Source organism: Acidobacteriota bacterium (genome assembly GCA_026393755.1).
Lineage (GTDB): Bacteria > Acidobacteriota > Vicinamibacteria > Vicinamibacterales > JAKQTR01 > JBAXOX01.
Genome location: JAPKZO010000040.1, coordinates 1 through 115,343, shown reverse-complemented (window position 1 = coordinate 115,343; position 115,343 = coordinate 1). Strand labels below are relative to the sequence as shown.

Genomic DNA, 115,343 nt, shown 5'->3' with positions numbered 1-115,343 from the left:
ACACCTACGCCTGGGATCACCACGGCAAGGATGGTTTCCTCCTGGCGCATTCGGCGCTGAACTCGAAGGTCGAGCACCTGCGGATGGCGGCAGAGGATCTGGATCCGGACGTCGTCGGACGCTTCGATCTGGTCCTGATGCTGGGCGTCCTCTATCATCTCCGCTCGCCGATTGAAGTGCTCGACTGCGTGCGCCGCGTCACCGCCGGCACCCTGGTCTGCGAAACGCACGTGCTCGTTCCGGCGATGCACGGGCGGTACCCTCTTATCAGCTTCTTTCCCGGAGACAGTCTCGCCGGCGGCGGGAAATACGAGTTCTGCGCCATTCCCACGATCGAATGCGCGCAGCAGATGTTGCGATCCGCCGGCTTCCAGCATCAGATCATCAAGCACCGGCCCTCGCTTCGCCCACTCAAGCAACTGAAGGCCCTGCTGATCAACCGGCCGCAGTCCGGCCGGTTCATCGTCCACGCGTCCTGACGCCCCGCCCGCGGTGTGCGGTTCCCTGGATCCGACGGGGCGCCGAGCGCTCGCGCCGGTTGGGGCACGGCATGCCGTGCCCCAACTCGATCCGTCATTCCGGCGTACGCCGGAATCCCCGACTTCGCTCCTTGAGCTTCGTCGAGGTCTCGCCATAGCGCTTCGCGCGGAGGCGGACAGCCAGTTCACCTTTCTGGATGCCGGATGCCACCCCAACGCGGCTGCCGCGTCCGGGAAGGAACAATCTGTCCGACGGATCCGTCACCTTCTGTAACCAGCGCTCCCCCTGGGCCGTAGTACCCCGTACTTGATGCCGAATTCATGAATCGAAAGGCTTCGCGGCTGGAAGGACACGCCATGACGATCGAAACCAAACGGCGAGTGAGACGGTATGTACTGGGCGGAGGCGTCCTGGTCGTCGTCATCATTGGCGTGGTCGGCGGCTTCATGCTCGTCGGCAAGGTAGCCGCCAACGGCCAGACTCCGGCAGCGGCCACGGCGCCGGCCAGGCAGGAAGTCGCTGTGCCCGTGCAGGTCGAGGCGCCGCGACGCGGCACGGTGTCGGCCGCGCTGAGCGCGTCATCGACACTCGAGAGCGAACAGCAGGCCGACGTGCTGGCGAAGACCGACGGTCTGGTCGTGCGGATGCTCGTCGACGAAGGCGCGAACGTCGCCAAGGGGCAGGTGCTGGCAGAGATCGACGATGCCGACAAGAAGATCGCGCTCCAGCAGGCACGCCTCAAGGCCGAGGCCTCGAAGCGTGAGTACGAGAGGGCCCAGCGGTCGCATCAGGATCAGCTGATCAGCCAGCAGGACTTCGAGCGCTTGCGCAGCACGAACGACCTCGCCCAGGCCGACGTCGACAGTGCGGCGCTGTCGATCAGCTACACGAGGATTCTCGCGCCGTTCGCCGGACGCATCGTGGATCGCGCCGTCGTGCAGGGCCGGCACATCAAGCCCGGCGAGAAGCTGTTCACCGTCGCCAACATGTCCCCGCTCGTCGCTCGGGTGTTCCTGCCGGAAAAAGATGTGGCGGGCCTCCGTCTCGGCCAGTCAGCAGAGTTGGTCCTGGATGCGGCAGGCGGCCAGCGTCTCCCCGGGCGTGTGACCAAGATTAGCCCGGTCGTCGATACCAGCACGGGCACAATCAAAGTGACAGTCGAAGCCCTGTCGCTGACGCCGGCGGCGAGACCGGGATCGTTCACGACGGTTCGGATCGTCACCGACACCCACGCGAATGCGTTGCTCGTGCCGAAGGGCGCCGTGGTCCGCGAGGACTCGGCCGACTACCTGTTCGTGGTCGAGGGTTCGCGCGCCAGGCGCTGCAAGGTGACGCTTGGATTTCCCAGCGATGGCCGCATCGAAGTGGCCGCCGGGCTCTCCGGCCGTGAGTCCGTGATCATCGCCGGCCAGGGCAGCCTCAAAGACGGCGCCCGCGTCGACGTGCAGAAGGCCGGCCTGTAAGGCGCGGCCCCGTCGCCTTCACCAATAACGCCTGAGTCTCCACCCGGGGTCTGCCATGAGCCTCGTGACTCTCTCCGTCCGTCGTCCGGTTGCCGTCGGCATGCTCGTCGTGGCGGTCGCCATCTTCGGCGTGGTGTCGTTTTCGCGGCTGCCGGTCAACCTGCTGCCGGAGATTTCCTATCCGACACTGACCATCGAAACCAAGTACCCCGGGGCGGCGCCGTCCGAAGTCGAGAGCCTGGTCAGCAGGCCCGTCGAAGAGGCGGTTGGCGTGATTTCGGGCGTGCAGCGGCTGACGAGCCGCTCGCGTTCGGGGTTGTCGCAGGTCACGCTCGAGTTCGCCTGGAAGACCAACATGGATCTCGCGACGCTCGACGCGCGCGAGAAGCTCGACCTGGTGACGCTGCCGCGCGACGCGCAGAAGCCTGCGATCCTGCGGTTTGATCCGTCGAGCGACCCGATTCTGCGGCTTGGTGTGTCTGGCACAGGCGACCTGGCGATGGTGCGTCGGATTGCCGAGGACCAGGTCAAGAAGGACCTCGAGTCGATTGACGGCCTCGCGTCGGTCAAGGTCGAAGGCGGGCTCGAACGCCAGATCGAGGTCCGGGTGGACGAATCGCGGTTGTCGTCGTTCGGCCTGACCGTGCAGGACGTGATGGCCGCACTGGCCCGCAACAACGTCAACCTGGCGGGCGGCAGCATCTACGAGCACGAAGCCCGCTACCTCGTACGGACGCTCAACGAGTTCCAGACCGTCGAGGACGTGGCAAAGACGATCGTGCGCGAGGTTGGCGGCCGCCAGGTCGTCATGCACGATGTGGCCGACGTCGCATGGGGCCACAAGGATCGCGAGGTCATCGCGCGCATCAACGGCCAGGAATCCGTCAGCCTGAACATCTACAAGGAAGGCGATGCGAACACCGTCGCGGTCGCGCGGGCAGTCAAGGCCAGACTGGCGCGCATTCAGAAGACGCTGCCCGCCGGGATGACGCTGGCGACCATCTTCGACCAGTCCACCTTCATCGAAGGCGCGATCAGCGAGGTGGTGAACAACGGCTGGCAGGGAGGCCTGCTCGCCATCCTCGTCATCTTCTTCTTCCTGCGGGAGGCGCGCAGCACGGCGGTCATCGCGCTGTCCATTCCGATTTCGGTGGTCGCGACCTTCATCATCATGCACCAGATGGGATTGTCGCTGAACATCATGTCGCTCGGCGGACTGGCGCTCGGTATCGGGCTGCTCGTCGACGATTCGATTGTCGTGCTGGAGGTCATCGCGCGGCATCGCGAGGCGGGGAAGAGCGTCCTCCAGGCGGCCATCGACGGCACTGGCGAAGTGCAGGGTGCGGTGGTGGCGTCGACGCTGACGACGGTGGCGGTGTTCCTGCCGATCGTGTTCGTCGAGGGCGTCGGCGGCCAACTGTTCAAGGACCAGGCGCTGACCGTGTCGATCTCGATCCTCGCGTCGCTGGTGATCTCGCTGACGCTCATCCCCATGCTGACCGCCAGGTTTGGCGCGGCCGTCCCGCTCGAGCCGGCCGCTGTGCCGGCCGGGCGCCTGGCGAAGAGCCGGCAGTTCCTGTTCTACACGATTCCCATCCTGCTGGTGCGCGGCGCCCGACGCCTCGCCTCGCTCATCTTCACGCCGGTCGGCTGGATCATGTGGCCGTTCCTGAAGGCATTCGAACGGACCGAGGCGGCGGTCTATCGCGTGTACCCGCGCCTGATTGCCGGTGCCCTGCGGCATCCCTGGAGCGTGCTCGGGACCGCCGCGCTGCTGTTCGCACTGTCGATGGCCGGCGTCAGCCGCCTGGGCGTCGAGCTGATTCCGCCCATGTCGCAGGGCGAATTCTCGTTCGAGGTGAAGCTGCCGGAGGGCACGCCGATCGAGGCGACCGACCGCGTGCTCGCTGATCTGGCCCGGCGCGCGAAACAGGTGGCCGGAGTGGCCAACGTGTTCTCAACGGCGGGGGGCGGACTCGGCGGTGCCGACCAGGGCTCGCGCGCAGAAAACGTCGGCGAACTGCTCGTGCTGATGCGCAATCGCAGCGACAAGATCGGAGAGGAAGCCGGCATCGAACAGATCCGCAACACCCTCGAACGGTTCCCCGACAGCACGAGCACATTCAGCCGGCCGTCGTTCTTCACGTTCAAGACGCCGGTGGAGCTTGAACTCTACGGCGACGACTACGAGAACCTGCGTCGCGTGGCCGGCCAGACCGTCGTTCGCCTGCAGGGCATCCCGGGCCTGGCCGACGTGACCTCGTCGTCGGAGGCGGGCAGTCCGGAGGTTCGTATCCGGTTCAAGCCCGATCAACTGGCGCGCCTGGAGTTGACGCCGGAATCTGTGTCGCAGACGCTGCGAACGAAGGTCAAGGGCGAGGTGGCCACCCGGATCAGCGAAGGCGACCGCGAAATCGATGTGCTCGTCCGGGCGTCGGATGCGTCCCGCGACGAGGTCACCGACGTCGTGGGCATGATCGTCCAGCGGCGCGACGGAGTCGCCATTCCGCTCAGAGCGGTGGCCTCGACCGAACTGGCGACGGGGCCGAGCGAGATCCGCCGCGTCGGCCAGCGGCGCGCGGTCATCATCTCGGGCAACCTCCAGGGACGCGATCTGGGAGGCGTCACCGCCGACATCGAGCGGACCGTCGCCGCCTCGAACCTGCCTGGCTGGGTGTCGGCAAAGATGGGCGGCCAGAATCTCGAGATCGGCACGTCGTTCCGCAGCCTGTATCTGGCGATTGGCCTCGCGGTGTTCCTCGTCTACTTCGTTATGGCGGCGCAGTTTGAGTCGCTCCTGCACCCGCTCATCATCATGTTCTCGATTCCCATGGGCGCCGTCGGTGTGGTGGCCGCTCTGGTGGCGACCGGTCACCGCGTCAGCGTCATCGTCCTGATTGGCGTCGTGATGCTGGCCGGGATCGTCGTGAAGAACGCCATCGTCCTCATTGACCACGTGAACCAGCGCCGCCGGGGAGGCCTGTCGACGCACGACGCGCTGATCGAGGCCGGGCGTGTCCGGCTGCGCCCGATTCTGATGACGACGGCGACGGCCATCCTTGGTTTGATCCCGATGGCGCTCGGCCTCGGCGAGGGAGCCGAGATCCGCGCCCCCATGGCGGTCACCGTGATCGGCGGCCTCGCGGTCTCGACCGTGCTGACCTTGATTGTGATTCCGACGATGTACTTCGTCCTGGATCGCAGGACGATCGCGCCCGCCGCGGCCGGCAAGGAGTAGGGCCATGCGTCTGGCTGAACTGTCGGTCCACCGGCCCGTGACGATCTTCATGGGGCTTGTCAGCCTGGTTGTCCTGGGCGCGGTCGCGATGACACGGCTGCCGCTGGCGTTTCTGCCGACGATTGACGTGCCGACCATTTCGATCGACGTGCCGTATCCGAATTCCAGCCCGTCCCAGGTGGAGCGCCAGATCGTCAAGCCGCTCGAAGGCGCGCTCGCGACGCTATCGGGCGTCAAGAAGCTGACCTCAACGGCGGGGGCGGATGGGGCCCAGCTGCAGCTCCAGTTCAGCTGGGGGCAGTCGGTGGACATGATCCGGCTCAAGGTGGGCGAGAAGATCGACCAGGTTCGCAAAGACCTGCCCGCCGACGTCGAACGGATCAACGTCCAGTCATTCAACACTGCCCAGATGCCGGTGGTCGAGGCGCGCGTCTCTGCGCCGGGCATCGATCTGTCGCGCAACTACGATCTGCTGGAGCAGCGGGTCATCAATCCCATTCGCCGGATTCCCGGTGTCGCCCGCGTCGAACTGAACGGCGTGTCGCCGCGCGAGGTGAAGATCGAGCTCATCCTCGATCGGATCAAGGCCCATCGCCTCGACGTCGGCGTCCTCTTGCAGCAACTGCAGGGCAGCAACCTGAACGTGTCGATCGGCAAAATGGTCGACGCCAACAAGGTGCTCTACCTGCGGACGTTCGGCGCGTTCGAGGACCTCGAGGCGATTGCGAATCTGCCTGTCTCGCCGGGTGACTCGCGCGCGATCCGCCAGGCAGGACTGGCAGCTGGCCAGACGGGCATGCCGGAGATCCGGACCGTCGGACCCATTCGCCTGCGCGATGTCGCGGCGATTACGTACGAAGAGCCCCTGATCGACTTCGGCCGCCATCTGAATCGGAAGTTCGCCGTCGCGTTGACCGTACAGAAGGAGCCGACAGCCAACACGGTCGACGTGGCGTCGGCGGTGACACGCCTCATCAAGACCGATATCGCCGCCGATCCCCAACTGAAGGGCATCACGCTGTTCGTGTTCCAGGACCAGGCCGAGGAGATCCTCAAGGGCATCAACGGACTGACCGAAGCCGGCGCCGTCGGGGGCCTGCTGGCCGTGGTCGTGCTGTACCTGTTTCTACGCCGCGCGGACACGACGTTTATCGTCAGCCTCGCAATCCCCATCTCCATCGTCGCCAGCTGCACGGTGCTGTACTTCCTCGGCAAGAATCTGAACATCCTGTCGATGATGGGGCTCATGCTGGGGGTGGGCCTGCTCGTCGATGACGCCATCGTCGTGCTTGAATCCATCTTCCGGTATCACGAGAAGTCGGCCGACGCCAAGCAGGCCTCCATTCGTGGCACGTCGGCTGTCGCGATGGCCGTGGTGGCCGCGACGGCGACGACCGCGATCGTGTTCCTGCCGTTGATCGTCGGAGAGAAGACCGAACTCCAGGTGTGGCTGGCCGAAGTCGGCATCGCCATCACGCTCACCATTTTCTGCTCGCTGCTCGTGTCGCTGACGTTGATCCCGCTGATGGGATCCCGGATGCTGAGCCGCCGCCCCTGGCACAACCCGCGCTGGATTGTCTGGCTCACTGATCGGTACGCGTCGGTCATCACCTGGACGTTCCGTCATCGGGTGCTCACGTTCGGTGCGACGCTGCTCGTGCTGGCGAGCATCGCCGGACCGTTCATGCTGGGCCTCGAAACGGCCATGGAGACGGGCGGCCGGAACGATCGCCTGTTCATTCAGTACGACTTCCAGGACTTCCACTTCAAGGAAGACGCGGAGGCCAGCGTCGCCCGGGTCGAGGACGCCCTCTACCGCCACGAACAGGACATCAGCTTCGAATCGGTCTACTCGTACTACGGCGAGAACACCGCGCAAACGACCATCACGCTCAACCGGAAGGACATGAACGACCGCGAGGCCAGAGAATTCAGAAAGACCCTGCGGAGCTGGCTGCCCCAGTTGCCCGGTGTTCGGCTGCGTTTCGGCGGCGAGGATGCCCAGGCGGGCGGCAGCACGACGAGCTTCGAGGTGAGCCTGTTCGGCGACGACATGAAGACGCTGGAACGGTTGTCGGCCGACGCGAGTGCGAGGCTCGCCGCGATTGCCAACGTGCAGGACGTGAAGTCGTCGAGCGAAGAGGGGCGCGAAGAGGTCCAGGTCTCCCTCGACCGGGAACGCGCCGCGCGCTACAACCTGGCGCCGGGCGACCTTGCCCAGACGTTTGGGTTCATGCTCAGCGGCACGCGCCTCCGCAAGTACCGCGCCGGCGACAAGGAAGTCAACGTCGTGCTGTCGTTGCGGCGCGAGGACATGCAGCGGGCCGACGACCTCCGGAACATCACACTGGGCGGCGATCGCAGCCAGACGATCGGCACGCTCGCGAACTTCTCCATCGTCCGCCGGCCCAAGTCCATCGAGCGCGAGGAACGCCGCACCCGCCTTACCGTCAGGGGCACCTACGAAGGCAAGAACTTCGGCGCCGCACAGGAGTTGATGCGCAAGTCGATGAACGACATGGCGCTGCCGGCCGGCTACAGTTGGGCGTTTGGACAGAACATGCAGGACCAGGAACAGCAGAATCAGCAGATGCTGGTCAACATGCTGCTGGCGCTTGCGCTGGTCTATCTGGTGATGGCGGCGCTGTTCGAGTCGATCGCGCATCCGATCGCGATTCTCGTCTCGATCCCCTTTGCGCTGTTTGGCGCCGTGTGGTTCGACCTCATCACCGGCACTCCGTTCGGCTTGATGTCCCAGATTGGCCTGCTGATCCTGATGGGCATCGTCGTGAAGAACGGGATCGTGCTGGTCGATCACGTCAACCAGTTGCGACGGGAAGGGCTGTCGCGCGCCGACGCCATCCTGCAGGGAGGCCGGGAACGGATGCGGCCCATCCTGATGACCGCGGCGACGGCCATCCTCGGTCTCGTGCCGCTGGCGGTCGGGTCATCCGGCGTCGGCGGAGCCTACTATTACCCGCTGGCGCGGACGGTCATCGGCGGCCTGACGACATCCACCATTCTGACCCTCGTCATTCTGCCCTTCATCTACACGCTGGTCGACGATGTCGCCGTGTGGCTGAAACAGGTGTGGCGGCGTGGCACGGCCCAATTGGCCACTCCCGGAGTGATTGTGGCGGCGAAATCACTCCGGGAGTGATTACCGGAGGCGAAATCACTCCCGGAGTAATTGCCGCGACGGCGCGATTACCGGAGGTTCGGCACTTGACAGGCTCGGCGCCGGAATTCCGCACCGGTGGTCGAAGACCCGTGCGGGTGGCGCTCCGAATCAGGCCTGAAAACATAGACGGCGCGCGGCGTGCCGCTGGCATTCCGATTGCGTAAGATCAAGCCATCGGCCCACCGTTTGGGCTCTGGCGTTGACGGATGGGGGCCCGTCAGCGTTGGGGGATCAGGCGGTGGGCTATTCTTCTGTACGGGCCCGCTCGCCGACCCGCCTCTTCCTTCAAGCCAATCACTCCCGGAGTAATTACAGAACTGTAATCACTCCCGGAGTAATTACCGGGGGCGCAATTACTCCGGGAGTAATTAGGGGAGGCTACCGGTCGTCGTCAGGGCCCACCGTCACTGTGGCAGGGCGCGGATAAACGCCGCCCGGACGGGGGGAGGCATGACGCTGGTCGGGCCCTTCACCGATCGCCAGATAATCTCGTTCAGTTCCTGTTCCGGAGCCAGGTCGGCTTCCGCCAGATACATCCGCGCTGAGGCCGCTGCCCCCCACGCGTTGACCGCGTTCTTCTCCCGAATGTCGATGCGCGCCGGCCTCGCCTTGAACGGCGTCAGGACCGGCGCCGTCTGAAAGGCGTTGTACATCGGCGTCGCCCCCGCGTCGTAGTTGCTCATCGGAGGCAGGCCGAGGATTAGTTCCATCGTCCGCAACATCCCCGACGTCGTGTAGAGCGTGCTGTCGACCGCCAGGCGCATCGTGAACGGGCTGATGACCAGCGCAATGGAACGGTGCATGTCCACGTGATCCGGCCCGGCCTGTGCGTCATCCTCGAGGACGAAGATCGCCGAATCCTTCCAGAATGAGCTGTTGGTGATGGCCTCGACGATTCGGCCCAGGGCCACGTCGTTTTCCGCGACCATTGCTCGGGGCGTCGGGTAGCCCGCACGGGTGCCGGCGGTGTGGTCGTTGGGCAGACGAATGATCGTGAGGCTGGCCAGCGTGCCGCTCTTGTCGAACCGCGTGAATTCCTCGAGCCAGATATCCGCACGCTTGCTGTCCGGGATCGTCAGGTCGTAGGGCGGGTAGTTCGGATGCACCAGCCCCTTGAGTCCGGGCACGGTGGCCTTGACCTCGCCTATTCCGGTGTCCTTCTCCTGTTCCGGTTCGGCGCCGCGCTCGACGAATTCTCCGTAACTTCGAACGCTCAGTCCCTTCCGCGTGACCGCATCCCAGATGTAGCCGTTCAGCGGTGCCGTGACGTTGCCAAAGGCGTTACGCATCTTGCCGCCGCCTTCGCTCAGGTACCTCGCACCCCGCCCGCCATAGTTGGTGGGCCAGATCTTGTTGACGAAGTCGGTCGCGTAGGCGCCGGTCGAGAACGCATGCCCGTCGTAGCTGACCTGTGCATCCACGTAGAAGTTATCGAGGACGACGAACTCGCGCGCCAGGGCGTGGGCGTTGGGCGTGACGTCTTCGCCGAAGAGCGCCAGGTTCGGGTCGCCGTTGCCGCGTTCGAGATCTCCGAGAATCTGGTCGTAGGTGCGGTTCTCCCGGATGATGTAGAAGACATGCTTGATGGGGGAGACGTCCCCGACCTTCTTCGGAATCGGTGACGCCACCGGAGCCGACGCGGGCGCCAGGATCGAGGCACTCGTGAACGGCGTCAGGCTGTAGACGCTCTTCGTCATGGCCTGAAGCGTGGCCTGATCTGGAACCGGCACGATCGACAACGAACCCTGCAGCATGGCGCCGCTGTACTGTCCATCGCCAAAGCCAGGCACGCCCGGATGGCTTCCGCGCGGATTGGCGAGCGAGGCGAGACCCTTCCCGCTCAGGATGTAGATTCGGGCGCCGTCCTGACTGAACATCGCGGCGGTCGGATACCAGCCCGTCGGGATGAATCCCTCCACCGCGCTGCGCTGGGGATCGCTCGTGTTGATGACGGCGACGGCGTTGTTGTCGGCGTTGGCCACGAGCAGGCGATTGCCGTCGGGCGACAGGCCAAGGCCGTTGGGCGTCGCTCCCGGAGGGGCATCCGGGAACAGGGCCACCGATACCTGCTCCTTGACGCTCTTCGACGCGACGTCGATCACCCAGACCGCGTTTGTGTTGGCACACGCGACGAACAACCGCTGGCCGTCCTTCGAGAACACCATCGCGTTGGGATGCTCACCCACACGAATCTCGCCGCGCGGGTCGAGCGTGGCCGCGTCAAAGACCAGAATCTTCGCGCCGCCCCAAACCGACACGTACACGAACTTGCCATCAGCCGATACGACACACGTGTAGGGTTCGGCGCCGACGTCCACGGTCCGCCGGACCAGCCCGGCTTTCAGATCGAGCATCGTCAGCGCTTCGCCGAGCACGTGCACCGCGTAGAGCGTGCGGCCATCAGGGGCGATCGCAATGCCGCCCACGAAACTCTGTTCCACCGGCTCGGGCCGGTTGATGCCCGGCTGCGGGCGCTGCGTGTCGCGCCCGAGTGCGAACAGCGAGCCGGGCGCCAGCTTCCCAGGCGTCCAGTACAGTTCGGTGACCGCCGTCTGTCCTGCGGCCGACGAAAAGACGCGCCGCTTGTCGGGATGCCAGGCGAGCCCGAGCCAGGCATGCTCCAGCGTCGTCCTCGAACTCACGTAGGCGCGCTTGAGATCCACCACCGTCAGCGTAGGCTTGGCGTACCCGTTGTTGGTGACGACCAGGTAGTTGCCGTCCGGCGACTCCACCATGGCGAGCGGAAGGTCGCCGACCGCCATGTGCTTCCCCGCCGGCGCGATCTTCCAGCCGTTCGGGAGCAGCGTCACGCCCTTGCCGAGCGATCCCGGCCACTCTGGTGCGGCAGGTCCCTTCTGGGCGACCGACACGACGCCGGAGACAACGAGCACCGCAGACGCGAGTGCGAGCGCGAGAAAGTGTCTGGATCGCATAGTGATTCCCTACCGTTTGCCAAGCAGTCTGAGCACGCCGAGCGACATCGAATCGGTGTAGGTGATCAGCAGCACGCCGATGCCGGTAATGATCAGGAACGGTACCACGTGCCGATACAGGCTGGTCAGCGGTTTGTTGAACCGGGATGACGCAAGGAACAGGTTGAGGCCAACCGGCGGGAACAGGAACCCCAGTTCCAGGTTGGCAAGGAAGATGACGCCCAGGTGCAGCGGGTCGACGCCAAACGCCGCGCCCATCGGCGCGATGATCGGCGCCAGGATGATGATCGCCGAGTAGATCTCGAGCACGCTGCCAAGCACCAGCAGCAGCACGTTGAGCGCCAGCAGGAACATGACCTGCGAGTGGATGTTCGTCTTGACCCAATCGAGCAGCAGGTCGGGAATCTGGGCATCGACCAGGTAGCCGGTGAGCCCCATCGCGACGCTGAGCAGGATCAGCACGGCCCCCATCAGCGCGGCCGCCTTCAGCAGCACCTCAGGCAGCGCCTTGAAGATGTGAATGTCGCGCGTGATGAAGCACTCGACGATGATCGCGTAGGCGAGCGCCGCCGCAGCCGCCTCGAGCATCGTCGCGAAACCGGTCACGAAGAGCGCAACGATCACCACTGGCAGCATCAGCTCCCATTTCGCGCCCCAGCTGGCCGCCGCCACCTCGCGCAGCGAAAACGGCTGTTTCACGCGCTCGACTCGGCGCCCGATGACGATCCCGTACGCCGCAGTGATCACGACGAGCAGGAGCCCCGGCAGCAGGCCCGCGAGGTAAAGCTGGTCGGCCGGCACGGGTTGGTCACGGGTGCTCGCGACGACGCTGTAGAGGATCACAGGGAGGCTCGGCGGAAACAGCAGGCCGAGCGAGCCGGATGCCGTCACCAGGCCGAGTGAGAAGCCCTCGGAATAGCCGTCCTTGCGCAGGATCGGGTAGACCAGGCCCCCGAGCGCGATGATCGTGACGCCGGAGCCGCCGGTAAACGTCGTGAACAGCGCGCAGACAGCCGCCACCATCACCGCAATCCCGCCCGGCATCCACCCGAAGATGGCGCGGAAGAAGCGGACGAGCCGTTCGGCGGCCGTGCTTTCGGCCAGGACGTATCCGGCGGCCGTCAACAGCGGGATGGCGGGAAGCGTCGGCGACGAAATGAGCTGGTAGACCTTGGACGACACCAGCGACACCGGCACGCCTTCCCGGAAGAAGAGCACCAGCGCGATCCCGCCCATCGCCACGAACACGGGCGCTCCGAGCAGCGTCGCGAGCAACACCACGAACACCAGCGGCCAGACATAGGTGGCCGCCGCCGGCGGCAGAAGGCCGATGGCGAAGGCAGCCGGGATGGTGGTAAACGCCACCGCCCGGCCCCACCACTGGTCGGACGCCTTCCAGGCGAACACCAGCGCGGCCAGCGCGAGCGCGGTCGGCATCACCAGCAGGCTGATCCACTCGGGCAGACCAATCGGCAGGACCTTGTCTTCGGCGCCGCGCGTGGCCATCACGACGTCCCAGCTGGAGAAGGCGAGAATGCCCACGACAGCGGCCGCCACCGAGAAGGCAAACAACCGCGACAGGTTGCGCGCCAGCCCCTCTCCGAAGAACTCCGACGTCGAGAGCGTCAGGTGCTTGGCCTGGGTCGTGGCGGCAAGGCCGCCCACAAAGGCGAGCCACAGCGTGAGGTGAGAGACGTAGGCGTCCTTGCCGGGAATATGCAACCCGCCGCCGAACAACCGGCCGACAATGTCGATGAGCGGGAGGACGCAGGCCAGGCCGAGCGCCGACACCAGGACGCCCTGTTCGGTCCGCTTGAAGAAGGCGGTCAGCATAGCTACTTCTTGACCGGTTGAGCCGGATGCGCCTTCCGGTACTCGTCGCGATACCTGATAGCTTCGTCAAACGCGTCGGCTGACAACAAGTCTCCCCGAATGCGCGGATAGGTGCTCTCAGCCAGTTTGCGCCAGAGCTCCTTCGTTTTCGCGTCCACGGGCACGACGACCAGCTTCGAGGGCGAGTTCTTCATGGCCTCGACGTCCCTCTCACCGCTCCGGCGAATCTCGGCCTGGAGCTTCGCTCCCGAGTCGCGCGCAGCCTGCAGCAGCGCCGGCTTGAGATCGGCCGGAATCCTTGCCCAGGTGCCCTTGTCAATGACCGTCGCCGCCATCATCAATCCCCAGTTCATGTCGGTCATGTACCTGGCATGCTCGTAGTAGCGGGCGATGACGCAGACCTGCGGCGGTGCGGCAAACGCCTCGAACAATCCCGTCTGCAGTCCGGTGACCAGTTCGGTCGAAGGTGCCGGCCGCGGGTTGAAACCGGCCGCCTTCCAGATTTCCAGCGACTTCGCGTCGCCGGCCCATTGGAAGAACTTCAGCTTCTTGAGGTCGTCCGGCGTGGTGACGGGCGACTTCGTGAAGAAATGCATCCATCCGCCATCAGCCCAGTTGACGACCACGAAGCCCCTGGCTTCCATCGACGCTTCGAGGCGCGGTCGCATCTTCTCGAGCACCGCGTACACCTCCTCGTAGGAGTCGTACGCCATCGGGATGCTCAACGCGAACACCGTCTTGTCGATTTCGGCCAGACCCACCGACGTCAGGACCGCGCCCTGCAGGCCGCCAAGCCGCATGTCGCGGACCACGTCGGGGTCGTCGCCCCTGCGGCCGCCCGGGTAGAGGATGACCTTGACCTTGCCGCCCGAGATCTTGGCCCACTTGTCGGCCACGTCCTTGAGCACCAGGAACCACGACGAGTTCTCCGGAACCAGCGTGGCCATCTTGATCGTAATGGTCTGGGCCGGGGCCGCCGCCGGCGTGAACCCGAGCACGGCCGCCACCAGCGCGCCCGCGAGGGCGGCCGATATCAGGCGACGACGGCGTCCATGTGTGTCTGCAGTCATGATCCTGTCTCTCTAGAAAAGTTCATCGATCCTCGACAGCAACCACTTTGCGCGCCGCTGGGAGATGACGTTCGCCAGCTTCTGTTCCGGCGCCAGTGTGATGTCGACCGCCAGCGCCTCGTTCAGGAGTTGCTCGAATTCCTTCTTGTTCTGCTCGCTGACCGACACGGATTCAGCCAGGCTCACAAACAGTGAGGCACGCTGGCCGCGGGCGAGCGCCTTCGCGCGCTCGAAATGCTCCCGGGCGCTCTCGATCGAGCTTCCGGTGGTGGCGTGCGCGGCGTCCCACGAGATGAAGAAGTCGTGCAGCGATCCGAGTTCGTAGCCTTCGTCCAGCACCAGCGCCCGGCGCATCATCTTTTCGAACAGCGTCTGCTCGACGGAAAGGCGCGAGTCGGCGATGTCCAGCGCAAATGCCGCCGCCCAGGCCGCCGCGGTGTAGTAGAGCAGGGGGACGTGTTTCTTGCTCAGTCTGGCCAGCACACCATCCGTGTTCGTGCGGAGGCGATCGCCAAAGCGTGGAAATTCCACCTCGAAGGCCCGGATGCCGTAGTCGCGACCTCTCAGGTACAGCTTCTTGGCGCGCACGCGCATCGCCGTTGCGCGGTCCAGATCCTGCGCTTCGACGAAGTCGGCTTCCTGCTGGATAAACGCATAGCTGTACTGCGTGAAACCGCTGCAGGCGGCCGTCAGCAGACCCTTGTGCCTCGGAGATTCGTCGATCAGACCCTCGATGGTCTTCAGCGCGAATGGCACCGCATCCCGGACCAGTTCCGGGTCATCGTCTTTGGCGTAGCCGGAACTACCGCCAGCCAGAGCGTTACCGAGGGTGTTGATCGCCATCATCCTGATCGAGCAGCCGGTCTGCGCAAGCCCCAGCGCGCACAGGCACAGTGGCAGCAACGATCGTCGGATCAGGTCACTCAAGAGCCCTCCAGACAAGGCCCTATTCTATGCCAGCCGCCACGGGTGCGCCGAACCAGCGCGTCGGTAATTCATTGACAATTGACGCCTCGCGGACTACATCTTCCATCGACCACGACGTGCATGGGGACGTCAGAGTCGCGCGGGTGACGTGGTGACACTCCCGAAGCGGCACCGAAACCCCGTCCGGGAAGGCGCAATGAATACGGAGAGGGCTGATGGCAATTGATTGGAACGACGTGCGCTACCGCGGGGACGCGAAGGACGTCGAAGACCTGATGACAACATATCGGGTGGCCGACTACCTCGCGACGTACGAAGAGAACCGCCGGCAGCTGGACCACGGCGTGCGGGAACGGCTGCTGAAGGAAGGCATCCGTCTGAGCGAGCGCCTGTCGCCCCGCATCTATACGATCTTCCGAAACGTCTGCAAAGCGCTCGAACTCGACGCCCAGGCCGAGGTCTTCTGCCTCCCGTCGCCGGAGGTCAACGCGTTCGCCCTGCTCGACGTGCGCAAGGACACCACCTACTCGCTCGTCGGCGTCACCGCCATGGCACTCGAGCGGCTCGAGGATGCCGAACTCGCCTCGATTCTCGGCCACGAGCTTGGCCACATCCTGTTCGGCAACAACCGGCTCGCCGCGCTCATTTCCACCGACGCGGCGAATCCCTCGGTGACCGTACTCCCGGCACTGGGCGAGAGCCTGTTTCTCCGCTGGCGCAAGAAGGCCGAGATCAGCGCCGACCGCGTGAGCGTCCTGGCAAGCCGGGATCTCAAGGCCACGGCCACCTCGCTGCTGAAAGCGACGTTCGGCCTGAGCGAGCGCAACCTGAATCTGGACATCCAGGCGCTGGTGAGCCAGGTGGACGAAATCCGCGGCCGGCCGGAACTGATCGAGGAGGCGTTCGCGTCGCATCCGCTGCTGCCGATTCGCCTGAGGGCGGCGGAGCTGTTCTCGCGCTCGGCCAAGGCGCAGCGCGCCGGATATCCCGTCGAGGCAACGCCGATCGGCGATGGCGAACTCGAGGACGCCGTCGACGAACTGGTAAAACTGACTCGCCGCTATCCGTTCCAGCCCGGGCACCGCGCCATCATGCGCGTGATTGCGCTGGCCGGAGCGCGACTGCTGGCCGCTGATGGCGAGGTCGGCGACGACGAGGTCAAGATCCTTGTGCAGATTCTGCATCACTGGTTCACGGATGAACCGGAGGCGGAGATTGTGACGGATCCCGAGGTCATCGCCGCCCAGTTGCCGGCCGCGATTGCCGAGATTCGCGCCGAGGCCCAGCTCGACGACAAGAGCTTCGTGCTTTCGCGCCTCACCGATATCGCACTGGCGGACGGCGCGCTGATCGATTCGGAGAGCGCCGTGATCCTCGACATCGCCAAACAGATCGACGTGCCGATCAAGCTGGCCTACTCAATCATGATTGGCGCGGCACAGTCGGTCGGCTTCAGGTCTGACGTGAAGCTCAACAAGATGGCCGAACAGATCCGTCGGTCGATGGCGCTCGGGCTGAAACACTAGATTGAACGCTCGACCCAGATGTCGCAGAGATGACCCAGCGTTTCGACCGACTTGGCCATCCATTCGAGCGGCACCCATTCCTTCTTGCCGTGGAAGTTCATCGAGCCGTTGAAGATGTTCGGCGTCGGCAGTCCCATAAACGACAGGCGTGATCCGTCGGTGCCCCCGCGTACGGGGAGACGCCGCGGCTCCAGGCCGGCCCGCCGGACGGCCTCGTCGGCATACCCGACGACATGGGGAACCTCGTCGAGTTTGTACTTCATGTTTCGGTAGGATTCCTTGATATCCACGGCTACGGCCGCGCCGGGGTACCGCTTCTCCATGAAGGCGGCCGTCCCGCGCAGGATGTCCTCGAGTTCGCGCAGGCCCTCCTCGGTGAAGCTGCGGACCAGCAGCTGCGCTTTCGCCTCGGAGGTGTTGCCGCCGATCGAGATGGGATGCAGGAATCCCTCCCGGCCCTCTGTTGTCTCGGGCGTCCGGTGCTGGGGCAGCGCCATCAGCAGCGCGCTCAGCACGCGCACGGCGTTGACCATCTTGTTCTTGGCGTAACCCGGGTGCACGTCCGCTCCGGTCACCGTCACAAACGCCGTGTCCGCGCAGAAGGTCTCGGCTTCGAGCGATCCCAGGCCGGATCCGTCAATCGTGTACGCGACGGCCGCGCCAAATGCCGCAACGTCGAAATGCTCTGTGCCGCGGCCCACCTCTTCGTCCGGCGTGAAGCCCACGCGAATCGGGCCGTGCAGCCGGGACGGATGCTCCCTGAACTGCCACAGCGTCTCGACGATCGCCGAGACGCCGGCCTTGTCGTCGGCGCCGAGCAGCGTCGTGCCATCGGTCGTGATGACCGTCAGTCCCTTGCACGCCGCCAGCTCGGGTTCATCGGCCACACGGATGACCTGCGAAGCATCGCCGGGAAGGACGATGTCTTTGCCGTCGTAGGCGCGATGGATCTGCGGTCGGACATCGGCGCCGCTGACCTCGTGGTAGGTGTCGACGTGGGCGATGAGGCCGACGGTCGGGACCTTGCCGTGGGCGGGATGTCCGGCGGGGATGTTCGACGGAAGCGTCGCCATCACGTAGCCCCACTCATCCATCGTCGCGTCGTCGAGGCCGGCCGCCTTCAGATCGTCCACCAGAACACGAAGCAGGTCCTTCTGCTTCTCTGTGGACGGATATGACGTGGAGGTTCCAGACGACTGCGTGTCGATCTTCGCGTATCTCACGAACCGGTCAATCAGGGCTTCTCGTTCAGCCATCATGTCCCCCCGCGTCCTTTCCCGACCGTCATTCCGTACTAACCGGTGATGTACCGTCCGTACGCGGCGGCGTCCACGCTGCCGCCGCTCAGCACGGCGACCATCAGGCTTCCTGCCGGGACGCTCACGCGCGCCGACCCATCGCGCGACCATGACGCGTCCTGGCGGCCGAGTACAGCGGCGACTGTGGCCGCGCCGCTCGGTTCGACGACGAGCTTCGCGTGCTCGAACACCCACCGGACCGCACGCGCAATGGCCTCGTCGTCCACGGTGATGATGTGATCGACGTAGGCCTGCACGTGCCGGAACGTGATGTCGCCGGGCCGCACCGCGAGCAGGCCGTCCGCGATGCCGCTTGCCGACGCCAGCGTGACCGGCCGGCCGGCCCGCAGCGACTGCGTCATCCTGTTCGACCCGGACGGCTCGACGCCGACAATCCGCACGTCCGGCTTCAGGCTCTTGATTGCCGTCGCGACGCCCGCGATCATGCCGCCACCGCTGGCCGGCACGTACACGGCCGACACCTGGGGGCACTGTTCGAGAATCTCGAGGCCCATCGTGCCCTGGCCTGCGACGATCCACTCGTGATCGAACGGCGGCACGATGGTGAGCCCACGTTCGGCCGCCAGTGTCTCCGTTCTGCGTTTTCGCTCAATCGTCGTCGTGCCCTCGAACACGATCTCTGCGCCCAGCCGGCGAGCCGATTCGACCTTGACGTTCGGCGCCGTGGTCGGCATGACGACGACGGCAGGCACGCCCAGCAGTTTCGCAGCCAGCGACATCGCGATGCCGTGGTTGCCGGATGAGAACGTGATGACGCCGCGGGCCCGATCCGATTCGGTGAGCCTGAGCATCATGTTGACGGCCCCGCGAATCTTGAACGCCCCGCTGCGTTGGAGATTCTCGCACTTCAGAAACAGCCGGCCCGGAGGCTCGGCATCGCCGGTGACATCGGTCACTTCGAGCAGCGGCGTCACTCGGGCCAGCGCGCGGATGCGTGCGGCCGCCTCGCGAATCGCGTCAATGGTAACGAGTGCATCAGTCATGGCGGCCAGATTGTGTCATGACGCCGCAGCTCAGGCAAAACGCGTCAGGCGAGCCCGTGCCTCATCAGCAGATCGTGATCGCCGAGGATCGTGACGACTGGCCCATCTGCCACGATGCCTCCGTGATCGACGACGATGGCGCGCGAGCAGAGTGCGGTGACAAATTCCAGGTCATGGCTCGCCACGACAATCGTCGCTGTCAGCCCGCGCAGCACGTCCGCCAGCCCCCGCCGGCCTCGAGGATCGAGCCCGGACGACGGCTCATCGAGCAGGAGCAGTCCAGGATGGCACGCCAGCACACCGGCCAGGCACACGCGTCGCTTCTCGCCGGCCGAGAGATGATGCGGCGAGCGATGTTCGAATCCGGACAATCCCACGGCAGCCAGGCTCTCCTCGACGGCCTGCGTGGTCGCGACGGCTGACCAGCGGCGGGCCCGCGGGCCGTACGCGACATCTTCGCCGACCGTCAGGCCGAACAACTGATCGTCGGGATCCTGAAACACGATGCCCGCAAGAGCCCGGATCTGTCGGATGCTGCCGGGCGTCAGTTCCGTTCCGTCCACGACAATGCGTCCGACCCGGCCGTGGCGGTGCGCCGTGCCCCCGTGCTCGTGGACGTGCAGGTAGCGACGCCGCTCCGGGAGGAGGCCAGCCACGTGCAGGAGCAGCGTGGACTTGCCGGCGCCGTTGGGGCCCAGCAGCGCGACGCGTTCTCCGGCGGCCACGCGCACACTGATGCCGTTGAGCGCGGGCGACCCGTCCGGGTAGTGGTACGTGAGGCCCGAGACCTCAAAACCGACAGCCGTTGCCCCCTCGTCGCTCATGGCTCGAATCCTCTTGCGCGGCGTGCTCGCTCGAGCGCCTCGGCCCGTTCGAGCGAATGGAGGAGCAGCGCCGCCACCACCCTGCCGAATCCGCGGATCGTGTCTGCCGGTTCCGCGGCCAGATCACTCCACGCGCCGAACGTCGTGCGTCTGGCCTCGCGTGCCTGGAGCATCGCTCTGATCTGTCGCAGCACAGTCGCGAGGCTGGCCAGCGTTGCCTCGAGCACATCCACCAATCGTTGCGGCGCACCCAACTGGCCCGCGCCGTTGACGATGCCGCTGGGCCCGAGCCATGTGGCGATGCCGGCGCCCCCTGCCGCCGCTGCCAGCGCCCGCACCGACAGCGTGAGCGCCACCAACCAGCGGGCACGCGTTGGTGCCAGCAGCGCCGCGGGCAGCGCGAAGGCCGCGACCAGTGGCATCAGCCACGCGATCCGGCGCACAGCCTCGGCGCCTGGCAGGCCGGCCTTGTGAAACGCCCACAGCGCCGTCGCGAAGCTGAGCGTCCACAGACCCCACGCCCAGACGGGCACGGGATCTCCTTGTAAGCCCGCCGGTGCAAGGGCCGCGGCCGAGATGACGGCCAGCCCGCAAGCGAGAACGCCGCCGTGGCGCTTACCGGTGTACGGCATCTGTGTGTGATCGAAGGCTGCGGCTGATGACCCAGGCGAGCACGGCCACCGCAATCGTGCCGAGCGTTCCGGCGATTGCCGTTGCCGCCCGGCCGGAGGCCGCCAATGGCAGCGAGTACCCGGCCAGCGGCGCCGGCCACGCGGCGTAAGCGCGCCCCGCAAAGCCCAGTCGCGCGGCCGCCTGTTCGAGACCGTCTGGCAGCGCAGACGCGAATGGCGAGACAAACGCCGCGACGACGATCGCCACACCAAGGATGCCGACCAGCGCAGCGGCCGGGTGACTCACGGTGTGAGTGGCGTTCAGTCCGCGCACCAGGTCCGGTCTCCAGCGCAGGACCGTCACGACAATGGCTCCGGTCAGTGCGGCTTCGAGCACGCCGACGGCCACATGGGTGACCAGCATGATCTGAACGATGGCGCCGAGCGGATAGAGACCCGACAGACCGAGCCAGATGCCAGTCAGCACCGATGCCGCCGTGGTGGCCGCGAATGCACCGATGACAACCCCGATCGCAAAGCCGCGTGGGCTTCGCGACCAGCGGGCGGCAAGCGCCGCCACGGCATAGGCGACCGCGACGCCCGCCACACCCATGTCGAAGATGTTGGCCCCGAGCGCGCTGATGCCGCCGTCCTGAAAGAGCACGGCCTGAATGGCCAGCACCACTGCCATGGCGATCAAGGCGCGCCAGGGGCCGACCAGCGCGGCCGCCAGCGCGCTTCCCACCAGGTGGCCGCTCACGCCGGGAGCAATCGGCACGTTGATCATCTGCGCCGCGAACAGAAACGCCGCGGTCGCGCCGAGGATGCCGGCAGGCATGGGATGGCTGTCGGCCTTCTCCGCCCGAAGCGCCGAGGCCACGCCGATGGCCGCCGCCGTCCAGGTGGCCGTCGCGACGCCGACGCTCAGAAAGCCATCAGGGATGTGCACGCGCGTCAATCCAGCCGCTGCAGGTTACGCGACACGGCGCGGCCCAGCATCCGCACGCGATCACTCCACGGCAGCCGCCAGAACGTGCTCGCCACGACCCCGCTCGTGAAGAATGTCTTTCGCGAATAGTCGATGGCGACTTCGACCATCACCGGCCTTCCGCCGCGCGCCACCTCAAACGCCCGGTCGAGCGCGGCAGGGACGTGGGCGTCCTGCCGGCACGCCACGTACTCGGCGCCGACCGTGGCTGCAAGCGACTCCACGCTGAACGGCGGGAGCACGCTGTTCTCCTCCCGGCCAAGCGCGGTCCTCTGGAACTGGGCGATCTGCGCGAGTTCGCCGTCGCGCAGCACGCAGACCACGACACCGAGGCTGTACGAAGCGGCCGTCGCCAGCTCCAGCCCCGTCATCAGCAGCGCCCCATCCCCCGGGAGGGCGACCACGTCACGAGTCGGGTTGGCCAGCTTGGCGCCGATGGCCGCCGGCACCGCATATCCCATGCAGGAAAAATCCACCGGCGCGAGAAACCGGCCCGGCGCGTCCAGTCTGAGATGTTCCATTCCGAGAAACGTCCCGTTCCCGCTGTCGGTGGCATAGATCGCATCGGGCGAACGCTGCTGGAGCCCGTCGAACAGGACCGCCGGCGTCACGCCCGTTTCGCTGCGCTCCCGCATGACCAGTTCTCGCAGATCGCGATGGCCGACGGCCATATGTTCAGTGGCGTCGCCCCATTCGCCGCGGGGCGTGATGAGCGGCAGCAGCGCCGCCGCGAACGCCGACGCATCGGCTTCGATGGCCAATGTCGCCGGGAAGTTGCGATGAAACACGTCGCGGTTGATATCGACGTGGATGAGCGTGGCCGGAGGGGTAAAACCCCAGCTGCCGGTTCCGACCTCGCCGAACCGGCAGCCGACGGCCAGCATGACGTCGCATTCGCCCGCCACCGTCCGCACAAACGGCGGCGCGGAGCGGCCGAGACCGTTCCACAGCCACAACGGATGATGCTCTGGAAACACGCCCTTGCCCTGGATCGTCGTCGCGACGGGTGAACCAAGCGCCTCGGCGATCGCGACCAGTGCGGCCCCGGCGTTGCGGGCGCCGTATCCGAGATACAGCAGCACCCGGGTCGCGCCATCCAGCAGGCGCGCGGCCTCGGCGATCGCATCTGACGCGACAATGGCCACGGTGGTCGCCGGACTGTAGGTCTCGTGGGCCGCCACCTCGTGCGTCAAGAGATAGAAATTCGCGGGGATCTCGACAGCCACTGGTCCCGGCGTCCCGGCCCGGGCCAGATCGAACGCCTGGCGCACGACCTGGTAGAGGTCATCCGGCGTCGCCGGCGTGAGACAGGCCTTGGTCACTGGCCTGAGCAGGGCGAGCTGATCGATGTCGTGCAGCTGATACGCGCGGCCCGTGTCATTGCGGATGCCACACGCCAGAACCACCAGCGGGATGCCATCCAGGTACGCTTCGGCGATGCCTGAGAGGCTATGCGTGATGCCGGCTCCGGGCACGACGTTGACGACGCCCACCGACGTCGAAGTGCGCGAGACGCCATCGGCCATGAACCCGGCGCTCTGTTCGTCTGTGACGAGGACCGCGAACACCTGCTCTGACCGATGCAGCGCGTCGTACAGCTCGATGTTGTGGGTGCCGGGGATCCCGAACGCGAATCGCGCTCCCGCATCTTCCAGCGCCCGCACGACCAGTTCCGATCCCCGCGTCTTCATGACGGCAGCGCTCGCAGTTCCGGCAGTTGCCGGCCGACGCCTTCGGCGACGCGATCGGCCAGTGCCATGATGGTCACGTACGGGTTGATCTCGGCGCAGCGGGGAAACAGGCTCCCATCCGCCACGAACAGCCACGGCACACCGTGGACCTGGCCCCAGCTGTCGGTGACCGACTCGGCCGGGCTCGAGCCCATGCGGCACCCTCCCATCGGGTGTGCGCTTGCGATGGCGATCTTGCCCGGCACGAACCCATCCAGCGGGATCAAGTCATCGACGCGATCCGCGTCGGCGGCGTCAATGAAGAACTGCGGCGACGCCGGCGCGTGGATGCGGGCCGCCCCTGCCGCAAAGAAGATGCGCGCCGATGCCCGCATGGCGAGCACGAGCGATCGCTTGACGCGATCGGTGAACGTGTACCGCACGACCGTCCGGCCCTCGCGATCGACGATCACGCGGTTGTCGGATTCTGGCGGATCGATGGCCAGCACCAGAATCATCTGCAGCAGGTCCATGGCCCCCATCAGGCGGCTGTGTTCAGCGCCGAACCCGGTCAGGCTCTTGGCGGTGGTGAACGGAAAGTACATGCACGTTTCCAGCAGGAACCCGTCCGAATCGGCGAAGTGATCGCAGTAGAAGCTCTTCGGGTGTCCGGCGAAGTTGGTGATGGGGCGGTCGTGCTGCCCGACAAGAATCAGCGCGGGATGACACGTGAAGTACCGGCCCAGAGCCGGAAGCGGCGCTGGCAACCGGGACCGCAGCAACAGCGCGGGCGATCCGACGGCGCCGGCTGCGACCACCACTGCCTTGGCGCGGACCCGGTACTCACCGGGAGCCCAGGCGGACGGCTCGCCGTACGATCGCTCACGGACGGTCGCGACAACTGCGCGATCGTCGATCCGGTCGACGGAGCAGTTGGTGACCACAGAGACACCCTGCCGTTCGGCTTCAGGCAGCTGCACGCGATGCGTGCCCATCTTCGCGCCGCTCGGGCAGCCGAGATTGCACAGGCTCGATCCGGTGCAGCCCTTCAGATTCAACGGGAACTGCTCGACGCGATAGCCCAGCGCGCGGCAACCTTCAGCGAACAGCCGGTTGTTGTCGTTGAGATCGTCTTCGGCGAGCAGGTGGACGGCGTTGGCGGCCAGGTACTTCTGAGATCGACGGATCACATCGCTGTGCGTCAACCCGGGCACGGCCCATCGTGCCAGCGTCGGTTCGGTGATCGTGAGTGAGGTGCCGGTGTAGACGACGGTTGATCCGCCATACGCTCGGCCGAGCGCCAGCGTCATCGATCGGTCCTCGGTCAGGAACCCGCCATCGTCCACATAGAGCCGCCGGGCCATCTCGACCTCGCGGCCGGTGAACTCCGAGTCACGCAGCTTGGGACCTGCCTCGAGGACGACGACGCGCGCGCCGTCACGGCAGAGGGAAGCCAGTTCGCTGGCGATCGTGCCGCCGCCCGCACCCGAGCCGATGATGATGATGTCAGCGTCGCGATCGAGCATGGAGCACCGCGTTGCCGTCAGCCGACGGATGGTAGCCGATCGATGCGCCCGCCTCGGGCCGCCCGTAGTAACCCATCATCACGAGCGTTCGAACACCCCAGAAGCCGCTTCGAATGATCTGGACAGGGCAGTCCTGAAACCAGCGCAGCGCCGAATCCTGCTGCTGTGGCGTGAGGCGGTCGAGCCGGCGTCCATAGCGCGCGACTGGCGCCCACCGCAAAACGCGGAGAAACAGACCGAACTGGCGCTGCATCCCGGGAGGCCGGCCGGCGAGCGCCTCGTCGATGAGCGCGAGCATGGCCAGCTGACCGGCATGCGGGAGTTGCGCGGCCTCCGGCACAAGACGCGCCGCAAGCACGAGCAGCAAGTCGCGCTGACCGTCGGAAATGACTCCCACGGGCGTATTGGACCAGAGAGAGGCCCACCGGCGCAACCAGTCTTCGCTTCGACGCGGGCGTGGCGACGACGGCGGGGCTTCGAGGCCGCCTGCCTCCGGCACACCGGTGGAGCCTGACGGCTCTGAGAGAGGCACCTGATTCTGTGGCATGATACACACGCCGATGTACGTTCGTTCGCTCTATCCCTGCGGATGTCGCCTGTCGACGTTGCTAGCCGCGCTGCTGCTTGGCGCCGTTCTGGCCACCTCTGCGGAGGCTCAGCCCACCGCGCCAGGCGACCTCTGGCGCTGGTCCAGATTCACGACCCTCGATGGACTGCCGTCCGACAGGGTCGTCGACGCGGTCGAGGCCTACGACGGCACCATGTGGGTGCTCGCCGGCGGGGACATCGCGTACTTCGACGGGTTCCGCTGGAGAGAAGTGCCGCTTCCGGCCGGGTTCGAGCAGCGGGCGTTCCACGTTGCGGCCCTCTCAGGCAGCGGGCTGGCCGTGCTCGCTCCGAGCCAACTCCTGGTCGGGGATCGCCACGGTTTCCGAGTGGCCGAGGCAGCCGCGGACGGGACGAGTCGCCGGTGGCGGGCCATCGCCGGCGCGCGCAACGGTCCTCTGCTGCTGCTCGACGACGCTGGCATGCTGTTCGAATGGGACGGCAAGACATTCAGACCCCACGAGGCCGGGGCGCGATTTGGCCGCGTGCTCAATCTGTACCAGGCGGGCTCGGCAGCAGCATGGATCAGTGCCGATCAGGGGTTGTACTGTTGGGACGGGACGACCTGGCGTTCGCGGATGCCGCCTGGCACCGATCCGTACCTCCTCTCCACAGTCATTGAGCGGCCTGACGAGGGGGCGTATGCGTACATCGAGAGCCCACAGTCGGCCCGCGGATTGTGGCGGTGGGACACCTCGAACTCGACCGCTCCGCGGGGCACGCGCCAGCCGATTCTCAGCCAGACGGTGTCGCTGGCCGTCACGCTGGATGGAAATATATTGGCCGCGCACCAGACCGGCGAACTGACGGTCCTCCGCAATCAGTCGTGGGGCCCGCTGACCACACGCTTCGCCGAGATGACGGACGCACATGGGATAGGAGTTCGGGCCAACGGCGACGTGTGGGTGACGTCGGACCACGGCCTGTTCCTCGCCAGCCGTTCGGTCACCCGATGGACATTTCTGTCGTTCCCGTCGGCCGACGGCCGCAATGGTGTCAACGACATCTATCGAGGCCACGACGGCATGTGGCTGGCGACAGCCAATGGGCTTGTTCGGGTGCAGCGCAACGGTGAGGTCTCCGAACACATTCAGCGAATCGGTCGGGAAGCCCTCGGCACCGTGACAGGCGTGATGCGGGACTCCCGGGGTCGCCTCTGGATCTCGAGCGGGGGCAGCTTTACCGGCGTGCGGTGGCTTGACCGGAAGGGCTGGCACCGGTTGACCGACGACCCCCTGCTGGATCGTACTTACGTGCATCACGTGGCCTCCGATTCAGGCGGCGGCGTGTGGTTCCTGGGTCTCGCGTCGACGGCAGGAGCAGGAGAAACGCGGCCGATCGATGGTCCTGGCGCCTTCCAGCTTGGTCCCGACGGCCGCATCACGCGCTGGAGCGTGGCCGAAGGACTGAAGAGCGGCCGGGTCTACGCCTTCGCGGAGGCGCCGGACGGCGCGTTCTGGTTTGGTACCAGCGGAGGTCTGAGCCGCTTTTTCCACGGCCAGTGGCGTCATTGGACGCTCGCGGAGGGACTTGCGTTCGACAGGATATTCAGCCTCGCTGTGGACTTGTCGGGTGCCGTGTGGTTCGGGCACCAGACGAAAGGGGGCCTGGGCCGGCTGCAGGGCGACACGATTCGCTACTTCACCAGCCGCGATGGGCTGGCGAGCGATGACGTGTGGTCGGTCCAGCCAGACGCGCGGGGCCGTGTGTGGGTCTCGTGCCTCGGAGGCTTGTCGGTCCTCGAGGACGGCAATTGGACGACGTTCGATACGCGCGCCGGGCTGCGCAGCACGAGGGTGTGGCCCGTGCGGCCAGCGGCTGACTACGCGTACATCGGAACCAACGGTGGAGGGCTGGCCGTGCTGGACGTCGGGAATCCATCGCCGCCCCCAATCGTGATCAATGAGCCCCCTGTGACCGAAGCCGACGCGGTCCAGGTGAGCTGGCGGGCGTTTGCGTGGTGGGGTGAACTGGCGTCAGACGATGTCCCGACCCGTGTCCGGATCGACGAAGGCCCCTGGGCCATGTGGTCGACCGAACGAACACGGAGGTTCGGCTCGCTCGCTTCAGGCGACCATGTCGTTCGTATCCAGGCGAAAGGCCTGCTTGGGCATCCTGGACCGGTGGCGACGATTCCCGTGTCCATCGCCCGGCCGTTCTACCTGCGCCCGGCTTTCTACGTGCCGATGGCGACGCTCGGCATCATCAGCCTCGGTCTGGTCGTCAATCTCGGCATTCGCCGCCGGCGGCATCACCGCGAACTCCAGGAGCGAGAGCAGAGATTCAGCCAGATCTTCCATTCCAGTCCTCTGGCCACCGGAATCTCGTCGCCCGAAGAGGGTCGCATCGTCGATATCAACGAGGAGTTTGCCCGGCGCTTTGGATACACCCACGACGAGGTGATCGGCAGGACGGTGACCGACATCGGTTTCTGGATTCGGCCAGAGGATCGCGCTGCGGTAGTGTCAGCACTCGACGACCCTGATGGAAGTCACCGGATTGAGACGCAGTTGCGCTGCAAGTCGGGCGAGGTAGCCGACGTCGTCCTCTACCCGGCGCGGATCGAGATTGGCGGAAAGCCCTCGTTGGTCTGGCAGATTCTCGATGTCACCGCGCAGCGGCGTCTCGAAGCGCAGCTTCAGCAGGCTCACAAGATGGAAAGCGTCGGGCGTCTGGCGGGAGGCATCGCGCACGACTTCAACAATCTCCTGACTATCATCATGGGCAATGCGTCGCTGCTCGATGACGCGCTGGAGCCGGGAGACGAGCGGCACGGCGAGGTCGGGCAGATCCAGGTGGCGGCCGAGCGCGCGGAGAAGCTCACTCGCCAACTGCTGGCGTTCGCCCGCAAACAGATTGTCGAGCCGCGGACCGTGAATCTGAACGATCTGGTCTTGAGGACCGATCGCATGTTGAGGCGTCTTATTGGCGAGCACGTCGAGCTGGTCACGATCCTGGCGCCCGATGCCATGGCCGTGCACGTCGACCCCGCCCAGATCGAACAGGTGCTGCTCAACCTGGCCGTCAACGCGCGAGACGCGATGCTGGACGGTGGCACGCTGACACTCCGCACCGCGAACGTCGAGATGGCCGAGGGCGACCCGACGCGTGAACCTGATACGCCTCCGGGTGCGTACGTCAGGCTGTCAGTGGTCGATACCGGTACCGGCATGGACGGACGGACGGCCGCTCACGTCTTTGATCCGTTCTTCACGACCAAGGCAGCCGGTAAGGGAACCGGGCTCGGTCTGGCGACCTGTTACGGCATCGTAAAACAGTTGCGGGGACAGATCACGATCGACACGGCACGAGGTCGCGGCACCGCGTTCCACGTCGACCTGCCGGTGGCTACGTCGCCGGCGCAGGTCGAAGAAACGCCCGAGGAGCGTGTCGAGTTGCCGAGAGGATCCGAGGTCGTACTGCTGGTCGAAGACGAGGTGCAGGTGCGCCGGCTGGCCGCCTCGATCCTCCGCCAGCGCGGCTATGACGTGTTCGAAGCGGCAAACGGTCCGGAGGCTCTGGGGTTCGAGGCCGGGCATGAGGGACCGATCGACATACTGGTGACCGACATCGTGATGCCGCAGATGCGGGGGACCGAGCTGGCGAGCCGTCTGAAGCCCCGGCGCCCCGACATGAAGGTGCTGTTCATGTCCGGCTACACCGACGACCAGATGTTCCGCCAGGAAGTCGGGACCGGGTCGTTCGCGTTTCTTGCCAAACCGTTCACGCCCGCATCCCTGGCCAGCAAGGTACGGGAGCAACTCGACAGTTCCGCAACATAGAGACGATCACTCCCGGAGTGATTGGTTGTCCGGCGGACGCAATCACTCCGGGAGTGATCGTCCGGACCCGGCAGCCGACCGGTCAGGTCACGTGGAACTGCAGCGCGCGGAGCGTGCTGATCAACTCGGGCGATCCGCCGGTGACGGTCACCGTGGTCTGGCGGAATTCCCGGCGCATCTGATAAGTGCTGCGCAACTCGTCAAACACCAGAGCCCGCTCGCCAGGCGTCATCGGCGCCGTTCGGCGGAGCGCCTCGTGGTCGCGTGCGATCGGACACACCGCCGCGACGACGTCCGCCAGCACCTCCACCTCGTTTCGTCCTGCGGCGTTGACGGTGGGTGGCGGGAGAGAGGGCGGCAGCGCAGTCGCCCCGGCGTGCCACGCCGGCTCGACGCCGAGGAAGCGGCAGGCGGCGTCGTACACCATCGCCGTGCCGTTCAACTTGCCTTCGAGCGAATAGCCCGCCACATGAGGTGTGCCGATGTCGACGTCGGCGAGGAGCTGCCCGTCAATGGCCGGCTCGTGATCCCAGACATCGAGGACTGTCGCATCGAGCCGACCGTCTCCGAGGGCGCGGCCGAGCCCCCTCTCGTCGACGGCCTCGCCCCTCCCGGCGTTGCAGAACCACGCGCCCGGTTTAAGACGCGAGAAGAACCGCTCGCCGATGAGCCGATACGTGGGAAAGAGCCCGTCGTACGTCAACGGCGTGTGGCACGTGATGATGTCGCAGTCGAGCAGCTCGTCGATCGGGCGATAGATGTCGCTCCCGGTGGCGAGTGATTTCGGCGGATCGTTGAGGACCGGCACCATGCCGAGCGCTGTCGCCTTTTCGACAACCAGCGAACCGACGTGCCCGACGCCGATGATGCCGACGTGCTTTCCGGCGAGCGCGCATCCGTGACGGCGAGCCAGCGTGAGCCACGCGGCAGCGATGTATTCGGCGACGGCGTTGGCGTTGCACCCGAGCGCGGCATGACTCGCGATCCCCATCCGCGCTAGATCGTCGATCGCCACGTGATCCGAACCGGACGTGGCGGTGCCGACGAATCGAACCCGCGTGCCCGCCAGCATCGCCTCGTCCACGCGCGTGATCGCCCGGACGACGAGCAGATCGACGTCACGGAGATGATCACGAGTGATCCGGCGCCCCTGCAGCAGGCGCACCTCGCCGAGCGTGCCGAACGCCTCCCGAGCGAACGGGATGTTCTCGTCGGCCAGAATGGTGACGGTCGCCACGTAGGAATCTTACCTGAGGATGAGGCCGAACACCTGTCCCACAAACGCGGTCAATTCGATGGTGGAGCCCGTCGTTCGAAAGTGGCGCCAGCTCATCGTCACACCGCCGGCGAGGCCGCCCTTGGCGTTGTGCAGGAAGTACACCGGCAGGTCGAATCGGACGCCGCCTGATGACGGATTGACCGACAGGCGGGGATTGACGGCGACGGTCGGGCCGAAGAGCCGGCGAACTTCCAGTGTCAGGACGTGGGTCCGGGCCATCGTCACACCACCGACCGCCCGGTTGACGCATTCAAGCACGCCCGTGTCGCCGAGGGGGACGCAGATCTGGCGGCTGTTCCCCGCGTGGTATTCCACCACCCGCGCATACTCCGCTCCGTACGAGAGCGCTTCGCTGGCGACGAGCCCGGCCCTGGCCGTCAGCGCCCAATTGACGCGGGTTTCGGTTTCGCTCGACGCGGTTGGGGTGGGGACGAAGCTGAACCGCTCCGGGCCGAACGTGTAACTGACGCCGGCCAGGAACAGGCGCCGCGGAGCGAGCCATCGCGCCACCTCCTCAGCCGCGTGCAGCTGCGGTGTCTCCGCCGCGGCGAGCGCCCCGTTCGGACCTTCATGCCGCAGATCGCGAATCGAGCACGGCCGCCTCGGCAGAGTGATCTGCTGTGCCTGCTCGTACTGACGGCACGCGGCATCGAGCTTCTCGCGCGCGACGGCGGACGGGTAGCTGGTCCAGAGCAGGCCAAACTCCACGGTCGACTTGTAGCGAAGTCCATCGAGATCGGCGAACACCGCCTGCCGTGAGGTGCCGTCGACCACGCCCTGAAGCTTTATGTCGAGCAGCCAATCCCGGTACTGAAAGCCGATGCGTGCGCCGGCAATCTTCGTCGTGGAACTCGCTTCGAGGATGAACGTGGGCGCTGGTCCGCTGCCGACCGACCGCCGCGTCGGATCGGCCAGCCGGGCCAGCGCGCCGTTGACGGCGCTGCGCCGCTCGGCGGCATTCAGGGTCTCTTGCTGGTTCGCGGCGTCTGAAATCGGGACCGGCGGTTGCGCGCCGGCATGCACGCTGGTCAGCAGGAGCGCCGCACAGGTCATCACGATCGCCGGTTGCGCCCTCGGGCTCATCGCATCCTCCCCGGAGTGTCAGATGGATGCGGATTGTACGAAGGCCGAGGGACCGCAGTCTGCCGGATTGCACGGAGAATTCCTCTGCAGCCTCCAGTCGGCCTGGCGGGTGAGGCGCTCGCGCCCCGTCTCCTCCGTGGCGTTTCCTTCGTCACGGATGGCAGCCGCCGTCGATATACTGGTGCACACACCATCGCACACATGCCTGCTGGCCCGTTCCGGAGGACACTGTCGTGAAACGGACGATTTGTATAGCCGCTGCCTTGCTGCTTGCCACCGCGCCGAGCGGTGCTGCCGCTGAGTATCCCGCGCCGGTGCAGGGCGACTACGTCCTGAAGAATTTCGCCTTCGCGAGCGGCGGGAGTCTGCCCGAGTTGCGCATGCACTACCGGACCATCGGTCAGCCGCGAAAAGACGCCGCGGGTCTGGTCCGCAACGCCGTGCTCGTGCTGCACGGAACGACGGGCAGCGGTGCGCAGTTCCTCGCGGCGTCGTTCGCAGGTGAGCTGTTTGGCTCGGGCCAGCTGCTGGACGCGTCGAAGTACTTTCTCATCCTGGTGGACAACATCGGCCACGGCGGATCGAGCCGGCCGAGCGACGGCCTGCGCGCGGCGTTTCCGAAGTATGGCTACCGCGACATGGTGACCGCCCAGTACCGGCTGCTCACCGAAGGGCTGGGCGTCAACCACCTGCGTCTGGTGATGGGCACATCGATGGGCGGGATGCACTCCTGGCTGTGGGGCGAGATGTACCCCGATTTCATGGATGCCCTGATGCCGCTCGCCAGCCTGCCCACGCAAATCGCGGGGCGCAACCGCATGTGGCGCAGGATCGCCATCGATGCCATTCGCAGCGACCCCGAGTGGCAGGGCGGAAACTACACGGCTCAGCCGAGGGGGCTGCGCACGGCGGCCGGGATGCTGGACTTGATGAGCAGCAACCCGGCGCTGCACCAGGCGGCGGCGCCGACATTCGAAGCCGCCGACAAGGCCTTCGACACGTACGTCAACAACTACATGAAGACCGCCGACGCGAACAACGTGCTGTACGCGCTTCAGGCGTCCTGGGATTACGATCCGGGTCCGGCACTCGAGAAGATCAAGGCGCCGCTGGTGGCGGTGAACTCAGCGGACGACCTCATCAACCCGCCCGAACTGCGCATCCTCGAGCGGGAGATCACACGCGTGGCGAAGGGGTCCGCGTTCGTCATTCCACTGGGCGACAAGACCCGAGGCCACGGAAGCCACACCATCGCGGCGTTGTGGAAGGACCATCTGGCCGGTCTGCTCAAAGCCACGGAGAAGTAGCCGCCGCTCAATCCGACAGCACGAGGTGACTGATGGTTGAGGTGAGGGAAGTCCAGTCGCGATCTGAGCTCAAGCAGTTCGTGACGTTCTCCGAGAAGATGTATCGGGGGCACCCGCAGTACGTGCCCAAGCTCGTGGATGACGAGCTGAGCACGCTCCGCCGGGATCGGAATCCCGCGTTCGAGTACTGCGAGGCCCGTTACTGGATGGCGTTCAAGGACGGCAAGGCGGTGGGCCGTATCGCCGGCATCATCAGCCGCCGGTACATCGAGACGTGGAAGTCGCGCCGGGCCCGGTTTGGGTGGATTGATTTTGTCGACGATCCGGACGTGTCGGCGGCGCTGCTCGGCGCGGTCGAACAGTGGGCGAGAGAGCAGTCGCTCGATGGCGTGCACGGACCGCTGGGATTCTGCGACATGGACCGGGAGGGCATGCTCATCGACGGCTTCGATGAACTGGACATGCTCATCACGATCTACAACCACCCGTACTACCCGGTTCATCTCGAGCGGCTCGGCTACGCCAAGGACGTGGACTGGGTGGAGTACCTGGTCGAGACGCCCGCGGAGATGCCTGACAACGTCGACCGCATCGCCCGAATCGTGCTCGACCGCTGCAAGCTCCGTCTCCTGGAGACAAAAGGCAAGCGCGATTTGCTGCCGTACATCGATGGGATCTTCGCGCTGATCAACGACACCTACAAGGATCTCTACAGCGTCGTCCTGCTGTCGGAGCCGCAGATCAAGTACTACACGAAGGCGTTCTTCGGCTTTCTCGATCACCAGTACGTCAAGATCATCCTCGACCAGCAGGGGAAGGTCGCCGCCTTCGGGGTCGCGATGCCGTCGCTGTCGAAGGCGCTCCAGCGATGCCGCGGGCGGTTGTTTCCATTTGGATTCGTGGGCATTCTGCGCGCGCTCAAGAAGAACGACCGCCTTGACCTTCTATTGACGGCGGTGCGGCAGGACTTGCAGAACAAGGGCGTCAACGCGGTGCTGATCAACGAGGTGTGGAAGTCGGCCGTCAAGAACGGCAGCAAGTACGCCGAGACCGGGCCGGAACTCGAAACCAACGAGAAGGTGCAGTCGCAGTGGAAGCATTTCGCCAACCGCCAGCATCGGCGCCGGCGCTGCTTCTACAAGGCGCTCTGAGGTTTCGAAGTGCTGCATCCCATCCTGCAGGCCACCGCAGACGCGCTGCGCGCTGCAACCGTTGATCTGGCGCCCGACGACATCGGGCGTCGTCGCCAGCCGGACCGCTGGTCCGTCGCCCAGATTCTCGACCATCTGCTTCGGACGTATACCAGCACGGCGTATATCCTCAATCGATGCGTGGGGCAGAACAAGCCGAAGGGCAGGCGACCTACGCTGCGGGAGCGAGTGGCCGCGTGGGTGGTCGTCGATCTCGGCCACTTTCCGACCGGCTCCCAGGCCCCTGCCGTGGCCCTCCCGTCACCCAGCCCGGCCCCGACCGTCAGAGACGATGCCCTGGCGGCCCTGGCGCAGCTGGACGGTGCGGCGGCGGCGGCCGAAGCGCGGTTCGGACGCCGGACGAAACTCGCCAATCATCCGATCCTCGGGCCGCTCGACGCCGGGCAGTGGCGCCGATTCCACTTCGTCCACACCCGCCACCACATGAAGCAGATCGCCCGGCTGAGTGTCCAATCATCCCGGAGTAATTACGGAATTGTAATCACTCCGGGAGTGATTGAATTCGCCCCGGTGCCTTTGTGCTATTCTCTGCACGAATTCACCGCGCGACCGTTCCTGACAGGCCCTGAGGCGACATGGAACCCTCGTCTGTCGGCCCGTACCGTATCATCGAACGGCTGGGAGCCGGTGGGATGGGTGAGGTCTACCTGGCGGTGGACACCCGTCTGAATCGGAAGGTCGCGCTCAAGTCCCTCACCGATCCGTCGCTCGATGCCCCGCACGCGCGAAGCCGGCTGCTGCGTGAGGCGCGCGCCGCCGCCCAGATCACGCATCCGAACATCGCGGCGATCTATGACATCCTCGACACCGAGGCGCATCCCTGCATCGTGATGGAGTACGCGCAGGGCGAGACGCTCGCTCGCATCGCGAGCCGCGGGCCTCTGCCGTGCCACCAGGTCCTCACTATCGCCTCGCAGCTGGCGGGCGCACTGGCGCACGCGCACGCGGCGGGCGTCGTGCACAGGGATCTCAAGCCGTCGAATGTCGTGCTGACACCGGACGGCGCGGCCAAGGTCCTCGACTTCGGCCTTGCCCGCGTCAGCGACCTCGAACAGGATCTGGCATCCGCCGATGCATCCACGTGCGAAGTGACGCTGTCGCGAGCGGGCGTCATGGCCGGCACGCCGGCCTACATGGCTCCCGAGCAACTGGGTGGGCATCCGGCGAGCCCCTCGAGCGACATCTACAGCCTCGGTGCCACGCTGTTCGAACTGCTCACCGGGCGGAAGCCCTTCGACGCGCCGACCACGCGCGATGTGATCTACCAGGTTCTGGCGAAGCCTACGCCCCTGGTCAGTGCCGTCAACGGATCCGTGCCGCCAGTCGTGGACGCGATCGTCGCGAAAGCGATGGCCAAGGATCCGGCGGAACGGTACCGGTCGGCGGCGGAGATGGCCGACGATCTTCAGCAGGCGGCGCTCAAGTGCGCGGCCACGCCAGACCGATCCGGATCGCGCGGATCGACGGTCGGCCTGGCTGCGAGTCTGGCGGCGATCACGTCGCGCCGCCGGTGGACGGCGGGGCTGGCCGGCGCCGCGCTCGTGGCGGCGGTGTTGGTGCCGGCGGGATTCCTTCTTCAGGAGCGAATGTTCCCCGTCCCGCCTGTTGCCTCGCAGTTCGTGGCCGTCCTGCCGTTCGCCAACCAGACCGGCGATCCGGCCCAGGACGCGGTCGCCGCTGGCTTTTCAGAGGCGATTGTCTCCGCGCTCGAGGGCCTGTCGGCGGTGAACGTGCTCTCGCGGCCAGCCGACCCGGCGATCTCCCCGAACTCCGGGGATGCGCGAAAGGCCGCCCGCGAGCACGGCGTGACCATGCTGGTGAGCGGCAGTCTGCGCCGGGTTAGCGGGGTGCCGCGCTTCGTTGTGGCGGTGGAGGACCCGAGCGGCAAGGTCGTCTCCGAGAAGACCTATCACGGTTGGACCACCGGGACGTCCGGGACTCAAGCGCAGGCCACCTCCGATATCGTCGCGGCGCTGAACGTCAGCCTGACGGCGGCGGATCGAGGCCGGCTGAGCCGGACGCCCGCGTGCCAGGCCGCCTCGTACGCCGATTACGCGGCTGGACGCCTGCTGCTCGACCGCCGTGATGTCGCCGGCAATGTGGCCAGGGCCGAGAAGGCGTTCCGGTCTGCCGTCGCACGGGATCCCTCCTGCGCGCCGGCGATGGCCGGCCTGGCCGACGCGTGCCTCGCCCAGTACGGCGAGACCAGAGATCCGTCATGGATCGAACAGGCCAGATCCTTGATCGTGAATGCCAGCGCCGCGGATCCCGACAGCCCGGCCATCCGGATCTCGCTGGCGCGTTTCTATCTCAGCACCGGCAAGAACGAACAAGCCGAGAACGCCATCCGGCAGGTGATCGAGAAGCGGCCGTTCGACGACGAGCCGCATCGCGTACTCTCAGACGCGCTGGACACGGAAGGCCGGAAGCAGGAAGCGGATGCGGAGATTCAGCAGGCCATCAGGCTTCGGCCCAACAACGTCCTCAATCACCTGGTCCAGGGCGCGATGTTGCTGGAGGCCCAGCGCTACAAGGACGCAGTCGACACGTTCGGGCGCGTTCTGGCGATCCAGCCCGACAATGCCTGGGCGTTGACGAACCGGTGTTCCGCTCACGCGTATCTTGGTGCCTACGAGCAGGCGCTCGCGTGTTACCAGGCGCTGCCCTCAGACGCTACCAACCTCACAAATATCGGTGTGATCTACTTTGCGCTCGGCCGGTTTCGTGAAGCGGCAACCGTGTGCGCCAAGGCGGTGGAGTTGGATCCGGGCAACGACATCAAGCGCCGCAACCTCGCCGACGCGTACGCGGCGATCGGCGATCGAACAAGCGCCCTCAGGGAATTCGAACAGGCCGCGACGCTCACGCAGGGCATGATCAGGGTCAATGCCCATCAACCGAGGGTGCTGGCCCGGCACGCGTTCTATGATGCGAAGCTCGGCCGCCGCGAGGAAGCACTTCGACATGCCAGTCAGGCCGTGGAACTTGCTCGAGACGACCCGTACGTCCTGTACCGACGCGCCGTGGTTCACTGCCTTCTCGGCCAGCCAGTCGACGCGGTCATCTGGCTCGAGCGCGCGCTACAGAAGGATTACCCGGTGCGAGACGCGCGTGGCGACGCGGATCTCGATCCGATCAAGACGCTCCCGAAAGTCGCTGAGATGCTGCGCGGAGATCGGTAGACGCGCAGCCGGGCACCCAACGGCGGAGGTCACACTCACCAATGGAGGAATCGCAATGAAGTACAAAGGGGTTACTCGCATCATCACCATCCTCATCCAGCGGTCGCTCCCGAAGGGTCCGTACACGCTCGACGTCGTGCCCGACTACGCGACGGCCTTGCCTGGCGACACGGTGGCCTGGAACATTCAGGGCGCGCCTGCAGGCGTCGACGTGACGGTCGGGAATTTTGAACAGGTCAGCGGCTTGACACGCGTGCGCGTTCGCCGGGGCGCCGTGCGTATGGTCGCGCAGAATTTCCCCGAGAAGAAGATCAAGAAGACGCCGACCGGACACGCCTGCAAGCTCCGCGGGTTACTGCCCGGTATCTACAAGTACGACGTGCGGTTCAACGGCGTCACCGTCCTGGATCCCGAGATCGAGGTTCCGAGGCCCGGAAGACTGTAGAGAGATCGCCGTCGAACTCCCCGGCGTACGGCGCGCGTCAGCTCCGGCCGATGGCCTGCTTGACGCGCGCCGGCGTCATCGGCAGCTGATTGAGCCGCGCGCCGACCGCGTCGAAGATCGCGTTGGCGACGGCCGCCCCCACCGGGACGATGGCCGGCTCCCCGCAGCCGGCCGCGGGGATCTCTGGCGCGTCAATCAAGACGGTCTCGATCCGCGGCACCCACGAGAAGAGAGGCAGCCCGTACGTGTCGAAGTTCTTGTCGAGCACCTCGCCGCCCTTGAAGTGAATCTCCTCGCTGAACGTGTAGCCGAGACCCATCGTGATGCAGCCTTCGACTTGCTGCACCGATCCCTCCCGGTTCACGATGACGCCCTGATCCTGCGCGCATACCACCCGCTTGACCTGCACCCGGCCGGTCGCCTTGTCGACCGCCACCTCGGTCATCAACGTGACATAGGTGCCCGCGTCGATGCCGCAGGCGACGCCGACGCCGCGGCCGCTTGGCGCCGCCTTCGGAGTCCAGCCGAACCGCTTGGCAGCCGCCTCCAGCGCGCGGATCATCCGCGGGTCGGTCAGATTCTTCAGTCTGAAGGCCACCGGGTCCATGCCGGCCCTGGCCGCCATGACGTCGATGTGCGACTCGCGCGCAAAGGCGTTGGTACTCGCCCCGGGCGCGCGCCACGGGCCAATCGCAAACGGATGGTAGCCAGCCGCTCCTCCGCCGCCCCAACTGCCATAGACCATCGTCTGGTGGTTGGCGATGTTATAGAAATGCGCCGCGCCCCGTTCCCCGGCGGCATACACGTGATAGTCCCAGAGCACAATCGCGCCCGAGGCGTCGATGGCCGACTTGATCTTCATCACCGCGGCGGGACGGAACGTGTCGTAGAAGAACTCCTCATCGCGCCCGAACACCACGCGCACGGGTTTGCCGGTGAGCACGGCGAGCCGCGCCGCCTCGACGGCCTGCCGCGACGCGGACTTGCCGCCGAAGCCTCCACCGACAAACGGCGTGATCACCCGCACCTTGTCGGCCGGCAGCCTCAGCGCGGCCATAATCTGACTCTTGACGGGAAACGGCGTCTGCGTGCCCGCCCAGACGGTCACCTTTCCGTTTTCGACCGCCGCGACCGCCGAGTGCGTCTCCATCGGCGCGTGCGCCATATAGCTGTCCAGATATGTCGCGTCGAACTTCTGCGCCGTGGCGCCGGCAAACGTCGCGACATCGCCACCCGCCGCCGCGCGCTGACCCTGCGGCGCGTTCTTCACGAGGTGATCGAAGATCGTCTGGTTGTCGACGGGCGGGTCGTTCCGCGTGAACTGCGCCTTGATGAGCGCGAGCGCCCTGTCCGCCTCGTCGCGGTGTTCGTGAAGCACCGCCACCATGTCGCCGTCCCGGATCACGCGAACGCCCGGCACCTGCTCGGCAGCCGACGTGTCGACCTGCGTCATCGTGGCGCCGTGAGCCGGAGGCCGGAGGATGCGGGCGTGCAGCGCCCCGCCCGGCGGCACGATGTCGCCCGCGTACTTTGCCTTGCCGGTCACCTTCTCGATCGCATCTCGCCGGGGTGCCGGCATTCCGACAATCCTGAACGCCTTGACGGGCTTGACGGTGGCTTTCTGCTCGAGCTTGCGCTCGATGCGCTTGCCCTCGGTGAGCTGGCCGTAGGTCACCTTCTTGTTTGCATCCGTCGCGACCGACACGACGCCCGCCTTGACGACCAGGGTGTCGATGGGCACCTGCAGACGTTCCGACGCAAGCAGCAGCAGCACCGCGCGCGCCTCGGCCCCTGCGTTCCGCAGGATCGGGCCGAACGTGCGGATGCTGAGCGATCCGAACGTGCCCATGTCCCACGGACACACGTCCGTGTCGCCCATGACGACGTCCACCGATGCGAGCGGCACGTCGAGCTCTTCGGCGAGCAACTGCGGGAGCGACGTCATCGACCCCTGGCCAAGCTCGACCTTACCGACGAAGCAGGTGACGCGGTTGTCGGTGCCGATGTGCAGGTACGCATTGACGTCCGTCGGAGGGCCCTGCCGGCCTGCCTGCGGCCTCGCCCCTTCCTGCAGACCCTGCGCCGGATCGACCGCCATCAACACGAGCAGGCCCGTGCTCGTGAGCTTCAGGAAGTCGCGCCGATCGACCGGGAACGTGGTTGGGCCGTCCACGACCAGTTCGTTGTCATCGTCCCAGCTCATCGCGCGCCCCCTTTCATCGATGCCGCCGCGGTCTCGACAGCTGCCACAATCCGGACGTGCGCGCCACAGCGGCACAGGTGGTCGTCCAAGTGCTCAATGATCTGGGCGTGGGTGGGCTTCGGGTTCTTCAGCAGGAATGCGTAGGCGCCGAGGATCATCCCGGGCGTGCAGAAGCCGCACTGGAACGCCAGGTGCTTCACGAAGGCCTCCTGCAGCGGATGGAGGGTGCCGTCAGTGGCGAGGCCTTCGATGGTCAGAACCTTCTTGCCATCGACCTCCCGCATCGGCGTGGCGCACGAGCGCACGGCCTCGTTGTTGACCAGCACCGTGCAGGCGCCGCAGAGGGCGGCGCCGCAGCCGAACTTGGTTCCAGTCAGGCCGAGGTCGTCGCGCAGAACCCACAACAGCATGCGGTTCTCGTCGACCGTCAGCCGCGTGGGCTTGCCATTCAGCGTGAAAGCTACCGTTCGCATCGCAGGCGTCTCCAGTGGAGGGGCGTGATCGTTCCCGAGCCGCATTGATACGCCCGGGCGGGGGAGATGTCAACTGGACGGCGAGCCAGACATCCCCTACGCCGCGCGGCCGTCGCCCATCCGGATGTTGATCGACTTCTCGATCGCGTGCAGGTAGGGCAGTTCGTCGGCAGCCACCAGCGTCACCGCCGTTCCGGTGGCTTCGGCGCGTCCCGTGCGGCCGACGCGATGCACGTAGGCATCCGGCGAGTGCGGGACCTCGTAGTTGATCACGTGCGAGATGCCGTCGATGTCGAGGCCGCGTGCGGCGATGTCGGTGGCCACCAGAACCGTGTGCCGGCCGCTCCGGAACCCCTCGACCGCCGCGGTCCGTTCCCGCTGCGTCCGGTCCGCGTGCAGCGCCACACACTTGATGCCGCGGCCCGACAGCGCGGAGGCCAGCGTGTCGGCAAATCGCTTCGTGCGCACGAAGACCAGCGCGGGTTCGCGATGGCGCCGCAGAAACTGGGCCAGCCAGTCTGTCTTCTCCCGCGACGGCACCTCGAACGCCACGTGCGTGATCGTGGTGGCCGGTCCACCGGCACGGCCGATCTGCACGTGTTTCGGCGCGTGCATGATCTCGTCGGCCATCCGGACGACGTCGCTCGATGTGGTCGCCGAAAACAGCAGCGTCTGCCGCGCCTTGGGCAGTGTCGCGACGATGCGGCTCACATCAGGCCAGAAGCCCATGTCCATCATGCGGTCCGCCTCGTCCAGGACCAGCACTTCGAGCCGCGTGAAATCCGCCGCACCGCAGTTCATCAGGTCCTGCAGGCGCCCAGGCGTGGCGACAACGATGTCGGCACCCGACTTCAGGCCCCGCGTCTGCATGTCCGCATCGACGCCCCCGTACACCGCGACGCTGGTGAGCGTGGTGTGATACGCAAATCCCTGGAAGTCGTCCTCGATCTGGACCGCGAGTTCGCGCGTCGGCGCCAGCACGAGCACCCGCGTGCACGGCTGGCTGACGGGCTGTTCGAGCAGCCGCTGCATGATGGGCAGCAGAAAGGCCGCCGTCTTGCCCGTCCCGGTCTCCGCGCAGGCGATCAAATCCGCGCCTGCGAACACGACGGGGAACACGGCACTCTGAATCGGCGTCGTGCGGGTAAACCCGCGATCCTCGATGCCGACTCGGATGCGCGGATCCAGCGTCAATGCCGAGAAATCGATGGGGGTCGGGTCGTGGGCGAGCGTCTCAAATGGGAGGGTGACAGGCGGTTTGGTCGTCGGGGCCGGCCGATGCGCGCCGGATCGGCCGCCGGGCCGGCGCGGACGTCGCGATTGCTCGTGGGAGGTCGATGGGGTCAATGTGGTCAATTCCTCGAATGTATCAGGCGTGCAGGGTGTTGATCCGAGGGAAACCGGACGGCAGGTCGGTCAACAGAGGGGTTCAATCGACGGGCTTCGCGACCACCCTTCACGCGTGTATGCTCCGAGTATTATCGCATAGATTGGCTTGGAGCCTCGATTTCGGGGCCGTGGCCCTCTCTCTCTGCGCGACTTGATGGCAGAATAGGTCCGCCGAACCCCATGAACCTCCGTCACCTGCGCCCGTCTGTCACCCTGCTAGGGATTGCGCTGGTCGCCCTGGCCGTCCGGCTTGTCTACCTGGCCGAACTCAGCGGGAATCCGCTCCTGTCCGTCCTGATGGGCGACAGCCGCCAGTACGACCAGTGGGCGCGACAGATCGCGGGTGGGCAGTGGATCGGCACCGAGATCTTCTACCAGACACCTCTTTATCCGTATTGTCTTGCCGCCATCTTCAAGATCGCAGGCCACAACCTGGGCCTGGTGCGGGTTGTCCAGGCCATCCTCGGTGCAGCATCCTGCGCGTTGATCGGCCTGGCGGGCCGCCGGTTCTTCAGCGACCGGGTCGGCGTGATTGCCGCGCTGCTGCTGGCGTTCTATCCTCCTGCGATCTTCTTCGATGGACTGATCCAGAAGTCGTCACTGGATATCTTCCTGATCACACTGGTCATCGTCTTCGTCGCGGAGTTCCAGCACCAGCCTCGCTGGCGGTGGCTGATCGCGCTCGGTGCTGCCACCGCGGCACTCACGCTGAACCGCGAGAATGCCCGGATCATCTACCCGGTCATCGGGGCTTGGCTGCTGTTTCAGTTTCGCGACGTCCCCGTCCGTCGCCGGGTCGGGTGGGCCGCCGCGTTCCTCTGCGCCACGCTGGTCGTCTTGCTGCCCGTAGGCATTCGCAACTACCGGGTTGGCGGCGAGTTCCTCCTGTCAACCTCTCAGCTCGGGCCGAATTTCTTCATCGGCAACAACGCCCACGCCTCGGGCAGTTACGACTCCCTGGTGCCTGGCCGTGGTGACGCGGTCTACGAACGCGCCGACGCCACCGCACTCGCGTCGACAGCGGCCGGCCGGCCGCTGTCGCCTGGCGAGGTGTCCGACTACTGGCTTCGCCAGTCGTTTGACTACATCCGCGCCCAACCGGTTCAGTGGCTCGCGCTGCTGGGGAAGAAGCTGCTTCTGACGTTCAACGCGGCCGAGATCCCGGATACCGAATCGATTGAGGCATACGCCGATTCCTCCCGGATGCTCGGTGCGCTGATGTGGTTCAGTTTCGGCGTCGTGCTGCCGATCGCCGCTCTCGGTGTCTGGATCCATCGCGGGAGATGGCGACCGTTACTGGTCCTGTACGGGATGTTCGTCGGCCTGGCGCTGTCGGTGGCCGTGTTCTTCGTCGTCGCTCGGTATCGGCATCCCCTGGTTCCGATCGTGCTCCTCTTCTCGGCGGCCGGGTTGGGCGCCGTGTTTGACCTCCGGCGGGTGAGTGCGCCGAAGCCAGCGGCCGGGCGGCGCGAGCGCGGGCATGCGCGAAAACTGCCGGCCGATCGCCGACCGGTGACGCGCCCGGACTGGAAGCGACAATGGATCCCCGGACTCGCCGCCGCTGGAGTGTTGGCGGTTGTCACGCATCTTCCGATGAAGGTGGTTCACGACCAGACGTACATCAACCTCGGCGCGTTCCTCGTACAGGACGGGCGAGCCGCCGACGCGATTTCCGTGCTGCTGAAGGCCGCAGCGGTGGACGAAACCTTCGCCGAACCGCACTTCAGCCTGGGGCAGGCCTACCGGCAGACCGGAGAGCCGCAGGCCGCCCTTGAAGAACTGACGAGGGCCATCGCCCTGCGCCCGGATTACGCCGAAGCGCACAGCGCGCTCGGAGTGTTGTTGCGGGGCCTGGGCAGGCCGGCTGAGGCCCTTCCGCACCTCAAGGAAGCGGCGCGGCTGCTGCCGCGTTCGGTCGAGGCACACTCGAATCTGGGACTAGCCCTGATGGAGGCGGGCCTGTCGAACGACGCGATTATCGAGCATCGGCGCGCCATGGCGCTGGCGCCAGATACTCCCAGCCCTCACAACAACCTCGCCGTGGCGCTTCAGCAGACGGGTGCCGTTCAGGAGGCGATTGCCGAGTATCAGAAGGCGTTGGCGCTCAAGCCGGACGACGTCGAGGCACACGGCAATCTGGCGTTCGCGCTGGCCTCTGTCCGGGATTTCGAGGCGGCGTTCAGGCACTTCCGCGAGGCGGTTCGGCTCCAGCCGGGCAACTATGGTCTCCGCATCAATCTTGGCAACGCACTTTGTGAGGCCGGCCGAATCGCCGAGGGGATCGGGCAGTACGAGGAAGCGGGACGTTTGTCGCCGGATTCCGTCGATGCGCCGTACCTCGCCGCCCAGGCCTATGCGAAGGCGGGTCGTATTGGGGAAGCGGTTGCGAGCCTGGAGAAGGCGCTCGGCATCGCGACCGCGACCGGCCGAACAGACATGGTCGGCCAAATCAACGAGGCCATCCGACAGACCAGAGCGCTGATGCCGCGCCGGGCCCCGTGAAAATGATCACTCCCGGAGTGATTGTTACCGAACGTTCGGGAACAATTACTCCGGGAGTAATTGCCCATCCGGGCTGTCGCCCTTTTGACAGGGCCCGCCGCTGGCGGATAGAGTCGGAGAACCTATGATGATCCCGATGCGCGCCCGGCGGATGTTGGTCCTGGTCTTGACAGTGGCGGCGATGGCTCTGGCAGGCGAGCCGGCTGTGATGGCCCGGCAGAAGGCGCCGATCACCTGGTCGGTTACGTCGGTCAACGCGTCGGTGAAGGCTGGCGCGAGCGTTCGCGTCGAGATCACGGCCCGCATCGAAGACGGGTGGCATCTCTACTCGCTGACCCAGCAGGCCCCGCCCGATCCCACGCGCATCACCGTGCCAGACGGCCAGCCGTTCACCCTCGGCGGCAAGATCGAGGCGCCGGCCCCGGAGACAGGGTTCGACAAGGCACAGGACTCCGAGACGGAGTACTACACCGAGAGCGTCAGCTTCAAGGTGCCTCTCAAGGCGGCGGCGGCGACGACCGCTCCGGGCAGGCATGTCGCGCACATCAGGGCGACCTGGCAGGCCTGCAACGGCGTTCTCTGCATCCGGCCGCAGGTGGCCGACCTCAACGTGCCGATCCAGGTGTCAGCCGCGAAGTAGCTCCGACGTCGGCCCCTGATCTTCATCGGATCGGTCATCAGTGCTCAGCAAGCGTAAAAGGCGCGGTTCTCAGGCGCCGGTGTGGACTGCCGAAGGAAACCTCGCCGACCGCACCAGGCCCCACTTGGCCAGTCGGAACACACACGCGGTCGCCAGACAGCCAAACCCGTATCGCACACTGCGCCAGAAGGTGATGGACGAAGCGTCCGGGGCGTAGCGGGTTGGACACGAGACCTCGCCGATGGCGTACCCGAGCCACGCCGCCTCGGCCAGCACCTCGTTGTCGAACACGAAATCATCCGAGTTGGCGTCCAGCGGCAGGTGCTCCAGAAACTCCCGCGAGAACGCGCGGTAGCCCGTGTGAAACTCCGACACCTTGGTGCCGAGCAGCAGGTTGCCGGCCAAGGTGAGCAGCCGGTTCGCGACATAGCGCCACGCGGGCATGCCCCCGGTGAGCGCTCCACCGCCGAGGATGCGCGAGCCGAGCACGCACGAGTACAGGCCGCTGGCCACCAGATTCGCCATCGCGGGAATCAGCTTGGGCGAGTACTGGTAGTCGGGATGCACCATGACGACGATGTCGGCTCCCTGAGCCAGGGCGAGGCGGTAGCAGGTCTTCTGATTGGCGCCGTAGCCGCGATTGCTGGGGTGCGCATGGGTCAGCACCTTGTCGAGGGTGCGTGCGAGCGACAACGTGCCGTCGCCACTCGCGTCGTCCACGACGATCACCAGATCGACGATCTCCTGGGCGATCACCTCTCGCCAGGTCTTTTCAATCGTGAGCGCCGCGTTGTAGGCGGGCATCACGACGACCAGCTTCTTTTCCCTAATCATCGCGTAGCCCGGTCAGAATTGATTGCGGCGGTTCAGTCCGTCGACGGCACGGCGCGCGATCTGATTGTCAGGATTCAGACGCAGCGCCTCGTTGAATTCGCGCATCGCGTCTGCTGCGCGTCCCGACTTTGCCAACGAAACGCCCAGGCTGCAATGCGCCGCGTCGGACTGCGGCCGCAGGCGCGCGGCCGCCTCGAAGTGACGCATCGCTTCGTCCAACCGCCCCTGGCCACCGACCGCCGTCCCCACCCACATGTGCGCCTCGAATTCGTCCATGTGCAAGCTGAGCATCGTTGCCCGCGTGAAGAGCGTGACGTTGTCCTTCCAGTACGCGACTTGTGCCCGCGTCGTCACCGAACAGCCGGCAATCACCACCACTGCCGCGACAATCGCGACACGGCGTCCGCCACGCAGGCGTTCGAGCATCGCGGCGGAACCCCAGGCGACCATGACAAAGATCCCGATGAGCGGCACGTACGTGTAGCGATCTGCCCTCGCCTGCACACCGACCTGTACCAGACCCACGACCGGCATCAATGTCCCCAGGTACCAGAGCCATCCCACCGGCAGGTACGGATGCTGGCGGGCCAGGGCGTACACCAGCCAGGAGATGCCGCCCAGAACCACGAGCGCGCCGGCCAACTGCCATCCAGGGATAGCGTCGGGGAACGCATACAGCACGGTCAAGCCCTCGGGCCACAGCGTATCGCGGAGGTAGGCAACCATCGACACCAGCGCGTTCTGCAGCCGCAAGCCGAAGGGATACGTCTCGAGCGTGCTGACCGCTCCGCCGCGCTGCTGGACGACGAAGGTGACGGCGCTCGACGCGACCGCCATGACGAACAGCGGGAGTTTCTCCCGGACGAGCGGCCATGCGGCCCGCAGCCGGCCGGATCTCCGGGGCGTTCTGGCCCCTGCCAATCGGCGGTTCGCGCGGCCCTTCGCGGCACCCGCCCTGGAGGACCCGGCGGCCGCGCGCCCCGACGCGTGGCCGCCCGCCTTCGCCCGCCCGGCGTCCGATGCCGTCACGGCCAGCCGCTCAAGCGGCCAGACGTCGAGCAGCAGCAGCACGAACGGGAGCGTCACCAGCATCGGCTTCGCCATCAGGCCCAGGGCGAAGAAGGCGAGCATGAGCAGGTAGAACCCGCGCCGGGAGCGACTGGCGGCGGAAGGGCCTGCCGTTCCCGCCGGGGAACCCGGCGCGCGCACGTACCGGACGTAGGCCCACAGCGTGAGCATCCAGAAGAGCGTACTCAGCACGTCCTTGCGCTCGGCAATCCATGCGACCGATTCGACATGCAATGGATGGACGGCGAACAGGGCCGCGACAAACGCGCTCCGCCACATGGCGCCGGTCAGCGTGAGAAGCACGCCGAACAGCAGCAGGGTGTTTGCGATGTGCAGGACCACGTTGGTGAGGTGATGCGGCCCCGCGGCGACGCCGAACAACTGGACGTCGAGCATGTGCGACAGCCACGTCACCGGGTGCCAGTTGGCCGCGTCGCCCGTAGTGAACGCCCAGGCGATTCCCTCCCGCGTCAGCCCGCGCGCCACGTGAGGGTTCTCGGTGACGTACGCGGGATCGTCAAGGAGCACGAAGTCGAAGTGGCGGACCGGTGCGTAGACGAAGGCCGTCAGCGCCGCCAGCGTCAGCAGCAGCCACAGAGTGGGCCCTGATAGTACCGACAGAGCCTTCGACACAGGATTCATGGCGATGGCGCGTGACGCGGTTTCATCCCGGGCCTGAGAGAATACCACGGCGCGCTGGGCAGTCACGCCGGAGCCCGGCACACGTGCTGTGGGTCTCCTTCATTGCACTAGAATGGCGGGTGCGGCTGGCCTTATCGGGCTCCTGCCGCGTGGCTGACGACGATTACAGAAAGGCGCGTGTGCCTGATGCGGGTTTCGACGCTCAGAGCCGTAGATCGGTGGATCGGCGTGCCGGGCTGCGGGTTCCTGACCTTGTACAGGCTCGTGTTCCGGCGTTCCGAACCGATTGCCACGATTCGACGAATCCTGTTCGTCAAACTCGCGGAACAGGGATCGACCGTACTGGCTGCCGGCGCGCTGCTCCGCGCCATCGAGCAGGTTGGCCGTGAGAATGTCTTCTTCCTTGCGTTCCAGGAGAACCGCTTCATCCTCGACGCGATGGAACTCGTCCCCGCCGGGAATGTCCTCACGCTCGATGTGGACTCCCTGCCCAGCGCCGCGCGCTCGGTGTGGCGTGTCGTCGCTCGGCTCCGGGCACTCCACATCGACGCGGCGATCGATCTTGAGTTCTTCGCCCGCGCGTCAGCGATCCTCACGTTTCTGAGCGGTGCCCGTGTTCGGGTTGGACTCCATTCCTTCGCCGGTGAAGGGCCGTGGCGGGGTGACCTGATGACTCACCGCCTCGTGTGCAACCCGTATCTCCACACGAGCGACCTCTTCCTCGTGATGGTCGAGGCGCTCGCACATCCGGCCGATCGCTTTCCCGCGTGCAGCATGCCGCGCCCGGAGGCGCGACTCCTGCCGCCAGCGCGCCGGATCTCACACGCTGACGTTGAGATGATGCGGCGCATGGTGGGCGAGTGTACGAGGGGGGCCGCGGAGCCGCCGCTCATCCTCCTCAACGCGAACACCGGGGATCTGCTTCCGCTGCGTCGATGGGATACGGGACGCTACGTCGAACTGGCGAGACGACTGCTTGCCGCACTTCCCGAGATTCACGTGCTTCTGACCGGCGGGCCCGGGGAGAGGCACGACGTGGAGGCATTGGCGGCGGCGGTGGCCTCGCCACGCTGCGTGTCGGTGGCTGGCAAGACCACGTTGCCCCAACTGCTGGCTCTCTACTCGCTGTCGCGCGTGCTGGTGACCAACGACAGCGGCCCGGCGCACTTCGCGGCGCTGACCTCGATCGAGGTTGTCACGCTGTTCGGCCCGGAGACGCCAGCCCTCTTCGCGGCCCGCACGCCCCGCAACCACGTGCTGTGGGCTGGAACCGTGTGCAGCCCGTGCGTCAGCGCGTTCAACAACCGCGTCTCCCGATGTCGCGACAACATCTGCATGCAGCGCATCAGCGTGGACGAGGTGTTCGAGGCGACGCTGGCAGCCTACCTGGCACGAGTCTCCGGCGGGGACACCGTTGTGGCCGAACCAGACCAGGGGTAAGCGACAGGATGGCAAAGAAGACCCGAGGACGCGCCGATCGACAGACCTCCGCGAGTCGCGACGAGCTGCGGACGCGGCGGAGTCCTCGGAACCGGCGGGCCCCAGAGGCGAGGCAGGCGACCGGCGTCATGAATGCAGACGCCGCCGGGGATCCCGCCGGCGAACGCCGCCTGGTCGTTGTCGAATGGACGGTGGCGTGCCTGTTGACCGCCCTCGCGGTCGCCTTGCACGGCCTCTTTCTCACGCACGCCGGGGCGCTGTGGAGAGATGAGGCCAGCACCGTCTGGCTCGCGACGCGGCCGTCACTTTCCGACGTCTGGCGCTGGCTTCCGTATGATCACTGCACGCCGATGGTGCATCTGGCGATCCGGGCGTGGTGGTCGCTTGGACTCGCGTATTCGGATCTTCACCTGCGCGTGCTCGGGCTCCTGATCGGGCTGCTGCAACTTGCGGCATTGTGGGTCGCCACGGGTGCGATGCGGCGGCGCCCGCCGGTACTCTTGCTCGCGCTCGTGGGCATTAACGCCACCATCATTACCGTCGGCGACTCATTTCGGGGGTATGGGCTGGGCGCCACGTCGGCAATTCTGGTCGTGGCCGCCATGTGGCGTCTGGTCGAGCGCCCGACCCGAGCCAGTGCCGTCGTGGCTGCGGCTGTCGCGGTCCTGAGCGTGCAGTGCCTCTACCAGAATGCCATCTTCGTGCTCGCCGCGTGCTGCGGAGCCGCGAGCGTATTCCTGCTCCGTCGGCGCTGGGCCCAGACGCTCTGGCCCCTTGGTGTCGGAGCGCTCGCGGCCGCGTCGCTGCTTCCCTACCTCGACATCGTCCGGCGCGCCCAGGAATGGTATGCCCTCGAGAAGGCCGGGTTTCAGTGGGCCGGGGGCTGGCTGAACCTGTCATCGGCGACAGGCTATCCGGTGCCGGCGTTCAACTGGGTGTGGGTGGCGCTGTCGGCGGCTGCCGTCGGCGTGGCCACTGTGAGCCTGTACAGGCGCGCGTTCGGATATGCGGAAAAGGAGAGCAGCGACCTCAGCGTGTTTGCTGGCGTCGCGATGGTGGTTGCCGTGGGGATGTTCGCCGGGTTTCTCAAAACGGCCGACCTGCCCACGCAGGCGTGGTACTACACGACGCTGATGGCATTTATGGCCGTCTGCCTTGATGCGGTCTTGTCAACGACCCATCGATGGGCGCGGGTGGCTCTGACCGCGCTGGCCGCCTGGGCGGGCATAGCGGCGCTGGTGTGGGGGCTGCCTGCCCTCGAGACGCGGCAGACGAATGTCGACATGATTGCCGCGCGGCTCAACGGCGAGGTATCGCTCGGCGACTACGTCATTGTCCACCCGTGGTACTGCGGTGCGACCTTCGCGCGTTACTACACCGGTGCGGCTCCATGGACCACGCTTCCGCCACTTGAGGATCACTTTCTGCATCGGTACGACTTGCTGAAGGTGGAGATTCAGAAGGAGCGACCGATTGATGTCGTCTTGCAGCGCATCGCGACCACTCTTCAGCGGGGCAATCGAGTCTGGCTGGTTGGCGGGATCCCGCTGGACGGCACGCCGCCGCCCGAGATCCGGCCTGCGCCAGACAATCCCTGGGGCTGGTTCGACGAACCTTATTCGATTGTCTGGGGAATGCGCGCGGGGCACTTCATTACGAGTCACGCGACGGGCGGGGGAGTCGTCATGAAGCCGTCGCCGTCCGGCGTGAACCCGTTCGAAAATCTGCCGGTCGTCGTCGTGACCGGCTGGCGCTAGTCAAGCTCCGCCTTATCCTTGGCTCATTCGGTAAGATGGAGCTCGAAGATGGCTAGCGTCGCGATTCCTGATTGCGGCAACAGATGACCAACTCGATTCATAAGCCGCACCATCGCAAACACGGCACGCGTCCTTCCGCCGAGGGCACGACGCCAGCCCCGACTCCGCGATTCGACTACCACACCGTGGCGCTCGCCGCCGTGCTGGTGCTCATCGCGGTGATTCGGCTGCGCCTCCTGGCGGTGCCGTTCGAGCGCGACGAAGGCGAGTACGCGTACATGGGCAACCTGATTCTGCACGGCGGATTGCCCTACCGCGACGCGTACAACATGAAGCTGCCCGGCACCTACGGGATGTACTCCGCGATCATGGCCGTCTTTGGCAGTTCGCCTGCGGGCGTCCATGCGGGTTTCATGCTGCTGTCGCTGGCGACGATCGCGCTGATGTTCGTCGTCTTCAAGCGCCTGTTCTCGCCGATGGTCGCGCTGGTGGCCGCCACGGTGTACGGTCTGCTGTCGGTGAGCAGCCCGCTGCTGGGTTTCGCGGCCCACGCGACCCATTTCGTCAACTTCTTTGCGCTGCTTGGATTGCTGTTCTACTCGCGGTGGAATGAGCGCAGGCCGTGGCTGCAAGGCGCGCTTACCGGGTTGATGTTCGGTCTGGCGTTCCTGATGAAGCAGCATGCGGTGTTCCTCGTGGCGTTCGGCGGCTTGATGGTGCTCGTGCGCGTCGCATCCGTCCGCCCGTGGCTCTGGAAGAAGATGTTCATGGCCGTGATGGCGTACGTCGTCGCCGCGGCGATTCCGTACGGCATCGTTGTCCTCGTGATGGCCGCCAACGGCGCGTTCGGCAGGTTCTGGTTCTGGACCGTCACCTATGCCACCAGCTACGCATCGGCCGAAACCCCGTGGGACGTGGGGGCAGCGCTGTTCCGCCTGTCGTTCGGTCCGATCTTCAGGGAGTACCCGGTCGTGTGGCTGCTGGCGCTGGCGGGTCTCGCCGCCGTGTGGGTGGCCAGGTACGAGCTGCACCAGAAGATCCTCGTGACCTCGCTCGCCGTCTTCTCGGTTGCCGCCGTGCTGCCGGGCCTCAACTTCAGGGAGCACTACTTCGTTCTGCTGCTGCCTGCGGTCGGCGTTCTGGCCGCGATCGCGCTCGACTTCTTCACGCGGCTCGTTCCGTCGGTTCGTGGCGGTTCGGTCGTCCGGGCGCTGCCGTTTGTTGCGGTTGCGGCGATGGGCATCTTCGCGATGGCCAACGACCGCGCCTATTACGTTGATGACCCGCCAGACGAGGTGAGCAGGAAGATCTATGCGGGCAACCCGTTTGTCGAGGCGAAAGCGATTGGGGCGCGTATCGCCAGCGACACCACGGCGGCAGACACCATCGCCATTCTCGGGTCGGAGCCGGAGATTCTCGTGTACGCAGGAAGGCAATCGGCGACAGGATACCTCTACGTCTATCCGCTCGTTGAACCCCAGGCCGACAACGTGCGGATGCAGCGCGAGATGATGAGCGAGATTGAGGCGGCACGGCCCAAGTACCTGTTGTATTGCAACGTCTCGATGTCGTGGCTGGCCACACCCCAGTCGCCGACCGACATCCGGGAGTGGTTCAATCGCTATGCCCCGGCACACTACGACATCGTTGGCATCATCGAGATCGGCTCTGCCGGGGTGCCGTCCGAGTATTTCTGGGACGCCGAGGCGAGGCGCCGAGCCCCTGGTCCGAATTCCGTGTGGGTGCTCAGAAGGAAGAGCGCGTGAGCCGAGAGATGCGATACGTCATTCTGGCAGTCGTCGTGTTCTTCGTCGGTCGCGAATTTGAACGCCGGATCGGTTCCAAGCTACGAAGCCGCTGGGGATCGGAATGGGGGGAACCTCCGTTTGACCCCTACCGAGAGAAGGCCGGCCTGGTGCTCGTGATCGTGGGTGTTGCAGCGGCCGCGCTGTTGATGGCCGCCTGTCCGTTTCCGGGAGGCGGGTGGTGAAACCGTCGTTTGATGAGCGACGGACGCGATGCGACTGGAATCGGGAACCAATCGGCATTCGGTTATTTGTCTTGTGCGCCGTGTTGATGGCCATCGGCGCCACGCCCGTCGCCGGGCAGCGTCCGGCTGCCCAGCCGGCCAGTTCCGCCACCCCGGCGCCGTCGTCGGTGGCGCCCGACATCGCGACCGTGACGTTCGGATGGGAGTTTCGCGACGACACGCATCGGTACCGCTTCGAACACCCCTCGAGCTTTAGTACACCCGCTCTGGTGCCGCACTTCTTCGAGCAGAAGTATGACGCCGGTAATCACTGGATCGTCGCGCGGGCACGCTACTATGTGTTCGGCCGATGGCTGGAAACTGACGCGGGATTCGCGCCCCGGGGCACCGGCGTCGGCGACGACTACGACACGTTCTTTCAGCCCGATGGCGACACCGTCGTGTATGGCACGACCGCCGTCACCTCCGTGAGCGGATTTCGCGTCGGTCAGCACATGGACCTGGGGGCGATTCACGGTTTCACCGGCCGGGTCGGATATGTGTACCGGCGGGACCGGTCAGCGTTCAGGCCGAGCGATTCCATCACGCGCCACTCAACACCTCCGTCCGAGAGCCGGTTCTTCAACACAGATCGGGAAATTACAATCTCGGCTGTCCAGGAGGCGCAGTTCGGCCTCGCGCGGACCTTGGCCGGTGCCAGCCGTTGGCGCCTGGCTGCTGGTATCGACGTCTCGCCCCTCACGCTCGCTCGCCTGACCACGAGCCTGCCGGACAAGTACCCGGGCCAGGACATCGTATTCATCGCAAAGGGCCTGAGCGTTGTGCCCTCACTGCGACTCACCGTCACGCGCGGAGCCGTGGCGATGGGTGTCGCGGCCAACTACGTGCACACGTGGCCGTACGGCTCAAACAACCGGTTCACGCGCGACTGGTTTGACGCCGGCGCGTTCGTCGGATGGTCGGCCGGCCGGTAGGAGAGCCAATACCCCACTCGCGGCCCGTTTTGACGCAGTTTCGGGGATCGTGGCGACGGTTTCGTGACCGTGATGGTCACGCCGGGTCTCGCCATTATCCGGCCGATCGGAACTGTTCGTCTCAGCCCAGCGACATAATTGCCCAAAACGTACGAAACGTGTAATATACACCTATGGCTAGATTGGCTGCCACGGCCGTGCGCGACACGTTCGGTGACACCCTCAACCGCGTTGCCTATGGCGGCGAGCGGATCGTGCTCGAACGCCACGGCAAGGCCGTCGCGGCGCTCGTCTCGGTTGCCGACCTCGCTCGTCTGGAAGCCCTCGAAGATCAGGATGACGCGCAGGCTGCCCGGAAGGGGCGCCGCGACCGCGGCCGCGTGCCCTACGAGGAGGTCCGGCGCAAGGCGGGCTTGGCCGGTGCTGATGCGGCCACGCTGAAGCGTATCGTGACGGAACTGCGCCGGTGGGATCCGGAACGGATTGTCCTCTTCGGGTCACATGCGCGCGGCGATGCTGGTCCGGACAGTGACCTCGACATCCTCGTCGTGCTGCCCGACGGGCAACCCGCCACCCGAGCCGCGGTCATTGACATGCGTGTCGCGATCGGATCGGTGCCGATCGACTACGACCTTCTGATCACGACGCACTCCGAGTACGAGTGGCGCCGCGACTGCGTGGGGGCGATCGAGCATCCCGCCAGCCGCGAAGGCATCGAGTTGTATGCCGCCTGACGATCGCGCTCGCACGCTCGCGAGGGAGTGGGTGGCAGCTGCCGACCGGCAGCTGGAGCTGGCGGAGACGGCGTTCGAGCGCCGGATGTGGAACGAGGCCGTCGCGTTGTCCGCTGGTGCGACCGAGCGCCTTCTGAAAGCGGTCTTGACGTCGGCGAACCAGGCGTTCGTGTACACGCACAACTTCGATCGTCTCCTGGAGACCCAGGAGAGCGACATCCGCGAGGCCCTGGCGAATATCCTGACGCCACGCCTTCGTCAGCAACTGACCGATGGCGGCACGATCGCGCGGTATCCCGGGGGCCCCTCGTACCTCGAGGACGAGTGCCGGGCAGCGGTGACTGCGGGCCGTTCCGTCCGGGCAGCCCTGCGGTCCGCGCGGCCGGAGTTGTTCGACGATTAAAAGCCGCTCCAGAGGATCGAAATAGCGCCAGTTTCTAAGGATTCCGCGCCCGCGGTTTGCAGAATGCGGCAACGCGACGCAGGGCGACGCAACCCGGGCGCAACCGCGACCTGGGCTCATCACTCGAGTCCATGTGAATGCCTATCCGGCTTTCGTCAGATGTCGTCCAAGGCGGACCAAGCCCATCCCCTTGGTGCACGTCGTTGGGTGACGTAGAATCGAGTTCGCACTCGGCCGATGGCGTAAGAGGCGAGACATGCCGACGATTTCCATGTTCTACGGGATTCTCATTCGAATGTTCTTTCGCGACAGTGAGAAACATCACGTGCCCCATATACACGCTGATTACCAAGGCGACATCGCGGTGTACTCGATTCTCGATGGAACGACTCTGGCCGGCGAACTGCCACCCCACAAGCACAAGTTGATTGTCGCTTGGATTGAGATTCACCGAGAGGATCTGCTGGCCGACTGGAACTTGGCGGCGAACGGCAAGACACCATTTCCAATCAAGGGGCTCGATCAATGAGAATCAAAGAACTTCGTCCACAGTCTGGTTGGACGTTGTCCGTCATTGCGGACGACGGTCGCGTGGGCATCTTTGATGTGCGTCCCTATCTGGGAGATGAGGCATTCGAAGGCCTTCGTGACCCTGGCGAATTCGTCAAGGTTTTCAACGGCGGGTACTTCGTTGAATGGGATTGTGGTCCCGATCTGTCGGCCGACACGATTGAAGCACGATGGCAGGTTGTTGAGGAAGGTGTGCCAGAGTCGGCCGCCTGACCGAGCGCCCCACCGCTGGCGTAGCCAGCCGAAGCTCGACCGTGTGATGGAGGGAGAGCAAGCGGCCCGCCTTCGCAACGGTGCGGTCCGAACCTCTCCTCCCGCTGCTTCGGCGCGCAGCCTTCGCGTGTCACCGCTGGCGTAGCCAGCCGAAGCTCGACCGTGTGATGGAGGGAGAGCGAAGGCTGGTGAGCCGCCACGGAATCGAACCGTGAACCCGCAGATTAAGAGTCTGCTGCTCTACCAATTGAGCTAGCGGCCCACTCTGATGCGCACTCGCCGACTGCAGGTCGTGTCGGCGGCCCCGTCTCGACCACCGGGATTCTTCATTATACCGAACGCACGCGCCCGTCGACAAGAACATCCGCGAGCAGATAGTGGGTCAGTTTGAAAAACAGCCCCGTCGACTAGGGGCGACGGATGGTCACGGTTCCACTGGTACCAACGTAGAGCATCACGAACGATCGGAGGAATGTCCGCCCGAGAAGCGTCTTGTGCGGTTGGCCACCAGCCGCCAAATCGACGGCGGCGAATTGGCCCCAGATCGTGAACGGGATCGCTGGAACGTGGATTTGCGCAAGGTGAACATTGACCTCGCGGCTGCCGTGCGCGCCAGACGTGACTCGCCTATCGACGATCGGCAGGTTCAGCTGCGCCGCCAAGAGACTGTCGATACAACTCTCGGTGGCCCCGGTGTCCACAAGTGCCAGAATCCCGCTGATTCCGGCAACTGGCACTCCGCCTTGCTGCGGTCGATAGTTCGAATCAAACCCAATATCAACCGCTATGGTGGGTCCGTAGGCGACAAGCAGGTCTGTACCGGAAGCGCCGCCCTCAACGTCTGGGAAACCGCATTGAACGTCAGGCATGCACGAGAGGAAAGAATACAACGGACGCCGGAAGCGTAATCGGCGGCGCCCCTACCTGGCGGATCAAGTACGGGCCTCGCCCAAAGCGTCCGACCCCGTCATCAGCCGCCGCCTCGAACGAATCGAATAAGCCGATCAGCGTCTCGTCATGAATCAGTACCCACTTACCCATGTGATCGGCCTCGAGGCCGGGCTGTAGCCTGGAGTAGGCGGCTAATTCCTTATCCACATCTGGCATTTCTACCCCCAGGAACCATCAGGGGTCTGGTGCAAGTATACGCCCAACCTGATTCAGGTCAATTCTACCGAGTACAAACTGGGCCACTACCCGCGAGCAGCAGATCAGAGAAATGACAGAACGTCGCGCGAGACGTCACACCCGATCAAGCGCCTGACGCACCCGGGTCGCCAGCAGGTCCGGTGTGAACGGCTTGTTGATGAGCGTCACCTTGGGATCGAACGGATCCCGATTCGCAAACGCGTCCTCGGTGAAGCCCGACATGTACACCACTTGCAGACCGGGCTTGATCGCCTTGAGACGACTCGCCAGCTCGAGCCCGCTCGTCCGCGGCATGATGATGTCGGTCAGAAGCAGTTGAATCTGATTCGCGTGCCGATCGAATACCTTCTCAGCTTCCGCGGCGTTTCCGGCTGTGAGCACCTGGTAACCATACCGGCGGAGCACCCGGCCAGCCAACTCGCGCACGGGTTCGTCGTCGTCTACCAGCAGCACGGTCTCACTCCCGTCCTGAGCCCCAGCCACCGGAGCCGGGGGCGCGGGAAGTTCGGGCGACGCGGCCGTCGGCAGGAAGATCTTGAACGTCGTGCCCACGCCTTGCTGGGTATAGACCCAGATATGTCCACCGCTCTGCCTCACGATGCCGTAGACCGTCGCGAGCCCAAGCCCCGCGCCTTGTCCCCGATCCTTGGTCGTGAAGAACGGCTCGAACAGTTTGGTTTTGGTGTCGGCATCCATCCCTCTGCCCGTATCGCTGACCACCAGCATCACGTACTGTCCGGGTACGACCGTGTCCCCATGGCTGGCCCACGAGGCGTCCAGCGTGCCCGTTGCCGTTTCGATGACGAGCTTCCCGCCGTTCGGCATCGCGTCGCGGGCGTTGACGACCAGGTTGGTCACCATCTGTTCGATCTGGGATGGATCGGCGGTGATGTCCGGAAGCCCGTTCGCCAGGTGAAACTGCACGTCGATGTCGCGTCCGACGGCGCTGCGCAACAGGCCGTCGAGGCCGGCCAACACGTGATTCAGGTCGATCTGGCGAGAACGCAGCACCTGCCTGCGGCTGCAGGCCAGCAACTGGCGCGTCAACGCCGCGGCCCGCTCTCCCGCCTTCCGGATTTCCTTCACATCATCGAGCCGCGGGTCGCCAGCCGCAATCTGCTCGCTCAGCAACTCGGCATAGCCAAGGATCGAGCTGAGCAGGTTGTTGAAGTCGTGCGCAATGCCGCCCGCCAGCCGGCCGAGCGCTTCCATCTTCTGCATCTGCCGAAACTGCTCTTCGAGAAGCCGATGCTGCGTCACGTCCTCTGCAAACGCCTCGTACACCATCGGATCGCCGCCGACGGCGCGGCCGCGCAGCCGGACGGTAATCGGCGAGCCATCCTTCCGCTTCCACTGCACTTCGACTTCTCTGATCCCGCCGGACGTATCCGGGAGCAACCCGGCGCGCTCCGGCGGATCCATCCACACATCGGTCGCGATGTTCAGCCGAATCACCTCGTCGACTGACTCGTACCCGAGCATGCGGACCAGGGCCGGATTGGCGTCGAGGATGCGTCCGTCCTGGGTCGTGCGGAAGATTCCGAACGCCGCATGCTGGACCAGCGACTTGAATTGCTCAACTGAATCGCGCAATGCTCGCGTGGCCTCGTCCCGATCGGTGTCATCGGGCGGGGACTGGCGGCGCACATCTGGAAGGGGCATGAGAATCTGGACTCCGGATGGTACTGAGATCACGTTGATGGATCCCGACGCTACTCACAGTCTGATTGCAAGTGAGAGGCCATAGCAGATCGCTTGGGCCACGTTCGGCTAACCAACTGATAACATGATGGTTACGATGATGGCCCGTCCAGTGTCCCGACGCCGTTTGTGTGCGCAGCCGACCCCGCGAGTGTTCGCGGCTGTGCCAGCGGCCAACGGTGTCACACCAAGTTCTGGAGAGCGTCAGAAAACCCGGCACGAAATATTGGAGAGTCGGCCCTTGATGTGTTCCGCGGCCGTCGACTCGGCCACCGAGAACAGGTAGACTCGCGCCTCATGGTTGCCCGCAGACGCTCGGCACCTCTCAACCGCACGGCGAACACGCGCGTTCGGCGCGACACACAGGATCGCGCGACACCGCATCGCGCGACCGGCGAGCGTAAGACGCGCCGCTGGCGCGCATGGCTGCTCCTGGCGGTGCTGCTCATCGCGACGCTGGCGGCCTACCAGCCGGCGTGGCGCGGCGGGGCGTTGTGGGATGACGACGCCCACATCACGAGAAGCGAATTGCGTTCGGTCGAACCGTTGTTCCTTGCCACCACGTCCGCGCCTGGCACAACGGCGCCGGTCGAGTCGGTGCCGTAGGGGCAACCCCCCGTGGTTACCCGAGAGCGAGCGGCCACAAGGGGCCGCCCCTACAGTCCTCCCCGTCCTCGGCCGCCCTGGCCCGGAGCCGGCATCGGCTTGCGCGGGAGCTTCTCGTCGCGATTCGCTGCCAGATACGCGAAGCCCGCGGCGATGGTCGCCATCCTCGTCACATCGTTCGGCTGCAGCCGCTCGTACGTATCCAGGTTGGTGTGATGCGTCATCGCGCTGTACTCGATCTCGTCCTGGATGAACTGGAACCCTGGCAGCCCTACGCCATCAAACGACTGATGATCGGTGCCGCCGGTGTTCCGAATCGTGATCGTCGTCATGCCGAGCCCGCGGAACGGCTCCATCCACTCGCGGAAAATGGGCGCCACCGCGTCGTTGCCCTGCAGATACACGCCGCGCAAGGCGCCGGTGCCGTTGTCGATGTTGAAGTAGACGGAGAACTTGTCGTACTCGGGTTTGAACTCGAGCGGGCCCAGCGGGCCGCCCCGCCCGCCGCCGGCTGGCGCGGCGCCGGCCGCAGGAGCGCCCGCGACCGCCGGTGCGGCTCCGCGGCTCGCGAAGTGCGCCGACACGTACTCGCGCGACCCGAGCAAGCCCTGCTCTTCGCCTTCCCACAGTCCGATGCGGACCGTGCGGCGCAGCTTGACGCCGGTGGCCTTCAGGATGCGCATCGCTTCCATCATCGCAGCCACGCCCACGTTGTCGTCGGTGGCGCCGGTGGCCGCATGCCACGTGTCGAAGTGGCCCCCGAGCATCACGATTTCGTCGGCCTTGTCAGTGCCCGGAAGCTCGCCGACGATGTTGAAGACCGCCGGATTGGGATAGAAGGTGTTTGTGATGTCGGCCTCAATGGTCACCGCAACATTCTTGGCCAGCATGCGGGCGATGCGGTTGTAGTGCTCAGCATCGATCGCGATTGCCGGCAGCGTGGTCGCGGGATCGGCCGCGCGGTTGCCGCCGATCGTGTAGATGCCGTGGCCGCGCGGTGCCGTCGAGATCGTGCCGAGGGCACCTTCGGCAAAGAAGAATGCGTTGCGGGCTGCGGCTGCAGCCTGACCGCTGCGAGGCATCGGCCCCGGCTGCGCGGCATTAGCTGGCGCGCCTGCGGGAGCGGCTGCCGCACCGCGCTGCGCCGCCGCCGGTGCGCCAACCTGGCCTCCCCGGCCCCCGCCCGGAGGCGTCACGCCGAACTCCGGCCCCGGCGCCGCCTGCAATTCCATGGTCTGCAATTGTTCGGTCGTATACCGCTTCGCAATCGGATCCCAGTAGGCGGCGACGTCCGGCACATCCTGGGTCAGGATCCACTTGCCACGCAGTTTGCCCTTGAATGCCAGCCACTCCTCTTCCCTCGGGGCGCTGACCAGTACGACACCGCCTGTCACCAGTCCTTTGGTGCCCGGCGTCCAGGCGGTTGGCGTTCCGGGAATGGGGAACTTCCCGTCGGCCGAGGAGAATGCCAGGTAGAACTTGTCGTTGGTCCATCCCCGTTCAAACCCGTTCCGGTTGACCCACGGCTCGATCTTCACGTTGGTGAGGCCGAACTCCTTCATCTTCGCGACGGTCCAGTCGGCGCCCTTCTGCGCCATCGGCGAACCGGTCAGGCGCGGCGCGTAGACATCCGACAGCCAGCTGCAGAGCTCCATCACCTGCGATCGCTGGAGGCCCTCGGCCTTGATCTTGGCGAGATCGCCGTAGTTGATGGACTCTCCGGCGGCGCGAACCGAGACGGCGGCTGCGACGGCCATGCCGGCCATTGCCAGTGTCATCCCGACAACGAGCAACTTCCTCTTCAGTGTCATGTCTGTTCTCTCCTGAATCCCTCGCTGTTGCTTTCTGCAGACGCTCCGGGCCGCCGGACGACGGTTCCTCCGCGTCCCCGCCCAACGCGAGTCGGCCGAATAATCACTCCCGGAGTAATTAGCCCGCCTGCAATCACTCCGGGAGTAATTACAAAACCGTAATCACTCCGGGAGTAATTAGCCCGCCTGTAATCACTCCGGGAGTGATTAGGGGCCGTTTGTATCACGCGCCCGGCGGGGTGGCAAGCGCGTCGCGTTGCCGATCGGGGCCGTCCGCTGATAGACTCGGCCGTCCCGCCAGACGCGAGCCCCGAGCCCCCCGGGACGCCAGGCCACAGGAGGATCGCGTGGAATTTCTGAATTTCGTCCTCATCTTCATCACGGCCCGCCTGATTTTCCGGAAGCCCGAGAAGGAGCGCCTCGCCTTCCGGCTCCTCGTGTTGAGCGTGCTGCTGATGGTGGGACTCTTTTCGATGGCCACCCGGACCGGGATGCTGCCCGGTGTGAATTATTAGAACGCGGGAGGATCCGGCGTGAGACGCAACGCGATCTACTCGATGCTGGCGCTGGCCGTCCTCGTGCTGTCGCTCATCCCGATCGGCGCGGCGGTCTTCCTGTTCGGGTTCGTGTACGGCGACTCGCCGTGCGTGATGTGCTGGGAACAGCGCACGGGCATGGTGCTGGTCGCGCTGACGGGGCTGTTCGTACTCCGCTACGGACCGCGGCCGAAGTACCTCGGACTGTCGGTGCTGCTCGGCGCGTGGGGCATCTTCATGGGGCTGCGGCACACGGGGATGCACGCGGCGCGCGACGTGGGACAGGGCTTCAGCCTGGAAATCCTCGGCGCCCACACCTACACCTGGGCGCTCTTTATCTTCTGGGTCTGCACGGTCACCATGGGCCTGCTGCTGATGCTGCTGAGAGAAGGGGAGACGCCAGCCGAACCGCGCACGCTGCGCCCACTCGAATCGCTCGCCTTCAGCGTCTTTCTCGTGGTCGTGGCAGGCAACATCGTTCAGGCGTTCGCCAGCACCGGGCCGCCGCCGTACATGGGCCAGAGCGATCCGATCCGCTTCTCCTTCGCCCCGAGGCACTGGGTGTGGTCGCTCGAGGAGTGGTCGCCCGCACCCGCGTCGCTGCGCGGTCGATGGGCAATTGAGAAGCCGGGCGTGGCGGGCCTGCCGGCCGATCCGGCAGCCGGTCCGCTTGCCAGCCTCCCTGTGCTGCCGATTCGCGAGCAGCGCACGCTGGCCCTGCCCCTGCGGGGCTCGGTCACTGATCTGGCGTACGAGCAGGCCACCAATCGATTCCTCGTGACCACGCAATCAGGGGTCTACATTACTGATGGCTCGCTCGGACGGATCGCGCGGTACACAGTGGTCGACCCGGGGTTCTCTATCGACCTGGGTCGATTCGCAGGAGCCGCGTTCCTCGAGCGCAAGATCGTAATGGCGGTCGGCGAGAACAAGAGCTACGTGGTGCTGCGCGAGAACGACCAGGCGGACGCGGACAAGAACTTCCGGTTCTTCCTGGAATCATTCGACCGGTTCGACGAGGTGTCGCGGTCCCGTCTGGGGACGGTGCGCGCGCGGATGATGTACACGATGTCGCTCGCCTTCGATCCGGCGACCAGGTCGATTTACACTGTGACGGTGCCAAATGCGAAGGTCAAGCGCCTGGTGATCTCCCGCTTCGACCGGCGCGATCTGACCCTGTCGGAGGAGTTCATGCCGGCGCTGGCCGGGGAGGCCGGATTGCGGTTGAGCGGCGACAAGCGTTCGCTCGACGAGTACTACGTGACGGGGGCCACTGTCGATGGCGGCCGCCTGTACGCGATCAGTGCGGCATACAGCACACTGCTGACGATCGACCTCGCCACGCACGCCGTGGTGGCGGCGCATGCGATCCCCGGCCTCGATCGCCCGGTGGGCCTGGCAATCAAGGCCGACGAGTTCTACATCGTTGGCGAGGGCGGCGCCCTCGCCGTTGTGGCAAGACCCGCTGAAATGGCCCCCGGGATACTCCAATGACGGATCACGTAAAGCTCTTTATTCCGGGGCCGGGCGATGTGGACGACGAGGTGCTCGCCGCGATGGGGCAGCCGGTCCAGCGTCACTACGGCCCCGTGTGGAAGGCAACGTATGGCGAAGCCCAGACGCTGCTGAAGCAGATCTTCGGGACCGGCGCCGATCTGTTCATCGTGCCGGGGCCAGGCTCGGCCGCGCTCGACATGGCGATCGGCAGCCTCCTCCCCATCGGCCAGTCGATCATCGTCGGCCAGAACGGGTTCTTTGGCGACCGGCTGACCGATATCGCCGAAGCGCATGCGCTGAATGTCGTGCCGCTGAAGGCGCCGATTGGCCAGCCGCTCGATCCTGCTGCGTTGCGCCTGGTGTGCGACGCGCACCCGGACGCCAGAGTCGTGGCCATCACGCATCACGAGACCTCCACGACCGTCTTGAACCCGATCCGCGAACTGGCGGCGGCGGCACGCGCGGCCGGACGCGTTGTGGTCGTCGATGCGGTCTCGTCGCTCGGCGGCGTGGAGCTTCCGGTCGATGCGTGGGGCATTGATGTGTGCGTGACGGCGTCGAACAAGTGCCTCGAAGGGCCGGCCGGCCTCGGTTTCATCAGTGTCAGCCCGCGGGCGTGGGAGATGGTCGACGACCACCCTGGCGCCGGCCATGGGTGGTACCTGAACCTCAGGACATGGCGCCAGTACGCGAAGGAGTGGGGCGCGTGGCACCCGACGCCGGTCACCGTGTCGTCGAATACGCTGCTCGCCGTCCTCACCAGCCTGCGGGCGATTGCCCGCGTCGGGATGCCGGCGCACCTCGCGAAGTACGCCCGCGCCGGACGCCGCGTCCGCGAAGGCATGATCAGGATGGGGTTTGTGCCGTACGTGGCCGAGTCGTGCTCTGCGCCGATGGTCACGGCGTTTCACGCGCGGCCCGAGTTCACGGTGTCGGAATTCAGTGGGTGGCTGCTCGATGAGCGGCACATCGCGATCTCGGGGGGGCTTGGAGACCTGGCTGGCAAGATCTTCCGCGTGGGGCATCTCGGCAGAGCCACCAGCGAGGAGTACCTGACGGAATTCCTGGCCGCCGTCGAGGCGTTCCTGTGGCACAGGGGACTGTTCCCGCAGCAGAGGGGTTTGTAGGGGCGCAATGCATTGCGCCCGCGAAAAGGAGACTCATGAGACCGAGTTTGAGATTGTTGGACGACACGTTGATCCAGCGCATCGTTGGCGAGGCGCGCGACATCCTCTGCAAGCTGGGCGTCGAAATCCACAACAAGCCTATCCTGGAAATGCTGGCCGGCCACGGCGCGGATGTGAATCTGGAGGCGTGGCACGCGCGCCTCACGCCTGACATTCTCGATCGTGCGCTCAGCACCGTGGCGCACTCGTTCAAGCTGTATGACGCCGTCGGCAATCAGACGCACGATTTCGCCGGCAGCAACGTCTATTTCACGCCCGGATCAGCGGCCATCAAGGTTCTCGACCAGGACGGCGTCACCAGCCGCAAGCCGACCACGGACGACTATGTGAAGTACGCCAAGGTGGTCAGCGGCCTGCCGAACATTGCGTCACAGAGCACCGCCCTGATTCCCGGCGATGTGCACGAGCGGATCTCAGACAGCTACCGTCTCTATCTCAGCCTGCTCTACGGCGAAAAGCCCGTGGTCACGGGCGCCTTCACCATCGAGGCGTTCGAGGTGATGAAGGACCTGCTGCTGGCCGTTCGGGGCAGCGCGCAGGCGCTCAAGGACAAGCCGCTGGCCGTGTTCTCCTGCTGCCCGACCGCACCCATCAAGTGGAGCGACGTGACGAGCCAGAACCTGGTCGACTGCGCCCGGTGGTCGATCCCGGTGGAGTTCATTTCGATGCCGCTCTCCGGGTTCATGGCGCCGGTGACACTGGTCGGCAGCCTCATCCAGCAGACCGCCGAGACGTTGAGCGGGATCGTGATCAGCCAGCTGACCAGTCCCGGACATCCGGTCCTCTATGGCGGGTCGCCGGCCATCTTCGACGTGCGGTACGAGACCACGCCGATGGGCGCGATCGAGACGATGATGATCGACTGCGCCAACAGCGAGATTGGAAAGTCGCTGGGCCTGCCCACACAGGGCTACATCTCGCTGAGTGACGCCAAGCAACTCGATGCGCAGGCGGGGCTCGAAACCGGGATTGGCGCGGTGCTGGCCGCGCTGTCCGGGATCAACAACATCTCGGGTCCGGGGATGCTCGATTTCGAGAGCTGCCAGAGCCTCGAGAAGCTCGTGGTCGACAACGAGATCTGCGGCATGACCGCGCGGCTGCTGAGAGGCATCGAGCCGAGGGAGGACTTCCCGTCGCTGCCGCTGTTCCAGGAACTGCTGCGCGAGAAGCATCTGCTGATTGCGAAGCACACGCGCCGGCACTTGCGCGAGCAGATCGCGTTTCCTGGCCCGGTGATTGACCGGGCGAACCAGGCGCGCTGGCTCGAAGACGGGGGACTGACCCTGCGCGATCGGGCCGTGCGGGAGGTGTCGCGTCTGCTGGCCGGCTACACGCCGTCGCGCGTATCGGAGCAGGCGCGGCGCGATCTGACCGCGGTGATGGAGCGCGAGGCCAGGCGCTTTGGCATGACGGCCTTGCCGGCGCGCGAACGGTGAGAGAGCGTGTCGTATTCTCGATCGGCGAGGCGATGCCGCCGCGCGGCGACGTCCTCGATCGGATGGGGATGGGATCGCCGGCACCCGTCTCGACGCGCACCGATGCGCTGATCGAGGCGGCCGTCGCGGAGTTCGAGCGGCTGGCCGAACCCACGGGCCTCGTCGATGATGTGACTGCCGAGGCGTTCGCCCTGGTGTATGCGGGCGAAGGCCGCAACAGTCACGAGACGCCGCTCGAGCGGATCTACCCGCGGGCGGATTCGCTGGCGCTGTTTGTGGCCACCCTGGGAGCGCGGGTGAGCGCGCGGATCACCGAGTTGTTTGCCGCCGACGACATGGCGCGCGGCTATGTGCTCGATGCCGTCGCGTCGGTCTCCTCCGATCTGTTGGCCGATCGGCTGGCGGCCAGATACCGCGAGCGCGTGTCGGACGGGGGAACCGCCGTGCTGGGATACAGCCCCGGCTACTGCGGCTGGCACATCAGCGCACAGCGCAAGCTGTTTGAGCGGCTGGGGCCGGGCGAGATTGGGATCAGCCTCAACGAGAGCTGCCTGATGCAGCCGCTCAAGTCGGTATCGGGCGTGCTGGTGGCGGGCGCCGCGCCGATTCACCGGTTCCGCCCCGAGTTCTCGTTTTGTGCGAACTGCACCACGCGGCAATGCCTGCCGCGCATGCGATCGGTGCGATGATGAGTGGAGAGATCAGATGGACATTCTGGCGCAGATTGCTGAACATCTCGAACTGGGCAACGACGAGCGCGTGCGCGACCTGACCCGCGAGGCCATTGATGCGGGCGTGCCGCCCGCCCGTATCCTGGACCGCGGACTGATTGGCGGCATGAACGTGGTCGGCGAGAAGTTCCGCGTGAGGGATATCTTCCTGCCCGACGTGCTGCTGGCCGCCAAGGCCATGTACGCCGGCATGGATCTGGTAAAGCCGCTGCTGCTCAAGGCGAACATTCCGACCAGAGGGACCGTGGTCATCGGATCGGTGCACGGCGATCTGCACGACATCGGCAAGAACCTGGTCGGCATCATGCTGAAGGGAGCCGGCTTCGAGGTGGTTGACCTCGGCGCCGACGTCCACGCGCCGGCATTCGTGGATGCCGCCGTCGCCAACGGTGCGTCCATCATCGGCATGTCCGCGCTGCTGACCACCACCATGCCCGTGATGAAGGACGTCGTCGATCTCGTCACGTCGCGCGGCCTGCGATCGTCTGTGAAGATCATGGTGGGCGGGGCGCCCGTGTCGGCCGACTTCGCGCGGGAGATTGGCGCCGACGCGTACGCGTTCGACGCCGCCAGCGCCGTCGATCGCGCTCGCGCGCTGGTGGGGTAGCGCGGCATGGATGACATTCGCGAACGGCTGGCGCGGGGTGAGGTGATCCTCGGCGACGGGGCCTGGGGCACGTTGCTGATGGAGCGCGGACTGAGGGCCGGCGAACCGCCGGAACTGTTCAATCTCGACCGCCCCGACGTGATTGAAGCGATTGCCGCCCTGTATCTCGAGGCGGGCGCCGAGATCATCACCACCAACACGTTCGGCGGATCGCCGCTCAAGCTGGAGTCATTCGCTCTCGCGGACCGCGCTGAGGAGATTAATGTCCAGGCCGTCGCGGCCGTTCGCCGGGCGGTGGGAGACCGCGCCTACGTCTCGGCCTCGATGGGGCCGACCGGTCGGCTGCGGCTGCCGTTCGGCAACACCGACCCGGCGCAGATGGCGGCGGCGTTCGAGCGACAGGCGGCGGCGCTGGCCGGCGCGGGCGTCGACCTGTTCTGCGTCGAGACGATGACCGATCTCGACGAAGCCACGATGGCCGTCGCGGCCATCCGCGCGGCGGCGCCACGCGTCCCGATCCTCGCCACCATGACTTTCGAGAAGACGCGCCGCGGGTTCTTCACGGTGATGGGCGTCTCGATTCCCGCCGCCGCCAATGGACTGCAGGCCGCCGGCGCGGACATCGTGGGATCAAACTGCGGCTTCGGCATCGAAACGATGGTCGAGATTGCGCGCGCGTTCAAACAACACGCCGGCGTGCCCATCGCGATCCAGGCCAACGCGGGCCTGCCCGTCATCAGCCACGGCGCCACCGTGTACCCCGAGACGCCGGACGAAGTGGCGTCGAGGGCATCTGAACTGCTGGCCGCGGGCGTGCAGATCATCGGCGGATGCTGCGGCACCACCCCCGCCCACATCCGCGCCCTCCGCGCGGTCATCAACAGATAATCACTCTCCCGGAGTGATTATCGCCAGCCCGAGTTAATCAATCCCGGAGTGATTATCGCCAGCCCAGGCAGGCAAACGCTTCCAGGTAATCACTCCGGAGTGGTTATCTCGCGCCCGCGTTCTCACATAGAATGGATCAGGCACCCCGCATGCTCCGGTTGCGCTATCTTCGGCCGCTCGCAGTGGCTGCGCTGGTCGCCGTCTCGTCACTCGGCGTCCACGCCGGTGACGCGTTCGCTCAATCCTGGCCGACGCAACCAGTGACGTTGTTCGACGGGCGTCTGCTGGTCGCCGGTGACGCATCGGTCACCTATGGCAGCGCCGATCCCGGCTGGTTCACCTACGCCGATTACGAAACCGACACGCTGCGCCGGATGCACGCCGGGCTGACTGTCGAAGCGCGGGTCTCGCGCCGCCTGATCCTGTTAGCGGAACTGCGCGCCGAGACCGGTCTTGGGATACGGCCCTACGCGTGGTACGTCCGGCTCAATCCACTCGACAGCGGCGCGGTGACGATCCAGGCAGGCCGCATTCCTCCGGTGTTTGGCGCGTACGGGCGCCGCAATTATCCGCAGGACAATCCGCTGATCGGTGTCCCGCTCGTCTACCAGTATCTGACGACGATGCGTGCCGATGCCGTGCCTGCATCGGCCGACGACTTGGCCCGGATGCGTGGCCGGGGATGGGCCGTCCACTATCCCGTCGGAAACGCCTACGCGGATAGCGGGCTCCCGATTGTCTCCGCGTCGCGCTGGGACACCGGCATTCAGGCGCGATTCGGTACGCAGACGCTCGAAGGGGCCGTGGCCGTCACGGCTGGGACGCTCTCGAATCCGGTCGTGAGAGACGACAACGCCGGTCGGCAGCTCGCAGGCCGTCTCGCCTGGCGGCCCCTGCCCGCCCTGAGCGTCGGTCTCTCGGCCGCACGTGGCGCGCTGCTCGGCCGCGATGTGCTCGCAACGCGGTCCGACATTCGCGACACCAGCAGCCGCCAGCAGGCCGTCGGCGTCGATGTCGAGACCTCGTGGGATCGGTGGCTCGTTCGCGGTGAGTTCGTCGTGAACCAGTGGTCCGTGCCGGCGATTGACTCGCCGGCAATCACGAAACCGCTTGCCGCCCATGGAGGCTACGTGGAGGGGCGGGTTCGCGTGCGCCCAGGCCTCTTTGTCGCGGCTCGCGCCGATCGCATCTGGTTCTCGTCGATCCGCACGTCGACTGGTGACATGACGTGGGATGCGGACGTCTCGCGCGTCGAACTGGGCTTGGGATACACGATTCGCCGGGGGCTGCTGCTGAAGTCGTCCGTGTTGAGCCATTGGCGGGACGGCGGGCAGATCCGCCGCGACACCCTGGTCGGCGTTCAACTGTCGTTCTGGTTATGACCGTCGTGTGGCGCCAGGTGACATCCCGTCGTGTTCGTGCGTTCGCCGTCATCGCGGCTGGTGCCGCCGTACTGATCGTGTGGGGCGGTGCGCGCGTGTCATCGGCGGATGGTGTGATTGGCGGCCGGGTCGATCTGCGGCGGAGCCACGTGACGATCGAAGAGCGTCCCAACGCGGCCTCGCTTGGCGCCGCCTCGGCCAGGCCTGCCGAACTGAGGCCGGCGGTCCTCTATCTCGACACCGCGCCTCGGGGCGCGTTCGAACCCGACGAGTCGGTGCGGGCGACGATGAAGCAGCTGGACCAGACGTTTGTTCCGCACGTGCTCGCGATCACCGTCGGGACCACCGTCGACTTTCCGAACGCCGACCTCACGTTCCACAACGTGTTCTCGCTGTCGAAGACCAAGTCGTTCGACCTGGGCCGGTATGCCCGGGGCCTGTCGAAGGCCGTCCGTTTCGATCGGCCCGGCGTCGTGCAGGTGTTCTGCGACATCCACTCGCATATGCGCGCATTCATCCTCGTCTTCGCCCATCGGTTCTTCGCTGTCACCGACGGGGCCGGACGCTATAGCATCACTCGCGTGCCTCCGGGTTCCTACACGCTGGCGGTGTGGTACGAGGGTGACGTGCGTGAGACCCGCCCCGTCGTCGTGCCCGAACGGGGCGGCGACGTCGTGGCCGATTTCGTGATCCGGTAACCGGCGACCGATACCCATGCTGCTGGCGTCACTCACCAATCGGATCTTCCTCGCGGCCGCGCTGCTGGTGGTTGTCGCCATCGGAGTCACCGCGTGGTTTGTCAGCGGGCGCGTGACGGCTGAGGCCGAGGCCGGATTGCATCGCGGGCTCGTCGAGGCCGGCGCTGTCGTCGGCAGGCAGAGCGAGGGGCTGTCCGAGAGTTTCACGCTGCTGGCGCGCCTGACCGCCGATCTGCCGAAGCTGAAAGCCGCAACCGCCACCGGCGATCCCCCGACTGTGCAGCCGCTGGCGGTTGAGTATCAGCAGATGCTGACGCGATCGAGCCTGGTGGTGGTCACCGATCGCGCGGGCCGCGTGCTGGCCAACGCCGGGCCAGTCGCCCTGGACGCGGCGGCGGTCACCGCGCTGCCGTCGGTGCGCACGGCACTGACCGGGATCAGCGGCGTGTCGTTCTGGTCCCATCCCGCGGGGATTCTCCAGGTGCTTTCCGTGCCGATCACTGTTGGGCGCGATCCGGTCGAACTGGCAGGCACGTTCAGCCTCGGGTTCCTGATGGATAGGGCCCGCGCCGAGGATTTCAAGGATCTGACCGGCAGTGACATCGCCTTTGGCCTGGACGGGCGCATCCGGGCGGCGACGCTGCCGTCGGCGGTCTGGACGTCGATTGAAACGGCGCGGCGGCAGGTCGGCATCTCGCGGACGGCGTTGGGCGTCGATGAATACGTGGTGCTGTCGCAGCCGGTGGCCACGGGCATGCCCGCCTCGATCGGATCCGGATCGGCCGCCACCGCGGATCGCGGACCGTTTGTCGTGGTGCTGCGATCGCGGACTGAGCAATTGCGATTTCTCGGGCCCATCCAGACCGGCATTGGAATCATGGTGATCGTCGCGGTGCTGCTGGCCACGATCCTGAGTTATGCCGTCGCGCGAACGGTGACGAGGCCGCTGGCGGCGATTACCACCGTGATGCGAGAGGTCGCCGCGACAGGCGATCTCACCAGACGGATCCCCTCTCGGCCGGGGGCATGGGAAGATGAAGATGCGCGCCTGCTGGCGTCGACGTTCAATACGCTGACCGAGTCGATCGCGCGATTCGAGCGGGAAGCGTCGCAGCGCGAGCGGTTGTCGTCGCTCGGACGACTGTCGAGCGTGGTGGCCCACGAGATTCGCAACCCGCTGATGATCATCAAGACCGCCGTCAGATCGTTGCGTCAGCCCGGCGCGAGTCCCGAATCGATTGGCGAGGCGCTCCAGGACATCGACGGCGAAATCGCGCGGCTGAACCGCGTTGTGAGCGAGGTGCTCGACTACGCCAAGCCCATCACGTTCACGTGGCAGACGGCCGACCCGAATGAGATCTGCCGGGAGTCGGTGCGCGCGGTCGAGACGGCAGAGTCGGGCATCGGCATCACGCTGGCGCTCTCTGCCGACGTGGTGCCGGTGATCACCGACGCCGACCGCCTGCGCACCGTGCTTGTCAACGTGCTGTCGAATGCGGCTCAAGCCGTCAAGGCGGCGCGGGCCGACTCGGCGACGGTGGCCACCGAACCGGGTATCACGTGCCGCAGCCAGTCTGCCGAAGGCGGCGGCGTGATCGTGACGGTGAGCGACGAGGGCGTCGGCATCGAACCGAAGATGCTGGCGCACGTGTTCGAACCGTACTTTACGACCCGGCGGGCGGGCACCGGGCTTGGGCTGGCGATCGCCCGCAGCATTGTCGACGGCCTCGGCGGCACGATCGCCGTGTCGAGTGTGATCTCGCGCGGCACCGAAGTCCGCATCGCACTGCCCCCAAGTCCGCCTGGCGGGCCACGAGCGGCCGCCGCCGGATGACGCGGAAGGACATCACATGCCGACAAACGGAATGGTGCTGATCGCAGACGACGAGCAACGGATTCTGAAGGCGCTCGGACGAGCCCTGCGCGAGGATGGCCACGAGGTGGTCGAGGCCTCGAGCGGCCGCGCCGCGCAGCGGCTGCTGGCCGAACGCGCGTTCGACGTGCTCGTGGTCGACAACATCATGCCCGATCTGACGGGTGTCGAGCTGGTCCGGGAATTGTCGCAGACCGTCGCCGCGGCCGACCGTCCCCAGATCGTGCTGATGACCGCCCATGCCACCGTCGGCAGCGCCATCGAGGCCATGAAGCTCGGGGCGCTCGACTATCTGCAGAAGCCGTTCGACATCGACGAACTGCTCGTCGTCGTGCGGCACGCGATCGAGCTGCAGCACTTGAGCAATCAGCACCGCTACCTGATCAGCGAGCGCGACGAGGATTTCAATCATTACGGCATCGTTGGCCGGAGCAAGGCCCTGCAGGAGGTGATCCGGACGCTGGAGCGGGTGGCAGAGACCAGGAGCACCGTGCTGATCACGGGCGAGACCGGCACCGGCAAGGAACTGGTGGCGCGCGCCATCCACGATCGCAGCGCGCAACGTCATATGCCGCTCATCAAAGTGAACTGTGCGGCGATACCAGAGACGCTGATCGAGTCGGAGTTGTTCGGCCACGTCCGCGGCGCGTTCACCGGCGCCACGTCGAATCGAAAGGGGAAGTTCGCCCTCGCCGACGGCGGGTCCATCCTGCTCGACGAGATTGCCACGCTCGGCCGGCCGGTTCAGGCCAAGCTGCTGCGCGTCCTGCAGGAGCGCGAATTCGAGCCCCTCGGATCCGAGCAGGCGCAGAAGGTCGACGTGCGCGTGATCGCCGCCAGCAATCGCGACCTCGCCGCGATGGTGGCGGCCGGCACGTTCCAGGAGGATGTGTACTATCGCCTGAACGTGATCCCGATCCGGATCCCGTCGCTGCGCGAACGCCGCGAAGACATTCCGGTGCTGGCCGAACATTTCGCCAGGAAACACGCGCAGCGGACGGGCCGGCACATCGACGGGCTGGATCCGGCCACCGTGACGCTGCTCGAGCGCTACGACTGGCCAGGCAATGTGCGCGAGCTCGAAAACACGATCGAGCGCGCGGTCGTGTTGTCCACCGACCCGGTGATTCGCCCGGATGCGATCTCGGGCCTGCGATCGGCGCCGGCGGCAACCTCGGGGGTGCCATCGCTCCAGCTCCGCCAGAACATCGAATGGGTCGAACGTGAGACCATCCGCCTGGCGCTGGACGCGTCCCTCGGCGTCAAGAAGGACGCCGCCGAACTGATGGGCATCAGCCAGCGCGCGCTGAGCTACTACCTCGCCAAGTACCGCCTCGCCGACCCGGCGTCCGTTCCTCCCTCGTAGGGGCGCGATTCATCGCGCCCATTCAGAAGATCGTTATGCCGGGTAGGAAAGCGGAAGGGGCAACCCCCGGGCGGTTGCCCCAACGGAACCGTAGATAGGATTGTGCCGGTTGGCGTGAACCTACGGGGTGACCACCAACGTCCCGGTCATCGAGAATCCGTGGATGGCGCAGTGATACGGGAAGCTTCCCGCCGTCGCCATCAGGATCGGGTTGCTCTTCGCGCCGACCCCGATGGTCCCTGTGTCGAACGCTCCCCCGTCGGCCGTCGCCGTATGGGGCACACTATCGACGTTGCGCCAAGCCACCGTTTGGCCAATCTTCACCGTGGCCGGATTTGGCGAGTACGAGAGGGCGCCGTTCATCCCGACGATTGAAATCGTCACATCCGCCACACCGGAGCCTGGATCCGACGGTGGCGTGTAGGGCGACGTTCCGGTCGGTGCCATGGGGCTGTAGCTGCCGCCGCTGCCGTTGCAGCCAACCAGGGTCGACGCGGCGAGAAGAACCAGGGCCGACGCGACCACGAGCACGCTGCCCGTTGCTACTGAGATTCGGGAGGAAATTCGGGAGCTCATCTTCGTTCCTTTCGGGAGCCGTTGTGGCCCGCCGTCCTGTCGGACAACACACGCTTGAGCAAGTGTGGTGCCGCAATCCCGCCCCCTGCGATTGGGCGTTTTCCTCGATTCTCCGTGTCGAACTCTTACCAACGACGTAAGCGCCTACGTGGCCGGTAAGCGCCGGATCCGGCGCGATTGACGACGCCTCGCGCCAATCGCGTTCAATCAGTGGGGCATACCTCTTGCAACGGGATGAGACGGGTGTCAACGAGTCCGGGTAGAGGTGAGGCAAGCCATGATGCGTGGTTCGTTACGGAACGTTTCAATCGGAGCCTGGCTGATCACGCTGGGTGCGGGCCAGTTGGCCGCTGGGCAGGCCCCCGTTGGCTCGATCGTGCTGGCGATTGATGCGGCCAACAGCCAGGTGCTGATCCAGGTCGGGAAAGCCGGCCTGTTCGGCTTTGCCGGCCACGCGCACGAGGTGGCAGCCACCGGCGTTCGCGGTCGGGTCGTTCTCGATCCGGCCGACTTGCCGCATGCCAGCGTCAAGCTCGAGTTCGCCGCGGCCGCTCTGCGCGTAACCGGAAGAGGCGAGCCGCCCGCCGACATCGCCGACGTTCAGAAGGTCATGCAGGGCGAGGCGGTGCTGGATGTTGCGCGGTTTCCGACCATTGTCTTCTCATCCCGGCGTGTCTCCGTCACGGCGCGAACAGCCGGCGCCGCGGACGTCTCGATCGAAGGCGACATGACGCTGCACGGAGTCGCGCGGCCCATGACCATCCGGGCGAGCATCACGCTGGACCCGGGCGGCCGCATCACCGCGCGGGGATCATTCGTGCTGAAGCAGACCGATTTCGGGATGGTGCCGGTCACCGCAGCGGGCGGCACCATTCGCGTCAAAGACGAGCTCGACATTCAATTCGTCCTTAGAACGAGGCCCTCAGATGAACCGCGAACCACGCAGTAGCATCCGTCTTCGACCAGGACTCGTTGCTCCACTCGTGTGCCTGACCCTGTGCACCGCACTCGGCTTCGTCGCCCCGGCGCCAGCCGGCGCCCAGATGGTGATGAACACGGTGGACCATCTGTCGTTCGACAGACCGGAATCGTGGGCCCTCAAGTACTTCACGTCGGCCACGCTGCCAGGCGGGATCGAGACGCCGCGCGCCCTCAAGCCCGGATCGGTGCTCGTCGGGCTCGAGGCGGGTTGGCTGCCTCCGCTTTCCGACGCCCAACGGACGGTGGGGTACAACGGCACCCAGACGCAGGATCTCAACAAGGCGCCATTTTTCCCGAGACCCCGCGTCACCATCGGTCTGCCGGGCAGCCTGGCGATCGTGATTGCGGCCGTGCCGCCGATCCCGATGTTCGGGCTCACCACGAAGCTGTTGGCGCTTGCCGTCGAACGACCGGTCTTCGGGACCTCGGCGGTGGCCGTCGGTCTTCGTGTCTACGGGCAGATCGGCACGGTGCGTGGCGCGTATACCTGCCCGGTCAGGACGGCGGCGCTCGCGCCGGGTTCCGCTGGCAACCCCGAAGGCTGTCAGGCAGCCTCGTCCGACGCGGCAGCACTTCGGTATGCGGGGGGCGAGGCCACTGTTGCATTCTGGCCAGACGCCTCGAACAGGCTCTCGCCGCACCTGGGTGTTGGACTCTCGTACATGAACGTGGGGTTCCAGGTGGATGCCTTGACGTTCGGGATGATCGACCACACCCACTATCTGTCTCACGGGACGGCGGTCTCCGCCAGCGGAGGCGTCAGCTACCGGCTGACCAACCGGTTGACGCTGGGGCTGGATGCCTTCTACTCGCCGCTTTCTGTCAGGCGCGGCTTCGCTGCGCCCGTGCAGAACGACGGCTTCTTCAACCTCCGCACGCTGGTGACGTATCGGTTGCGATAGGGAAATGGGGCCAGGCCCCATTTCGCATTATGTCGTGTCGACGGTGAGACGAGAAAATGGGGTCAGACCCCATTTTCTCGATTGATCACCGGCCGGCGCACCCCGGCAGCCGGAACGCGCCAATCCGGGACGAATAGGCGGTTGCGTCCTTCTTGAGATAGTCGCCGACGTACCAGATCGTGCAGTCGTCGGACGGATCGATGGCGGTCTGGGTGTAGTCCTCCCAACGGAGCGCGTTTTGCGCGGCCTCGCCCTCGGCGAGCACCACTTCGCGCAGCGTCAGTTGCCCGGGCGGATCGCTGGCCAGCCGCGCCGCGAACCGCTGGCCCGCGAAGTTCGGCGTCCCGCCAAATGAGTATCCGATACCGATGTTCCCCAGCCGGTCGATGGCCGGGCTCGCCATCCAGCGATAGAAGCCATCGGGCGCGTAGGTCCCTTGCTGATAGAGGCTCACGGTGCGGTTTCTGCCGACCCTGAATTCGTACCAGCGCACGCCACCGCCCCCGGCTGCCGTGTTGACCGAGTGCACGGCGACGATCGACTCGCGCGTGCCAATCCTGCGATAGGCCAGCCGCGACATGATCTTGTCGCCCTGCGCGTCGAGGCGCCGCTCGATGCCCGGTTGGGGTACGCAGTTGGTGAGCTGCCCGTCGCACAGATAGTGGTAGGGTGCGACCGCCACGTTCCCGGCCGATGTCACCGTGGTGTTCGCCGGGTTCTTCCAGTCGACGTGGAACTGCCATACGCCGATCGTGTTGGCGTCAAAGATCTTCGCCAGTTGCGTGCCGCCGGTGGCCATCATGATGTTGGGAGCGCCGGCGGGTGGCAGGTTCCTTCCATCGAGATCCGCGTTGTTCAGGAAGCCGACATTGTTGATAACCAGGCATTGCTCGGTTGCGGGTTCGCCCTTCAGCATCTTTGCGCGATCGACGACGCAGGCGTGCTTCTGGGTGGTAATCGTCTCCGAAATCGGGTCGTCGCCCGTGCTCGTCGGGACGTAGTAGCCATCGGGCCAGACCGCGGGACGCGGGTAGTCCGGAAAGAGCGGCCTCAGGAACTCGTATCGATAGTACGGACCAAACGGATCCGGCCCGACGCTGATGGCATAACACATCGCGTACGGGCCTGTCGGCGCTTCGGCCCCGCGTCCGCCAGCCGCGCCTCGCGGGGGCGGGCCAGCCTGGCCTCGTGGCGCTTCCTGTCCCGGCTGCACGGGCGGCGGCGGAGGTGGCGGCGGGGGAGCCACCAGCGCGACCGCCGGCCCTGGCTGATTCGGCCGTCCCGGCGGACTAAGGTATGCAGTGTCACTGGCCTTCCACTCGCCAGGCTGATCGGGCCTCGCCGCCGCGCGCCTGAAGATGGGCATCACGATCAGCCAGCGGTCGGCGAGCTGGTCATAGCGGACGACGGCATCCCCGTTGTTGGTCGACTCGCAGGTCCCGCCAAAACCCTTGAACACGTTGTTGGTGGCCACCGACCCGTACAGCGCGCGCCCTGTCGTATCGAACCGCTTGCCCTTCTTCGTGAAGATGGCCATCCGCGAATTGACGGTCTGGACAATGTGATCGGGACCGACGGCCAGGCTGTTGTCCGACGGGTTGCGCACTGCGGATGATCCCTGCGGCCCGTCAAATCCCACGCCGAGACCGTCGAAGCTGGCGACGAGTGTCGCGGGTGGCCTTGCCCCGGGCGACGTCTGTTCGACGGCTGTCCCAGCCCCTGGCCCGGCGGGTTGTTGGGCCGGCATGCCAGCCAGCATGATGCTGACGCTTGCGATTCCAATGGCAACACCGAAGCGGATACGCGCGGGTGGATACATGGATGTTCCTTTGCGGGACGGATTGATGACGCCGGCGATTCGCAAGTATCCATCTCTTCCGGGCTGTGTCAAAGCGGCAGTTGCGCCGCTGTGCGAAGGGGCGCTCCCAGTAGACACAGGCCTCATCGCTGGACGACAATGCGAGGCATATGAAGAGCTTCAGAGATCGGCTCCGGGACGAGATCATCGTGTTCGACGGAGGGGTGGGGACCTATCTCTACGAGAAAGGGATCTTCATCAACACCTGCTTCGACGAGCTCAACCTCACCAACCCGGACATCGTCCTCCAGGTGCACCGGGACTACGTGAATGCGGGCGCCGACGTCATCGAGACCAACACGTTTGGCGCCAACCAGTTCAAGCTCGCGCCGCACGGGCTGGAACCGAAGGTGTACGAACTCAACAAGCGCGGCGCCGAACTGGCCGTGACCGCCGCGAAGGGCGCGGCGCTGGTGGCCGGGTCGGTCGGGCCGCTCGGCGTGCAGATCGAGCCGCTGAGCGCGCTGTCGTACGACGAGGTGCGGGACGCCTTCAAGGTGCAGATTCGGGGCCTGCTCGACGGCGGCGTCGATCTGATCGTGCTCGAGACGTTCGGACTCGTGAAGGAACTGGAACAGGCCATCCGCGCCGTCAAGGACCTGGACCCGTCGATCCCGATCCTCGCCCAGGTCACGGTCAACGACGAAGGGGTGCTGATCAGCGGAGCGACGCTCGAGAGCTTCATTCAGGGCGTGGCCGGCTACGAACTGGATGCGGTCGGCTTGAACTGCTCGATCGGCCCGCGCGCGATGCTGGAGGCGCTCGAGCATCTGAAGACCTTGACGACGCTGCCGCTGGCCGTGCAGCCAAACGCGGGCGTGCCGCAGAACGTGGGCGGGCGCTACATCTACATGACGTCGCCGGAGTACATCGGGGAGTACGCGAAGCGCTTCATCCAGACCGGGGCGACCATTGTCGGCGGCTGCTGCGGCACCAACCCGGATCACATCCGCGCGATCCGGCGGGCCGTGCAGGCACTGCAGCCCGCGCACCGGATGGACGTCGGTGTCCGCGACCTTTCCGTGCAGGCCCCCGAGGCCGTCAAGGTGTACGAGAAGGCCGACAAGTCGCGCCTGGCGAACCGGCTGCTGCGCGGAGAGTTCGTGACGCTGGTGGAACTGGTGTCGCCGCGCGGGGTTTCGCCGCAGCGCGAAGTCGCGAAGGCCAGGGAGTTGCACCACTTCGGCGTGGACGCGATCAACATCCCGGACGGCCCGCGCGCCTCCGCGCGGATGTCGGCGCTTGCGCTGGCGGTGCTGATCAAGCGGGATGTCGGAATCGAGACCGTCCTGCATTTTGCGTGTCGCGACCGGAACGTGATCGGCATGCAATCGGATCTGCTGGGCGCGTGGGCGCTCGGCGTGCGGAACATCCTCGCCGTCACCGGCGACCCGCCCAAGCTCGGCAATTATCCCGACGCCACGGCCGTCTTCGATGTCGATGCCATCGGCCTGGTCAACCTGATCAATCGCCTGAACCACGGGCTCGATCTGGCCAGCAATCCCATCGGCGAGCCGAGCGGATTCAGCGTCGGGGTCGGCGTCAATCCGGGCGCGATCAATCTCGACAACGAATTGCGCCGGCTCGACTGGAAGATCGAAGCGGGTGCCGAGTACATGGTGACGCAGCCCGTGTTCGATCTGCGCATCCTCGAGCGCTTCGCGAAACGGGTCGAGCAGATCAAGATTCCGTTGCTCTGCGGGATCTGGCCGCTCGTGTCGTACCGCAACGCCGAGTTCATGAACAACGAAGTGCCCGGCGCCAGTGTGCCGCCGGACATTCTCGAGCGGATGCGGAAGACGACGACCAAGGAAGAGGCGTTCGCCGAAGGCGTCGCGATTGCCCACGAGACGTACCGACAGGTACGCGGAGAGATGGCCGGTGTTCAGGTGGCCGCTCCGCTCGGCCGCATCGACGGTGTGATGGAAATTCTGGCGCCCGACCACTGCTGAGCCGGAAATCGGAATCCCGGGGGCAATGACTGCGCCTTGCTCGACTGGAACTCGCCCGAGGGTTCCTCCGTCTAGGTCTCTGAGTGCACAACCAGAGACACAGCATGACAACCGCGCGTTGGCTGCTCGCCTTCATCACGATCACGCTTCTGCCGTCCGCTCTCGTGCAGGCGCAACCTGCCGCAACCGTACCCATCGTGCTGCTTCGTCGCAGTGCGAAGCCGGCTCCGGACAAGAGCGGCGCTGATGTGCTCGTGCCGGCAAGCCCCGAGCGCGATCCCATCGCCGCCCGCGCCGCAGGCATCATGGCTGCGCCGGCCGGATACGGCCAGCTGGTCCTGCGGTTGAGCCAGCGCGCCAGGACGTACTTGTCTCGGGATCCGGCCTTGCCGCCATCGCAGCGCGCCGTGCTGACCGAACCCGCGTTTCTGTTTCTCTCCGATCGGCAGGGCGGGTTCCCGTCCGAGAGCTTCTGGCTCGAGCAGCCCGGCGGATCGCTTTCGCGCAAGGCGGACGTGCCGTTTGTCGACATGGTGGTCGGCGAGCGCGACCTGCAGCCCGGCAATGTTGAAGGCCTCGAGGCCATCTATGCCCACGAGCTCGGGCACCTCGTGATGACGGCGCTGGCGGGACCACCGTCGCAGCGCGCGTCGAGCGCCATTCATTTCATCACTGTCAAGACAGACGCGTGGTACGCGTTTACGGAAGGATGGGGCGAGCACTTTCAGCCGATGTCGCTGGACCATTATTCCGGGGCAGCATGGCAGTCCCATCGAGGCGAATCCGCGTCCGCATTCGAGCAGTTGTGGTACGGCCGGTTCGCGCGGGAGCAGGTCGACGGCTGCTGGATCTGCCCGGCGAATCTCCGGTTCCTCCGATGGCACGGCCCGGCGGAGCAGCGGCTACGCGACGAACCGGTTCGCCGCAATGTCTTCGCGCACCGGCTCACCCTGCCCGGAGCGCTTCTCGACGGCAGCCGGCCCGCGCGTGAAGCGCGCATGTTCCGCGACGTGATGCCGCCGTCGCCCGACGGCGAGCTGAAGAACGGGCCGGAGATGATGGCCAGCGAAGGTGTGATCGCGACGCTGTTCTACCGCCTCGCAAGCGACGAGCGGCTGCGGAACACGTATCGCGAACGGGCGTTCTATGAACCGTTCCTTCTGCCTGGTCAGGCCGCGCTTGGCGCGGACGTTGAGATGCGCGGCGCGATTGCGCCGGCCGAAAACGTCTACCTCAAGTTGTTCGACGTGTTCCATCGGCAGTTTGCGTGGGGTGAATGGCCGGCGATTGAGCTGGTCCGCGGCTATGCGGCGCGCTTTCCAGACGAGGCGGCCGCCGTCTACGACGTCTTCCTTGACGTGACTCGCGGTGTCACGGTCGATAAGGACGCCGTCAGGCGCCATGCCGAGCCGGGTTATCTCGCAGGACTGCGCCAGCGGTTGATCGCCGGTCACGCACGGATTGACGGCAACATGGGCCCCTCGTTGTGGATGGTCGTGCCCGGTGTCGAATTCGGGATGGGGCTCTTCCGGTATTTCGCGGTGCCGACTTCGCTCACCTTCGACCTGAATGCCGCCGACGTCACCGACCTGCTCTCGGTTCCCGGCGTGTCGCCCGCTCTGGCCTCGGCGATTGTTCGCACACGGGACGGGCGCGGGTGGTTTGCGACCGTGGACGACTTTGCGCAGGTTCCTGGCATGACGGCCGACCTGATGGAGCAGTTCCGAGGGATGCGCGCCGGCATGGTGGCGCGGATGAAGAAGACGGACGTGCGCCACTCGGATTCGGCGCTCATGAAGGACTACCTCGTGTTCGTGTTGAAGGGCTCCTACTATGCCGCCGCCGTCTGGCAATTCGGGCGGGCGCTGGTTCTTGCGGGCCTGGGCGTCGCGCTGTTGTGGGGATCGTGGGCCTGGTGGTCCGGCCGCGCGTCCGAGTCGCAGATCCCCGCGCGCAGGCGTCGGTGGTGGCGCCGGGCCGTGCGCGCGCTGGGCCGGGGCATTGCGGCGGCCAGCATCCCCTGTCTCATCAGCGCGGGAATGTACGCCGCCGGCCTGCATCCGACGCCGCGCAACATGCTGATGGCCGGCGCGGCGTGGGGAGCCGTGATGGCTGTCGCACTGAAGATCCTGGATCGGCATCTGTCCGATCGGTTCGCAGGGGCCACACGCCTGGCGGCAGGCACAATCGTGGCCTCCCTGATCATTGGCGCGATGTACTGAGCCTCTCCGACCCCATTTCCCGAATCTCGACTACAATTCCGCTTCATGAGAATCCCGATGCCCAACCACAGGTCTGTGACGCGTCTTCTCCTCGCCGTGTTGCTGTTGTCCCTGCCCGCGTGGCTCGCGGCCGGCGGGGCCGGGGCCGGTCAGTCTCCCAAGCCGCTGACTGACGCGGCGCTCTCCACGGCGAGGCCGGGCCGGGCGCCGGAGCAGGCGATAGACGAGGAGTACACGAAGAAGATCAAGGAATACACGACCGAGACGTTCTTCCTGTCGCCGGTCATCGATTACATGCCCGCGTCGAAGACCGTGCCGACGCCGAAGGCGATCCTGGGCGACATTGCCGGCTCGCCGGGCAAGCTGCCGTACACGAAGGAGGTGCACGACTACATGCGCCTCCTGGCGAAATCGACGCCGCGCGTCAAGGTGTTCTCCATCGGCACGACCGAGGAGGGCCGGGAGATGATTGCCGTGGCGATCGCGTCCGAGCCGCTGATGGCGAAACTCGACAAGAACGCGGCCGATCTCGCCAAGCTCGCCGACCCGCGCACGATCAAGATGAACGATGCCGTGGCCGACGAGATCGCGAACCGCGCCACGCCCGTCTACTACATCACCGGCGCCATCCACGCGACCGAAGCCGGGGCGCCGACGGCCCTGATGGAACTGGCGTACCGCCTGGCCGTTGACGACAGCCCGTACATCCGGAACATCCGCGAGCACGTGATCACCGTCATCACGCCCGTGGTCGAGCCGGATGGCCGCGATCGGGCCGTCGATGTCTACGAGTGGAAGAAGAAGCACCCGGACGACACGCCGCCGAGCGTGATCTATTCGGGCCATTACGTCGCCCACGACAACAACCGCGACGCCATGGGGCTGACGCTCAAGCTGTCGCAGAACGTGCTCAACACGTATCTGGGCTGGAAGGCGCAGGTGCTGCACGACCTGCACGAATCCGGGTCGTTCCTGTACGACAACACCGTCGGCAACGGCCCGTTCAATGCGTGGCTCGATCCGATTCTGACCAACGAATGGCAGATGATCGGCTGGAACAACGTCAACGAGATGACCCGGATGGGTATGCCGGGCGTCTTCGCCTACGGCACGTTCGACACGTGGTCGCCGGGCTATCTGATGTTCATGGCGGCGCTGCACAACGGCATCAGCCGGCTGTACGAAACGTTCGGCAACGGCGGGAACGCGGACACCGAAGAGCGGACGCTCACCGGCAGCGCGACCGCGCGCACGTGGTGGCGGCAGAATCCGCCGCTGGCGCGCGTCCGGTGGTCGCTGCGCAACAACAACAACTACGAGCAGACCGGCATCATCGTGTCGCTCAATTACTTCGCCAACAACCGCGCGTACTTCCTGCGGAACTTCTACGACAAGAGCAAGCGCTCGATTCTCAAGCCGACTGTCGAGGGGCCCGCGGCGTACGTTCTGCCGGCCAGCGACCCGCGCCTCGGGGCGCAAGCCGAGATGCTGCGGGTGTTGCAGAAGCAGGCGGTCGAGATCTCGCGCGCGACGGCGGCCTTCACCGTGACGCTGCCCGCCAAAGCCGCGCCAGCCGCTGGTGGCCGTGGCGGGCGGGGCGGTCGTGGGGCGGGCGCTGCAGGCGCCGCGACGGCAGGAGAAGCGGGCGAGACCCCGACACCCGCGCAGCCGGCCAAACCCCCAGCTCCTCAGACCAAGGAGTTCCCGGCCGACAGCTACATCATCCGGATGGATCAGCCCTACTCGCGGATCGCCGACGCCCTGCTCGATTATCAGTACTGGGCGCCCAACGATCCGCAGACCCGGCCGTACGACGACACGGGCTGGACGTTCCCGGAAGCGTTCGGCGTGCAGGCCGTGCGCATCACCGACACCAAGGTGCTCGAAGCACCGATGGAACTGGTAAAGGGTGACGTCAAGGCGCCGGGCGGCATCACGGTCGGCCAGGGAACGATCTTCGCGATCAATCACAACGCCGACAACACCCTGGTCACCCTGCGCTACATGCTGAAGGCTGCGGACATCCAACTCGCCGAGGACCCGTTCGAGGCTGAAGGCACCAAGTTCAGGCGCGGGACGTTCATCATCCGCGGCGTCGGGCGGCCGGAGCTCGAGAAGGCCGCGACCGAGCTGGGTCTGACGGCGGTGGCGCTCGCGGCGGCCCCGACGGTCAAGACGCACCCGGCGCGCCCGGCTCGCATCGCCATCCTGCACCAGTGGAGCAACACCCAGACAGAAGGCTGGTGGCGCCAGGCGTTCGACATCTACAAGGTGCCCTACGACTATATCGATCCGGAGACGGTCGCGAAGACGGCCAATCTCCGCGACAAGTACGATGTCATCATCTTCGGACCCGGCGGCGGGCAGGGAGCGGTCGAGGGCACACCGCTCTGGAAGAATCCGATTCCATGGAAGCAGTCGCCGGAGATGCCCAACATCGGCACGTTTGCGCAGACCGACGACACGCGGATTGGCATGGGCCTCGAGGGCCTGATGCATCTGCGCGAGTTCATCAACAAGGGCGGCGTGTACATCGGCTCGAACAGCAGTGCCGAGTTCGCCCTGACCAACAACTTCGCGTACGGCGTCAGCCTGAACCGCGCCGGCTCATCGACGCGCGTCGTCGGATCGCTGCTGCGGACGAAGCTCGTGGATGAGGCGAGCCCGATCGTCTACGGCGTGCCCGACAATCTGGCGATGTACAGCGACGGCGAGAGTTTCGGCGTCAGCGCGACGGCGGGCGGAGGCGGCGGGCGCGGAGGCCCGCCTTCGCTGCCTTCGGCAGCTACGGCGGGGCAAGCGGCGGGAGGTCGCGGGGGCGGTGGCGGCGGTTCGAGGCCGACCGGCCGCGGCACGCCAGATGATCCGGACCAGGTGCAGGGGCGCCCGGCGTACGAAGCGACCAATCTCAAGCCGCTGCCGACGCCGCCGGTCACGCAGCCGTGGCAGTACTCGCTGCCGACGGAGGAACAGATGAAGCGGAACCCGGCGAACCTGATTCCACCGGCGTTCCGGCCCCGCGTGGCGGTGCGCTTCGACGCGCAGTCGTCACTGCTGGTGTCAGGCCTGCTTGACGGAGGCAGCGACATCGCTCAGCGGCCGGTCGTGGTCGACGTGCCGGTGGGGAAGGGCCACGTCGTGCTCTTCGCCAATAACCCGATCTATCGCGGCGAGACGATCGGCAGCTACTTCCTGGTGTTCAACACCATCCTGAGTTTCGACAGCCTCGACGCGGGAAGGAAGCTCGACCCGAAGTAGGGAAGGAACAGCCCGTGATCAGGCCATAATCTTGCGCCGCTTGAGCTCGAAATAGCACTTCGCGCAGACGCGGACGTCAACAAGCGCGCGATGCGCATCTGTGAACGGCTCGTTGAAGAGCGTCACATATAGCTCCTGGAGGGTGGGCCACTTGTACCCGTACGGTCCGGGAAGACGGCAGTATTCGGTTGCACCCACCATGGTGCACAGCCGCTTCCTCGACTCCACATGGTTCGGATAACCGGCACGCAGGAACTCGGCACCGAGAATCTTCTCGTCGAACTGCATGTTGTGCGCGACCAGCGTGGACGCCTTCTCGACGTCCGGCGTGAGCGCTGCGAGAACGGACCTGAGATCGACCCCCCGGTCCATCGCGATCTCGGTCGTGATGCCGTGGATCCTGCTGGCATCTGGGGGGATGGTGAAGCCATCGGGCTTGACGATGTGCTCGGCGCTGGCGATCGCGTTTGCGTCATCGTCTGTCAGCAGCCACGCTAACTGGACGAGCCTCGGCCAGTTCGACAGATCAGATGCCGGCGCCCTGTAGTTCCGGGGAAGTCCAGTCGTTTCGGTGTCGAAAAACAGGTACATGCGTTATCCCCACGGTCACGCGGCGCTCGCCCGCCGGCGGTCACTCTACCACCGTCCGCCGATCAAATGCAGCGGGATCCGCGGCTGGGGAGCAGTCGAATCTCAAATGAGGAGGCGAACGACGGCTTCGCCGCCAGCCGCCACGAGCGAATCCGCTACGCCTGGTCCGATTCGCAGGCTGTCGGCGTGGAGCGCCACCAGCCTGATGCGCGTCGCAGCCTCTGGATACAGGATCCGGAACAGATTCACGCCCAGCAGCGGTGAGATCTGGTGGCAACTGGGCGAGTTCTCGGGCCATCGTGCGAAGGTCCCCTCGTCGATCACCGTGACCGTCCCGGGTCGTCCGTCGCCTTCGCCGGACGCCGCTCTTCGAGCTTCGCCGGGCGTCTTCGCGCCAGGGGCTGGGACGACGACGTCGACGAGGACCACCTCGTCGTAGGACGCGAGCGTCTCCACCTGCGCGAGCAGATCGGTATGCGCATCGACCAGATCGACATCGGCGGGAAGATCCGATCTGCGGCGCAACCACTCGACGACGGCGCCGCCGAATCCGTCCTCACCGACCAGTGGATTGCCCAGCCCCAGCACCAGCCGTCTCGGTCGGGCCATTGCTGTCTCCTCGCTCGGCCTTCGGCAGCCGAATCGCAAATGTCGTGGCGCCAGGCGCACTGGTGGCTTCCACGCGGCCTCCCGCCCTCGTCACCACGCCGTGGACGATGGCAAGTCCCAGGCCCGTGCCCCGGCCGACTTTCTTCGTTGTGAAGAACGGCTCGAAGAGGAACGGCATCACCGCCGGCGGGATGCCCTTGCCCGTATCGGTGATCCGAATGACGATCTCGCCGGCCGCCTCGTCCTCGGCGGCTTCGACGGTGAGGCCGCCGACCTTGACTGGTACAGCAACGAACTGCACCAGGCCGGCGGTGAGCTCGCGCCGCGCTCCGCGGGCGCCGCCTGCAGACGCGGCCAGGCCGACGCGGGCTTCGGTCGCCATCGCGGGATTTTCGGTCGACAGGGCGTCGCGGTCGAGCGCCTCGGTGCTGGTGATGATGCGACCCTTCAGGGCCTCGCCGATGGCGCTGTTCAGCGATACCGTGATCGCCGACGCGCCTGCGCTGCCAGCCGGGATCTTAGCACCTCGTCGCTCTCGCCTCTGCCGTCGCGGACCGTCGCCCTGAGCTGTTCCTCGACGTTGCTGAAGTTCTGAGCGGTCGGCGTGATCTCATCCGCCGCCACGACGCAGCCGCCGGCGTCGAGCACGTAGTGATGAAACAGCGTTCCACGCGGCACTTCGGTCGCCGCCGTGCCCTCGCCGGCGCGGTTCGAAGGCTGGCTCGCCGTGAGCGAGCTGAACGTCGCGGTACTCGCCATAGGCGAGTCGAATGGTGCGCCCGGAGGGACTCGAACCCCCAACCTGCGGCTTCGAAGGCCGACGCTCTATCCAGATGAGCTACGGGCGCGATTGACGGCGAAACCAGTGCGTCAGGCACGATTGTAGCACGCCGGTCCCTGGTGAGAGAGGTAACGTCGGCCCCGTAACGTCGGCCCCGCGCCCCGCGGAATCCGCGTCAGATGTGTGATAATACGCCCCATTCATGAAAGGTGCGGTCATCGTTGTGGCGTCTGGTCTCGTCAGCGTGACGACTGACACGCCGGCGTCGCCGCGAGGAGGGCATACAGATGTTCAGTAGAGCACGCATCAGCTATCGGGCCCTCGTCTGTCTGGTCGGAATCGGGCTGCCAGTGCTTGATCAGGCGTCACTCGTCGCCAGACAGCCGAAGATGAAGCCGGAGGAACTGGTCGCCAGGCATCTGGATTCAATCGGCACGCCGGAAGCGCGCGCAGCTGTCAAGAACCGCGTCATGACGGGGACGGGACAGGTCATCATCCGCCTGCCGACCCAGGGCGTGATACGCGGTCCGGCCGACCTGGTGTCCGATGCAAGGCGCATTCGACTCTCCATGATCTTCGACGGGATTGAATACCCGTCTGAGCAGTTCGCCCTCGACGGCAACAAGGTCGTCGTGTCCCAGGTGCGGCCGGGCGTCCGGCTCAATGTGCCGGCCTTCGTCTATCAGTACGATGTGCTGCTGAAGGAAGGGTTGATCGGCGGCACCATGACCGCAGCGTGGTGCCTGCTTGACGTCGCGGGACGGCAGCCAAAGCTCGAGTATGCCGGTATGAGGACGGTGGAGGGAAGGCCGCTGCATGAGCTCAAGTACCGGGCGAAGAAAGGCGCCGGCGAAGTGACGGTCGCGCTGCACTTTGACCCGGACACGTTCCGCCACGTGCACTCCGGATACCGATTGGTGCTGCCGGGCCTGATGGGAGCCACCGCGGCAGAATCTCCGTCGCGGTCTGACACGATCTACCACATCGACGAAACGTTCGGCGACTTCAAGACCGTTGATGCTGTGACCTTGCCTCACAGCTGGAAGCTCACGTATTCGAGAGAGGGTGTGGGCGCGACGGTGCTGTGCGAGGACAACCTGACCGTGACCGACGTCCGGCACAATCAGGCCCTCGACGCGAAGGCGTTTGAGATCAAGTAGGCGGGTCGTGCCGCGGGAATTGATGGCCTGCCCGGCCGTAGCGCCCCAGTCACGGTGGCACGCCGGAGTGGACCGCGAAGCTACGGCGCGACGATGTGCAGGGTCGGAAAGTAAGTGCGGTATCGCCTGGGATCCCGTGTGAGCAGTGTCATCTGCTGAATGGCGGCGTGGGCGCCGATGTAGAAGTCCGGCATTGGCGATCGCCTCGCCCCCCCTCGACGCCGGTACTTCACGAAGCACTGCCCGGCCAGAAACGCCGCTTCCCACGGCAGCGCGAGCCGTTGATAGTAGTCAGACGGCAGCGCCTCTTCCAAGTCCTCGATTCGCGCGAATCGTGCGGCCACCTCGGCGTACACGATGGGGTTGATGGCGAGCCTCGAGACATTCGCCGCCCTGCCCAGCGCCGTCGCCGACCAGTCCATCCACTCGTCGTGCTCCGTAATCACGTCGAGCAGGACATTACTGTCGACGAGCGTCGTCGCCACGTCATTCACCCCGGGTGAGGGCGAGAATCTGATCGGTGGAGAGGCGCGGTCCCGATGCCCGCCGGCCCACGGCCCGCATATGGGCAACCAGGACGTCGCCTCGGGTCTGTTCCTCTGCGCGACGGATCCGAACGCCGCCGCCGACGACATCGAAGACGACGCGCGTGCCCGGGAGAAGGCCGAGGCGATCACGGATCTCCTGAGGGATCGTGACTTGTCCCTTGGTCGTCAGAGTCATGGTATTACCACTACCAGTAAGAGTAATACCATCGCTCTTCGACGTCAATCAGAGAAGCGAACGGCGCGGTGGGCGGCAGCGGATCTTCGTCGCCGATGATGCTGCGGTCATTGCAGAAATCCAGTAGATCCGAGGCGCACGGACCACGCGGCGCGGAAGATCCTGGATTCGTATCGGCCTTGAGGCTGACCCTCAAAAACTGCCCGCCCGGAGTCGTCTCTTCTGTCACAATCGGCGCAGCACACGCCTCCGCGCGTGCCGACGCTGGAGAAGACGATCATGCACCACGGGAATGACAGTCACGACAAGCGCGATCGCACCGAGATCACCCGTCGCGAGATGTTGGAGACGATGGGCAAGGCGGCCGCGGCATCGCTGGTGGCGCTGCCCATCATCGAGAGCGCGGTCGGAGCGGTGGGCCTCGATGCGGCGCCGCTGACGGCCATCGCTGGCGTTGACCGCATCACACTCCTGTCTGGCAAGACATACTTGAACGCCTGGGCTGGTTACGGCGTCCCCCCGCGCCGCGCGCCTCGGCGACCCGCCCCGGGGGCCCCACCTCCGCCACCGCCAGAGCCCCCTGGCCCGGCGCCAACATCAGCCTGGAGCAAGGAGTCGGGGCCAGGCACGGTGACGTTTGCCGACGCCACGTCTCCGGTAACCACCGCCACGTTCTCTGCCCCTGGTGCGTACGTGCTGAAGCTGACGCTGGACAACGGCCAGACGCGTGCCGTCTCGACCCTGGGGGTGAAGGTCGTGCCCGAGCCTGTCATGGTTGGGCTGGCGCCGATTCACACCAAGGGCTACAGGATCGACAGCGCGCTCTGGGGCCAGACAGCCAAGGCCCTGACGGTGAACTGGATCCCGCATTGCATCGCTCAGATCAACCGCACCGATCTGGAGCTCGGTCCGGGCGGCATCGACAACTTCGTTGAAGCGGCCAAGGCGCTGGCCGGACAACCTCACGGCGCCCACAAGGGCTATGTCTTCTCGAACGCATGGGTGCACCAGACGATCGAGGCGATGAGTATCGCGCTCATGATCGATCCGAAGGGCGACACGCAGATCCTCGCGGCGCACGCGAAGATGCGCGCGACGCTGGAGGACTGGATCCCGAAGATCCTGGCCGCACAGGAGCCTGATGGCTACCTGCAGACGGCATTCACGCTGCGCAACCCGGAGCGCTGGGCGGAACGCTGGTCGGTGCAGGGACGAGGCAATCACGAAGGGTATGTCGCGGGCTACTTCCTGGAGTCGGCGATCAATCACTACCTGATGACCAACGGCGCCGACCGGCGGCTGTACAACGCGGCCAGGAAGCTCGCCGACTGCTGGTACGACAACCTCGGGCCGGCTCCGAAGAAGGCGTGGTTCGACGGCCACCAGGAGATGGAACAGGCCCTCGGGCGCTTCGGCCGGTTCGTCAACGAGACGGAGGGAGGCGGCAAAGGCGACCGGTACATCCGCCTCGCCAGGTTCCTGCTCGACGGCCGGAAGGGCGGCACCGAGTACGACCAGAGCCATCTCCCCGTCGTCCAGCAATACGAGGCCGTCGGACATGCGGTCCGCGCCGTCTACACTTACTCCGGCATGACCGACATCGTGCTCGACACGCGCGACGTCGACTACCAGAGCGCCGTCCTGTCGATCTGGGACAACGTCGTGAACCGGAAATACTACGTCACCGGCGGGGTGGGAAGCGGTGAAACCGCGGAAGGATTCGGCCCCGACTACTCGCTGCGCAACGCGGCGTATTGCGAATCCTGCTCCAGTTGCGGCGAGATCTTCTTCCAGTGGAAGATGAACCTGGCGTACGGCGACGCGAAGTTCGCCGACCTCTACGAAGAGACGATGTACAACGCCCTGCTCGGATCGATTGACCTCGAGGGCCGCAATTTCTACTACGACAACCCGCTTGATGCGAACGAGCCGCGCGCCCCGTGGCACGTGTGCCCGTGCTGCGTCGGCAACATCGCCAGGACGCTGCTCATGCTGCCCACGTGGATGTATGCACGGGGGGCAGACAGTATCTACGTCAACTTATTCGCCGGAAGCACTGTGACGGTGGAGAATGTGGCCGGCACCGATGTCCAGATTGTGCAGACCACCAACTATCCGTGGAAGGGCCGCGTCTCCATCGCGGTCAATCCCAAGCGGCCGAGCCGATTCGGCCTCAGGATCCGCGTGCCGAGCCGCAACGTAAGTGAACTGTACGCGCGGACACCACCCGCCAATGGCATCGGACCGATCTCGGTCAACGGGTCGGTCGTCAAGCCGGTCATTGAGAAGGGCTACGCGGTGATTACCCGCGCCTGGAAGGCCGGCGACGTCGTTGAGTTTGTGTTGCCGCTGACGGTGCAGCGCGTGCGGGCCAGCGATCGAATCGCAGCGACCAGGGGAAAAGTGGCGCTGCAGTACGGCCCGCTCATCTACAACATCGAGAAAGTCGATCAGGACATCACGCAGGCGCTCGCGCCCGGCACGCCGTTGACGCCGGAGTGGAGGCCGGATCTGCTGGGCGGGGTCATGACGATCAAGGGAACGTTTGCCGATGGGAGCCGGCTGATGGCGATTCCCAACTTCGCGCGCTACAACCGCAATCCGGCCGTGGTCGCGACAGCCGCGCCGGCTCCGGCGGCGCCTGGGGTGCGGCCGCCACCGCCGCCGCCAGCCACGTCCATCATCTGGATGAAGGAGCAGTAGACGGAGGGCCCCCCGCGAACTCCAGCGGTCCGGCCGCGGCGACCTCCGACGACATCGACTATCGGGACGAAGGAGCAGTCGAAGGAGCGGCCTGCTTCGCGTAGATGAGGCGCTCCACGAGGCGGATGTCTGCGAGCGGGCGCTCGTCTGACACGCTCTCGATGGGTCCGCGCTCAACATCCTCGAAGAGAACCGTCCAGCGCCCCGGGTGGGGGTTGACCAGGCAGACCGGGTTAAGGATGTGGAAGTGTCCCTTCCCGCTGCGCATCCGTTCCGCCATCGCCACGACAGCCGCACTTGCGGGTTCGAGGTCTTCGGTGTCGGCCGGGACACTCTCGGCGCCGTGAAGCAGAATCGCGAGGGGCTTCGCCCTGTCCTCGATAGGCTGCCCGTCGAAGAAGACGTACGCCTTTCCCTCGTCTGTGGCCTCGAGCACGATCGCGCGGCGCACCGTGCCGGTAATGGCACACCCGGGTACCGTGGTATGGATGTGCCCCCGCGCGCGAGCGCGGACGATCTGGTCCACCTTCTCCGCCAGGGCGCTGTAGCTCAGTTCGATGAAATCGATGCGGGATGTCATCGCAGTGACCTCGTCCGGCCGCCCGGCGTGTCGACGACAAAATTGCCTCTCAGGCGTGGCGGCGCCTGACCGCGCCCGGGGGCAGCCGGTTGCGCGCGTTGGCCGGGCCGCCCGCCAGGCGTTCCGTTCGGCCGGCGGCGTTGGCGTTCCGGAGGCGGCATGACAACCTCCAAGCCGCGCACCGTGGTAACAAGATCCACGGGCGGTGGGAAAGCGGGCTTCAGGCGTGCGAGAACTCGCGTTCGCATCGGTGAACCGCGAGGACGTCGCTCCGCTCATTGCTGCCTGATCGGCCGGGAACCGCGTCGAACCTCTACCCAGGAACGCGCTGGGCGTGCGGAGATGCGCCGCGGTCGACAACCTCGAATCGGTGTCGAGACTGAAGGCCGCGGCATCAACGTGCTCACTTCTCCAGTCGCTACGGTGCGCGGTAGCGCGATGGCGTGACGATGATCGTGACCCGGGTTCCCGGAGGCAGGTCGAGATACTGGTCGCGGTCCTGCGCGAGGATGACGCCGCTGGCGCCGCCCACCACTGCGCCGATGGCCGCGCCCTTGCCACCACCGGCAATGGCGCCGATGATCGCGCCGAGGGCCGCGCCGACCGCGCCTTGTTGAATCGTCGCGTCAGTGCGGTTCCGATCGGGCACGCCACCGGAGGCGTCGACCCGCAACGTCACACCGCCGCGTGTTTGCACGGATTCGAGGATCGCGTCGAAGTCGAACGTCTCGCCGTCGATGGACTCGATCGCGTCAAAGTCGACCTGCATATCCGCGTTGCGGCCAGGGCCGTACGGGGTGACCCGCGCCACGACACCGTAGACCTTCGAGTACAGATACTCCTCCGGGCTCAGCACGGTCATCGAGAACCGCTGGCCGCTGCGCGAGGTCCGCGTGCTGAGCGAGGTGTCCAGCACGGCGCCGAGCCGCATGCCGTCTGGCACGAAGAACGGCCGTGGTTCGCGCCCGGGGCCGTAGCCGGATTCTGGCGCGTAGACATCCCACCGCGGTTGGTTGGCGACCCTTCGGTAGTAGCTCTGAATGGTCACCGGGCCGCGGAGATCATCACTGTCCAGCCGCCGCGTGACGAGCAAGCCGTTACCGTAGTTCAGCGGCTCGAACGTCACGAGAAAGTCGGTGTTGCGGTTGCCGCTGGTCGAGACCGACAGCCGGTTGCCGACGAACTCGGCGCGTGTCCTCGTCATTCGTCCGTTCTGCCAACGCTCGTTTTGCGTGCGCCCGTCCGCGTCGAACGTCGTGCGAGGACCGCTCGACGAGCTGATCGTGACCGTTCGTCCGTTGCGCTCGATCGCGAGTGTCGTCGGGGGTTGCAGCCGGTTCAGCAGGCTCTGATAGGCGCGGTCGCGCTGAGGCTGCGGCAAGTTGCGAGTGGCCATATCGGCTGTGCGCTGCGCATTGCCACCACGCGTCGATTCGAGTTCGTACGTTCCCGACATCGCGTTGAACGTTGGCTGATTGCGTTGTCGCTGTCTCACTTGTCCCGAGAGACTCATGCTGCCCGCCGTCAGCACGACGAGACCGAGAAGTCCGAGTGTGTATCGTGTCATTTTCATAACCACCACCTTGTGAGTTCGCACCGCCTGGCTTGTCAACAGCCTGCGGTGCAAGTCCGTTGGCACTCGACCGGCGCTGCCTTCCGGCTCCCACCCCTAACTCGGGTGCCGCGTTGGGGCACCCGGGGCGCCTTACCGGTCTCGTCCTTCGGCAGGCTCAGGACGCCATGAGCGCACAATCTCCGCCTTGGTTGTGATGATAGCCAGCCCTGAATCGACGTACTGTCCTGTATTGAACACGACGAGCAGGCATCTTGACTGGACAGGAGCGGTGCAACGGCGGAGGGCTTGCCCAGCCGAAGCATCGCGCTCGCGACGCCGTAGCTCGAAGAGCGAAGGCGCGAGGAGAGCATCGGACCGGAACGATGCGAAGGCTGGTGCGCCCGACAGGATTCGAACCTGTGGCCTACGGCTCCGGAGGCCGTCGCTCTATCCAGCTGAGCTACGGGCGCACGAATCCTCATATTATCACACAGGATTAGTACGCCCGCGACGCTATGCCGAACGGAGAAGCCGTCCCGGGCCGCGCTCCCGCATTCCGTTATAGACTCCAATCCGTGGCCACCTCCGACTTCCACAAGAGCCTGCCAGAGGCGCACGGAACGGTGCCGGTCCCGCTGATCGCCGGCTTCTGGCGCAAGCTCTTCGCCTTCGCGGGCCCGGGGTACCTCGTCGCGGTCGGCTACATGGACCCCGGCAACTGGGCCACCGATCTGGCCGGCGGCGCCCAGTTCGGCTACGCGCTTGTCAGCGTCATCATGCTGTCGAACCTGATGGCGATCCTGCTGCAGTCGCTCGCCGCGCGCCTCGGCATTGCCACCAGCCTCGATCTCGCCCAGGCCTGCCGCACGTACTATTCGAAGCGCGCGTCCATCGTGCTGTGGATCCTGGCGGAGATTGCCATCGCGGCCTGCGACCTCGCAGAAGTGCTCGGAGCCGCCATCGCGCTCAACCTCCTGTTCGGTCTCCCGATGGCGGTTGGTGTCGTGCTCACCTCGCTGGATGTCCTGGTCCTGCTCGTCGTGCAGCAGCACCGGTTCCGCATGCTCGAAGCCGTGGTCGTGACGCTGATTGTCGGCATGGCGGGCGCCTTCGCGATCGAGCTCTGGCTGTCGAAGCCGGACCTCGCCGCCGCGCTGGCCGGAGTGATCCCGACACCGGAGATCCTCCGCAACCCGGGCATGCTGTACATCGCCATCGGCATCCTGGGGGCGACGGTGATGCCGCACAACCTCTACCTGCACTCGTCGATCGTGCAGACCCGCCGGTACGGTGATACGCGAGAGGCCAGGTCAGAGGCGATTCGGTTCGCCACCATCGACGCGACGCTTGCGCTGACGACGGCACTCTTTATCAACGCGGCGATTCTCGTGGTGGCGGCGGCGACGTTCCATGGCACCGCATACGAATCGGTAGCCGACATCGGCGATGCGTACAAGCTGCTTGCGCCGCTGCTCGGCACCTCGGTGGCAAGCACGCTGTTCGCCGTCGCGTTGCTGTTCTCGGGCCAGAATTCGACCATCACCGGCACCCTCGCCGGCCAGATCGTGATGGAGGGCTTCCTCAACATCCGCCTGCGGCCGTGGCTGCGGCGCCTCATCACGCGGCTGATCGCGATCGTCCCGGCGCTCGCCGCGGTCCTCATGTACGGCGACCGAGGTTCTGGCGCGCTGCTCATTCTGAGCCAGGTCATCCTGAGCCTCCAGCTGCCGTTCGCGGTCTTTCCGCTCGTCGCGTTGACGGGCAGCCGAAAGGTGATGGGGCCGCACGTCGCGCCGCGCTGGGTGCGCGCGATCGCCTGGCCGGTCGCCGTGCTGATCGCGGTGCTCAATACCTGGCTGCTCGTGCAGGTGGCCAGCGGCTTGATGAAATAGAGGCTGAGCATGTACAAGCGCATCCTGATCGCGGTGGAGCATTCGGCGGCCGATCGCACGATCGTCGACCACATCCAGCCGCTGGCCCGCCTGTGCGGCGCCAGGCTGCTGCTCGTGCACGTCGCCGACGGGTGGGTGGCCCGCGCGTACGACGATCTGAAGCTGCGCGAGTCGAAGGAAATCGTCGAAGACCGCGCGTACCTCGAGTCGTTGCGAGCAGAGCTGGCCGCCGCCGGATTCACTGTTGACGTGATGCTGGCGATGGGCGATCCCGCCACCGAACTGGTCCGCATCGCGGAAGCCGAGTCGGTCGACCTGGTCGCGATGGCCACTCACGGGCACCGGTTCCTCAAGGACGTCATCCTCGGCGCCACCGCCGACAAAGTCCGCCACGCGCTGAAGGTGCCTGTGCTGCTGCTGCAAGCCCCGTCCGCCGGAGAGCCCTGAGGCGTCGTCGCGGGGAACCTTTGTGGTTGTTTCGCCGTCTGCTACCTGTAGACAGCGAGGTCCTGCATGGCACGTGTGACAAAATCCCGCGTAATTCTCGGCTCCATCATTATCGGCATCATCGTGATCCTGGGGGGCGCATGGATGGCGCTTCGCGGGGCGTCACCCGCGATCGACGCCGGCCGCATTGTCGCCGTCGAGCGCGGCGACCTCGCGAAGTCGGTGGTGGCGACCGGTCGCATCGAACCGATTGCGAAGGTCGAGATCAAGTCGAAGGCCAATGGGATCGTCAAGGAACTGAAAGTGGATGTCGGGGCGAAGGTGAAAGTGGGGCAGGTCCTGGTCGAACTCGACCGGGACAACCTCGCCGCCAGGCTGCGAGAGGCGCAGGCCGCCCTTGGCGGCGCCCAGGCCAACCTGACGGCCGCCGGCGCCGAACTCGAGAAGAACAAGGTGGAAGCCGAAGGCCCCGACGTACCCTTTGCACGCCGCAACGTCGAGCGGGCCGACCGGCTGTTCAAGGACGCGCTGATTTCCCGGCAGCAGGTCGAGGATGCGCAAAGCCTCCTGGATCAGGCCGTCAACCGTCAGCTGGCGGCGCGGACGCAACTCGGCGTCGGCCAGGCTCGCGTCTCCCAGGCTCGCGCAACGGTGGCCGCATCCCAGGCCGCGCTCGAACGAGCGGAAGAGGAATTCAACAACGCGACCATCCGGTCGCCGATTGACGGCATGGTGCTCGCGCGCCCGGTCGAAATCGGCAGCCCGGTGTCCTCAATTCTCAATCTCGGCGCCAACGGCACGCTCGTGATGGTGCTCGGCGACATCAGCCGCGTGTACGTCAAGGGGAACGTCGACGAGGCCGACATCGGCACGGTGCGCATGGGCCAGGCGGCGCGCATCAAGGTGGAGACGTTCCGCGACAAGCAGTTCGAAGGCCGGATCACGCAGATTTCGCCCATGGGCACGGACAAGGACAACGTCATCTCGTTCGAGGTAAAGGTGTCGATCGACAACTCCGCCGGCGAACTGCTGGCCAACATGACGGCCAACGCGGAGATCATCCTCGAGCAGCACAAGAACACGCTCATCGTGCCCGAAGCTGCCGTCGTCTACGACAGCAAGCGCAACGCGTCGGTGGATGTGGTGGCGCCAGGGTCGAAGACGGGCAAAGAGCGACGCCCGATCAAGGTCGGCGTGAGCAACGGCACGAAGACGCAGGTGCTGAGCGGCCTGACGGAAGGCCAGAAGGTCGTTCTGCAGTAGGGGCGCGTCACCCGCCTTCGCGTCAAGCTTCGGCGGACCGCCGCAGCCTTGGCGGAGGTGGTCGCGCCCGGGCATCAGGCCGGCACAATGTTCCTCAACGATCTTCTTGTCCAGACACTCGCGAACCTGCGGGCCAACAAGCTCCGCAGCTTCCTGACGATGTTCGGCATCGTCTGGGGCGTGATCTCGATCCTCATTCTGTCGGCGGTGGGCGAGGGATTCGCCCGCGGCAACCAGCACGTCCTCGAGGAACTCGGCAAGAACATCGTCATCATCAGGAACGGCCGCACGAGCCTGCAGGCGGGAGGAGAACGCGCGGGTCGGATCGTGCGCCTCACGATCGACGATGTGTATGCGCTGCAGCGGGAGTCGAAACTGCTCGATGCGATGAGCCCCGAGCTGATGCGCGGCGGCCTGAAGGCGAAGAGCGCGTTCAATGCGAGCTCCGTGCAGATTAGCGGCATCTGGCCCGTGTTTCAGTATCTGCGGACGCTCGAAATGGATCGCGGCCGGCCGATCAGTGAGGAAGACTGCCGGCAGGCGAGGCGCGTCGTTGTTCTGGGCTACGACGCGTCCGTGCAGCTGTTCGCGGAGCGCGATCCGGTGGGCAGCCAGATCACACTCAACGCATTGCCCTACACCGTCATCGGCCGTATTCGGAAGAAGCAGCAGGACTCCAACTATACCGGGCAGGACGACCAGCGCCTGTTCATGCCGTACGAGACAGCGCGGAAGGATTTTCCGCTTCCCGGCCAGCTGGACACGCCGGACCATCTGTCGGCCATCATCGCCGGACCCAGGCCCGAAGTCACACTGATGATCCGGGACATCATGGAGCGCGAGAAGAACGCGCGGCTGTTCTTCGGCCTCAATTCGCGCGGGCCGGTGGAGCAGGAGGTCCGCGACATTCTCTCGAAGCGCCACGGGTTCGACACGCAGGATCCCGAGGCCATCAGCTTCTGGAACACCGCGGTCGAGTCGGTGATGTTCGACAAGATGATCGACGGCATGGACCGGTTCTTTCTCGCCGTGAGCATCGTCACGCTGATGCTCGGCGGCATCGGCGTGATGAACATCATGCTGATCGCCGTGCGCGAACGCACGCAGGAGATCGGCGTGCGGAAGGCGCTCGGGGCGACGGGCCGGAGCATCCAGTTGCAGTTCTTCGCCGAGGGCATCCTGCTGACGGGCCTGAGCGGCATCATCGGCTACGTCGTCGGGGCCGGTCTGTGCGCGTTGATCAACCTCGCGCCGATGCCAGAGCGGTTCAGCGGGATGATCATCACGTGGCAGATCAACGTGTTTGCCGTCGGCATGCTGATGCTGATTGGCGTGGCGGCATCGACCTATCCCGCACGCCGGGCCGCGCTGCTGCCGCCGATCGACGCACTGAGATATGAGGCGTGATGCTGCTGAAAGAGATCCTCTCCCAGGCGTGGCATTCGCTGGTGGCTCACCGGTTCCGGGCCGGTTTGACGATGCTCGGCATTGCGTGGGGCATTGTCACCGTGACATCGCTGATGGCATACGGCAATGGCTTTCACAACGCGCTCATCTTCGGGTTCAGCAACGCCTTCACCACCGGCGTCGCCGTCATCTGGCCGGGCCAGACCAGCATGCAGGCGGGTGGCGAGCGAGCCGGCAAGCGGGTGTTCCTGAAGTTCGAAGATGTCGAGCCCATCCGCCAGCTGGGCCTCGTCAAAGCCGTCAGTCCCGAGATCTACGAATCGCTGCCGCTGAGTTATGGCAATCGGCAGACCACCGCGGGCGTGCGCGGCGTGGCGCCCGAGTACGGCGACATGCGTCACGAGGTGCCGTCCGACGGTCGCTTTATCAACGCCGAAGATGTGGAGCGGCGGCGCCGTGTGGCGTTTCTGGGAACCGACGTCGCAGAGAAGCTGTTTGGCAACAGCCCTGGCGTCGGCGAGACGATCAGGATCCGGGGGGTCTCGTTCGAAGTGATTGGCGTGCTCGCCGACAAGGCGCAGCTCTCGAACTATTTCTATCCGGACAAGCTCAGCGTCTTCATTCCGTTTTCATCGACCGAGCAGCTCTTCCACCAGGACTACCTCGACACGATTGTCGTGCAGACCATCGCGCCCGATTTTCACGAGGCGGCAATGCGGCAGGTGCGTGGCGTGCTGGCCGAGCGGCATCGCTTCGACGCCCGCGACGAGCGTGCGCTGCAGATCAACGACAGCGCAGAGGCGCGGCAGATGGTCGGCGCCATGGCGACCGGCCTCAAGATCATCCTCGTGTTCATCGGTTCGCTCACGCTGATGATTGGCGGCGTCGGCGTGATGAACATCATGCTCGTGTCGGTCACCGAGCGCACGCGCGAGATCGGCCTGCGCAAGGCGCTGGGCGCCAGACGCCGGCACGTGCTGCTGCAGTTCCTGGCCGAGTCCCTCGTCATCACGGGGTTCGGTGGCGTGGCGGGCGTCCTTCTCACCGTGATCGTGGTCAACGTCGCCGGGGTGCAGCCGTTCCTGGCTGATCTGATCGGTGACCCGTCGCGCGGCACCGACATCCACCTCGTGCTGACACCAGACGTGCTGATTACCACGACCCTGATCCTGATGGTCACCGGCATCCTTGCCGGGCTGTGGCCCGCGTTCCGCGCGTCCCGCCTCGACCCGATCGAATCCCTGCGCTACGAGTAGGAGGAGCCTGACCCCATTTCTCGCTTTGTGCCACGGAGTCTTCTGTAGCAGGATCGTCCGGGTGAAACCAGAAGTCCGCTCCCGCGTTGTCGCCGCCGCGGCGCCAATCGCCGTTGGTCTCGTCGTGCTGGCCTTGCCCGTGCCAGCCGGCTTGACGCCCGGTGCGTGGCGCTACTTCGCGCTGTTCGCAGCCGTCGTCGCGGGATTGATGGCCGAACCCCTGCCCGCAGCCGCGATCGGGTTCATCGGGGTCGGGCTGGCGGCCCTGTCACGACTGGTGGTCGCCGATCCCGCCGACTCACTCAAATTTGCCCTCAGCGGATTCTCGAACGGGACCGTCTGGCTCGTGTTCGCCGCCTTCATGATCGCCCAGGGATACGAGAAGACCGGCCTCGGCCGCCGGCTGGCCCTGCTGCTGGTTCGACGACTGGGCGGGCGCACGATCGGGCTTGGGTACGCCGTGGCCCTGGCCGACCTGGTGATTGGGCCGTTCATGCCGTCCAACACCGCTCGCAGCGCGGGCACGATCTTTCCGATTGCGCGCAACATTCCTGCCCTCTATGGCTCCGAACCGGGCCCGACCGCCAGGCGCATCGGCGGTTACGTAATGTGGACGGCATTCGCCGCGACGGCCGTCACGTGTTCAGTGTTTGCCACCGCCCTGGCGCCCAACCTGCTCGCCATCGAACTGGTCGCCAGGACGACGGGCATTCACCTGTCGATCGGTGAATGGTTCCTGGGCGCCTGGCCGGTTGGACTCGTGCTGATGGCCACGCTGCCGCTGCTCGTCTATGTCATCTATCCGCCCGAGGTAAAGAGCAGCCCGGAGGTGCCGATCTGGGCAAACCGTGAGCTCGAAAAGATCGGCCCCGTGTCGCGTGACGAATGGCTGATGGCCGCACTGGCGATCGTGGCGGTCATCGTCTGGACGCTGGCGGCCGACTATGTTGATCCGTCAACCACCGCGCTGCTCGTCGTCAGCGTGATGCTGATGACCGGGTTGATTTCGTGGCAGGACATCGTATCGAACTGGCGGGCCTGGAACGTGTTCATGCTGCTCGCCACGCTGGTCGCGCTGTCGGACGGTCTGGCCAGAGTCGGCTTCATTCCGTGGTTTGCGAAAGGCATCGCGGGATATCTGGGACAGTTCAGTCCTGCGGTGGCCACGATCGGCCTGGTGGTGGCGTTCTTCCTGAGCCACTACATGTTCGCCAGCCTCACCGCCCACACCGTGGCGGTGTTGCCGGTTGTGCTGGCGGCGGGCGCCGCCGTGCCGGGCGTGCCGGTGCGGACGCTCGCGCTGCTGCTGTGTTACAGCCTCGGTCTGATGGGCGTGATTACGCCCTACGCGACTGGCCCGGCGCCGGTCTATTACGGAAGCGGATTCCTGCCGCGTCTCGACTTCTGGAGACTGGGCTTCATCTTCGGGATGTGGTTTCTCGCCGTGCTGCTGCTGGTCGGCTATCCGTTGCTGTAAGCCTATTTCTTGACCGGCGGCGGGGGAGCGGCCAACGTGTCCACGTGCGCGGCCCAGGCGCGCGGCCCGAGCTCGGCCAGTTGGCCCAATTCGGCGGCCGCGACAATGAGCTTTCGCATCGGAAGGATGATCGCCAGCTCGACGTCAGCCCGCGGTGCGGCGGCCCGATCGATCCGCGAGAGCGCCGCCTCGCGCCAGTCGGCGGCCGGCGCGATGCCCGACGCGAGATACGAGAGCGCCTCGATTCCGAGCGCGCCCAAGCCAGACAGATCTTCCGCCAGCGGAGCGACCTCCTGCAGCACAGGCGCCTCGTCGATCAGCCGATCGATTGCGGGCCGGATGTCGCGGAACTGCTGAAACGCGCCCGCCAACTCCTGCTTCTGAACCCGGAACCGCGGCGCATCGCTCACCAGTTCGTTCACGCCGAGGCGCAGCATCAGCGCCACCATGCTGTCCGGGCGCGCCGCATCTACCAGCCTCGTGAGCGGTGCGAACTGGGTCGTCGCCTTGCCGCGCCCGCGGCGATAACCCTTGACCGGCTCCACCACCGACGCCAGCACCGACAGCGACACGATCGAATGCGAGCCGGAGAGGCGCCGCAGCATCACTGGCGCCATGCTCTCGTGGCGAAGGCCGAGGTCCTCCAACTGAATTGACATGGCCGCCAGCCGCCGGTACATGTCATTGACATCGCGGACCGTGCCGGGCGACCAGAAGCGTTCAGCGATTGCCGCCGTGCGCGGCCAGATGCGCGAGTCGATGGTCTCTGGCGTAATCCACTCCGCCCACATGCACGCCTCGCCGCCGAGCACGCGCGTCGCTTCTTCGGAGGTCAGCGTGACGGTGGGCGGCAGCGGGTCCACCAGGTAGTGGTCGGCGGTCTTGTAGCTCAGATCGATGTAATAGCCGCTCGAGAGGATCCCCGAGTAGCCTTTGCGCGCGCTGTCGGCGAGTGACGCCTGGCCCCGCCACGACTGCACGACGGCGTCTTTCGGCAAGTCGGAATGCAGGATTTCGTCCCAGCCCACCATCCGCTTGTTGTACTTCTTCAGGATCCTCGTCAGGCGCTGATTGAAGTACGCCTGGAGCGCATTCGCGTCTGCCAGCTTGTGCTTGCCCATGAACGCCGTGATGGCGGCGTTCGCGTTCCAGTGCTTCCCGTTGTTCTCGTCGCCGCCGATGTGCATGTAGGCGTCTGGAAACAGACCCGCCATCTCGCGGTAGAACACGTCGAGAAACTTGTAGACGCTCTCGCGCGTCGGGTCGAGCGCGGCGTCGAATACGCCCCAATTCCTCCCGATCGCATACGGGCCAGGTGCGCTCGCCAGTTCGGGATGCCCGACCAGCCAGCTGGTCACATGGCCAGGCATGTCGAACTCTGGCACCACCCGGATGCCGCGCTCCGCGGCGTACGCGACGATCTCGCGGATCTGATCCTGCGTGAAGAAGTTGCCGTCGGATCCCATCTGATGCAGCTTCGGGAACTTCTTGCTCTCGATGCGGAAGCCCTGGTCTTCGGTCAGGTGCAGGTGCAGGACGTTGAGCTTCACCGCCGCCATGCCGTCGAGATTGCGCTTGATGACCTCGATCGGCATCCAGTGCCGGCACACGTCAATCAGGAGCCCGCGCCACGGAAAGCGCGGCGCATCATCCACCGTCACGGCCGGCAGAAAGTATCCCGCGCGATCCCCGTCCACCAGCTGCAGCATCGTCTCGAGGCCGCGCAGGACGCCCACGGTGGTCGCGGCTTTCAGCACGGCCTGCTTCGCATCGACGGCGAGCGTGTACGACTCGTTCTCGTCGACCGAAGGCACCTTGCTGCCGGGGCCGTCGCACGCGATGAGGAGCGTCGCCGCATCGGCATCAGTCGCCAGTGCCCGCGGAAACTCGAGGCCGGTCCGGCGCTCGAGCCGTCGAAGCGCCCGGTCGATCCCCGCGATCAGGCGCGCGTCGGACGTCTTTGTCACCGCCACGGTGAAGCTGGACTGCACGGCCAGGCGGCCCGTCTGGAACGCGACGGACCTCGGCACGGGCATCAGCGTGTGGCGCACCGGCGGCGTCCCGCCCTCCTGCGCGGCGGCCACACTGATCGTGACGAGCGGAAACAGAAACGCGAGCGCGAGCGTGCGAATCATTGAAATGCCCCCTCCCGAATCCTGAACCCCTACCGCGCGACGCGAGCCGGCGACGCCTGTCTGGTCAATGTCGACCCTGCGGTCACGGGGCGATTCGCAGCGCGGCCCCTCGAACCAAGCCGACAGCGTCAGTCTGCAAAACGTGCCGTGAGGGCCGAAACGGGCTGCGCGAAGAGCGCAAACGTCAGGTCGGTATCCCGCCCCGGTAAGGCATGTTTTGCCGGCTTGCGTGAGCGGGGACGTGCGGAGAAGCGCCCCGTAACCGGATCGCTCATGGGGTCTCCATCCCAAGGCCCGCTCCAGCCCTCGCGCGGCCGTGGGTCCCCCCGGACCTTCACATCCCCACCCGCCGATGCCGCAGCCGGTCCAGCGCCACCGCGACGATGATGATGACACCGGTGATGATCTCCTGCACCCAGTTCGAAAGCCCCAGGTGCGTGCCGCCAGTCTTGATTTCGGTCATCAGCATTGCGCCGACAATCGCGCCGAGGATCGATCCCTCGCCGCCGGCCAGCGTGCCGCCGCCAATGACGACGGCCGCAATCACATCGAGCTCCAGACCGTTGGCCACCGTCGGGTCGCCCACCGTCAGCCGCGAGAACTGCATGATCCCCGCCACCCCGGCCAGCGCCGACGCGATCAGGTAGACCGCGATCTTGACGCCGGGCACATTGATGCCGCACAGCCGCGCCGTCTGTTCATTGGATCCGACAGCGAAGATGTGGCGGCCAAATCGCGTGTAGTGCAGCAGGGCCGACGCCGCCAGGGCGAGAACGATGAGCAGCCAGACGCCGGCGGGGAGGATCTGCCATTTCGATCCCGGCGGCAGTTCCGCGATCAGGTTGTTGAGCCACGTCACGGGCGCATCGATCTTCTGTTCGTGCGCAAGCCCTTTGGCCGCGCCGCGGATGATGCCCATCGCGCCGAGCGTGACGATAAACGGCATCACGCGGAGGCTGGTGATGAGGACGCCGTTGAACATCCCGCACACCGCCGCGACGAGCACTCCGCCGAAGGCCGCGCCGAGCGGTCCGACACCGGCCTGCAGGAGATAGGCAATCACAACCGTCGCGAGCGCAACGGTGGATCCGACGGACAGGTCGATGCCTCCGAGGATCACCACCAGCGTCATGCCCAGCGCTGCGATGCCCACGACCGTCGTCTGCCGCACCATCGTCCGCACATTGCCAGCCGTTGGAAACGTGTCGGGGACCAGCGCCGCGAAGAGCGCGTAGAGGACCAGCAGCGCGACCAACGGTCCCACCCAGCTGTTGCGGGCGAGCCAGCGTGCCACCGCGTGTGTCGAGTCTGTGCTCATGCCTGTCCTGTCGCCTCCATCAGCACGTTGTGCTCGGTCAGTTCGGCGCGCGGGCGCGCGGGCCCGAGCCGCCCGCGGCGCATCACGCAGATGCGATCGCAGATCCCCAGCAGCTCCGGCAGGTAGCTCGAAACCAGCAGCACCGCCTTGCCCGACAGCGCCAGCTTGTCGATCAGGCCGTAGATTTCCGCCTTGCTGCCGACGTCGATGCCGCGCGTGGGTTCGTCGAGCAGGTAGACGTCCACATCGTGGTGCAGGAGCCGCGCGATGGCGACTTTCTGCTGATTGCCGCCCGAAAGCTCGCGGACCGTCTGCGAGATGTCGCGACAGCGGACGCGGAGCCGGTCGGCCCATCGGGTGGCGGCGGCGCGCTGGCGCGCTGGCACGACGATCGGCCCCGGGCCGAGACCGGCGAGCTTCGAGAGCGTGATGTTGTCGGCGACCGACATGGCGAGCGCCAGCCCTTCGCCCTTGCGGTCTTCGCTCGCCAGGCCGACACCCTGCGCGAGACGGCGCCGGGGCGTCGTCCATCCTCTCCACGAGGCCACGCGCACCGAACCGCTCCTCACAGGGTCGAGGCCAAAGAGCACGCGCAACAGTTCCGTGCGACCGGCGCCCACCAGTCCACCGATGCCGACCACCTCGCCGCGACGGAGGGAGAGTGAGGCCGCGTCCGGCTTCACGAGCCCCGCCACATCGGCGAATTCAAGGAGCGTCTCGCCGGGCGTGTGCGGCGACCGCGGGAACAGTTCGTCCAGCTGGCGGCCGGCCATCATCCGCACGATGTCCGACGCCGGCGTGCCTGCAACCGTGCCCGTCCCGACCGTCGCGCCGTCGCGCAGCACCGTGAAACGATCGGCGATGGCCTGCACCTCTTCGAGCACGTGTGAGATGTAGATGATGCTCAGGCCGCGATCCCGCAGGCGGCGAATCGCGGCGAACAGCCTCCGTACATCGTGCTCAGACAGGCTGCTGGTTGGTTCGTCGAGGATGAGGACGCGGGTGTCCGACTGTGCGAGCGACCGCGCGATCTCGACCACCTGCTGGACGGCGATAGGCAGATCGCCCGCCCGCGCTCCGAGCGGAATGTCGGCGCGGTCGAGTGCGTCGAGGGCCCGGCGGGCACGGATGTCGCGTTCCTGACGCCTCACGACGCCGGCGCGCGTGGGCTCGGCGCCGAGCAGGATGTTCTCTGCGACCGACAGATGCGGCGCGAGCGACAGCTCCTGGTACACCATCAGTACGCCGTGCCGTCTTGCGTCCAGCGGATCGCGCGGGCGGAACACCTCGCCGTCAAGGTGCACGTCGCCGTGGTCGGGTGGCAGCGCGCCCGACAGGATCTTCATCAGCGTGCTCTTGCCCGCGCCGTTTTCTCCGACCAGTGCGTGGACCTCACCCGCCGCCACCTCGAGGTGCACGCCGTCCAGCGCCACGGTCGGGCCGAAGCGCTTGCTGAGATTGGCGACGCGAAGCCGGGCGTGGCTCATGCCGCTACTTCAGGTATTGATCGAGATTCGGTTGCAGGCGTTCTTTGATGTCGGGCTGGTTCATGTTGTCGCGCGTGACGATGGTTGCGCCCGTGTCGATGAACTTCGCCACCTTCTCGCCGCGCATGTGGGCGACGAGCGTCTTGACGCCGACATAGCCCATCGCGAACGGATCCTGCAGCAGCAAGGCGTCAATCTGGCCGTCGCGCACGCCCTGGACGAGCTTGTCGCTGCTGTCGAACCCGACGTACTTGATCTTGCCCGCCAGGCCCGCGTTCTGCAGCGCCCGCAACATGCCGAACGTCGTCGACTCGTTGGGACAGAAGATGCCTTGGACGGCGCCTTCGGCGGCGCGCGTGGACGCCAGCAGGTTCTCGCCCGTGCGATACGCCCCTTCGGCCAGGGCGCCGGCGTACTGGTTCGAGCTCACAACCTTGATCCCGGGGAACGTCGCGACCGCGTCGAGGAAGCCCTGCTCGCGGGCCGTCGTGCTGGCGGCGCCCTCGTGCAGCCGCATCACGATGACGTTGCCCTGGCCGCCGAGGATCTTGCCCATGTGCATGCCGGCCAGCTTGCCCGCATCGAGATTGCTCGTCGCCACCAGGCTGGCGGGATCGTCGCTCTCGAGCTTCGAGTCGAATGTCACCACCGGGACGCCCGCGCGGACAGCGTTGGCCACCGGCTGGCGGAGCGCCTTGTCGTCGAGCGGCGCCAGCAGCAGCCCCTGGATGCCGCGCGACACCAGCGTGTCGACCACCCGAATCTGATCCTCGCGATCGTCTTCCTTGAGCGGCCCCTGCCAGAGGATTGTGACGCCCAACTCACGTCCCGCCTTGATGGCGCCCGCGTGGACCGACTTCCAGAATTCGTGGGTCGTGCCCTTGGGAACGACGGCGATCGTGATGGCGTTACTGGACTTGCTGCCGCACGCGGTGACACTGACGGCCCCGGCGACGCCGCCGGCGGCCATGGCAAGAATGACGATGAGCAATGTGAGTCGGCGCATGGTGGCCTGATCCTATCGCATCTTCCGGGGAACTGTGTCCCAGCCTCTCCGCTTGCGTCCGGCGACCCTTGCCCGACATAATGCGCCGACGCGAATTCTCACCATCGCCCGTTGGAGGACGCCCATGAAGGCACCGCATTCCGCTCGCCGCTTGCTTCTGGTTGTGTTAGTGGCTGTCGTGGCAGCTGGCGCGTTCGGACACGCGCAGCAGCAGCCTCCGCCCGGTCAGTTTCAGCCGACGCCCGGCCAGGCCGGCAAGGACGTGATCTGGCTGCCGACGTCTCAGACGCTGGTAGAGAAGATGCTCGATATCGCCAAGGTGACCGCGCAGGATGTCGTCTTCGACCTGGGATCGGGTGACGGGCGCACGGTGATCACGGCGGCCAAGCGCGGCGCGCGGGCGCACGGCATCGAGTACAACCCCGACATGGTGGAGCTGTCGAAGCGCGCCGCCGCTGAGGCGGGTGTGAGCGCGCGGGCCACGTTCGAGAAGGCCGACCTGTTCGAGAGCGATTTCTCCACGGCCACTGTCATCACGATGTTTCTGTTGCCGGACATCAACCTCAGATTGCGGCCGAAGATTCTGGACCTGAAGCCCGGCACGCGCATCGTGTCGAATTCGTTCACGATGGGCGAGTGGACCGCTGATGACACTGTGACGGTGACGGAAGACTGCACGTCGTACTGCACGGCATACCTCTGGATTGTGCCGGCGAAGGCGGCGGGCACATGGCAGTCCGCGCAGGGAGAGTTGACGCTCACGCAGGAATTCCAGATCGTGACCGGGTCGCTCAAGAATGGTGCGGGTTCGACGCCGATTGCGGGCGGAAGGCTTGTCGCAGATCAGATCAGCTTTACGGTCAACGGCGCGCAGTACAAGGGCCGCGTCAACGGCAGCACCATCGAGGGGACGGTCGCGTCAAACGGCACCACGACGAAGTGGGCCGTCAAGCGCGCGCAGTAGGGGCGCGATTCATCGCGCCCGCCATGCAGTTCGTAGGGGCACGGCATGCCGTGCCCGCCCCACCGTTCAAACCGGCGTCCTCCATCGGAGCCCCTCGAATCGCGCGTAATCGCGATCGGTCGTGATCCATTCGCACCCTGATTCGATCGCCAGCGCGGCGAACCACGCATCGGCGACGAGGTTACCGGTGGCTTTCGAGTGCCGGCACAGGTCGGAGAAGATCTTCCAGTGCCGCGGGCCGGGTTGGATCAGCTGGCAGTGCGGTTGTTCCATCAGCGTGTGGCAGAAGAGCAGCGTTTCGTCCAGCCTGCTCGGCTGGGCGAACACGCGACGGTTCGTCACCACTCGCACGAACGACGAAAGGACCTGCGGCGCGATGCCGTAGGCTTCGTCACCATTGACCGTGGCCCGCAGCCACTCCCGATACGCCTGATGGCCTGCCGCATCCGACCGGAATGCATAGATCAGCACGTTGACATCGGAGAGCGTCACGACCGCTCCTCCATGATGTCGAGCAGCGCCGCCGAATCGTCGAGATCGACACCCGGCAACGTGCCGCCGCCTGCCTTGCACACCGGCAGGATCACGGGCGACCGCTTCGGCACCACGGTGCCCTTGGCCAGCATCAACCGCAGACCTTCTGCCATCAGCGCGGTCAGCGTCTGACCTCGCCTGCGCGCCTCCCGTTGCGCCTGCTCGAGCAGCGCATCATCAAGCCGAACAGTGGTTCGCATATGTCTAGACATATCAATAACGATGCTCATATGTCAAGTCTCCTCACGTCTGCCCGATGTCGCTGCAGCCAGGCGCTTCGCGCTGATAGCGCTTCTGCACAGTGTGTGCCGGCAGCGAATGTCAGGATTGCTGCGGAATCAGCAGATCGGCATGAGGCCTGTTGCAGAAACTGCGAACTCCACCGGTGACCGGCGTGGCAGGAACTGCCATCCGGAGCTCGCTCTTGCGCGGCTGATGGTCTTTGAGGAAACCGGACGGAGTCTGGACAATCTGCTAGCGACGTTGGGCTTCAGGTGGTGTAGTTGGCCCGGCGTCGGCCGGGACTTTCGTCGTGACGATCCTGATGTGCGGCGCAGCGCCCGACGTGCGCCAAGCCACCACCAGGTCGGCTTTCGCGTGCGCGAACTCGATCCACGACATGGCGCCGCCGTCACGCGATATCGTCACCTTTACGCGACCCTGATCGCCGGCGGCGGTGAACCACGCCAGCGCCACCGCATCGCCGTTCGTCGCCAGCGCGGGCCCATTGACCGGGCAGGCGGCGATCTTCCAGCCATCGGCGTGAAGGACGCCTCCGAGTTTCCAGGTGCCGCCGTCCGCCCGAGCGACGCTGATGTCGCGGATCTCCTGTTCCGATCGATCGCGATACGCGACGATGACACCGCGGCTCGTCGGCCGCAGCGCCTCGTTGGGCAGTGACTTGCCGGTCGTGTTACTGTACGTCCGTGAGCCACAGTTTCCGAATAGAACTCGAACTCGAAGACGACGGTCGCTGGATTGCCGAGGTCCCAGACCTTGCCGGCGTACTCTGCTACGGCGCAACCCGAGATGAGGCGATTGCCCGCGTCCAGGCGCTCGCACTCCGGGTGCTTGCCGAACGGCTCGATCACGCTGAGGCCCCCGCCGAGTTCCTGAACGTCTCGTTTCTTGCCGCGTGAGCACCTGGCCGTCCGCGAAGGCTCGTCGCGTCTTCGCAGCCCTGCTCCGAATCGGGTGGAGGCTCAAGCGCCAGTCTGGCTCGCACCGAACCCTCTCGCGGGAGGGCTGGCCCGATTTCGTGTTTGCCTTCCACGACGACGAGGAACTTGGCCCCCGCATGCTTGTCCGGGTTGCGAAGCGCACTGGCCTGCGTCCCGAAGATCTCTGATTTCGATTTCCGTGTTATCTGCCCAACGTCCAATACGCAGAACGCGGCATTTCACACACCAGAACCCCGAAGCGCTCGTCGTCCGGATTTGAACAGGAGAATGAAGGTCGAAGAGCTCACGCGCGAATTCGCTGTGAGCGGAACTTGTTGCGCATCCAGACGCGTCACGCGAGCGCTCAGCCGCGAGCCGCGCGTGCCCGTTCCTTTGATTTGGCTTTCTGTCGAACGCGGCTCGTCGGCTGCAGCGCCTTATTAGGCCGGCTGCCAATCACGGCCGTCGTCTTCGAAAGTCGTACCAACAAACGCAGTGCCTGATCTACCGACGGGGAATCCGGGAAAACCGCCGCAATATCCGGCGCAAGAAACACGATGTTGGTGCCGGCTTGATAGGCCTTGTGGTGCTTCCCGCGGACGCCTTGCGAGAAATCGTACTCGGGCCGGTTGCTCTTACGAATTCTTCCTCTACGACGATGTACAGGTCGTGGCAGAGTATGGGCGCTTGGATGCCCTCCAGTACGGGATGTGGGGACACAGGACTGATGGTGGTGACGGAATGCTGGCCGAAGATCCGTATCCGGCGCCGGCGCCGGAACCGGTGGGGGGAGGAGGAGAGCCGGAGGGGTGCGGTGACCCTGATCTCAATGTCCTCCGGGGGAGTACGCGTCTAAGGGCCTAACGGTACCCGCATGCTCCGAATTCTCAACCGGTGGTTCCTCGACCTACTTCTCATGGGCTCAACTGAACCACCAAGAGGACAACGATCACGTGCCCTGGGGCATCGTTTCGAGCGATGTCTGGTGGAACCTCGACATCATGCGGTCAATCACCTACGGCAAGGAGATTACCGTGACCTGTGGCTATCGCTGCCCGGTTCGGAATGCTGCGATAGTAGGGGCGGTGGCAGGGAGCTACCACCAGTTCGGAAGAGGTGTCGATCTCTATCCGGAGGTGCGCAACGACTACGGCGAATTCATGTTGCTGCGGTACGCTGCCTGTGTGTCGTGGCCTGTGGAGCTTCTCGACTGGGACACGTATCCTGCTGATCATCACTTGCATGTGGCTTGGTAGCGCAAGGAGAAGCGGAATGAGAAAACCACTCCTAACGATCGCAGTTGCTTTGGTCTCCTTCGTAATGTGTGATGGGTCGGTACTCGCCCAAACAGCGATTCCCTCGGAGGAACAGCTCGTCTCTCGCCTGACCAAGGGACCGCAGCGAGAGCGGAACGCCACTGTTGCGTACCTCGAGAGACTGCCCCCCGGTCAAGTGAGCCCGACTTTGTTGAGGGCGCTATGCGACGAACTCGACCGACTAAACTCTGAGCGCGGGCGACGGCGTGCGTTGTCGCTCCGGGGTGCCAAGTTGGATGACTTCGAAGCCGATTACTACCTAGCGCTCGTCCGGGTTGTCGCCAAACTGGGCGATCCGGCGGCGATTCCGAGTCTAGTTGGCTCCGTCGATTCTGGAATGACCGCCATCTACGCGTTGGTGCGCTTCGAGCCTAGTCAACTCGTCCCCTTGCTCGTCACCGTGGCCGGGGCTGGTGACATCGGTGCGAATGGCCCATCTGCCGGTGAAGTAACTGGCGCGCTGCGGACGCTGGCCTTGATCATGGGCTCGGAACAGCGAACCAGGTTGTCAACACAGCTCGACGCGAGGGTACGCGCGGTGGCTTGGATGCGACTGACTGGTGTTCAGACCGTGCATGCTCCACAGGGCGCGACGGACGCTGACGTGGCGGGGATCGTCATGGAGGCATGTGGACTGGCCGCGGCGACCCGAGACCCTGATCTCGTGCATCGTGTCGAGCGACTCGCCGACAACCGAGCGGAAGTTGCCGCATTGGGTGCTTCTCAAGAGCGTGCGATCGACCTTGCTCAGATGGGGTGTCGGTCGGCGGTCGCAAGGATTCGCTAGTTCGCCCAAGTCCGCGGGGGCCAACAGTTTCTCCTCCACGCGTTCGGCGTCGCGCCAGCGCACTCCGGTGGAGCCTCGACAGAAGTGAAGGGTTACGACTTAGCTACGATCACCGCAAGTGGTCTCCTCCCCCTGAAAGGGTTTTTACGTTGGGACTCTCCCAGAACGCAAAGAATCCGTGATCTCCGCCGGCGTGAACGCTTGCGTCGCACGGCTCCAGAGCGTCGGCCAACTGATGCCTCGCCTGTGAATTCTTCGGGTTTCGCCGTGCTGCAGCATGCCGAACCCGTGTCGGCAGCCATACCTGTCATGGTTCTTGCCTGATGTCTCCGGCAGGAGCCCACACGTGATGAGACCTCGCAGGCACGCCACTGACCACCGCCCGCTCGGCACCCGTCTGCCTCGGTCCGGTCGATCGCCCCTCCCTCCGCTCCCGCTTGCGCGGCCTCACCATGCGGTCAGGCCACTCGACATAATGTGCTCAACGATGGCATCAGTAGCGGATCGTTCCGGTCCATTCCCAGCGACCCGGCCACGGGTAACTCGCCGCGTTGGTCACCACGCCTGTCACTTCCGCCGTCCCGGTCGCGTTCTCGAACCGCCCCGTCCCGCCGTTGAATACCAACGTAAACGTGGTTTTGAATACGGTCCCGATCCCCCCCGCCGACGCTGATTCTCCAGTGAACGTCCCGTGGAGTTCATCGCCGTTTGCCGCCGTCAGGACAATGAGCTTCCCGTCGATGACGCCCGTGACGACGTTGAGGCACTGCTCCGTACGGATATCAATGTTGCCCATATGCAGGGCGTTCCCGGTCGCGTTGATCGTGCCGAAGCCGTAGGGTCCCTCCGGGCACTTCGAGGATGGAAAGACCACGGTCACTCCGCCCGTCGCCGCGCCGTGGGCGACACGGGCCACGTCGTACCCACGAGCCCCGGATTGACGTCCAAGAGCAGCATCTCCCCGGTGGATTCGAACCGAAGGGCGTAGCATGCAGTAGAGGCTCCGAATGGATGAGCAGTACCCAGCAGAAGAGCACGCGGGTGCGAAGCGTGGCCGCCTCCGGCGTCCCGATCACGATCGCCGGAATCCCAGGTCGAGACCCCGGAATCCGCGATCCCGATCGCCGCACCGGCGATCATGATCGCCCGCACGGTCCCGAACACCCGCCATCACCTGCCGAGGATCAGTTGGTCAACGAGACGACGAACATCAGCGGCACGGCGATCATGAAGAATCAGAAAGTGCGATCACGATGGACCGGCGCCATCAGACATCCCTGCCTTCGACGACAACGCGCGAAGGTGTTGCAGGAGTTGGGGCGGGGAAGTGGGGTGGGTAACGGGGTTCGAACCCGCGACTTCCGGAGCCACAGTCGAAAGAAGCGGGTGAAGCAGTCGCTGGTCGTGTCGGTGTTGTTGGCGATCTCGGCCCACTGCGTCGGGTGTTCTATGGCCGCGTCGTGCGTTCTGAGGCGCAGAGTTTCAAGATCGTTTCATGCGGGAGATCGCCACCGTAGCCGCGCAGATCGCTGTGAGCGGAGCTTGTTGCGCATCCAGACGCGTCACGATCACGGCTCACCCGCGGCCGTGCACCCCGAGCATTCCCGGCCGTCGGGTGCAGCCGTTGGTTGGGCGAGAACATATTGCGCTAGTGTACACTTAGATGTACATTATGGGATATGTCCCACCGGTATTCCATCGCAGAGGCCCGAAGCAGCCTGCCCAGCATCGTCGACCAAGCCGAAGCCGGAGTCGAGATCGAACTGACTCGCAGGGGTAAGCCAGTCGCTGCTGTCGTCGCCCTCCGAGTTCTTGAACGCCTGCGAGCTGACCGACCCCGGTTCCGCACGGCCTACCTTGACTTCCTCAAACGGTACTCGCTCGACGAAGTTGGATTCGATAACGACTTCTTCGCGCCCATCCGGGAGAAGAGCGCCGGGCGCACGGTCTCGCTATGACGTTGCGGTATCTGCTGGATACGAGCACCGTCTCGTCACCGATCTCCAAGATTCCCGATGCGGACATCGTCGAACGGCTCAACGAACATGGACACGAATGCGCCATCGCGGCCCCGGTGTGGCACGAATTGACGTACGGATGCCGCCGCCTTCCGCAGGGTCGGCGCCGATCAGCCCTCGAGACCTACCTGAGAGACGTCGTACGTGCGTCATTTCCGATCTTGCCCTACGATGACGCGGCGGCCACGTGGCACGGTCACGAGCGAGCACGACTGGAAGCACGCGGCCGACCGGTTCCGTACGTCGACGGACAGATCGCTGCGATTGCTCACGCCAGCAAGCTCGTGCTCGTCACGGTCAACACCAGGGACTTTTCGCGCTTCACTGATCTGCGAGTCGAGAACTGGTCGAAGCGGCGGGCTGGTGGTTGATGCCGAGTAGCCGGATTTCTGTTGTCCGCCCAACATCGTCGCCTTCCCGCTGAGGACGAGAAGAAGCTGCTAGACGTCGTGGCCGGTCACGTCCGGCCGATGATCATTGCCGCTCTTGACTTGGGCCTCAGTCGTGGCGAGATGCTGTCGATGACGTGGGCAGATGTGCAGGCCCGGCCTTCGACGACACCGACGCGAAGTTGTTGCGGGAGTTGGAGAAGGGAAGTGGGGTAGGTAACGGGGTTCGAACCCGCGACTTCCGGAGCCACAGTCGAAAGAAGCGGGTGAAGTAGTTGCGGGTGGTGTCGGGTTTGTTGGCGTTTTCGGCGTCAAGCGTCAGGTGCTGAGCGGTCGTGTTGGGCGTTCTGAGGCGCAGAGTTTCAAGCTTGCTTCAAGTATTGGCGAGTCGGCGCAGCCAGAGACGTGTGCAGGAAGATGCTCGAGGCCGCTGCTGGTGTTTCGGCGTCCTCAGGCCGCGCCTCTCGTCGCTTCAAGCCAGCGCGTCATCGGACGCCGCTTGGATGATGCGCAGTCCCGCAAGTACGAATTGATGAGCGTTTGATACGGAACTCCGTTTTCCGCAGCGAGGCCTTTGAAATACGCGATTGTCGCCTCGTCGATTCGAATCGTGACCGATCGCTTCAATCGCTTCGCATAGGGATTCGGTTGCGCATGGCGGAAGTCGTATTCTTTTCTCATGGTCAAGGCCTCTTCACATACGTCGTGCGCTCCGACTTCGTGGCTTTCCGAGCCGAGATGATGCGAATCAGCTCCGGCGCCGAACGATACGCATGCACCACCGCCAGAATTCGAGGGGCGACGCTCACCCCCAACAAGACGAAGCACTCCTCTTCGTCGGAATGATCCGGGTCGTCAATCAACAACGCCAGGTCGTCCGAGAATACGGTCTCGGCCTCTTCGAAGCTCACCCCGTGTTTCCTGAGGTTCGCCTCGGCCTTGGCCGAATCCCACTCGAACTGGATGTCCGACATACGCTTCACTAAGTATGCACGATGTATTGACTGAGTGGAAGCCCGCCTGTATCGACGGCATAACCGTTCCGCGCTCACCCGCCGGCGCTCACGATATCATCGGCGCCGGTCGGGTATAGCGCCGTTGAGGCGCCATGTCAACACCCCAGAATCTCTTGCCCACCCCCAGTTTTGAGCATCACTGAAAAATGACACGGAAGCGTGCCTGTTGAAACGGCGAGGTATGTGTGTTACATTACACATATACTATGGCTACCCGCGCATCTGAGACCGTGACCGACGTCGAGCGCTGGTT

Annotated in this window: 97 protein-coding genes and 3 tRNA genes (1 of these 100 running past the window's edge); 56 read left to right on the top strand and 44 right to left on the bottom strand. The window is 65.6% G+C overall.

What is annotated here, in order from left to right:
- From NTV05_17635 to NTV05_17620, 4 genes are all read left to right on the top strand, one after another.
- Positions 1-479 carry the 3' portion of a DUF1698 domain-containing protein gene (locus NTV05_17635; GenBank protein ID MCX6546218.1) on the top strand. 244 nt of this gene lie to the left of the window's left edge, so the window shows 479 of its 723 coding nt (coding positions 245-723); its start codon lies beyond the left edge, outside the window; its stop codon occupies positions 477-479.
- A gap of 357 nt (positions 480-836) precedes the next feature.
- Complete coding sequence (locus tag NTV05_17630; GenBank protein ID MCX6546217.1) at positions 837-1,943, top strand: efflux RND transporter periplasmic adaptor subunit; 1,107 nt, start codon at positions 837-839, stop codon at positions 1,941-1,943.
- A gap of 55 nt (positions 1,944-1,998) precedes the next feature.
- Entirely contained in the window at positions 1,999-5,181 is a 3,183-nt protein-coding gene (locus tag NTV05_17625; GenBank protein ID MCX6546216.1) for an efflux RND transporter permease subunit, read from the top strand.
- Positions 5,182-5,185: 4 nt separating this feature from the next.
- Positions 5,186-8,341, top strand: a complete 3,156-nt coding sequence (locus NTV05_17620; GenBank protein ID MCX6546215.1) for an efflux RND transporter permease subunit — start codon at positions 5,186-5,188, stop codon at positions 8,339-8,341.
- A gap of 425 nt (positions 8,342-8,766) precedes the next feature.
- On the opposite strand, the gene NTV05_17615 is transcribed toward NTV05_17620, so the two are convergent.
- From NTV05_17615 to NTV05_17600, 4 genes are read right to left on the bottom strand one after another with little or no spacing between them, the layout of a single operon-like run.
- Complete coding sequence (locus NTV05_17615; protein ID MCX6546214.1) at positions 8,767-11,295, bottom strand: beta-propeller fold lactonase family protein; 2,529 nt, start codon at positions 11,293-11,295, stop codon at positions 8,767-8,769.
- A 9-nt stretch (positions 11,296-11,304) separates the two neighbouring features.
- Positions 11,305-13,128 (bottom strand): TRAP transporter large permease subunit, encoded by a 1,824-nt coding sequence (locus NTV05_17610; protein MCX6546213.1) that lies wholly within the window; start codon positions 13,126-13,128, stop codon positions 11,305-11,307.
- A 2-nt stretch (positions 13,129-13,130) separates the two neighbouring features.
- A complete protein-coding gene (gene dctP, locus NTV05_17605; GenBank protein ID MCX6546212.1) occupies positions 13,131-14,198 on the bottom strand; it encodes a TRAP transporter substrate-binding protein DctP in 1,068 nt (355 codons plus the stop codon).
- A gap of 12 nt (positions 14,199-14,210) precedes the next feature.
- Complete coding sequence (locus NTV05_17600; GenBank protein ID MCX6546211.1) at positions 14,211-15,125, bottom strand: TRAP transporter TatT component family protein; 915 nt, start codon at positions 15,123-15,125, stop codon at positions 14,211-14,213.
- A gap of 215 nt (positions 15,126-15,340) precedes the next feature.
- Here NTV05_17600 and NTV05_17595 point away from each other — a divergent pair, with 215 nt between their 5' ends.
- On the top strand, positions 15,341-16,651 hold the full coding sequence (locus tag NTV05_17595) for a M48 family metallopeptidase (protein ID MCX6546210.1): 1,311 nt from the start codon (positions 15,341-15,343) through the stop codon (positions 16,649-16,651).
- Here the strand turns inward: NTV05_17595 and pepT are convergent.
- Genes pepT through NTV05_17555 form a run of 8 tightly spaced genes read right to left on the bottom strand, consistent with a single transcriptional unit; the run spans position 16,648 to position 24,969 of the window.
- Positions 16,648-17,907: a peptidase T gene (gene pepT / locus NTV05_17590; protein ID MCX6546209.1), complete on the bottom strand. Its 1,260-nt coding sequence runs from the start codon at positions 17,905-17,907 to the stop codon at positions 16,648-16,650. The two genes, NTV05_17595 and pepT, sit on opposite strands and share 4 nt — an antisense overlap.
- Before the next feature lie 38 nt (positions 17,908-17,945).
- Positions 17,946-18,953 carry a threonine/serine dehydratase gene (locus NTV05_17585; GenBank protein ID MCX6546208.1) on the bottom strand — a complete coding sequence of 336 codons (1,008 nt, stop codon included), beginning with the start codon at positions 18,951-18,953 and terminating at the stop codon, positions 17,946-17,948.
- Between the two features lie 44 nt (positions 18,954-18,997).
- Complete coding sequence (locus NTV05_17580; protein MCX6546207.1) at positions 18,998-19,777, bottom strand: ABC transporter ATP-binding protein; 780 nt, start codon at positions 19,775-19,777, stop codon at positions 18,998-19,000.
- Complete coding sequence (locus NTV05_17575) at positions 19,774-20,409, bottom strand: hypothetical protein (protein MCX6546206.1); 636 nt, start codon at positions 20,407-20,409, stop codon at positions 19,774-19,776. The genes NTV05_17580 and NTV05_17575 overlap by 4 nt, the downstream gene beginning before the upstream one ends.
- Entirely contained in the window at positions 20,393-21,337 is a 945-nt protein-coding gene (locus NTV05_17570; protein MCX6546205.1) for an energy-coupling factor ABC transporter permease, read from the bottom strand. The genes NTV05_17575 and NTV05_17570 overlap by 17 nt, the downstream gene beginning before the upstream one ends.
- A gap of 5 nt (positions 21,338-21,342) precedes the next feature.
- Positions 21,343-23,067, bottom strand: a complete 1,725-nt coding sequence (locus tag NTV05_17565; protein MCX6546204.1) for a thiamine pyrophosphate-binding protein — start codon at positions 23,065-23,067, stop codon at positions 21,343-21,345.
- Positions 23,064-24,572 carry a GMC family oxidoreductase N-terminal domain-containing protein gene (locus tag NTV05_17560; GenBank protein MCX6546203.1) on the bottom strand — a complete coding sequence of 503 codons (1,509 nt, stop codon included), beginning with the start codon at positions 24,570-24,572 and terminating at the stop codon, positions 23,064-23,066. Before NTV05_17560 ends, NTV05_17565 begins: the two co-directional genes overlap by 4 nt.
- Positions 24,553-24,969, bottom strand: coding sequence for a gluconate 2-dehydrogenase subunit 3 family protein (locus tag NTV05_17555; protein MCX6546202.1), 417 nt, complete (start codon positions 24,967-24,969; stop codon positions 24,553-24,555). The genes NTV05_17560 and NTV05_17555 overlap by 20 nt, the downstream gene beginning before the upstream one ends.
- Before the next feature lie 163 nt (positions 24,970-25,132).
- Between NTV05_17555 and NTV05_17550 the strand changes: the two genes are divergently transcribed.
- The gene (locus NTV05_17550; protein MCX6546201.1) at positions 25,133-28,960 is read left to right on the top strand and encodes a response regulator; all 3,828 of its coding nucleotides are present in this window, start codon (positions 25,133-25,135) and stop codon (positions 28,958-28,960) included.
- Between the two features lie 82 nt (positions 28,961-29,042).
- Here the strand turns inward: NTV05_17550 and NTV05_17545 are convergent, their stop codons facing one another.
- Both NTV05_17545 and NTV05_17540 read right to left on the bottom strand, forming a co-directional pair.
- Positions 29,043-30,197 (bottom strand): 4-phosphoerythronate dehydrogenase, encoded by a 1,155-nt coding sequence (locus tag NTV05_17545; protein MCX6546200.1) that lies wholly within the window; start codon positions 30,195-30,197, stop codon positions 29,043-29,045.
- Positions 30,198-30,206: 9 nt separating this feature from the next.
- Positions 30,207-31,322 (bottom strand): hypothetical protein, encoded by a 1,116-nt coding sequence (locus NTV05_17540; GenBank protein ID MCX6546199.1) that lies wholly within the window; start codon positions 31,320-31,322, stop codon positions 30,207-30,209.
- 233 nt (positions 31,323-31,555) lie between these two features.
- Here NTV05_17540 and NTV05_17535 point away from each other — a divergent pair, with 233 nt between their 5' ends.
- The 5 genes from NTV05_17535 to NTV05_17515 are packed head-to-tail and all read left to right on the top strand — an operon-like array spanning position 31,556 to position 37,467.
- Entirely contained in the window at positions 31,556-32,629 is a 1,074-nt protein-coding gene (locus NTV05_17535; protein MCX6546198.1) for an alpha/beta fold hydrolase, read from the top strand.
- Between the two features lie 32 nt (positions 32,630-32,661).
- Complete coding sequence (locus NTV05_17530) at positions 32,662-33,780, top strand: hypothetical protein (GenBank protein MCX6546197.1); 1,119 nt, start codon at positions 32,662-32,664, stop codon at positions 33,778-33,780.
- A 9-nt stretch (positions 33,781-33,789) separates the two neighbouring features.
- Positions 33,790-34,509, top strand: a complete 720-nt coding sequence (locus NTV05_17525; protein ID MCX6546196.1) for a DinB family protein — start codon at positions 33,790-33,792, stop codon at positions 34,507-34,509.
- The gene (locus tag NTV05_17520; protein MCX6546195.1) at positions 34,416-37,022 is read left to right on the top strand and encodes a protein kinase; all 2,607 of its coding nucleotides are present in this window, start codon (positions 34,416-34,418) and stop codon (positions 37,020-37,022) included. Before NTV05_17525 ends, NTV05_17520 begins: the two co-directional genes overlap by 94 nt.
- 55 nt (positions 37,023-37,077) lie before the next feature.
- On the top strand, positions 37,078-37,467 hold the full coding sequence (locus NTV05_17515; GenBank protein ID MCX6546194.1) for a hypothetical protein: 390 nt from the start codon (positions 37,078-37,080) through the stop codon (positions 37,465-37,467).
- Positions 37,468-37,504: 37 nt separating this feature from the next.
- Here the strand turns inward: NTV05_17515 and NTV05_17510 are convergent, their stop codons facing one another.
- The 3 genes from NTV05_17510 to NTV05_17500 all read right to left on the bottom strand — a co-directional run bounded on the left by NTV05_17510 (position 37,505) and on the right by NTV05_17500 (position 41,490).
- Positions 37,505-39,670 (bottom strand): molybdopterin-dependent oxidoreductase, encoded by a 2,166-nt coding sequence (locus NTV05_17510; GenBank protein MCX6546193.1) that lies wholly within the window; start codon positions 39,668-39,670, stop codon positions 37,505-37,507.
- On the bottom strand, positions 39,667-40,143 hold the full coding sequence (locus NTV05_17505) for a (2Fe-2S)-binding protein (GenBank protein ID MCX6546192.1): 477 nt from the start codon (positions 40,141-40,143) through the stop codon (positions 39,667-39,669). The genes NTV05_17510 and NTV05_17505 overlap by 4 nt, the downstream gene beginning before the upstream one ends.
- A gap of 96 nt (positions 40,144-40,239) precedes the next feature.
- Positions 40,240-41,490, bottom strand: coding sequence for a DEAD/DEAH box helicase (locus NTV05_17500; protein ID MCX6546191.1), 1,251 nt, complete (start codon positions 41,488-41,490; stop codon positions 40,240-40,242).
- 222 nt (positions 41,491-41,712) lie between these two features.
- Between NTV05_17500 and NTV05_17495 the strand changes: the two genes are divergently transcribed.
- Positions 41,713-44,034: a tetratricopeptide repeat protein gene (locus NTV05_17495; protein MCX6546190.1), complete on the top strand. Its 2,322-nt coding sequence runs from the start codon at positions 41,713-41,715 to the stop codon at positions 44,032-44,034.
- A 124-nt stretch (positions 44,035-44,158) separates the two neighbouring features.
- Positions 44,159-44,674 (top strand): protein-disulfide reductase DsbD N-terminal domain-containing protein, encoded by a 516-nt coding sequence (locus NTV05_17490; GenBank protein MCX6546189.1) that lies wholly within the window; start codon positions 44,159-44,161, stop codon positions 44,672-44,674.
- Between the two features lie 69 nt (positions 44,675-44,743).
- Here NTV05_17490 and NTV05_17485 read toward each other — a convergent pair whose 3' ends face one another.
- On the bottom strand, positions 44,744-45,508 hold the full coding sequence (locus NTV05_17485) for a glycosyltransferase family 2 protein (GenBank protein MCX6546188.1): 765 nt from the start codon (positions 45,506-45,508) through the stop codon (positions 44,744-44,746).
- Between the two features lie 12 nt (positions 45,509-45,520).
- Positions 45,521-47,218, bottom strand: a complete 1,698-nt coding sequence (locus NTV05_17480) for a tetratricopeptide repeat protein (GenBank protein MCX6546187.1) — start codon at positions 47,216-47,218, stop codon at positions 45,521-45,523.
- A 186-nt stretch (positions 47,219-47,404) separates the two neighbouring features.
- Between NTV05_17480 and NTV05_17475 the strand changes: the two genes are divergently transcribed.
- From NTV05_17475 to NTV05_17435, 9 genes are all read left to right on the top strand, one after another.
- A complete protein-coding gene (locus NTV05_17475; protein MCX6546186.1) occupies positions 47,405-48,658 on the top strand; it encodes a glycosyltransferase family 9 protein in 1,254 nt (417 codons plus the stop codon).
- 128 nt (positions 48,659-48,786) lie between these two features.
- Positions 48,787-50,415 (top strand): hypothetical protein, encoded by a 1,629-nt coding sequence (locus NTV05_17470; GenBank protein MCX6546185.1) that lies wholly within the window; start codon positions 48,787-48,789, stop codon positions 50,413-50,415.
- 83 nt (positions 50,416-50,498) lie between these two features.
- A complete protein-coding gene (locus NTV05_17465; protein MCX6546184.1) occupies positions 50,499-52,181 on the top strand; it encodes a glycosyltransferase family 39 protein in 1,683 nt (560 codons plus the stop codon).
- 8 nt (positions 52,182-52,189) lie between these two features.
- Positions 52,190-52,405 (top strand): hypothetical protein, encoded by a 216-nt coding sequence (locus tag NTV05_17460; protein MCX6546183.1) that lies wholly within the window; start codon positions 52,190-52,192, stop codon positions 52,403-52,405.
- A complete protein-coding gene (locus NTV05_17455) occupies positions 52,402-53,379 on the top strand; it encodes a hypothetical protein (GenBank protein MCX6546182.1) in 978 nt (325 codons plus the stop codon). Before NTV05_17460 ends, NTV05_17455 begins: the two co-directional genes overlap by 4 nt.
- Positions 53,380-53,552: 173 nt before the next feature.
- On the top strand, positions 53,553-54,113 hold the full coding sequence (locus NTV05_17450; GenBank protein ID MCX6546181.1) for a type II toxin-antitoxin system prevent-host-death family antitoxin: 561 nt from the start codon (positions 53,553-53,555) through the stop codon (positions 54,111-54,113).
- Positions 54,103-54,516: a HEPN domain-containing protein gene (locus NTV05_17445; protein ID MCX6546180.1), complete on the top strand. Its 414-nt coding sequence runs from the start codon at positions 54,103-54,105 to the stop codon at positions 54,514-54,516. Before NTV05_17450 ends, NTV05_17445 begins: the two co-directional genes overlap by 11 nt.
- Before the next feature lie 256 nt (positions 54,517-54,772).
- The gene (locus NTV05_17440; GenBank protein ID MCX6546179.1) at positions 54,773-55,045 is read left to right on the top strand and encodes a DUF4160 domain-containing protein; all 273 of its coding nucleotides are present in this window, start codon (positions 54,773-54,775) and stop codon (positions 55,043-55,045) included.
- Positions 55,042-55,299 (top strand): DUF2442 domain-containing protein, encoded by a 258-nt coding sequence (locus NTV05_17435; protein MCX6546178.1) that lies wholly within the window; start codon positions 55,042-55,044, stop codon positions 55,297-55,299. The genes NTV05_17440 and NTV05_17435 overlap by 4 nt, the downstream gene beginning before the upstream one ends.
- Positions 55,300-55,485: 186 nt before the next feature.
- On the opposite strand, the gene NTV05_17430 is transcribed toward NTV05_17435, so the two are convergent.
- Positions 55,486-55,561 (bottom strand) — tRNA-Lys (locus NTV05_17430).
- Between the two features lie 232 nt (positions 55,562-55,793).
- Here NTV05_17430 and NTV05_17425 point away from each other — a divergent pair.
- Complete coding sequence (locus tag NTV05_17425; GenBank protein MCX6546177.1) at positions 55,794-56,207, top strand: hypothetical protein; 414 nt, start codon at positions 55,794-55,796, stop codon at positions 56,205-56,207.
- Between the two features lie 334 nt (positions 56,208-56,541).
- Here NTV05_17425 and NTV05_17420 read toward each other — a convergent pair whose 3' ends face one another.
- Positions 56,542-58,110, bottom strand: a complete 1,569-nt coding sequence (locus NTV05_17420) for an ATP-binding protein (protein ID MCX6546176.1) — start codon at positions 58,108-58,110, stop codon at positions 56,542-56,544.
- A gap of 336 nt (positions 58,111-58,446) precedes the next feature.
- Between NTV05_17420 and NTV05_17415 the strand changes: the two genes are divergently transcribed.
- On the top strand, positions 58,447-58,755 hold the full coding sequence (locus tag NTV05_17415; protein MCX6546175.1) for a hypothetical protein: 309 nt from the start codon (positions 58,447-58,449) through the stop codon (positions 58,753-58,755).
- Positions 58,756-58,805: 50 nt separating this feature from the next.
- On the opposite strand, the gene NTV05_17410 is transcribed toward NTV05_17415, so the two are convergent.
- Positions 58,806-60,566, bottom strand: a complete 1,761-nt coding sequence (locus NTV05_17410; GenBank protein ID MCX6546174.1) for a M20/M25/M40 family metallo-hydrolase — start codon at positions 60,564-60,566, stop codon at positions 58,806-58,808.
- 347 nt (positions 60,567-60,913) lie between these two features.
- Here NTV05_17410 and NTV05_17405 point away from each other — a divergent pair, with 347 nt between their 5' ends.
- From NTV05_17405 to NTV05_17355, 11 genes are all read left to right on the top strand, one after another.
- On the top strand, positions 60,914-61,081 hold the full coding sequence (locus NTV05_17405; protein ID MCX6546173.1) for a hypothetical protein: 168 nt from the start codon (positions 60,914-60,916) through the stop codon (positions 61,079-61,081).
- An 18-nt stretch (positions 61,082-61,099) separates the two neighbouring features.
- Positions 61,100-62,596, top strand: coding sequence for a disulfide bond formation protein B (locus NTV05_17400; protein MCX6546172.1), 1,497 nt, complete (start codon positions 61,100-61,102; stop codon positions 62,594-62,596).
- On the top strand, positions 62,593-63,726 hold the full coding sequence (locus NTV05_17395; GenBank protein MCX6546171.1) for an alanine--glyoxylate aminotransferase family protein: 1,134 nt from the start codon (positions 62,593-62,595) through the stop codon (positions 63,724-63,726). Before NTV05_17400 ends, NTV05_17395 begins: the two co-directional genes overlap by 4 nt.
- A 47-nt stretch (positions 63,727-63,773) precedes the next feature.
- Positions 63,774-65,222 carry a trimethylamine methyltransferase family protein gene (locus NTV05_17390; protein MCX6546170.1) on the top strand — a complete coding sequence of 483 codons (1,449 nt, stop codon included), beginning with the start codon at positions 63,774-63,776 and terminating at the stop codon, positions 65,220-65,222.
- Positions 65,219-65,911, top strand: a complete 693-nt coding sequence (locus NTV05_17385) for a hypothetical protein (GenBank protein MCX6546169.1) — start codon at positions 65,219-65,221, stop codon at positions 65,909-65,911. The genes NTV05_17390 and NTV05_17385 overlap by 4 nt, the downstream gene beginning before the upstream one ends.
- A 16-nt stretch (positions 65,912-65,927) precedes the next feature.
- Positions 65,928-66,560 (top strand): corrinoid protein, encoded by a 633-nt coding sequence (locus tag NTV05_17380; GenBank protein MCX6546168.1) that lies wholly within the window; start codon positions 65,928-65,930, stop codon positions 66,558-66,560.
- 6 nt (positions 66,561-66,566) lie between these two features.
- A complete protein-coding gene (locus tag NTV05_17375) occupies positions 66,567-67,448 on the top strand; it encodes a homocysteine S-methyltransferase family protein (protein ID MCX6546167.1) in 882 nt (293 codons plus the stop codon).
- A 149-nt stretch (positions 67,449-67,597) separates the two neighbouring features.
- A complete protein-coding gene (locus NTV05_17370; protein ID MCX6546166.1) occupies positions 67,598-68,830 on the top strand; it encodes a hypothetical protein in 1,233 nt (410 codons plus the stop codon).
- 17 nt (positions 68,831-68,847) lie between these two features.
- Entirely contained in the window at positions 68,848-69,528 is a 681-nt protein-coding gene (locus NTV05_17365; protein MCX6546165.1) for a carboxypeptidase regulatory-like domain-containing protein, read from the top strand.
- Between the two features lie 16 nt (positions 69,529-69,544).
- Positions 69,545-71,362, top strand: coding sequence for an ATP-binding protein (locus tag NTV05_17360; protein ID MCX6546164.1), 1,818 nt, complete (start codon positions 69,545-69,547; stop codon positions 71,360-71,362).
- Positions 71,363-71,378: 16 nt separating this feature from the next.
- Positions 71,379-72,767, top strand: coding sequence for a sigma-54 dependent transcriptional regulator (locus NTV05_17355; GenBank protein ID MCX6546163.1), 1,389 nt, complete (start codon positions 71,379-71,381; stop codon positions 72,765-72,767).
- A 120-nt stretch (positions 72,768-72,887) separates the two neighbouring features.
- On the opposite strand, the gene NTV05_17350 is transcribed toward NTV05_17355, so the two are convergent.
- On the bottom strand, positions 72,888-73,343 hold the full coding sequence (locus NTV05_17350; protein MCX6546162.1) for a hypothetical protein: 456 nt from the start codon (positions 73,341-73,343) through the stop codon (positions 72,888-72,890).
- Between the two features lie 277 nt (positions 73,344-73,620).
- Between NTV05_17350 and NTV05_17345 the strand changes: the two genes are divergently transcribed.
- Together NTV05_17345 and NTV05_17340 are read left to right on the top strand one after the other, a co-directional pair.
- Positions 73,621-74,292, top strand: coding sequence for a YceI family protein (locus tag NTV05_17345; protein MCX6546161.1), 672 nt, complete (start codon positions 73,621-73,623; stop codon positions 74,290-74,292).
- A complete protein-coding gene (locus NTV05_17340; GenBank protein ID MCX6546160.1) occupies positions 74,270-75,226 on the top strand; it encodes a hypothetical protein in 957 nt (318 codons plus the stop codon). The genes NTV05_17345 and NTV05_17340 overlap by 23 nt, the downstream gene beginning before the upstream one ends.
- Positions 75,227-75,311: 85 nt before the next feature.
- Here NTV05_17340 and NTV05_17335 read toward each other — a convergent pair whose 3' ends face one another.
- Positions 75,312-77,045, bottom strand: coding sequence for a hypothetical protein (locus NTV05_17335; protein ID MCX6546159.1), 1,734 nt, complete (start codon positions 77,043-77,045; stop codon positions 75,312-75,314).
- A 149-nt stretch (positions 77,046-77,194) separates the two neighbouring features.
- Here NTV05_17335 and NTV05_17330 point away from each other — a divergent pair, with 149 nt between their 5' ends.
- The 3 genes from NTV05_17330 to NTV05_17320 all read left to right on the top strand — a co-directional run bounded on the left by NTV05_17330 (position 77,195) and on the right by NTV05_17320 (position 84,516).
- Positions 77,195-79,036, top strand: coding sequence for a bifunctional homocysteine S-methyltransferase/methylenetetrahydrofolate reductase (locus tag NTV05_17330; protein ID MCX6546158.1), 1,842 nt, complete (start codon positions 77,195-77,197; stop codon positions 79,034-79,036).
- Between the two features lie 104 nt (positions 79,037-79,140).
- Complete coding sequence (locus NTV05_17325) at positions 79,141-81,258, top strand: helix-hairpin-helix domain-containing protein (GenBank protein MCX6546157.1); 2,118 nt, start codon at positions 79,141-79,143, stop codon at positions 81,256-81,258.
- Between the two features lie 57 nt (positions 81,259-81,315).
- The gene (locus NTV05_17320) at positions 81,316-84,516 is read left to right on the top strand and encodes a M14 family zinc carboxypeptidase (protein ID MCX6546156.1); all 3,201 of its coding nucleotides are present in this window, start codon (positions 81,316-81,318) and stop codon (positions 84,514-84,516) included.
- Positions 84,517-84,534: 18 nt separating this feature from the next.
- On the opposite strand, the gene NTV05_17315 is transcribed toward NTV05_17320, so the two are convergent.
- From NTV05_17315 to NTV05_17295, 5 genes are all read right to left on the bottom strand, one after another.
- Positions 84,535-85,107 carry a 3'-5' exonuclease gene (locus NTV05_17315; protein ID MCX6546155.1) on the bottom strand — a complete coding sequence of 191 codons (573 nt, stop codon included), beginning with the start codon at positions 85,105-85,107 and terminating at the stop codon, positions 84,535-84,537.
- Between the two features lie 102 nt (positions 85,108-85,209).
- Complete coding sequence (locus tag NTV05_17310) at positions 85,210-85,716, bottom strand: hydrogenase maturation protease (protein ID MCX6546154.1); 507 nt, start codon at positions 85,714-85,716, stop codon at positions 85,210-85,212.
- A complete protein-coding gene (locus NTV05_17305; protein MCX6546153.1) occupies positions 85,664-86,098 on the bottom strand; it encodes a HAMP domain-containing sensor histidine kinase in 435 nt (144 codons plus the stop codon). Before NTV05_17305 ends, NTV05_17310 begins: the two co-directional genes overlap by 53 nt.
- Positions 86,099-86,187: 89 nt before the next feature.
- A complete protein-coding gene (locus NTV05_17300; GenBank protein MCX6546152.1) occupies positions 86,188-86,475 on the bottom strand; it encodes a hypothetical protein in 288 nt (95 codons plus the stop codon).
- A 12-nt stretch (positions 86,476-86,487) separates the two neighbouring features.
- A tRNA-Arg gene (locus NTV05_17295) sits at positions 86,488-86,564 on the bottom strand.
- A gap of 220 nt (positions 86,565-86,784) precedes the next feature.
- On the opposite strand from NTV05_17295, the gene NTV05_17290 reads away from it, so the two are divergent.
- A complete protein-coding gene (locus NTV05_17290; GenBank protein MCX6546151.1) occupies positions 86,785-87,657 on the top strand; it encodes a hypothetical protein in 873 nt (290 codons plus the stop codon).
- Positions 87,658-87,737: 80 nt separating this feature from the next.
- On the opposite strand, the gene NTV05_17285 is transcribed toward NTV05_17290, so the two are convergent.
- Together NTV05_17285 and NTV05_17280 are read right to left on the bottom strand one after the other, a co-directional pair.
- Positions 87,738-88,142: a type II toxin-antitoxin system VapC family toxin gene (locus tag NTV05_17285; protein ID MCX6546150.1), complete on the bottom strand. Its 405-nt coding sequence runs from the start codon at positions 88,140-88,142 to the stop codon at positions 87,738-87,740.
- Between the two features lies 1 nt (position 88,143).
- Complete coding sequence (locus NTV05_17280) at positions 88,144-88,380, bottom strand: AbrB/MazE/SpoVT family DNA-binding domain-containing protein (GenBank protein ID MCX6546149.1); 237 nt, start codon at positions 88,378-88,380, stop codon at positions 88,144-88,146.
- A 279-nt stretch (positions 88,381-88,659) separates the two neighbouring features.
- Between NTV05_17280 and NTV05_17275 the strand changes: the two genes are divergently transcribed.
- Positions 88,660-91,083: a glycoside hydrolase family 127 protein gene (locus tag NTV05_17275; GenBank protein MCX6546148.1), complete on the top strand. Its 2,424-nt coding sequence runs from the start codon at positions 88,660-88,662 to the stop codon at positions 91,081-91,083.
- Between the two features lie 58 nt (positions 91,084-91,141).
- Here the strand turns inward: NTV05_17275 and NTV05_17270 are convergent, their stop codons facing one another.
- The 3 genes from NTV05_17270 to NTV05_17260 form a co-directional block, all read right to left on the bottom strand.
- Positions 91,142-91,663, bottom strand: coding sequence for a hypothetical protein (locus NTV05_17270; protein ID MCX6546147.1), 522 nt, complete (start codon positions 91,661-91,663; stop codon positions 91,142-91,144).
- A 418-nt stretch (positions 91,664-92,081) separates the two neighbouring features.
- The gene (locus NTV05_17265; GenBank protein MCX6546146.1) at positions 92,082-93,236 is read right to left on the bottom strand and encodes a glycine zipper domain-containing protein; all 1,155 of its coding nucleotides are present in this window, start codon (positions 93,234-93,236) and stop codon (positions 92,082-92,084) included.
- 375 nt (positions 93,237-93,611) lie between these two features.
- A tRNA-Arg gene (locus NTV05_17260) sits at positions 93,612-93,688 on the bottom strand.
- A gap of 105 nt (positions 93,689-93,793) precedes the next feature.
- Here NTV05_17260 and NTV05_17255 point away from each other — a divergent pair.
- The 6 genes from NTV05_17255 to NTV05_17230 all read left to right on the top strand — a co-directional run bounded on the left by NTV05_17255 (position 93,794) and on the right by NTV05_17230 (position 100,960).
- Positions 93,794-95,110 carry an Nramp family divalent metal transporter gene (locus tag NTV05_17255; protein ID MCX6546145.1) on the top strand — a complete coding sequence of 439 codons (1,317 nt, stop codon included), beginning with the start codon at positions 93,794-93,796 and terminating at the stop codon, positions 95,108-95,110.
- A gap of 9 nt (positions 95,111-95,119) precedes the next feature.
- Positions 95,120-95,557, top strand: a complete 438-nt coding sequence (locus tag NTV05_17250) for a universal stress protein (protein MCX6546144.1) — start codon at positions 95,120-95,122, stop codon at positions 95,555-95,557.
- Between the two features lie 66 nt (positions 95,558-95,623).
- Positions 95,624-96,820 (top strand): efflux RND transporter periplasmic adaptor subunit, encoded by a 1,197-nt coding sequence (locus tag NTV05_17245; GenBank protein ID MCX6546143.1) that lies wholly within the window; start codon positions 95,624-95,626, stop codon positions 96,818-96,820.
- A gap of 87 nt (positions 96,821-96,907) precedes the next feature.
- A complete protein-coding gene (locus NTV05_17240) occupies positions 96,908-98,227 on the top strand; it encodes an ABC transporter permease (protein ID MCX6546142.1) in 1,320 nt (439 codons plus the stop codon).
- A complete protein-coding gene (locus tag NTV05_17235; GenBank protein MCX6546141.1) occupies positions 98,227-99,483 on the top strand; it encodes an ABC transporter permease in 1,257 nt (418 codons plus the stop codon). Before NTV05_17240 ends, NTV05_17235 begins: the two co-directional genes overlap by 1 nt.
- Positions 99,484-99,544: 61 nt before the next feature.
- Positions 99,545-100,960 (top strand): DASS family sodium-coupled anion symporter, encoded by a 1,416-nt coding sequence (locus tag NTV05_17230; GenBank protein MCX6546140.1) that lies wholly within the window; start codon positions 99,545-99,547, stop codon positions 100,958-100,960.
- Positions 100,961-100,962: 2 nt separating this feature from the next.
- Here the strand turns inward: NTV05_17230 and NTV05_17225 are convergent, their stop codons facing one another.
- The 4 genes from NTV05_17225 to NTV05_17210 form a co-directional block, all read right to left on the bottom strand.
- A complete protein-coding gene (locus NTV05_17225; protein ID MCX6546139.1) occupies positions 100,963-103,095 on the bottom strand; it encodes a family 20 glycosylhydrolase in 2,133 nt (710 codons plus the stop codon).
- Positions 103,096-103,429: 334 nt separating this feature from the next.
- Positions 103,430-104,413 (bottom strand): ABC transporter permease, encoded by a 984-nt coding sequence (locus tag NTV05_17220; protein MCX6546138.1) that lies wholly within the window; start codon positions 104,411-104,413, stop codon positions 103,430-103,432.
- Positions 104,410-105,900 carry a sugar ABC transporter ATP-binding protein gene (locus NTV05_17215; GenBank protein ID MCX6546137.1) on the bottom strand — a complete coding sequence of 497 codons (1,491 nt, stop codon included), beginning with the start codon at positions 105,898-105,900 and terminating at the stop codon, positions 104,410-104,412. The genes NTV05_17220 and NTV05_17215 overlap by 4 nt, the downstream gene beginning before the upstream one ends.
- A 4-nt stretch (positions 105,901-105,904) precedes the next feature.
- Positions 105,905-106,906: a substrate-binding domain-containing protein gene (locus NTV05_17210; GenBank protein ID MCX6546136.1), complete on the bottom strand. Its 1,002-nt coding sequence runs from the start codon at positions 106,904-106,906 to the stop codon at positions 105,905-105,907.
- 124 nt (positions 106,907-107,030) lie between these two features.
- On the opposite strand from NTV05_17210, the gene NTV05_17205 reads away from it, so the two are divergent.
- Positions 107,031-107,870 carry a class I SAM-dependent methyltransferase gene (locus NTV05_17205; protein ID MCX6546135.1) on the top strand — a complete coding sequence of 280 codons (840 nt, stop codon included), beginning with the start codon at positions 107,031-107,033 and terminating at the stop codon, positions 107,868-107,870.
- 66 nt (positions 107,871-107,936) lie between these two features.
- On the opposite strand, the gene NTV05_17200 is transcribed toward NTV05_17205, so the two are convergent.
- Together NTV05_17200 and NTV05_17195 are read right to left on the bottom strand one after the other, a co-directional pair.
- Positions 107,937-108,362 carry a type II toxin-antitoxin system VapC family toxin gene (locus NTV05_17200; GenBank protein MCX6546134.1) on the bottom strand — a complete coding sequence of 142 codons (426 nt, stop codon included), beginning with the start codon at positions 108,360-108,362 and terminating at the stop codon, positions 107,937-107,939.
- Positions 108,359-108,604 (bottom strand): DUF2191 domain-containing protein, encoded by a 246-nt coding sequence (locus NTV05_17195; protein MCX6546133.1) that lies wholly within the window; start codon positions 108,602-108,604, stop codon positions 108,359-108,361. Before NTV05_17195 ends, NTV05_17200 begins: the two co-directional genes overlap by 4 nt.
- A 151-nt stretch (positions 108,605-108,755) precedes the next feature.
- Between NTV05_17195 and NTV05_17190 the strand changes: the two genes are divergently transcribed.
- From NTV05_17190 to NTV05_17180, 3 genes are read left to right on the top strand one after another with little or no spacing between them, the layout of a single operon-like run.
- Entirely contained in the window at positions 108,756-109,304 is a 549-nt protein-coding gene (locus tag NTV05_17190) for a hypothetical protein (protein MCX6546132.1), read from the top strand.
- A gap of 26 nt (positions 109,305-109,330) precedes the next feature.
- Positions 109,331-109,543 (top strand): type II toxin-antitoxin system HicB family antitoxin, encoded by a 213-nt coding sequence (locus tag NTV05_17185; GenBank protein MCX6546131.1) that lies wholly within the window; start codon positions 109,331-109,333, stop codon positions 109,541-109,543.
- A complete protein-coding gene (locus NTV05_17180; protein MCX6546130.1) occupies positions 109,540-109,752 on the top strand; it encodes a type II toxin-antitoxin system HicA family toxin in 213 nt (70 codons plus the stop codon). Before NTV05_17185 ends, NTV05_17180 begins: the two co-directional genes overlap by 4 nt.
- Positions 109,753-109,928: 176 nt before the next feature.
- On the opposite strand, the gene NTV05_17175 is transcribed toward NTV05_17180, so the two are convergent.
- On the bottom strand, positions 109,929-110,207 hold the full coding sequence (locus tag NTV05_17175) for a hypothetical protein (protein ID MCX6546129.1): 279 nt from the start codon (positions 110,205-110,207) through the stop codon (positions 109,929-109,931).
- A gap of 310 nt (positions 110,208-110,517) precedes the next feature.
- Between NTV05_17175 and NTV05_17170 the strand changes: the two genes are divergently transcribed.
- Together NTV05_17170 and NTV05_17165 are read left to right on the top strand one after the other, a co-directional pair.
- Positions 110,518-110,820 carry a D-Ala-D-Ala carboxypeptidase family metallohydrolase gene (locus NTV05_17170; protein ID MCX6546128.1) on the top strand — a complete coding sequence of 101 codons (303 nt, stop codon included), beginning with the start codon at positions 110,518-110,520 and terminating at the stop codon, positions 110,818-110,820.
- Positions 110,821-111,112: 292 nt separating this feature from the next.
- Positions 111,113-111,667 carry a hypothetical protein gene (locus NTV05_17165; protein MCX6546127.1) on the top strand — a complete coding sequence of 185 codons (555 nt, stop codon included), beginning with the start codon at positions 111,113-111,115 and terminating at the stop codon, positions 111,665-111,667.
- Positions 111,668-112,160: 493 nt separating this feature from the next.
- On the opposite strand, the gene NTV05_17160 is transcribed toward NTV05_17165, so the two are convergent.
- Positions 112,161-112,583 carry a hypothetical protein gene (locus tag NTV05_17160; protein ID MCX6546126.1) on the bottom strand — a complete coding sequence of 141 codons (423 nt, stop codon included), beginning with the start codon at positions 112,581-112,583 and terminating at the stop codon, positions 112,161-112,163.
- 763 nt (positions 112,584-113,346) lie between these two features.
- On the opposite strand from NTV05_17160, the gene NTV05_17155 reads away from it, so the two are divergent.
- Together NTV05_17155 and NTV05_17150 are read left to right on the top strand one after the other, a co-directional pair.
- A complete protein-coding gene (locus NTV05_17155; GenBank protein ID MCX6546125.1) occupies positions 113,347-113,625 on the top strand; it encodes a type II toxin-antitoxin system prevent-host-death family antitoxin in 279 nt (92 codons plus the stop codon).
- Positions 113,622-114,056, top strand: a complete 435-nt coding sequence (locus tag NTV05_17150; protein ID MCX6546124.1) for a type II toxin-antitoxin system VapC family toxin — start codon at positions 113,622-113,624, stop codon at positions 114,054-114,056. The genes NTV05_17155 and NTV05_17150 overlap by 4 nt, the downstream gene beginning before the upstream one ends.
- Before the next feature lie 468 nt (positions 114,057-114,524).
- Here the strand turns inward: NTV05_17150 and NTV05_17145 are convergent, their stop codons facing one another.
- A complete protein-coding gene (locus tag NTV05_17145) occupies positions 114,525-114,755 on the bottom strand; it encodes a BrnA antitoxin family protein (protein ID MCX6546123.1) in 231 nt (76 codons plus the stop codon).
- Between the two features lie 2 nt (positions 114,756-114,757).
- Complete coding sequence (locus tag NTV05_17140) at positions 114,758-115,048, bottom strand: BrnT family toxin (GenBank protein ID MCX6546122.1); 291 nt, start codon at positions 115,046-115,048, stop codon at positions 114,758-114,760.
- Between the last annotated feature and the right edge of the window lie 295 nt (positions 115,049-115,343).

Bases quoted from the DNA above. Each gene is read 5' to 3' on its own strand.
- NTV05_17630 (MCX6546217.1), top strand. From the start codon at position 837: ATGACGATCGAAACCAAACGGCGAGTGAGACGGTATGTACTGGGCGGA.
- NTV05_17625 (MCX6546216.1), top strand. From the start codon at position 1,999: ATGAGCCTCGTGACTCTCTCCGTCCGTCGTCCGGTTGCCGTCGGCATG.
- NTV05_17620 (MCX6546215.1), top strand. From the start codon at position 5,186: ATGCGTCTGGCTGAACTGTCGGTCCACCGGCCCGTGACGATCTTCATG.
- NTV05_17615 (MCX6546214.1), bottom strand. From the start codon at position 11,295: ATGCGATCCAGACACTTTCTCGCGCTCGCACTCGCGTCTGCGGTGCTC.
- NTV05_17610 (MCX6546213.1), bottom strand. From the start codon at position 13,128: ATGCTGACCGCCTTCTTCAAGCGGACCGAACAGGGCGTCCTGGTGTCG.
- dctP (MCX6546212.1), bottom strand. From the start codon at position 14,198: ATGACTGCAGACACACATGGACGCCGTCGTCGCCTGATATCGGCCGCC.
- NTV05_17595 (MCX6546210.1), top strand. From the start codon at position 15,341: ATGGCAATTGATTGGAACGACGTGCGCTACCGCGGGGACGCGAAGGAC.
- pepT (MCX6546209.1), bottom strand. From the start codon at position 17,907: ATGGCTGAACGAGAAGCCCTGATTGACCGGTTCGTGAGATACGCGAAG.
- NTV05_17585 (MCX6546208.1), bottom strand. From the start codon at position 18,953: ATGACTGATGCACTCGTTACCATTGACGCGATTCGCGAGGCGGCCGCA.
- NTV05_17580 (MCX6546207.1), bottom strand. From the start codon at position 19,777: ATGAGCGACGAGGGGGCAACGGCTGTCGGTTTTGAGGTCTCGGGCCTC.
- NTV05_17575 (MCX6546206.1), bottom strand. From the start codon at position 20,409: ATGCCGTACACCGGTAAGCGCCACGGCGGCGTTCTCGCTTGCGGGCTG.
- NTV05_17565 (MCX6546204.1), bottom strand. From the start codon at position 23,067: ATGAAGACGCGGGGATCGGAACTGGTCGTGCGGGCGCTGGAAGATGCG.
- NTV05_17560 (MCX6546203.1), bottom strand. From the start codon at position 24,572: ATGCTCGATCGCGACGCTGACATCATCATCATCGGCTCGGGTGCGGGC.
- NTV05_17550 (MCX6546201.1), top strand. From the start codon at position 25,133: ATGTACGTTCGTTCGCTCTATCCCTGCGGATGTCGCCTGTCGACGTTG.
- NTV05_17540 (MCX6546199.1), bottom strand. From the start codon at position 31,322: ATGAGCCCGAGGGCGCAACCGGCGATCGTGATGACCTGTGCGGCGCTC.
- NTV05_17530 (MCX6546197.1), top strand. From the start codon at position 32,662: ATGGTTGAGGTGAGGGAAGTCCAGTCGCGATCTGAGCTCAAGCAGTTC.
- NTV05_17520 (MCX6546195.1), top strand. From the start codon at position 34,416: ATGGAACCCTCGTCTGTCGGCCCGTACCGTATCATCGAACGGCTGGGA.
- NTV05_17515 (MCX6546194.1), top strand. From the start codon at position 37,078: ATGAAGTACAAAGGGGTTACTCGCATCATCACCATCCTCATCCAGCGG.
- NTV05_17510 (MCX6546193.1), bottom strand. From the start codon at position 39,670: ATGAGCTGGGACGATGACAACGAACTGGTCGTGGACGGCCCAACCACG.
- NTV05_17505 (MCX6546192.1), bottom strand. From the start codon at position 40,143: ATGCGAACGGTAGCTTTCACGCTGAATGGCAAGCCCACGCGGCTGACG.
- NTV05_17495 (MCX6546190.1), top strand. From the start codon at position 41,713: ATGAACCTCCGTCACCTGCGCCCGTCTGTCACCCTGCTAGGGATTGCG.
- NTV05_17490 (MCX6546189.1), top strand. From the start codon at position 44,159: ATGATGATCCCGATGCGCGCCCGGCGGATGTTGGTCCTGGTCTTGACA.
- NTV05_17485 (MCX6546188.1), bottom strand. From the start codon at position 45,508: ATGATTAGGGAAAAGAAGCTGGTCGTCGTGATGCCCGCCTACAACGCG.
- NTV05_17480 (MCX6546187.1), bottom strand. From the start codon at position 47,218: ATGAATCCTGTGTCGAAGGCTCTGTCGGTACTATCAGGGCCCACTCTG.
- NTV05_17475 (MCX6546186.1), top strand. From the start codon at position 47,405: ATGCGGGTTTCGACGCTCAGAGCCGTAGATCGGTGGATCGGCGTGCCG.
- NTV05_17470 (MCX6546185.1), top strand. From the start codon at position 48,787: ATGAATGCAGACGCCGCCGGGGATCCCGCCGGCGAACGCCGCCTGGTC.
- NTV05_17465 (MCX6546184.1), top strand. From the start codon at position 50,499: ATGACCAACTCGATTCATAAGCCGCACCATCGCAAACACGGCACGCGT.
- NTV05_17460 (MCX6546183.1), top strand. From the start codon at position 52,190: ATGCGATACGTCATTCTGGCAGTCGTCGTGTTCTTCGTCGGTCGCGAA.
- NTV05_17450 (MCX6546181.1), top strand. From the start codon at position 53,553: ATGGCTAGATTGGCTGCCACGGCCGTGCGCGACACGTTCGGTGACACC.
- NTV05_17445 (MCX6546180.1), top strand. From the start codon at position 54,103: ATGCCGCCTGACGATCGCGCTCGCACGCTCGCGAGGGAGTGGGTGGCA.
- NTV05_17440 (MCX6546179.1), top strand. From the start codon at position 54,773: ATGCCGACGATTTCCATGTTCTACGGGATTCTCATTCGAATGTTCTTT.
- NTV05_17435 (MCX6546178.1), top strand. From the start codon at position 55,042: ATGAGAATCAAAGAACTTCGTCCACAGTCTGGTTGGACGTTGTCCGTC.
- NTV05_17420 (MCX6546176.1), bottom strand. From the start codon at position 58,110: ATGCCCCTTCCAGATGTGCGCCGCCAGTCCCCGCCCGATGACACCGAT.
- NTV05_17415 (MCX6546175.1), top strand. From the start codon at position 58,447: ATGGTTGCCCGCAGACGCTCGGCACCTCTCAACCGCACGGCGAACACG.
- NTV05_17410 (MCX6546174.1), bottom strand. From the start codon at position 60,566: ATGACACTGAAGAGGAAGTTGCTCGTTGTCGGGATGACACTGGCAATG.
- NTV05_17395 (MCX6546171.1), top strand. From the start codon at position 62,593: ATGACGGATCACGTAAAGCTCTTTATTCCGGGGCCGGGCGATGTGGAC.
- NTV05_17380 (MCX6546168.1), top strand. From the start codon at position 65,928: ATGGACATTCTGGCGCAGATTGCTGAACATCTCGAACTGGGCAACGAC.
- NTV05_17375 (MCX6546167.1), top strand. From the start codon at position 66,567: ATGGATGACATTCGCGAACGGCTGGCGCGGGGTGAGGTGATCCTCGGC.
- NTV05_17370 (MCX6546166.1), top strand. From the start codon at position 67,598: ATGCTCCGGTTGCGCTATCTTCGGCCGCTCGCAGTGGCTGCGCTGGTC.
- NTV05_17360 (MCX6546164.1), top strand. From the start codon at position 69,545: ATGCTGCTGGCGTCACTCACCAATCGGATCTTCCTCGCGGCCGCGCTG.
- NTV05_17355 (MCX6546163.1), top strand. From the start codon at position 71,379: ATGCCGACAAACGGAATGGTGCTGATCGCAGACGACGAGCAACGGATT.
- NTV05_17350 (MCX6546162.1), bottom strand. From the start codon at position 73,343: ATGAGCTCCCGAATTTCCTCCCGAATCTCAGTAGCAACGGGCAGCGTG.
- NTV05_17345 (MCX6546161.1), top strand. From the start codon at position 73,621: ATGATGCGTGGTTCGTTACGGAACGTTTCAATCGGAGCCTGGCTGATC.
- NTV05_17340 (MCX6546160.1), top strand. From the start codon at position 74,270: ATGAACCGCGAACCACGCAGTAGCATCCGTCTTCGACCAGGACTCGTT.
- NTV05_17335 (MCX6546159.1), bottom strand. From the start codon at position 77,045: ATGTATCCACCCGCGCGTATCCGCTTCGGTGTTGCCATTGGAATCGCA.
- NTV05_17330 (MCX6546158.1), top strand. From the start codon at position 77,195: ATGAAGAGCTTCAGAGATCGGCTCCGGGACGAGATCATCGTGTTCGAC.
- NTV05_17325 (MCX6546157.1), top strand. From the start codon at position 79,141: ATGACAACCGCGCGTTGGCTGCTCGCCTTCATCACGATCACGCTTCTG.
- NTV05_17320 (MCX6546156.1), top strand. From the start codon at position 81,316: ATGCCCAACCACAGGTCTGTGACGCGTCTTCTCCTCGCCGTGTTGCTG.
- NTV05_17315 (MCX6546155.1), bottom strand. From the start codon at position 85,107: ATGTACCTGTTTTTCGACACCGAAACGACTGGACTTCCCCGGAACTAC.
- NTV05_17310 (MCX6546154.1), bottom strand. From the start codon at position 85,716: ATGGCCCGACCGAGACGGCTGGTGCTGGGGCTGGGCAATCCACTGGTC.
- NTV05_17305 (MCX6546153.1), bottom strand. From the start codon at position 86,098: ATGGCGACCGAAGCCCGCGTCGGCCTGGCCGCGTCTGCAGGCGGCGCC.
- NTV05_17300 (MCX6546152.1), bottom strand. From the start codon at position 86,475: ATGGCGAGTACCGCGACGTTCAGCTCGCTCACGGCGAGCCAGCCTTCG.
- NTV05_17290 (MCX6546151.1), top strand. From the start codon at position 86,785: ATGTTCAGTAGAGCACGCATCAGCTATCGGGCCCTCGTCTGTCTGGTC.
- NTV05_17280 (MCX6546149.1), bottom strand. From the start codon at position 88,380: ATGACTCTGACGACCAAGGGACAAGTCACGATCCCTCAGGAGATCCGT.
- NTV05_17275 (MCX6546148.1), top strand. From the start codon at position 88,660: ATGCACCACGGGAATGACAGTCACGACAAGCGCGATCGCACCGAGATC.
- NTV05_17270 (MCX6546147.1), bottom strand. From the start codon at position 91,663: ATGACATCCCGCATCGATTTCATCGAACTGAGCTACAGCGCCCTGGCG.
- NTV05_17265 (MCX6546146.1), bottom strand. From the start codon at position 93,236: ATGAAAATGACACGATACACACTCGGACTTCTCGGTCTCGTCGTGCTG.
- NTV05_17250 (MCX6546144.1), top strand. From the start codon at position 95,120: ATGTACAAGCGCATCCTGATCGCGGTGGAGCATTCGGCGGCCGATCGC.
- NTV05_17245 (MCX6546143.1), top strand. From the start codon at position 95,624: ATGGCACGTGTGACAAAATCCCGCGTAATTCTCGGCTCCATCATTATC.
- NTV05_17240 (MCX6546142.1), top strand. From the start codon at position 96,908: ATGTTCCTCAACGATCTTCTTGTCCAGACACTCGCGAACCTGCGGGCC.
- NTV05_17235 (MCX6546141.1), top strand. From the start codon at position 98,227: ATGCTGCTGAAAGAGATCCTCTCCCAGGCGTGGCATTCGCTGGTGGCT.
- NTV05_17225 (MCX6546139.1), bottom strand. From the start codon at position 103,095: ATGATTCGCACGCTCGCGCTCGCGTTTCTGTTTCCGCTCGTCACGATC.
- NTV05_17220 (MCX6546138.1), bottom strand. From the start codon at position 104,413: ATGAGCACAGACTCGACACACGCGGTGGCACGCTGGCTCGCCCGCAAC.
- NTV05_17215 (MCX6546137.1), bottom strand. From the start codon at position 105,900: ATGAGCCACGCCCGGCTTCGCGTCGCCAATCTCAGCAAGCGCTTCGGC.
- NTV05_17210 (MCX6546136.1), bottom strand. From the start codon at position 106,906: ATGCGCCGACTCACATTGCTCATCGTCATTCTTGCCATGGCCGCCGGC.
- NTV05_17205 (MCX6546135.1), top strand. From the start codon at position 107,031: ATGAAGGCACCGCATTCCGCTCGCCGCTTGCTTCTGGTTGTGTTAGTG.
- NTV05_17195 (MCX6546133.1), bottom strand. From the start codon at position 108,604: ATGCGAACCACTGTTCGGCTTGATGATGCGCTGCTCGAGCAGGCGCAA.
- NTV05_17190 (MCX6546132.1), top strand. From the start codon at position 108,756: ATGAGGCCTGTTGCAGAAACTGCGAACTCCACCGGTGACCGGCGTGGC.
- NTV05_17155 (MCX6546125.1), top strand. From the start codon at position 113,347: ATGTCCCACCGGTATTCCATCGCAGAGGCCCGAAGCAGCCTGCCCAGC.
- NTV05_17150 (MCX6546124.1), top strand. From the start codon at position 113,622: ATGACGTTGCGGTATCTGCTGGATACGAGCACCGTCTCGTCACCGATC.
- NTV05_17145 (MCX6546123.1), bottom strand. From the start codon at position 114,755: ATGAGAAAAGAATACGACTTCCGCCATGCGCAACCGAATCCCTATGCG.
- NTV05_17140 (MCX6546122.1), bottom strand. From the start codon at position 115,048: ATGTCGGACATCCAGTTCGAGTGGGATTCGGCCAAGGCCGAGGCGAAC.